General features: G+C 39.9%; 87 protein-coding genes, 1 tRNA gene, 3 pseudogenes and 1 riboswitch (1 of these 92 running past the window's edge). Of the genes and pseudogenes, 45 read left to right on the top strand and 46 right to left on the bottom strand.

All coding sequences use genetic code 11. The annotated features are described in order from the left end of the window. Positions 1-730 carry the 5' portion of a DsbC family protein gene (locus AC1M9M_RS08290; RefSeq protein ID WP_481596101.1) on the bottom strand. It extends 86 nt beyond the left edge of the window, so the window shows 730 of its 816 coding nt (coding positions 1-730); its start codon is at positions 728-730; the stop codon falls past the left edge of the window. 109 nt (positions 731-839) lie between these two features. Next, positions 840-1,757, bottom strand: a complete 918-nt coding sequence (xerD, locus tag AC1M9M_RS08295; protein ID WP_481596102.1) for a site-specific tyrosine recombinase XerD — start codon at positions 1,755-1,757, stop codon at positions 840-842. A 170-nt stretch (positions 1,758-1,927) separates the two neighbouring features. Here xerD and AC1M9M_RS08300 point away from each other — a divergent pair, with 170 nt between their 5' ends. From AC1M9M_RS08300 to ftsW, 5 genes are all read left to right on the top strand, one after another. Continuing rightward, positions 1,928-2,179, top strand: a complete 252-nt coding sequence (locus AC1M9M_RS08300) for a FeoA family protein (RefSeq protein WP_481591514.1) — start codon at positions 1,928-1,930, stop codon at positions 2,177-2,179. Continuing rightward, positions 2,176-4,032 carry a ferrous iron transport protein B gene (gene feoB / locus AC1M9M_RS08305; RefSeq protein WP_481596103.1) on the top strand — a complete coding sequence of 619 codons (1,857 nt, stop codon included), beginning with the start codon at positions 2,176-2,178 and terminating at the stop codon, positions 4,030-4,032. The genes AC1M9M_RS08300 and feoB overlap by 4 nt, the downstream gene beginning before the upstream one ends. A 24-nt stretch (positions 4,033-4,056) precedes the next feature. Then, on the top strand, positions 4,057-4,305 hold the full coding sequence (locus AC1M9M_RS08310) for a DUF6587 family protein (protein WP_035263913.1): 249 nt from the start codon (positions 4,057-4,059) through the stop codon (positions 4,303-4,305). Positions 4,306-4,455: 150 nt separating this feature from the next. Then, positions 4,456-5,811, top strand: coding sequence for a UDP-N-acetylmuramoyl-L-alanine--D-glutamate ligase (murD, locus tag AC1M9M_RS08315; protein ID WP_481596104.1), 1,356 nt, complete (start codon positions 4,456-4,458; stop codon positions 5,809-5,811). A gap of 10 nt (positions 5,812-5,821) precedes the next feature. Then, positions 5,822-7,018, top strand: coding sequence for a putative lipid II flippase FtsW (ftsW, locus tag AC1M9M_RS08320; protein ID WP_035263915.1), 1,197 nt, complete (start codon positions 5,822-5,824; stop codon positions 7,016-7,018). Between the two features lie 16 nt (positions 7,019-7,034). Here the strand turns inward: ftsW and AC1M9M_RS08325 are convergent, their stop codons facing one another. The 7 genes from AC1M9M_RS08325 to AC1M9M_RS08355 form a co-directional block, all read right to left on the bottom strand. Further along, entirely contained in the window at positions 7,035-7,289 is a 255-nt protein-coding gene (locus tag AC1M9M_RS08325; protein ID WP_481596105.1) for a zinc-ribbon domain-containing protein, read from the bottom strand. 79 nt (positions 7,290-7,368) lie between these two features. Continuing rightward, the gene (gene gluQRS / locus AC1M9M_RS08330; protein ID WP_481594777.1) at positions 7,369-8,232 is read right to left on the bottom strand and encodes a tRNA glutamyl-Q(34) synthetase GluQRS; all 864 of its coding nucleotides are present in this window, start codon (positions 8,230-8,232) and stop codon (positions 7,369-7,371) included. 59 nt (positions 8,233-8,291) lie between these two features. Continuing rightward, entirely contained in the window at positions 8,292-8,813 is a 522-nt protein-coding gene (gene dksA, locus AC1M9M_RS08335) for an RNA polymerase-binding protein DksA (RefSeq protein WP_035263919.1), read from the bottom strand. 206 nt (positions 8,814-9,019) lie between these two features. Next, complete coding sequence (gene cpdA / locus AC1M9M_RS08340; RefSeq protein WP_481591485.1) at positions 9,020-9,826, bottom strand: 3',5'-cyclic-AMP phosphodiesterase; 807 nt, start codon at positions 9,824-9,826, stop codon at positions 9,020-9,022. Between the two features lie 3 nt (positions 9,827-9,829). Next, a complete protein-coding gene (locus AC1M9M_RS08345) occupies positions 9,830-10,456 on the bottom strand; it encodes an NUDIX domain-containing protein (protein WP_481591484.1) in 627 nt (208 codons plus the stop codon). Positions 10,457-10,529: 73 nt separating this feature from the next. Next, entirely contained in the window at positions 10,530-12,425 is a 1,896-nt protein-coding gene (gene thiC / locus AC1M9M_RS08350) for a phosphomethylpyrimidine synthase ThiC (protein ID WP_481596106.1), read from the bottom strand. 87 nt (positions 12,426-12,512) lie between these two features. Then, positions 12,513-12,632, bottom strand: a riboswitch (TPP riboswitch). Between the two features lie 40 nt (positions 12,633-12,672). Continuing rightward, entirely contained in the window at positions 12,673-13,725 is a 1,053-nt protein-coding gene (locus tag AC1M9M_RS08355; RefSeq protein WP_481591482.1) for a hypothetical protein, read from the bottom strand. A 279-nt stretch (positions 13,726-14,004) separates the two neighbouring features. Here AC1M9M_RS08355 and abuO point away from each other — a divergent pair, with 279 nt between their 5' ends. Then, positions 14,005-15,345 carry a multidrug efflux outer membrane protein AbuO gene (gene abuO / locus AC1M9M_RS08360; protein WP_481590435.1) on the top strand — a complete coding sequence of 447 codons (1,341 nt, stop codon included), beginning with the start codon at positions 14,005-14,007 and terminating at the stop codon, positions 15,343-15,345. A gap of 96 nt (positions 15,346-15,441) precedes the next feature. Further along, a complete protein-coding gene (phoU, locus tag AC1M9M_RS08365) occupies positions 15,442-16,167 on the top strand; it encodes a phosphate signaling complex protein PhoU (protein ID WP_035263928.1) in 726 nt (241 codons plus the stop codon). 397 nt (positions 16,168-16,564) lie between these two features. Here the strand turns inward: phoU and AC1M9M_RS08370 are convergent, their stop codons facing one another. The 3 genes from AC1M9M_RS08370 to ompR form a co-directional block, all read right to left on the bottom strand. Continuing rightward, entirely contained in the window at positions 16,565-18,082 is a 1,518-nt protein-coding gene (locus AC1M9M_RS08370; RefSeq protein ID WP_092767310.1) for an acetyl-CoA hydrolase/transferase family protein, read from the bottom strand. 208 nt (positions 18,083-18,290) lie between these two features. Further along, entirely contained in the window at positions 18,291-19,751 is a 1,461-nt protein-coding gene (locus tag AC1M9M_RS08375; RefSeq protein WP_092767308.1) for an ATP-binding protein, read from the bottom strand. Positions 19,752-19,858: 107 nt separating this feature from the next. Continuing rightward, positions 19,859-20,623 (bottom strand): osmolarity response regulator transcription factor OmpR, encoded by a 765-nt coding sequence (gene ompR / locus AC1M9M_RS08380; RefSeq protein WP_035263934.1) that lies wholly within the window; start codon positions 20,621-20,623, stop codon positions 19,859-19,861. Positions 20,624-21,105: 482 nt separating this feature from the next. Between ompR and AC1M9M_RS08385 the strand changes: the two genes are divergently transcribed. Then, positions 21,106-23,472 carry a Tex family protein gene (locus AC1M9M_RS08385; protein WP_481596107.1) on the top strand — a complete coding sequence of 789 codons (2,367 nt, stop codon included), beginning with the start codon at positions 21,106-21,108 and terminating at the stop codon, positions 23,470-23,472. Between the two features lie 198 nt (positions 23,473-23,670). Next, positions 23,671-25,866, top strand: a complete 2,196-nt coding sequence (locus AC1M9M_RS08390) for a bifunctional SulP family inorganic anion transporter/carbonic anhydrase (RefSeq protein WP_481596108.1) — start codon at positions 23,671-23,673, stop codon at positions 25,864-25,866. A gap of 58 nt (positions 25,867-25,924) precedes the next feature. On the opposite strand, the gene AC1M9M_RS08395 is transcribed toward AC1M9M_RS08390, so the two are convergent. The 4 genes from AC1M9M_RS08395 to AC1M9M_RS08410 all read right to left on the bottom strand — a co-directional run bounded on the left by AC1M9M_RS08395 (position 25,925) and on the right by AC1M9M_RS08410 (position 29,178). After that, entirely contained in the window at positions 25,925-26,242 is a 318-nt protein-coding gene (locus tag AC1M9M_RS08395) for a hypothetical protein (RefSeq protein WP_481596109.1), read from the bottom strand. A 113-nt stretch (positions 26,243-26,355) separates the two neighbouring features. After that, the gene (locus AC1M9M_RS08400; protein WP_481596110.1) at positions 26,356-26,655 is read right to left on the bottom strand and encodes a hypothetical protein; all 300 of its coding nucleotides are present in this window, start codon (positions 26,653-26,655) and stop codon (positions 26,356-26,358) included. Positions 26,656-26,771: 116 nt separating this feature from the next. Then, entirely contained in the window at positions 26,772-27,659 is an 888-nt protein-coding gene (locus tag AC1M9M_RS08405; RefSeq protein ID WP_481596111.1) for an SDR family NAD(P)-dependent oxidoreductase, read from the bottom strand. Positions 27,660-27,900: 241 nt separating this feature from the next. After that, positions 27,901-29,178: an O-acetylhomoserine aminocarboxypropyltransferase/cysteine synthase family protein gene (locus tag AC1M9M_RS08410; protein ID WP_035263942.1), complete on the bottom strand. Its 1,278-nt coding sequence runs from the start codon at positions 29,176-29,178 to the stop codon at positions 27,901-27,903. A 298-nt stretch (positions 29,179-29,476) separates the two neighbouring features. Between AC1M9M_RS08410 and ettA the strand changes: the two genes are divergently transcribed. Continuing rightward, a complete protein-coding gene (ettA, locus tag AC1M9M_RS08415; RefSeq protein ID WP_035263944.1) occupies positions 29,477-31,138 on the top strand; it encodes an energy-dependent translational throttle protein EttA in 1,662 nt (553 codons plus the stop codon). Between the two features lie 52 nt (positions 31,139-31,190). Here the strand turns inward: ettA and AC1M9M_RS08420 are convergent, their stop codons facing one another. The 5 genes from AC1M9M_RS08420 to AC1M9M_RS08440 form a co-directional block, all read right to left on the bottom strand. Beyond that, entirely contained in the window at positions 31,191-31,496 is a 306-nt protein-coding gene (locus AC1M9M_RS08420; RefSeq protein ID WP_051586493.1) for an SEL1-like repeat protein, read from the bottom strand. A gap of 158 nt (positions 31,497-31,654) precedes the next feature. Further along, on the bottom strand, positions 31,655-31,996 hold the full coding sequence (locus tag AC1M9M_RS08425; RefSeq protein ID WP_035263946.1) for a zinc-ribbon domain-containing protein: 342 nt from the start codon (positions 31,994-31,996) through the stop codon (positions 31,655-31,657). 105 nt (positions 31,997-32,101) lie between these two features. Beyond that, positions 32,102-32,177, bottom strand: a tRNA-Glu gene (locus tag AC1M9M_RS08430). Positions 32,178-32,291: 114 nt separating this feature from the next. Further along, on the bottom strand, positions 32,292-33,800 hold the full coding sequence (gene gltX, locus AC1M9M_RS08435) for a glutamate--tRNA ligase (RefSeq protein WP_481596112.1): 1,509 nt from the start codon (positions 33,798-33,800) through the stop codon (positions 32,292-32,294). Between the two features lie 127 nt (positions 33,801-33,927). Continuing rightward, on the bottom strand, positions 33,928-34,242 hold the full coding sequence (locus AC1M9M_RS08440) for a DUF4179 domain-containing protein (protein ID WP_481590428.1): 315 nt from the start codon (positions 34,240-34,242) through the stop codon (positions 33,928-33,930). Between the two features lie 405 nt (positions 34,243-34,647). Here AC1M9M_RS08440 and AC1M9M_RS08445 point away from each other — a divergent pair. The 9 genes and pseudogenes from AC1M9M_RS08445 to AC1M9M_RS08485 all read left to right on the top strand — a co-directional run bounded on the left by AC1M9M_RS08445 (position 34,648) and on the right by AC1M9M_RS08485 (position 45,080). Then, a pseudogene (locus AC1M9M_RS08445) lies at positions 34,648-35,622 on the top strand (sulfate ABC transporter substrate-binding protein). A 236-nt stretch (positions 35,623-35,858) separates the two neighbouring features. Then, on the top strand, positions 35,859-36,875 hold the full coding sequence (locus tag AC1M9M_RS08450) for a sulfate ABC transporter substrate-binding protein (RefSeq protein WP_481596113.1): 1,017 nt from the start codon (positions 35,859-35,861) through the stop codon (positions 36,873-36,875). 184 nt (positions 36,876-37,059) lie between these two features. Beyond that, positions 37,060-37,983 carry a 16S rRNA (cytosine(1402)-N(4))-methyltransferase RsmH gene (gene rsmH, locus AC1M9M_RS08455; RefSeq protein ID WP_481591473.1) on the top strand — a complete coding sequence of 308 codons (924 nt, stop codon included), beginning with the start codon at positions 37,060-37,062 and terminating at the stop codon, positions 37,981-37,983. Continuing rightward, a complete protein-coding gene (gene ftsL, locus AC1M9M_RS08460; RefSeq protein ID WP_092767285.1) occupies positions 37,983-38,327 on the top strand; it encodes a cell division protein FtsL in 345 nt (114 codons plus the stop codon). Before rsmH ends, ftsL begins: the two co-directional genes overlap by 1 nt. A 9-nt stretch (positions 38,328-38,336) precedes the next feature. Continuing rightward, a complete protein-coding gene (gene ftsI, locus AC1M9M_RS08465) occupies positions 38,337-40,166 on the top strand; it encodes a penicillin-binding protein PBP3 (protein WP_035263956.1) in 1,830 nt (609 codons plus the stop codon). A gap of 7 nt (positions 40,167-40,173) precedes the next feature. After that, the gene (locus AC1M9M_RS08470; protein WP_481596114.1) at positions 40,174-41,670 is read left to right on the top strand and encodes a UDP-N-acetylmuramoyl-L-alanyl-D-glutamate--2,6-diaminopimelate ligase; all 1,497 of its coding nucleotides are present in this window, start codon (positions 40,174-40,176) and stop codon (positions 41,668-41,670) included. A gap of 9 nt (positions 41,671-41,679) precedes the next feature. After that, entirely contained in the window at positions 41,680-43,083 is a 1,404-nt protein-coding gene (locus AC1M9M_RS08475) for a UDP-N-acetylmuramoyl-tripeptide--D-alanyl-D-alanine ligase (RefSeq protein WP_481596115.1), read from the top strand. Beyond that, positions 43,084-44,202 (top strand): phospho-N-acetylmuramoyl-pentapeptide-transferase, encoded by a 1,119-nt coding sequence (mraY, locus tag AC1M9M_RS08480; RefSeq protein ID WP_092767279.1) that lies wholly within the window; start codon positions 43,084-43,086, stop codon positions 44,200-44,202. 71 nt (positions 44,203-44,273) lie between these two features. Further along, positions 44,274-45,080: a putative RNA methyltransferase gene (locus tag AC1M9M_RS08485; protein WP_180028177.1), complete on the top strand. Its 807-nt coding sequence runs from the start codon at positions 44,274-44,276 to the stop codon at positions 45,078-45,080. Positions 45,081-45,112: 32 nt separating this feature from the next. Here AC1M9M_RS08485 and ponA read toward each other — a convergent pair whose 3' ends face one another. After that, positions 45,113-47,638 carry a penicillin-binding protein PBP1a gene (ponA, locus tag AC1M9M_RS08490; RefSeq protein ID WP_481596116.1) on the bottom strand — a complete coding sequence of 842 codons (2,526 nt, stop codon included), beginning with the start codon at positions 47,636-47,638 and terminating at the stop codon, positions 45,113-45,115. A gap of 168 nt (positions 47,639-47,806) precedes the next feature. On the opposite strand from ponA, the gene AC1M9M_RS08495 reads away from it, so the two are divergent. The 12 genes and pseudogenes from AC1M9M_RS08495 (at position 47,807) to AC1M9M_RS08550 (ending at position 63,351) form a co-directional block, all read left to right on the top strand. Further along, on the top strand, positions 47,807-48,865 hold the full coding sequence (locus AC1M9M_RS08495) for a pilus assembly protein PilM (protein WP_035263966.1): 1,059 nt from the start codon (positions 47,807-47,809) through the stop codon (positions 48,863-48,865). Next, positions 48,865-49,491, top strand: a complete 627-nt coding sequence (locus tag AC1M9M_RS08500; RefSeq protein WP_035263969.1) for a PilN domain-containing protein — start codon at positions 48,865-48,867, stop codon at positions 49,489-49,491. The genes AC1M9M_RS08495 and AC1M9M_RS08500 overlap by 1 nt, the downstream gene beginning before the upstream one ends. Next, positions 49,488-50,216, top strand: a complete 729-nt coding sequence (locus tag AC1M9M_RS08505) for a type IV pilus inner membrane component PilO (RefSeq protein ID WP_481596117.1) — start codon at positions 49,488-49,490, stop codon at positions 50,214-50,216. Before AC1M9M_RS08500 ends, AC1M9M_RS08505 begins: the two co-directional genes overlap by 4 nt. Next, positions 50,216-50,743, top strand: coding sequence for a pilus assembly protein PilP (locus tag AC1M9M_RS08510; protein WP_035263973.1), 528 nt, complete (start codon positions 50,216-50,218; stop codon positions 50,741-50,743). The genes AC1M9M_RS08505 and AC1M9M_RS08510 overlap by 1 nt, the downstream gene beginning before the upstream one ends. Before the next feature lie 196 nt (positions 50,744-50,939). Next, a pseudogene (locus AC1M9M_RS08515) lies at positions 50,940-51,161 on the top strand (AMIN domain-containing protein); the annotation flags it as partial. A 360-nt stretch (positions 51,162-51,521) separates the two neighbouring features. Beyond that, positions 51,522-53,252 (top strand): annotated as a pseudogene (locus tag AC1M9M_RS08520) (type IV pilus secretin PilQ); the annotation flags it as partial. Between the two features lie 36 nt (positions 53,253-53,288). Next, entirely contained in the window at positions 53,289-53,831 is a 543-nt protein-coding gene (aroK, locus tag AC1M9M_RS08525; RefSeq protein ID WP_035263975.1) for a shikimate kinase AroK, read from the top strand. 25 nt (positions 53,832-53,856) lie between these two features. Then, positions 53,857-54,936 (top strand): 3-dehydroquinate synthase, encoded by a 1,080-nt coding sequence (gene aroB, locus AC1M9M_RS08530; RefSeq protein WP_481596118.1) that lies wholly within the window; start codon positions 53,857-53,859, stop codon positions 54,934-54,936. Between the two features lie 14 nt (positions 54,937-54,950). Then, the gene (locus AC1M9M_RS08535) at positions 54,951-55,796 is read left to right on the top strand and encodes a hypothetical protein (protein WP_481596119.1); all 846 of its coding nucleotides are present in this window, start codon (positions 54,951-54,953) and stop codon (positions 55,794-55,796) included. 413 nt (positions 55,797-56,209) lie between these two features. Next, positions 56,210-60,685 (top strand): glutamate synthase large subunit, encoded by a 4,476-nt coding sequence (gltB, locus tag AC1M9M_RS08540; RefSeq protein WP_481596120.1) that lies wholly within the window; start codon positions 56,210-56,212, stop codon positions 60,683-60,685. Positions 60,686-60,757: 72 nt separating this feature from the next. Continuing rightward, positions 60,758-62,179 carry an FAD-dependent oxidoreductase gene (locus tag AC1M9M_RS08545; RefSeq protein ID WP_035263992.1) on the top strand — a complete coding sequence of 474 codons (1,422 nt, stop codon included), beginning with the start codon at positions 60,758-60,760 and terminating at the stop codon, positions 62,177-62,179. Between the two features lie 281 nt (positions 62,180-62,460). Continuing rightward, a complete protein-coding gene (locus tag AC1M9M_RS08550; protein WP_481589148.1) occupies positions 62,461-63,351 on the top strand; it encodes a metal-dependent hydrolase in 891 nt (296 codons plus the stop codon). Between the two features lie 34 nt (positions 63,352-63,385). On the opposite strand, the gene AC1M9M_RS08555 is transcribed toward AC1M9M_RS08550, so the two are convergent. The 14 genes from AC1M9M_RS08555 to AC1M9M_RS08620 all read right to left on the bottom strand — a co-directional run bounded on the left by AC1M9M_RS08555 (position 63,386) and on the right by AC1M9M_RS08620 (position 79,181). Then, a complete protein-coding gene (locus tag AC1M9M_RS08555) occupies positions 63,386-63,778 on the bottom strand; it encodes a Na+/H+ antiporter subunit G (RefSeq protein ID WP_481596121.1) in 393 nt (130 codons plus the stop codon). A gap of 9 nt (positions 63,779-63,787) precedes the next feature. Further along, complete coding sequence (locus tag AC1M9M_RS08560) at positions 63,788-64,063, bottom strand: monovalent cation/H+ antiporter subunit F (protein ID WP_481596122.1); 276 nt, start codon at positions 64,061-64,063, stop codon at positions 63,788-63,790. After that, positions 64,060-64,584: a Na+/H+ antiporter subunit E gene (locus tag AC1M9M_RS08565; protein ID WP_481596123.1), complete on the bottom strand. Its 525-nt coding sequence runs from the start codon at positions 64,582-64,584 to the stop codon at positions 64,060-64,062. Before AC1M9M_RS08565 ends, AC1M9M_RS08560 begins: the two co-directional genes overlap by 4 nt. Beyond that, entirely contained in the window at positions 64,585-66,396 is a 1,812-nt protein-coding gene (locus AC1M9M_RS08570) for a monovalent cation/H+ antiporter subunit D (protein WP_481596124.1), read from the bottom strand. Then, positions 66,396-66,761 carry a Na+/H+ antiporter subunit C gene (locus AC1M9M_RS08575; RefSeq protein ID WP_092767259.1) on the bottom strand — a complete coding sequence of 122 codons (366 nt, stop codon included), beginning with the start codon at positions 66,759-66,761 and terminating at the stop codon, positions 66,396-66,398. The genes AC1M9M_RS08570 and AC1M9M_RS08575 overlap by 1 nt, the downstream gene beginning before the upstream one ends. Positions 66,762-66,764: 3 nt before the next feature. Continuing rightward, entirely contained in the window at positions 66,765-69,602 is a 2,838-nt protein-coding gene (locus tag AC1M9M_RS08580; protein WP_481596125.1) for a monovalent cation/H+ antiporter subunit A, read from the bottom strand. 314 nt (positions 69,603-69,916) lie between these two features. Next, positions 69,917-71,284: an AAA family ATPase gene (locus AC1M9M_RS08585; RefSeq protein WP_481596126.1), complete on the bottom strand. Its 1,368-nt coding sequence runs from the start codon at positions 71,282-71,284 to the stop codon at positions 69,917-69,919. Positions 71,285-71,311: 27 nt separating this feature from the next. Further along, positions 71,312-72,805: a UvrD-helicase domain-containing protein gene (locus tag AC1M9M_RS08590; RefSeq protein WP_481596127.1), complete on the bottom strand. Its 1,494-nt coding sequence runs from the start codon at positions 72,803-72,805 to the stop codon at positions 71,312-71,314. Between the two features lie 163 nt (positions 72,806-72,968). Continuing rightward, entirely contained in the window at positions 72,969-73,751 is a 783-nt protein-coding gene (hisIE, locus tag AC1M9M_RS08595) for a bifunctional phosphoribosyl-AMP cyclohydrolase/phosphoribosyl-ATP diphosphatase HisIE (RefSeq protein WP_481596128.1), read from the bottom strand. Positions 73,752-73,842: 91 nt separating this feature from the next. Next, entirely contained in the window at positions 73,843-74,928 is a 1,086-nt protein-coding gene (locus AC1M9M_RS08600) for a patatin-like phospholipase family protein (protein ID WP_481596129.1), read from the bottom strand. Between the two features lie 58 nt (positions 74,929-74,986). Continuing rightward, positions 74,987-76,606, bottom strand: coding sequence for an ABC1 kinase family protein (locus tag AC1M9M_RS08605; protein WP_481596130.1), 1,620 nt, complete (start codon positions 76,604-76,606; stop codon positions 74,987-74,989). Positions 76,607-76,625: 19 nt separating this feature from the next. After that, complete coding sequence (locus tag AC1M9M_RS08610) at positions 76,626-77,282, bottom strand: ubiquinone biosynthesis accessory factor UbiJ (RefSeq protein ID WP_481596131.1); 657 nt, start codon at positions 77,280-77,282, stop codon at positions 76,626-76,628. Positions 77,283-77,301: 19 nt separating this feature from the next. After that, positions 77,302-78,246, bottom strand: coding sequence for a bifunctional demethylmenaquinone methyltransferase/2-methoxy-6-polyprenyl-1,4-benzoquinol methylase UbiE (gene ubiE / locus AC1M9M_RS08615; RefSeq protein ID WP_035264034.1), 945 nt, complete (start codon positions 78,244-78,246; stop codon positions 77,302-77,304). Between the two features lie 224 nt (positions 78,247-78,470). Then, on the bottom strand, positions 78,471-79,181 hold the full coding sequence (locus tag AC1M9M_RS08620) for a DUF8198 family protein (RefSeq protein ID WP_481596132.1): 711 nt from the start codon (positions 79,179-79,181) through the stop codon (positions 78,471-78,473). A gap of 195 nt (positions 79,182-79,376) precedes the next feature. Between AC1M9M_RS08620 and pap the strand changes: the two genes are divergently transcribed. Beyond that, on the top strand, positions 79,377-80,837 hold the full coding sequence (gene pap, locus AC1M9M_RS08625; RefSeq protein ID WP_481596133.1) for a polyphosphate:AMP phosphotransferase: 1,461 nt from the start codon (positions 79,377-79,379) through the stop codon (positions 80,835-80,837). A 58-nt stretch (positions 80,838-80,895) separates the two neighbouring features. On the opposite strand, the gene AC1M9M_RS08630 is transcribed toward pap, so the two are convergent. Next, positions 80,896-81,408, bottom strand: coding sequence for a hypothetical protein (locus AC1M9M_RS08630; RefSeq protein ID WP_035264037.1), 513 nt, complete (start codon positions 81,406-81,408; stop codon positions 80,896-80,898). Positions 81,409-81,595: 187 nt separating this feature from the next. Here AC1M9M_RS08630 and AC1M9M_RS08635 point away from each other — a divergent pair, with 187 nt between their 5' ends. The 5 genes from AC1M9M_RS08635 (at position 81,596) to AC1M9M_RS08655 (ending at position 93,236) form a co-directional block, all read left to right on the top strand. After that, positions 81,596-85,264: an exodeoxyribonuclease V subunit gamma gene (locus AC1M9M_RS08635; protein WP_481596134.1), complete on the top strand. Its 3,669-nt coding sequence runs from the start codon at positions 81,596-81,598 to the stop codon at positions 85,262-85,264. Further along, positions 85,261-88,980: a UvrD-helicase domain-containing protein gene (locus AC1M9M_RS08640; protein ID WP_481596135.1), complete on the top strand. Its 3,720-nt coding sequence runs from the start codon at positions 85,261-85,263 to the stop codon at positions 88,978-88,980. The genes AC1M9M_RS08635 and AC1M9M_RS08640 overlap by 4 nt, the downstream gene beginning before the upstream one ends. 87 nt (positions 88,981-89,067) lie before the next feature. Further along, positions 89,068-90,837 carry an exodeoxyribonuclease V subunit alpha gene (gene recD, locus AC1M9M_RS08645; protein WP_481596136.1) on the top strand — a complete coding sequence of 590 codons (1,770 nt, stop codon included), beginning with the start codon at positions 89,068-89,070 and terminating at the stop codon, positions 90,835-90,837. Between the two features lie 607 nt (positions 90,838-91,444). After that, a complete protein-coding gene (locus AC1M9M_RS08650) occupies positions 91,445-91,732 on the top strand; it encodes a hypothetical protein (protein ID WP_481596137.1) in 288 nt (95 codons plus the stop codon). A gap of 43 nt (positions 91,733-91,775) precedes the next feature. Continuing rightward, complete coding sequence (locus AC1M9M_RS08655) at positions 91,776-93,236, top strand: S8 family peptidase (protein WP_481596138.1); 1,461 nt, start codon at positions 91,776-91,778, stop codon at positions 93,234-93,236. A 64-nt stretch (positions 93,237-93,300) separates the two neighbouring features. Here AC1M9M_RS08655 and AC1M9M_RS08660 read toward each other — a convergent pair whose 3' ends face one another. Further along, the gene (locus tag AC1M9M_RS08660; RefSeq protein WP_092767411.1) at positions 93,301-94,596 is read right to left on the bottom strand and encodes a serine hydrolase domain-containing protein; all 1,296 of its coding nucleotides are present in this window, start codon (positions 94,594-94,596) and stop codon (positions 93,301-93,303) included. A gap of 249 nt (positions 94,597-94,845) precedes the next feature. On the opposite strand from AC1M9M_RS08660, the gene rpsO reads away from it, so the two are divergent. The 3 genes from rpsO (at position 94,846) to AC1M9M_RS08675 (ending at position 98,784) form a co-directional block, all read left to right on the top strand. Then, positions 94,846-95,115: a 30S ribosomal protein S15 gene (gene rpsO, locus AC1M9M_RS08665; RefSeq protein ID WP_481596139.1), complete on the top strand. Its 270-nt coding sequence runs from the start codon at positions 94,846-94,848 to the stop codon at positions 95,113-95,115. Between the two features lie 242 nt (positions 95,116-95,357). Continuing rightward, positions 95,358-97,445: a polyribonucleotide nucleotidyltransferase gene (gene pnp / locus AC1M9M_RS08670; RefSeq protein ID WP_180028184.1), complete on the top strand. Its 2,088-nt coding sequence runs from the start codon at positions 95,358-95,360 to the stop codon at positions 97,443-97,445. 106 nt (positions 97,446-97,551) lie between these two features. Continuing rightward, a complete protein-coding gene (locus AC1M9M_RS08675; protein ID WP_481596140.1) occupies positions 97,552-98,784 on the top strand; it encodes a magnesium transporter CorA family protein in 1,233 nt (410 codons plus the stop codon). 82 nt (positions 98,785-98,866) lie between these two features. On the opposite strand, the gene AC1M9M_RS08680 is transcribed toward AC1M9M_RS08675, so the two are convergent. The 6 genes from AC1M9M_RS08680 to AC1M9M_RS08705 all read right to left on the bottom strand — a co-directional run bounded on the left by AC1M9M_RS08680 (position 98,867) and on the right by AC1M9M_RS08705 (position 105,746). Further along, positions 98,867-99,130 carry an HP1242/YdcH family protein gene (locus AC1M9M_RS08680; RefSeq protein WP_481586754.1) on the bottom strand — a complete coding sequence of 88 codons (264 nt, stop codon included), beginning with the start codon at positions 99,128-99,130 and terminating at the stop codon, positions 98,867-98,869. Between the two features lie 76 nt (positions 99,131-99,206). Further along, positions 99,207-99,533 (bottom strand): chaperone modulator CbpM, encoded by a 327-nt coding sequence (locus AC1M9M_RS08685; RefSeq protein ID WP_035264056.1) that lies wholly within the window; start codon positions 99,531-99,533, stop codon positions 99,207-99,209. Beyond that, complete coding sequence (locus AC1M9M_RS08690; protein ID WP_481596141.1) at positions 99,530-100,453, bottom strand: DnaJ C-terminal domain-containing protein; 924 nt, start codon at positions 100,451-100,453, stop codon at positions 99,530-99,532. The genes AC1M9M_RS08685 and AC1M9M_RS08690 overlap by 4 nt, the downstream gene beginning before the upstream one ends. A gap of 153 nt (positions 100,454-100,606) precedes the next feature. Continuing rightward, positions 100,607-101,482, bottom strand: coding sequence for an Hsp33 family molecular chaperone HslO (gene hslO, locus AC1M9M_RS08695; protein WP_035264061.1), 876 nt, complete (start codon positions 101,480-101,482; stop codon positions 100,607-100,609). 50 nt (positions 101,483-101,532) lie between these two features. Beyond that, positions 101,533-103,413 (bottom strand): monovalent cation:proton antiporter-2 (CPA2) family protein, encoded by a 1,881-nt coding sequence (locus AC1M9M_RS08700; RefSeq protein WP_481596142.1) that lies wholly within the window; start codon positions 103,411-103,413, stop codon positions 101,533-101,535. Positions 103,414-103,523: 110 nt separating this feature from the next. Then, positions 103,524-105,746, bottom strand: coding sequence for a primosomal protein N' (locus AC1M9M_RS08705; protein WP_481596143.1), 2,223 nt, complete (start codon positions 105,744-105,746; stop codon positions 103,524-103,526). 152 nt (positions 105,747-105,898) lie between these two features. On the opposite strand from AC1M9M_RS08705, the gene gspF reads away from it, so the two are divergent. The 3 genes from gspF (at position 105,899) to AC1M9M_RS08720 (ending at position 108,202) form a co-directional block, all read left to right on the top strand. Next, positions 105,899-107,104, top strand: coding sequence for a type II secretion system inner membrane protein GspF (gene gspF, locus AC1M9M_RS08710; RefSeq protein WP_035264068.1), 1,206 nt, complete (start codon positions 105,899-105,901; stop codon positions 107,102-107,104). Between the two features lie 46 nt (positions 107,105-107,150). Next, complete coding sequence (gene gspG / locus AC1M9M_RS08715) at positions 107,151-107,588, top strand: type II secretion system major pseudopilin GspG (protein ID WP_092767409.1); 438 nt, start codon at positions 107,151-107,153, stop codon at positions 107,586-107,588. 281 nt (positions 107,589-107,869) lie between these two features. Then, complete coding sequence (locus AC1M9M_RS08720; RefSeq protein ID WP_035264069.1) at positions 107,870-108,202, top strand: hypothetical protein; 333 nt, start codon at positions 107,870-107,872, stop codon at positions 108,200-108,202. A gap of 63 nt (positions 108,203-108,265) precedes the next feature. Here AC1M9M_RS08720 and lnt read toward each other — a convergent pair whose 3' ends face one another. Further along, positions 108,266-109,825 carry an apolipoprotein N-acyltransferase gene (lnt, locus tag AC1M9M_RS08725; RefSeq protein WP_481596144.1) on the bottom strand — a complete coding sequence of 520 codons (1,560 nt, stop codon included), beginning with the start codon at positions 109,823-109,825 and terminating at the stop codon, positions 108,266-108,268. Beyond that, a complete protein-coding gene (locus tag AC1M9M_RS08730) occupies positions 109,822-110,661 on the bottom strand; it encodes an HlyC/CorC family transporter (protein ID WP_092767211.1) in 840 nt (279 codons plus the stop codon). Before AC1M9M_RS08730 ends, lnt begins: the two co-directional genes overlap by 4 nt. A 200-nt stretch (positions 110,662-110,861) precedes the next feature. Here AC1M9M_RS08730 and tusA point away from each other — a divergent pair, with 200 nt between their 5' ends. Beyond that, on the top strand, positions 110,862-111,119 hold the full coding sequence (gene tusA, locus AC1M9M_RS08735) for a sulfurtransferase TusA (protein WP_035264077.1): 258 nt from the start codon (positions 110,862-110,864) through the stop codon (positions 111,117-111,119). Positions 111,120-111,226: 107 nt separating this feature from the next. Beyond that, positions 111,227-112,048: phage late control D family protein (locus tag AC1M9M_RS08740; RefSeq protein WP_481596145.1), on the top strand; the 822-nt coding region annotated here is incomplete at its 3' end.

Here is a 112,048-nt window from a genome sequence, read left to right on the forward strand (position 1 = left end):
CATTTACACCCATTTTTAAGCCCATTTGGTATTGATCTTTAACAGGATTTTCACAGTTGGCATTGTCCAATTGTTGACCTGCAATAGCTTGATCAAATGCGGTTCTACGATCTTTACTACACCAGACACTTTCCATTGCTGGGAAATATTGTTCTCCACGTGGCCACGCGATATAACGAACTTCAATTCCTTTAGAATTGATTTCATCCATATGTTCATGCAATTTATGGCAGTAAGGGCAGCTGATATCTGTAAAAACGTAAACGATATGTTTGGTTTTAGATTTAGCTGGATAAATAATGAGATCTTCAGCTTTTAACTGGCTTAGTAACCCTTTACTCAATGCCGACTGGAAGGATTGTCCAATATCTTCAACTTTTTTATTACCTAAACGTAGTAAATCACCTTGGAAAATATATTGACCATCTGCAGTAGTGTATACCGCAGTCATACCCTCTAAATTGACCCAGTAAAGATTTGGTACTTCGGTTGGTTTAATGTCTATAATTTTGGCATTGATATTTGCGGTTTTAAAATTTTTCTCTAACTTTTGAATCAAGCGTTGTTGCGCATTTCGCTCAGTTAAATTTGATGCTTGGCCGGTTGCTGGAGCAGTTGCCGTTAAAGTACCATCTGATTTTTGTGTGTCTTCAGACTTGGAGCATGCATACATAAAAAGCGTCGTTGCAAGGGTAGAAACGAATAAAATTTTCGAACGGGTAAATAACATAAACAACCCTTTTAAAGTTTTCAGCATTATTTTTACTGCGCTAAGCATAACAAAAAATATTCTCAAATCCTAAATTATAGCTCAGTGCTACAAAATTCAGATCGATGACTTAGCCACGGGGATGATGCTGAGCATGAAGTTGTTGCATGCGAATTTGTGCAACATGCGTATAAATTTGGGTTGTCGATAAATCACTATGCCCTAAGAGCATTTGTACCACTCGGAGATCTGCACCATGATTGAGCAGGTGAGTTGCAAAAGCATGTCTTAATGTATGGGGGGATAGCTCTGTAGCTATACCTGCTTGGAGGGCATAACGTTTGATGGCATACCAAAAGTTTTGACGGCTCATAATCCCGCCATGTTGGGTCAGGAATAAGTAATCTGTAGCACTTTTATGGAGTTGGGGGCGAGCTTCTGCTAAGTATTTTTCAATCCATTCCACAGCAATTTGCCCCAAAGGAACTAAACGCTCTTTATTTCCTTTGCCCAAAATTCGCAAAAAACCCTGATTGAGATTGATGTGATCTATTCTTAAATTAATCAGTTCGCTCACGCGTAAACCACAAGCATAAAGGACTTCAAACATCGTGCGATCACGCAAGCCTAACGCTGTGTTTGTATCTGGTGCTTGAATGAGTGATTCAACATCTTGCTCAGATAAATCTTTAGGTAACGCTCGTCCTAACTTGGGTGTTTTGTGCGCTGCTATAGGATTATCTGTTCTTAAATTTTGCTCTCTTAAAAATTTATAAAAAGACCGAAGTGCCGATAAAGTGCGAGCAATTGATCGAGGACTTTTCCCTTGTTTGGTGAGCTCAATCAGTACATCTGAAATATCATCATGTGACCATAAGGTCATGGGGCTGGTTAACAGAGTACTGCATTGGACTAAATCTGTGAGATAAGCATTTCGGGTGTGCGGACTAACAGACTGAGCGATTAAATAATCCCGAAATCCGTGTAAGAACGAAAGTTGTTCTGGAATTTGAATGGGGGTAGGAATTCGAGGTTTCTTATTAATCATATGGATATTCGATTGAGAAATTCGATTGATTTAATTGAGATTATCTAATGTAGTGTAATTTTCTATGCATGTCGATGTGTTATAAGAAGATGCGAATCATTCTTGATGAGAGTGCGGTAATAATTCTCATTTGTATGTATACTGTTCAAAATTTTTTAGGGTTAGGTACGGTGCGTTTATCTGATTTGAAAGTCAAACAATCTGCCATCATTACGCAAGTGCATCGCACTGTAGATGGTACTTCTACAGACATGGTGGCAAGTCGTTTAGAAACGCTAGGATTTGTTGCCGGAACTAAAGTACAAGTCATTACGAAAGGACTGTTTGGTGGCGAACCAATTCTCATTCAAGTGGGTTTTACTCGCTTTGCCTTAAGAAAAAATGAAGCAGAAAAAATTGAAATAGAAGGAGTGTCGGCATGAGCGATGCGTTGCGTGTTGCCCTTGTTGGTAATCCTAACTGTGGTAAAACTTCATTATTCAATCATTTGACTGGAACACGCCAAAAAGTAGGTAACTATGCAGGTGTAACCGTTGAGCGAAAAATTGGTCATTTCACGCTAAACTCAGGTAAAGTGGTTCGTGTTTTAGACTTGCCAGGAACGTATAGTTTAGACGCAACTAGTCCAGATGAAGAAATCACCCGTGATGTTGTTTATGGGAAAATTGCGGAAGAAGGTCGTCAAGATGCATTTTTATGCGTTGTAGATGCAACCAATCTTAAGTTGCACCTTGGTTTAGTTTTGGAGTTGATCCAATTGGGTCGTCCAATGCTACTCGTGCTTAACATGATGGATGAAGCTCGTCGTCGTGGAATGCAAATCAATACCCAGAAGCTTTCTGAGCGCTTAGGCATTCCAGTTGTAGAAACGGTTGCTGTACGTCGCTCAGGTATTGAAAACCTGATGAATGCGCTAGATCATGGCAAATATGCTGTTCCTCAAACTGAGCTGACAGGTTTGAAAGGATCTGATCACGACAAAGTTGAAGCGATTGTCAAAGATGCCGTTCAATTTGTTGAATTTGATGATAAACGTTCAGTTTTTCTCGATAAAATCTTTCTGCACCCTGTATTTGGTCTATTCAGTTTAGCGGTGATGATGTTCGTCATTTTCCAAGCAGTTTTTGCTTGGGCGGCACCCTTCATGGATGGTATTGAGACGTTCTTTGGCTGGTTGGGTGAAGTTGTTGGCGAGAATATTGCCCATCCATTACTCAATAGTTTAGTGGTTGATGGAATTATCGCGGGTGCTGGTGGTGTAGTTGTCTTTTTGCCTCAGATTCTCATCTTATTCTTCTTTATCTTGGTGCTTGAAGAATCAGGTTATTTACCCCGAGCGGCATTCTTACTTGATAAGTTGATGTATAAAGCAGGTCTTTCGGGACGTGCATTTATTCCATTACTGTCAAGTTTTGCCTGTGCAATTCCTGGAATCATGGCATCACGGACTATTAGTGATCCAAGAGACCGTTTGACCACGATCTTTGTTGCACCATTGATGACTTGTTCAGCTCGTTTACCCGTCTATGCGTTGTTGATTGCAGCTTTTGTTCCTTCTCAAATGGTTTGGGGACTATTTAACCTTCAAGGTTTAGTGCTGTTCGGTCTATATATGGCAGGGATTGTGAGTGCACTGATCGTATCGTTTGTGTTGAAGTTTTTCCAAAAAGATAAATCTCAACATATGCTATTGATGGAACTTCCAAGCTATCGTTTTCCAGATTTGAAAAATGTGTGGATTGGTTTGCTTGATCGAGCAAAAATCTTTTTAAAGCGAGTCGGTGGAATCATCTTTGCGCTTTCTATTTTATTATGGTTCTTGTGCACATTCCCACAACCACCTGAGGGTGCAACATTACCTGCGATTGATTATTCATTTGCGGGGATGTTAGGTCATTTGATGCAACCAATCTTTTCGCCATTAGGCTTTAATTGGCAGATTTGTATTGCCTTAATTCCAGCCATGGCTGCGCGTGAAGTTGTCGTTGCTGCTTTAGGCACGGTGTATGCTTTGTCTGCTGTTGATGAGGATGCGATGTCGGAAGGCTTGGCATCACTGATTAGTAGTGGTGGGGATTTGGGCTGGTCTTTAGCAACAGGATTATCACTTTTGGTCTGGTTCATTTATGCACCACATTGTTTGGCGACATTAGCGACAGTGAGACGCGAAACAGGTTCTTGGAAGACAGTTGGCTTTATGACCGTCTATTTATTTGGTTTAGCGTACTTTATGTCGTTCTTGACCTATCAAGTCGCGACCAGCGTGTTAGCTTAAATCTGAAGAGTTGAGGAGACTGAGATGATTGAAATTCTAATTATTACGGCATTGGTCCTTTGGAGTGCATTGGTCGTATTCAAAAAGGTTTTTCCACAGACGTCAAATTCAGTCTTTATGAAACTGTCAGATGCTACTGAAAGAAAAGGGTGGAAGGCACTATCAAAGTGGCTTAAACCCAAAATGACTGCTGGATGTGGCGGAAATTGCGCTTGTCCTGTTTCAGACAAGGAAACACCCAAGTTAAACCCTCAAGCTGTGAAATGGAAGTAGTTTACTTCAATAAAAAAACCGCCTAAATTGGCGGTTTTTTTACGCATGGACACAAAATAATGTCAAGATTATGAAATCAAAAAAAGCATTCAAAGCAGCAAAGTGCTAACATTTCGGCAGTTTCTAATTAGACTAAAATATGGGGCAGAAATGTTAATACAGCGTGGTGGATTAAAAGTTGTCGCAGGACTCGGAATTTCGGGTGTTGCTGCGGTAAATTTTCTACATGAAAAAGGCTATCACGTTGCAGTAACAGATTCGAGGACCTCTCCACCTGGACATGATCAAATTCCACCTGAAGTCCAAACTAGCTTTGGGAAATTTGACGAAGAAATGTTGTTGTCTGCTGAGGAAATTATTATCAGTCCAGGGCTTGATCTTAAACTGCCAGTGATTCAAACAGCACTTGCACAAGGCATTCCTGTTGTCAGTGAAATTCAAATTTTACGACGTGCGACTGAAAAGCCTATTGTTGCAATAACAGGTTCTAATGCAAAAAGTACAGTGACCACCTTGATCGGCTTAATGGCGAAATATGCAGGCAAAAAAGTCGCTGTAGGGGGGAATTTAGGACGTCCAGCCTTAGATTTAACCAAAGATGATCCAGAGCTATATATCTTAGAACTATCCAGTTTCCAATTAGAAACTACATCGAACTTAAATGCTGAAGTTGCTGTCGTCTTAAATATGAGCGAAGACCATCTCGATCGTCATGGCGATATGATGGGATATCACACTGCCAAACATCGTATTTTCCAAGGTGTCAAGAAAGTGGTCTTCAATCGGGATGACTCTTTGACACGTCCTTTAGTACCTGATGCAACGCCAATGCAGAGTTTTGGGCTCAATGCACCAGATATGAATCAGTATGGTGTACTCAGAGATACTGATGGCACGATGTGGTTAGCAAGGGGGCGTGAACGTTTATTGAAAAGTTCTGAGATGTATATTCAAGGGACACACAATGTCGCAAATGCACTTGCGTGTTTAGCTTTAGGTGAAGCGATAGGTCTACCATTAGAGGTCATGCTGGAAACTTTGAAAACCTTCAAGGGGTTGGAACATCGCTGCGAATTTGTCAAAGAAGTGCAAGGTGTTCGTTATTATAACGACTCAAAAGGTACAAATATTGGGGCAACCTTAGCAGCATTAGACGGCTTAGGTGCGGCGATCGCAGTACAGAAAGCTAAAGTTGCCATCATTTTAGGTGGTCAAGGTAAAGGGCAAGATTTTACTGCTTTAAGAAAATCATTAACGGAATTTGCAAAACTCGCGGTACTCATTGGTGAAGATGCGCCAGTGATTGAACAAGCAATTCAAGGCACAACCACAATTCTTCACGCTACATCATTAGAAGAAGCAGTAAAATTATGCCAAGCAAATACACAGCAACATGATGTGGTATTGCTTTCGCCGGCATGTGCAAGTTTTGATATGTTTACTGGCTATCCACAACGCGGACATCAATTTGTTGCTTGTGTGAATGCGCTGCACGAAGAACAATAAGGACGAAGATATGGCTGAGTCAGCTCAGACAACGATTGATAAAGTGAATAAAATTTACCAACGTTGGTTACCACGTATTCCAAGTGAAATTACATCAAGGAATGTTCTAATTTTTTGTGTGATTGCACTGCTCTGTATTGGAACGGTGATGGTTGGTTCAGCTTCTATGCCTTACGCAGAAAGATTGCATGAAAATCCATTCCACTATGTCATCCGCCATGCCATATCCATCGTGGTTGCGTTTGTCGCAGCAATTTTGGTTTATCGTGTTTCGTTAAATACCTGGTTTAATAACACATTTCCGTTATGGATGATGACTATGGCATTGCTTGTCGCGGTGCTATTAGTCGGTTCGGAAGTGAACGGTTCGACGCGTTGGATTCGAATCGCAGGATTTACCTTCCAGCCTACTGAAGCTGCGAAAGTGATGATGGCTATTTTTACTGCAGATTATGTTGTCCGTCGGGCAGAAGAAGTGCGAAATAATGTGAAAGGGCTGGCACGATTAGCAACAGTAATGCTATGTACAGTTGGTTTGATTATTGCTGAACCTGACTTAGGTGCAACGGTAGTGGTTGCCTTAACGATGTTAGGGGTGTTCTTTCTTGCAGGTGCGCCACTAATCCAGTTTGGTATTGCATTGGGTGCCATTATCATGGCATTTGTAGTGCTGGTTGTGTTCGAGCCTTATCGTTTCGAGCGTTTAATGTCTTTTACCAATCCATGGGCAGATCCTTTAGGTTCTGGTTATCAGCTTTCAAATGCGCTTATGGCCTTTGGGCGTGGTGAATGGTTAGGGGTAGGCTTAGGCCATAGTATTCAAAAAATGTCTTATCTCCCTGAGGCGCATACGGACTTTATGTTGGCTATTTTGGCAGAAGAGTTCGGTTTCATGGGCATTACGGTTGTTCTCGCACTGTCATTTCTTATGGTGGGTGCGTGTATTCGAATTGGGCATCGTGCCATTCAACATCAATTCTTGAGAGCGGGTTATTTGGCTTACGGGATTAGCATTATTTTTGTTCTGCAAATTATGGTAAATGCTGGCATGAATATGGGGCTGCTCCCAACAAAAGGTTTAACTTTACCATTTATTAGTTATGGTGGTTCATCTCTGATTATGTGTGCTGTCATGGTCAGTTTAATGCTGAAAATTGAAGCAACAACCCAAGAAAAGAATCAGGCTAAGGAAGTATCTAGCTTTTAAAATACACGATTGTATCTTAAGCATTCAAATCTGATGATGGTGGAGTACTATTTTGCTGCAACACCATTGTTGGCATATGTGTGCCACAGTTTAAACAGGTGATTTGACCAGATTTGGGTTTTGATAGTGGAATCAATGGAATAAAAAATAAAGAAAAATAATTGCGTTGTTGTTTAATTTCATAATTGCTATGTGTACGACAGACTGGGCATAGAAATTGCCCCTTTTCCGTTTTGATGGTTTTAGGTCCTACCCCAAAAATAAAAAACATAATGAACTCCTGATTAATCTATTTAAATGGAATTCAAAAACATTTTCAGCTGAATAACAAGCATGATTCTGTATGGACACTATTCAAAAACACCTTGTATGGTGGTGCCAACTGGAATTTTCTTACGATCCCATTGTTGAATTGCCTGTAGAAGCATGCGATTTGGTTGATCTAGATCAACTGGATCTTGTCCTAATGCATGAATAGCTTTGTTCAAGAGTTGGGGGGCTTGGGTGAGATCAAGTGCTACAGCTAAATTTTGCTTAGAAAGCTTTGTACCATCTTTATTCATTGCTAGGGGCAAATGCATATACTGAAGTTCAGGGTAGCCCAATAATCGCCCTAACCAAATTTGTCGTTCAGTGTTATCCAGCAAATCAGCACCACGCACAACATGAGTCATTCCTTGTAGATAATCATCCACAACCACGGCGAGCTGATAATTAATAATACCGTCGCGACGTTTAAGAACAAAATCTCCTAATTCATTGGTCAAATTAGAGCAATGCTGACCTTGTAAAAGATCCTCAAAACAAATCAACTCGTCTGATGTTTTAACCCGAATGGCTTGTTGATCGTGTGGTAGTTTTAAATCGCGGCAAGTACCGCTATAGATATGATTAGAGCCTAAGATTTTGCGTGTACATTGGCAGGCATAGGTGAGGTCACGTTGCTGAAGATCATTTAAGACAGATTCATAGATGTTTAAACGGTCTTTTTGAAAGATAATTTCGTCATCAAACTCGAAACCGAAAGCTTCAATACATGACAAGATATGTTCTTCACTACCAGGATATATGCGAGGGATGTCTGTATCTTCAATTCGTACAACCCATTTGCCTGCATGAGATCTTGCTTCACAATAGCTTGCAACAGCTGTAATGAGTGATCCAAAATGAAGAGGGCCGGTTGGCGATGGCGCAAACCGACCCACATAAGCCATCCTGTTGTCCCCCTCCTTTATCAAAGGAGGGGTTAGGGAAGGATTATTAAATAACATGATTAACCGTTATTTTGTTTCTCTTTAATTTCAGCTAAAGTTTTGCAATCAATGCAAAGCGTCGCTGTTGGACGAGCCTCTAAACGACGTAAGCCAATTTCGATCCCACAGGTTTCACAGAAACCATAGTCATCATTTTTGATTGCTTCGATAGATTGTTCAATTTTGCGAATTAACTTGCGTTCACGGTCACGAGTACGAAGCTCAATCGCAAACTCTTCTTCTTGCGTTGCACGGTCATTTACATCAGGCAATGCAGTATTTTCATCTTGCATTGTATTTAATGTTCGATCCACTTCTGACATTAACTCGTCTTTCCATGCCAATAAAATTTGACGGAAATGCTCAAGTTGACCTTCAGACATGTATTCTTCATTTTTTTTCGGCTGATAAGGCTCGATGCCAAATAGACTCGCTGTAGTACCGCCTTCGGAAGTCTTTGGCTTGGTCTTACGCACGCGTTTTACTTTTTCAGCAACTACGTTGTTTTCTTCCAAGACTTGATTTTGGTTGTCATTCGCCATAAAGGGCATTCCTCATCATATGCGTGTTTGCGTACGCAAAAAATATGGTGATATGCAAGTGTTTTTATCGCTTCCGATAGATTGTTGCTATCGGGGGCGTCATCATATAGATTTTTTATCAAAGATGAAAGCTATGAATATCTGTTTTGGACTGTTCAGATTCCATTCGGACAGATAACTTAATCCAAAACACTTTAAAAGAAAAGCTAATAACCTGAAATTTCTTTATTAATATTTTGCGCAAAATTTTGTAGGCGATGAACACGTGTTTCAAAGCTACCATCAGCTTTCAATAGCAGGCTGCGATAGCCTGGTGCAAGGTCATCAAAGGCAAAATCTTCAGTCTTTGGTTTAAACTGAACAGAGGTGGAAGGCGTTGATAAAAATTGAATATTTTTCCAGACATTCAACGAATCTTGGTGCACATGTCCAAAGATCACTGCTTGAATCTGTTGATACTCTGCCATGATCTGTGTCAATTGATCTGAATTTTTTAAGATGTGTCGATCAATCCACTTGGAATTCATTTCAAGTGGGTGATGATGACACGCCAAAATGACTGGGTGCTGCTGTGTTTCCTGAAGAATCATTGATAAATGATTCAATTGTTCTGCTTTAATCCAACCATCTACTTTGTGGGGCACAGCACTATTTAATAGGACGATTTTCCACGTTTCGAAAGTTAACACGGCCGGTATAGGATCAGGCGCTGCAAAAGGAAAATATTCGGCATCATCATGATTCCCTGGAATTTGATAAAACGGAATATTCAAATTTTTCATGAAACTCAAATATCGCTGATAAGTTGCCTCATGTGGTACCTGTGCCAAGTCACCTGTATGAATAATCGCATCAATGTCTTGATAGCGATTTAAAATATCATTGATCACTGCATGAAAACTTTGTTCAGGATTTATCTGAACAAACGGCGTGTCAGGATGATCCATGAGATGAGTATCGGTAATTTGGATAATGAGCTGATCATTTTTATTCTGTTTGATTAAAGGCGTCATAAATTACCTCAGCGCTATAGAGGTAGTGGCAATGTGCTGTTTGAGCCATTGCAGAGCCATGATGACAGGTGCATTACACAATCGTTTGGATGCCAATAATGGTTCAAGATCTGAATAAGCTAAGATATGCAGTTGGATATTCTCACCTTCATCTGGCATACCATGAATACCGCCTAGCTCAGGAAGATCTGCTTCTGCAACATACAAATGAAAAACTTCATCGCACGCACCAGCAGAAGGGTAGAAGGTAAATAAATGTTCCAGATTACGAATTTCACAACCAGATTCTTCTAAACTCTCACGCTGAATGCATGTTTCAGGTGATTCATCGCCATCTAATACGCCTGCAATGATTTCTAGTTGCCATGGGGAGATAGGATCATCGATTGCACCAATTCGGAATTGTTCAATCAGTGCAAAGCGCTTGAGTGCATCATTGTAGATGAGTACACCAGCAGCTTCTTTTCGATGCACTAATTCACGATGAATTGTTGGGGTATAAGTATTCTCACCAAATAAACGATGTGTGATGCTCACTTTCTCTATACGAATGAATCCTTGATAAAGGGATTCGCGAGAATGGACCTTAAAATCTTTATTATTGTAAGTAGCTTTTTCAAGAATTTTCATTCGTATACGTTAGGACAAAAATTTATTTCATCCTAACTGAGATTGCATTAAAGAAAAACAGATTTTTTAATTTTTACAGCTTCTGATACAACTTTTGTCCTTGCTTATGATACTCATTTTTCATGGTGTTGAGACCTGATTCAATCTCTTGATTTAACTTGAGATCTAGGTTGTCAGACTGCTGATTTTGAGCGTATTCACGCACATTTTGGGTAATCTTCATTGAGCAAAATTTAGGTCCACACATCGAACAGAAATGCGCTGATTTATGTGCCTCTTTCGGCATGGTTTCATCATGCATACTACGTGCCGTATCAGGATCTAAACTTAAATTAAATTGATCTTCCCAACGAAACTCAAAACGTGCTTTTGAAAGCGCATTATCACGGACTTGAGCACCTGGGTGTCCTTTGGCGAGGTCTGCAGCATGTGCTGCAATTTTATAGGTGATAATGCCATCTTTGACGTCCTTTTTATTGGGTAGACCTAAATGCTCTTTAGGTGTTACGTAACAAAGCATCGCTGTTCCATACCAACCGATCATGGCTGCACCAATTGCTGAAGTAATATGATCATAACCAGGTGCAATATCTGTTGTTAATGGTCCTAATGTATAAAAAGGTGCTTCTTTGCAAACCTCAAGTTGTAAATCCATATTTTCTTTAATCATATGCATAGGAACATGACCAGGACCTTCAATCATGACTTGCACATCGTGTTCCCAAGCTCGATGGGTTAATTCTCCTAATGTACGCAGTTCGGAAAATTGGGCTTCGTCATTGGCATCTTGAATGCACCCAGGGCGTAAACCATCACCTAAGCTGAATGAGACATCATAGGCTTTCATGATCTCGCAGATTTCATCAAAATGGGTGTATAAGAAATTTTCTTTATGATGTGCAAGACACCACTGTGCCATGATTGAACCGCCGCGTGAAACGATGCCCGTTAAGCGATTGGCTGTGAGAGGAACATAGCGTAATAAAACACCAGCATGAATCGTGAAGTAATCAACCCCTTGCTCAGCTTGTTCGATTAAAGTGTCTTTAAAAATTTCCCATGTAAGATCTTCTGCTATTCCATCCACCTTTTCTAATGCTTGATAAATCGGAACAGTTCCAATAGGTACAGGGGAGTTTCGAATAATCCACTCGCGTGTTTCGTGAATATTTTTACCCGTAGATAAATCCATGATGGTGTCAGCACCCCAACGTGTTGCCCATGTCATTTTTGCCACTTCTTCATCAATGGATGAACCCAGTGCTGAGTTGCCAATATTGGCATTGATTTTCACTAGGAAATTTCGTCCGATAATCATCGGTTCGAGTTCAGGATGATTGATATTGGCAGGAATAATGGCACGACCTGCAGCGACTTCTTGGCGTACAAATTCGGGTGTAATTTCTAATAAATTTTTTGCACCAAAGTTTTGACCAACATGTTGGCGAGTATCCACACCTTCGCGCTGTTTTTGGTTTTCTCGAATCGCAATGTATTCCATTTCAGGCGTGATAATACCCTGCTTAGCATAATGCATTTGCGTAACGTTATGTCCTGGTTTAGCTCGACGAGGTTTCTGGATATGTGCGAAACGAATGCCAGCTGTACGAATATCTTGAAGACGTTCTCGCCCAAATTTTGAGCTTAATGTCGCGAGTTGTTCTGTATCTGCGCGCTCTTCAAGCCATGTATCTCTGAGGTTTGGTAGGCCTCGATTTAAATCAATTTGAATCTCAGGGTCGGTATAAACACCTGAAGTGTCATACACCAAAATGGCAGGATTATACTCACCGCCTAAGCCCGTTGGTGTATCGGAGAGTGCAATTTCACGCATGGGTACGCGAATATCTGGACGAGAACCTTGAACATAGACTTTTTTTGACGCTGGTAAAATGCGGATGAGATCTTGAGCATCTTGCTCATGTTGAGCAGAGAGATCTGTATTTGAAAGATTCGTTAATTGGTTCATTGCAATGATCCTTATGAATGACATCAACGAATCAAGCACGACCAAAAACGGTGGCGGAATTATCCTGAATGAATAACCTAGAACAAAGTTTTTAGATGGCTTGATTCCTACGCAGGTATTAACCTGATCAGGTTCAACGGTACTCACCATCAAAACAATGTTTTAGGTGATCTCAGCGAGTTATTACTCGCGCTCCGTCAAGCGATGCCAAAATATTAACATATAAAGTCCGATTAAAGTCATCAGACTATGATGCATAACAAATTGCGTCTTTAAAGCAATTACGACGATTTTCAAGATCAACAGTTTTTAAGTTTAAATAGTGACTTAGCTGTATAAGAACTTGCGGATTTTGATCAGTCTGATTTGAAGTTAATTTACTTTTTTGTTGTGAATCCAGTTCGATAAATTTTAAGAAAAGTCTCGCTTGATCTGCTAAACGACTATTTTTCATATTTGCGAGTTGTTCGATTTCAGCTAAAGCATCGGGTGCAATTTCAACACGTCCTTCAAAATCATGAGAAACAGGATCATGGTTGAGACCTTTAAATAATAGATTTGAATAAAAATGATAAAGGTACTCTGCATCTAAACGGAAACTGCTTTGAGGATATTTTTTTAGATAATTTTCCCAATACTGGGCACGTCTAGAAATCTCTTTTGCTTCAAGATGAAAATGAGGATCTTCAAATTGTGCTTGCTGATTTTGTTCAGCAAGTTCTTGCATAAATGCTTGTTCTGCCTCAGGGAAATAGGGGGCAAATACTCGTGCTAAATAATATGGGTTTCTTTGATAGGTTGCTTGGTGGTTAATATCGACGAGATCAATATACGCTTGACCTTTATGCCGAAGTAAATATTGATCTCGTGGATGTAATTTTTCAATTTGTGATTGTTGAATCGTCGGAAATTGCGACTGGTCATGAGCATATAAATCAAAAGCTTTTTGCTGATCAGCTGATCGATCTATACTTAAGAAATTTCTATACATGATGTCTGCCAAACCGATCAATTCTTTCTGTTCCTGAAAGGGCATTAAGGGAAGACAAAGTCGAATATCTTGATTGATTTGCTCAATGGCGAATGTAGTCCGTTGAGCAGTTATCCCGAGCATTTCTTTTTTGAGTTTTTGACAAATAAGGTTGAGATCAGGTGTGGTGTTCTGGTTTTGGGTTGGGTTTGGAGATTCAGTAGGTATTTCTTCGGAAATCGGTTTTTGACACGCAGTTAAGCCAAGACTTACGACCATAAGAGTCAATAATTGACGAATAGGCTTAAACGTGTGCAAAAATGACTTCATTGAGATATCAAAATACAGTTAAAGTGTGAAATGAGGCGCAAATAGATTTTCACTTATTTTAAAACCGTACAGTGAAATTTATTGTAGTTGCTTCGCAATCAAGCGTTAAAATAATGTATGAAAAACATACATCAATGTGCATAATTCAAAATAATTCTCCGGATTAAATGAAAAAATAATAAAATTGATACGTAAAAAGCTCGATTAAAGATTATATTTGCAACATCCTATTCTAATTACTTGTTATTCAAATGCTTAAGGTGCTGTGAAGTCATTATCATGAAAAAAACTCTACTTGCAGTCAGTTTAATTGCACTTAGCCCGATGAGCTTTGCATTGAACCTCGTTGAAGCCTATGAGCGAGCAAAGCAAACCGATCCAAATTGGCAAGCCAACGTGTTGCAGTATGAGGCTGATCAGTTAAATATAGGTTTAGCAAAAGGTAATTTGCTGCCGACAGTAACCGTTTCAGGAAATGTGACGCGTAAAAACCAAGATGTAAATCGTTCAAGTACAGAATCGAATCCTTTTTTTAATAGTTCTGACCTGTTGGCATCGACATCGACCACTCGTCAAATTGCGATTACTGCACGACAACCCATTTTCAGAATGGATGCTTGGCAGGGATATAAACAGGTAAAAACCTCAGTTCAACTGAGTGAAGTCACTTTAAAACAGCAACAGCAACAACATATATTAAATGTCTCTGAAGCTTATTTTAATGTACTACGTCAACAGGCTTTAACGCTCACTAACGCTCAAGAAGAAAAAGCATTATTCGAGCAGCTCAATATGATGAATGCCAAACTCAAAGAAGGTTTAGTTGCTGAAAGCGATGTGAGCGAAGCGAATGCACAATATCAAAATGCGCGAGCAAATCGAATTGCGACAGGTGTTCAATTAATCTTGGCACAAGAGCAACTTGCTCAGTTGATTGGACCTTACCAAGAAAAGCTCGCTGTTTTAAGTGATGATTTCGAGTATCAAAAGCCTGTACCGAATATCATGAGTGAATGGACTAAATTAGCTCAAGAACAGAATCTTGAAATTCTACAAGCGCGTTTGCAACGTCAATATGCCAATGATCAGCGACGTGTAGAGCAAGCGGCGCTTTATCCTCAAGTCGAAGCCGTAGCCACTTATGGATATAGTGAACAGTCACCACAAACAGCTATATCGAGTGATGGACAGTTCGATCAGGTGGGTGTAGAAATGAACTGGAATGCCTATACCGGTGGGCGAACTAAAATTAATATTGATAAAGCGACAAAAAATGTTGAAAAGTCGGAACGCCAATTAGAAGCTGCGATACGTAAAGCAACCACAGATGCTAAAAAATCTTACCTACAAATTGATATGGATAGTGCTACATTGCAAGCGCGCAAAGCTGCCATGGATTCTTCAGCATTAGTCGCGAAAGCATCCCAAGCTCAGTATGATGAAGGGCTTAAAAGTATGGTTGATGTGTTGCTTGCGCAAAGAAATGCTTTTGCAACGCGATTAGATTTTGTGAATGCTCAATATGATTATGTGTTGAATGTGTTGAGGTTGAAGGCTTCTGTGGGTCAATTGAATGAAAATGAGCTTCGTCAAATGAATGCATGGTTAGTTGAAAAATAGAATAAATTGATTGTTTTGTCATCAAATATTCACAATTGATATGCTTTAATATGGCAAAAATTTCAATCCATTCACGCTGTGTGGAGTAATAAGACTTTGAGCTCTAATAATCCTGTACTTAGCCACCATATTTCTTCTCAATTTAACGAAGATTTGCAAGATGTCCATACCAAATTTATGGCGATGGGTGGTTTGGTTGAGCAACAAGTTGCTAATGCCATTCATGCTCTTTTAGACACCAATGTGAATTTAGCTGTAGATGTCCAATTTCAGGATAATACGGTAAATCGCTATGAGCGTGAAATTGATGAAGGTTTGACTTTGATTTTAGTGCGTCGCCATCCTGCTGCAAGTGATCTGCGTATGGTGATTGCAATGAGCAAGGCCAATACCGATTTAGAACGTATTGGTGATGAAGCAGCTAAAATTGCACGTATAGCCCAAAATCTATGTGAAGAAGGTGAATCACCTCGTGGTTATATGGAAACACGTCATATCGGTAATCAAGTGCGAGTAATGATTCATGATGCATTGGATGCATTTGCACGTGTTGATGCAGAGCAAGCACTTAAAGTATTGTTGGCTGACGCAGATATCGATCGTGAATATCAATCTGCTACACGTACATTAATGACCTACATGATTGAGGATCCTCGTCATATTTCTCGTGTTCTGAATGTCATGTGGGTGCTGCGTTCTTTGGAGCGTATTGGTGACCATGCGCGAAATATTTCTGAACAAGTGATTTATATGGCTAAAGGCTATGACGTACGACACACCAGTGTGGAAGAGATTGAAGAAAAAGTTCAAGGTAATCATTAAAATAGAATTCATATAATACACAAAAACCTCGAATATCGAGGTTTTTTTATGCGGACACTAAACTTGAGTTCTGTAAAACATATAGACAAAAAAATTCCTAGATTTTGGGGGAAATCTAGGAAGGAAAACTGATGAAACAGTACGCTGTTATTATTATTTGTTCACTCATAATCTTGCTATGAAATAATAATATTCAAATTATGTGTAAAGTTCAGCTGCAAAAGTGTGATTTTGTGTAATTTAATATTTGTAAAATGTAAACTTTATCACACTTTAGTGTCCTGCCCAATCCTGCCTATTTCATTAGTTTATGTCAACTATTATGATGATCTAAAAGTATTTTAGAATCTTTCGAAATAAAAAAAGCCCTGATATTCAGGGCTTTTTTAAGTCATACTTATGCAGATTTTGCTTCAGCAGGTGCAGATAACATATGACCTGTTTCTTCGAAATTAGAATGCCAAGAGAGCGCTTCTGTAAGTAGGTGAGGAGTTTGTCCACCTTTAGCACATGCACGATCGAAATAGTCGTTTAATGCATCTTTATACAATGGGTGAACACAGTTATCGATGATTGCACGTGCACGTTCACGCGGTGCAAGACCACGTAAATCAGCAAGACCTTGTTCAGTAACAAGAACGTCTACGTCATGACCTGTGTGATCTACGTGAGATGCCATCGGCACTACAGATGAAATGTCACCGCCTTTAGCGATTGATTTAGTCACGAAGATTGCGATATGCGCATTACGTGCGAAGTCACCTGAACCACCAATACCATTCATCATTTTTGAACCACATACGTGCGTAGAGTTCACATTGCCGTAGATGTCAAATTCAAGCGCAGTATTGATCCCGATAATCCCTAAACGGCGTACCAATTCTGGGTGGTTTGAAATTTCTTGAGGGCGTAATACAAGTTTGTCTTTGTATTGCTCAAGATTATTGAATACTTTTTCACCATAACGTGCAGAAAGTGTAATTGATGAGCCAGAAGCGAATTTCATTTTACCAGCATCAATTAATTCAAAAGTACAGTCTTGAAGTACTTCTGAGTACATGATGAGATCTTCAAAATTCGATTCTTTAAGACCCGTTAATACTGCATTCGCAATTGAACCAATACCTGCTTGTAATGGACCTAAATTTTTAGGAAGACGTTCTTCAGCCACTTCTTTTTCAAAGAATTCGATTAAGTGGTTTGCAATTGCTTGAGTCTCATCATCTGGTGCAGTGACTGTTGATGGAGAATCATGGAATTCGCTGTTAAATACGATGCCAACAATTTTAGCAGGATCGATATTAATTGCATGTGTACCAATACGCTCATCGACTTGAGTGAGTGGAATCGGCTGACGTGTCGGACGATAAGATGGGATATAAATATCGTGCAAGCCTTCGAATGCTGGGCTTAAATTTGTGTTAATTTCAACAATTACTTTTTCTGCAAAGATTGCAAAGCTTGCTGAGTTACCTACTGAAGTCGTTGGAATGATGCCACCATCTTCAGTAATTGCTACAGCTTCGATTACAGCAATATCAGGCTTTTTCAATTGTTTATTACGCATTTGTTCAACAGTTTCTGACAAATGCTGATCAATAAACATTACTTCGCCTTTATTGATCGCCTTACGCAAAGTATTATCGACTTGGAAAGGTAGACGACGAGCCAATACGCCAGCTTCAGTTAACTGTTTATCTAAGTCATTACCCAAAGACGCACCAGTGATTAAAGTGATCTTTAAAGGGTTTGTATGAGCGCGTTTTACCAATGCCAATGGAACTGCTTTAGCTTCACCAGCACGCGTGAAACCACTCATACCTACGGTCATGCCATCTTCAATAAACGTTGAAGCTTGTTCAGCTGAAATGACTTTTTCATGAAGTGACTCTAAACGAATGCGATCTAAAGACATGGTTTACTCTTCTCTTGATATTCTGGATCTGGCACCGATTGTACCGATCAAGCGAGCCATTTTGCATACCTGTTAGGCTAAGGTCTAATTTTTTCAAAAAATGCGGATATAAAGATATATTATGGTTTGTAAGATATTGTTTTTTATTTTTAATTTTCATTGTGGTGAATAATTAAACCAATTCAACCGTTCAACTATTCACCATTCATCAAAATCGTTCGGTGATGGTTTGCCTGATTTTATCTAAGGTGCTATTGGTTGAAATATCAGCAACTTGAGGTGTTGAAAGGGGCAGTAGAATGATAGCTTCAAGACCTCCTTCAGGACGATTATGAATTTTTAATTCACCTTCATGAATATCGACAATTCGTTTTACAATGGCTAAACCAAGACCACTCCCTTGGATGGTACGTGCTTCATTGCCACGTACAAAAGGTTGCATAAGGTCTGCAATTTGATCTTCTGGGATTCCATCACCGTGATCAGCAACACAAATTTTTAGATGATCTCCCTCGACTTTCGCACTTAGCTCAATGGGTTCAGCACCATAACGCTTAGAATTATTAATTAAGTTACCAATTAAGCGCTTGAGGGAAAGCGAACGAGCAGTAATCAGTGGGAGTTCTTCTGGTTCAAAGCGAATATCCAGGGGTTTAAACTGAATAACCAATTCTTGCAAAAGGGTATTGATATTGGTTTCTTTTAGGTCTTCATCTGAACCATCACGCATGTAAGAAATAAACTGATTAAGAATGGCATCCATATCATCCACATCAAAGATTAAGCCTTCTTTCAAGAAGTCATCATCTGACATCATTTCAGCACTCAGTCGAATTCGAGTGAGCGGGGTTCTTAAATCATGTGAAATACCAGCCAACATAATTTGACGATCACGTTCAGTGAGCTCCAATGTATAAATCATATGATTAAAGGCTTGGTTGACTTGGCGGATTTCCAAAGGTCCGTGGTTCGTCTCAAGATAGGGGGCTTTTCCAGTTTTACTATAGCTATTTGCTGCATTTTGAAGTCGGCGTAGTGGGCGATTGAGCTGTCTCACTAAAGTTAAGATAATCATGGCTGAAATCAGCGGTACGCCAAGAAACCATGCCAAAATCAATTCGGGGCTATAATTTGCATAAGTTTTTAACGGTTCTTGAACCCAATTCCCGTTCATTTCTGGGGTTTGAATCCAAATACGTGGGCTAGGTTTAAATTGGAAATAGACGGTGACCTCAGGCACGTCGAGCTCTTTGGCCAAACGTTTTTCAACTTGGTTCGTAAAGAATTCAGCAATGACTTTATCGCGCTGGTTGGGGAACGCAGCAGGGTCTGTAACGTATTCAATTCCAACACGCTGTTTTAACCATGTGTCAACATCAAGTTCAGTGTCACCATGAAAAATTCGAAGGTCGGGGTTGTTGATAATTTCGAGTTCAACCGCAAGGTAGCGTGCATGCTGTTGAATCTCTGGTAAATAGAGGGTTTTCCAAAAAAACCAAAGTGACATAAACAGACTAAAGAACACCACAAAAACAACCAAAACTGTTGTTCGCATTGCAGCGGAGCGCGGCTTGATTTTGTCAAGAAAGCGTTCCCATTTCGTTCGTTTTCGCTCTGAATACGCAACAAATTCATTAAATTTTTGTGGGTCAATAGGATCAAGTTTCACGGTCTAACCTGAGAGTTTGGGCTTAAAAAGAATAAGTGCATGTAATTGTTTAATACATAAAATAAAGACCCCGACATCATTGATGGCGGAGTCCATTGTTTAAAAAATTATTCTGCACCATCTGGTACGAATACGTATCCCACACCCCACACCGTTTGAATATAGCGTGCACGAGCCGGATTTTCCTCGATTAAACGACGTAAACGAGAGACTTGAACATCAATAGAGCGTTCCATTGCTCCCCATTCACGACCACGTGCCAAATTCATTAATTTATCACGTGTCAACGGTTCACGAGGATGTTGCACCAATGCTTTGAGTACTGCGAATTCACCAGTAGTTAAGGTCACCACTTGACCCTCACGAGTCAGTGTTCGAGTCGATAGATCGAGTGACCAAGGACCAAATGAAACCACTTCAACATTCTGGCTTGGTGCCCCAGGAACCTCACGCACTTGTCGACGTAGTACAGCTCGGATACGAGCTAACAATTCATTTGGGTTGAATGGTTTTGGTAGATAGTCATCAGCACCTGCTTCAAGCCCTGCAATACGATCAGAGTCGCTACCACGTGCAGTGAGCATAATAATAGGCGTGTCAATGTTAGACTGCCTTAAACGACGACAAATGCTCAAACCATCTTCTACAGGAAGCATAAAATCTAAAACGATGAGCGAGAAAAGTTCACGTTGTAATAACCGATCCATTTGCGTGGCATCATGTGCGGTTTTAACCACAAAACCTTTATCTTCTAAAAACCGTTGTAAAAGGGTACGAAGACGCACATCATCGTCGACGACCAGAATGCGTTCAACTCTGTCAGTGTCATTGTGTACTACATCAGTATTTTCAGCAGGTACAACTAAACTCATGATGCACTCCCTTAAAAGTTGTATTTATAAATAGTCATTTGTCTCAGTATAATGCCTAAGTTCTTGTTAAGACTATGTATCAAATTGCTCAAAATTACAATTTTAAGTGTGTTCTGAAACCAAATCACAACATGTATTGACCTGTTTTTAAGCAAATAATTTAAAATAAAATCGCTATTCAATATGAAGCTAATTTGAAGTGGTATTGAAAGCAAAAAATTTACATCAAAATCAGAAAAATAAAGTGATTATAAAGAGTTAAATGTTTTAGTTCATTGTCAAAGTGATGACACAATGACGCATTACACTCAAATAATTGATCAGAGATCTCACTAGAAGCTTTTTCTCTGGGAGATAAAACTAGAAAAATTGAGACTTTTATTTAAAATTTCATTGCAAATATTCAAAACAATTGTGGATTTTATAGTCTCGGTCTTTATAATCACTAACTTTTAGTCCTTATCCTTGTGGAATTTAACACGATGACTGACTTAGTTCAGCAGTTGGCAAGTGAACTTGCCGTACGTCCAAACCAAGTAGAAGCTGCCATTAAGCTGATTGATGAAGGTTCTAGTGTTCCATTTATTGCACGTTACCGTAAAGAAGTAACTCAAGGCTTAGACGATACGCAGTTACGTCAACTGGATACCCGATTAACTTACCTTCGTGATTTATTTGAACGCCGTGAAAAGGTCATTGAATCACTGAAAGAACAAAATAAACTCACGGATGATTTGTTAGCTCGCGTCAATGCCGTTGAAACAAAAAATGCATTAGAAGAAATTTACGCACCGTATCGTCCAAAACGTACGAGTAAATCATTTAAAGCAAAAGAGGCTGGTTTAGGCCCAATCGCTGAAAAAATCTATAATGAAAATGTTGAACCTGCAGAAGCTTTAGAAGGATTTAATCATGAAGATTATCCTGATTTAGAGAGTCAATTAGACGCTGTTCAGCATATTCTCATTGATGACTGGGCACAAAATATTGCACTCACGACAGAGCTTAAAGCGATGTTTGCAAAAACAGCAGTGTTAAAAAGCTTAGTTGCTAGTGAAGAGAAAAAAGAAGTTGGTAAAAAATTCCGTGACTACTTCGATTTTTCTGAAAATTTAAACAAAGTTCCATCACATCGCTTATTGGCAATGTTACGTGGACGTCAAGAGAATGTACTCGGTCTAAAAGTTGATGGTGAAAATGATGCTCCTTTGGCACGCATTGAAACTGAATACAATCTTGATCAAGTTCAACCTCAAGCCCGTCAAGATTTTCTGAAGCAAACTGCAAAATTATTCTGGCTCGGCAAAGTCCGGCCTACAATTGAGCATTCACTTCTGACAGAAAAGCGTTTGGCTGCTGAAGCAGAAGCAATGCAAGTATTTGCAGAAAATTTACGTCATTTACTTTTATCTGCACCAGCAGGTTCACGTACTACTTTAGGTGTGGATCCTGGTATCCGTACAGGTGTGAAATTGGCTGTCGTGAATGCATCTGGAGATGTATTGGCACACAGCACGATTTATCCATTCGCACCTAAAGAAGATAAAGAAGGGTCGATCAATGAATTGGCACGTTTATGCCGTGAATTCAATGTTGAGCTAATTGCTATTGGTAACGGTACCGCGAGTCGTGAAACAGAAGCTGTTGTTGCGGAAATGATGGCTGCTCATGCTGATCTTAAATTAACGCGCGTGTCTGTATCTGAAGCAGGTGCTTCAGTATATTCAGCATCTGAATTGGCTTCACAAGAATTACCAGATTTAGACGTATCGATTCGTGGTGCAGTATCTATTGCGCGTCGTTTACAAGATCCATTGGCTGAACTTGTGAAGATTGATCCTAAATCAATTGGTGTAGGTCAATATCAACATGATGTGAATCAAACAGGCTTGGCAAAAACGCTCGAAGCTGTAGTGGAAGACTGTGTGAACTCAGTCGGTGTAGATGTAAATACAGCATCTTCAGCGATTTTGGGTTACATCGCAGGATTAAACAAATCTATAGCACAGCAAATTGTAGACTACCGTAAAGAGAATGGTCGTTTTGATAATCGTCAAGATTTGAAAAAAGTACCACGCTTAGGTGAGCGTACTTTTGAGCAAGCTGCAGGTTTCTTACGTATTCAAGATGGTTCAGAACCATTGGATGCATCAGCAGTTCATCCTGAGTCTTATGGTTTAGTCAACAAGATTGTTGAAGCGAAAGCGACCACTGTAAAAGATATTATTGGCAATACTGAAATCATTCGTCAGGTTAAACCTGAAGAGTTTGTTGATGACAAATTTGGTTTACCAACGATCCAAGATGTTTTGGCGGAGCTTGAAAAACCAGGTCGTGATCCACGTCCGGAGTTCCGTACAGCGAAGTTCCGTGATGACATTACTGAGGTTTCACAACTGACTGAAGGCTTAGAGCTTGAAGGTGTAGTGACCAATGTAACGAACTTTGGTGCATTTGTTGATGTTGGTGTTCATCAAGATGGTTTAGTTCATATTTCAGAACTAGCGAATGAATTTATTTCTGATCCACATAAGTTTGTGAAACCAGGGCAAATTGTTCAAGTGCGTGTGTTACAAGTTGATGTGGAACGTAATCGTGTTAATTTATCGATGCGTCCTGCAGGATCTGAAGCACCTGCGAAGGCACCGCGCCAGCCACGCCGTGAAACTCAAGGCCAGCAAGAGCAACGTGGTGAGCGTAAACCACACGCGAAGCGTGCTCAGCAAGCACGTCCACACGGTGATCGCCCACAACATGCGAAAAAACCTCAGCAGCAGAAACCACAAGAACAGAAGATTGGTGGTTTAGGTGCATTATTATTACAAGCAGGGGTTAAAGGTTCGAAGTAATCTTTAATCAGGTAAAAAACCTCCCATATGGGAGGTTTTTTTATGCTTATGTTTTTAAATAAATGAAGAACATCAAGGTGATTTATTTTAAATGTAAACTTTAAGATGGTATAAAACAACAAGAAAAACTTAATAATCAATTAATCACTTCAAAATTATTTTTAACTTTATAAGTCATATAATTAAGAGAAATTAAACATGAGTATATCTCAAAATAAAGGGCTGAAACCTCGATTTTATAGTCGTGATTTGCTCTCAGGTCTGGTTGTTTTCCTTGTTGCACTTCCGCTTTGTTTGGGCATAGCTCATGCATCAGGTGCACCACTCATTTCAGGCATTATTGCTGGCGTGATTGGTGGAATCGTTGTTGGTTTTTTTAGTGGCTCACATATCAGTGTATCTGGTCCCGCTGCAGGCTTAGTGGCGATTGTATTGACCCAAATTGAATTACTACAAGGTAATTATCAAGCCTTTTTGTTCACATTGTTTTTAGCTGGAATTTTACAAATATTATTTGGTATTTTTAGGTTAGGTGTTTTCTCAAATTTCGTACCCACCAATGTGATTTTGGGATTGCTTGCCGCGATTGGTCTGTTACTGATTATCAGTCAATTACCTAAATTGATTGGTTTGGACGTCAAAGGATTTGCTTTGATTGATCAATGGTCAATTCAATCTGTACTGAGTCATATTGATATTGGCTCAGGATTAATTGGTCTAAGTTGTATTGCGTTAATCCTACTGTGGGATAGTAGTAAATTAAAAAAGCTGCCGCTGCCTTCAGCCTTGATTGCGGTGATATTTGCTGGACTTCTTAACTTTATAATGTTGAAAATCGGCTCTCCATATGCAGTAAACCCTCAACAATTGATTAATCTTCCGAATATCTTTTCTGGTTCAGAAACGATTTTCCAGTTTCCAGATTTTTCGTATTGGAATAATAGTTTAATTTATACGGGTGCAATTACATTAGCGGTGGTAGCTTCTCTTGAAACACTATTGAATTTAGAAGCTGCCGATAAGATGGATCCACAAAAGCGCTCATCACCACCGAATCGTGAATTATTTGCACAGGGTGTTGGAAACTCTATGTCAGGATTGATCGGTGGTATGCCGATTACCTCAGTCATTGTTCGTAGTTCAGTGAATGCAACCAGTGGAGCTAAAACCAAATTTTCTGCAATCTTTCATGGTTTTTTACTGATTGTTGCAGTGGTGGCGCTCACCCCATTAATCAATGCGATACCGCTATCTTCATTGGCAGCAATCTTAATCTTGACTGGATTTAAATTGGCAACACCAAGCCTATTTAAACGGATTTATGCGCAAGGTTGGAAACAATTTTTACCTTTTATTATCACGGTAGTTGCAATCATTGCAACTGATTTACTGAAAGGCATCATGATTGGTCTAGTGATCAGTTTATTGATTATCTTACAGAGTCATTTACACCGTGGTGTACGTGTGATCCATGAAAAACACTTGCATGGTTCACTTACCCGTATTGAATTAGCACCGAATTTAAGTTTTTTAAATCGTGCCGCACTCGTCACCGCTTTAGAAAAAGTTAAACCGCATGAAAATGTGCTAATCGATGCATCCAATACCTATTATATTGATCCAGATATCTATCAAATTATTAAGGACTTTCAAAGTGAAGTGGCGATAAAGCAGGGGATAAAAGTTAATTTACAAGGTTTTAAAGCACATTATCCTGAAATAAAAGAGGACGAGCTCGATCTTGATGTGAGTACGCAAGAACTCCAAAAACAGCTCAGTCCTGATCAAGTTTTACAGATGCTAAAAGACGGGAACTTGCGTTTTATTAATCATCAGCGTTTACACCATAATATTGCTCGCCAAATTCAAGTGACGTCAAATGCAGGGCAACATCCTATTGCTGCAGTGTTGGGTTGTATGGATTCTAGAGCACCGACAGAGCGCATTTTTGATGTAGGAATCGGTGATTTATTCAGTTTGCGTATTGCTGGAAATATTGCTGGTCAAAAAGTCGTGGGCTCTTTAGAGTTTGCATGTAAAACCAAAGGTTCAAAACTGATCGTGGTATTGGGGCATACGGACTGTGGTGCGGTAGGATCTGCTTGTCATTTATTTGAGCAAAAAGTGGATTTGAGTCAACTAAAAGATACACCGAACGTTCAGCATTTTTTGAAGCCGATTATGCAGGCGGCGGAAACAGTCAAAAATGATATGAGTAATTATCAACTTACAACCAATTTTATTGATGCCGTAACTGTGTTAAATGTGCGAAATAATATTAATTATATTATTAAAAATAGTGACACGTTAAGAGACATGATTGAGCGTAAAGAGATTGGGATTGTTGGCGCAATCTATGATGTGAAATCTGGTCAAGTCAACTTTTTATCTTGAATGATCTCATTTCATCAGTAAGTGATATTAAAAACCTCCCAAATGGGAGGTTTTTAATTTATCGATTAATCATGGGGACAATCCAGCTGGTTAAGATCAATAAAATCCCGAGATGACCTAATTTTCGTGAAATTTTTACGAATTTTGGAACTGATTGTTCGATCTTTTGTGCATAGTCTTGTAGGTTGGCAGCTTTAGTTTGGCGGCTATGCCACAAGAATACGGCAAGATCGATACAGATGAGAATAGTTCCTACATCTGCGACTACGTCTAAAACTTTAAATTCTTGAGTATAAAAACCGAGAGTAACTTGATAAATGAGGAATATCGCAAATGCGATGGCTGCACATTGCAGCACTAAAGCTAAACCACGCATAAGTACAAAGCATAAAATCAATAAGATGCAAGGTTTATAACATAACTCTGCCGCCTAACGAATGATCTCAAAATTTTTTTTACGCCTAGATTTGAACCCAATCATGATTAGCACTAAATAAGATTCGGTAAGATCAAGCTGAATGCAATAGTGCCTAAACCTATTTTTGACAAATGATATGCATAAGACTTTAGTGCTTTGGCATGATTCATCTGCTGTTGATCCAATTCAGTTTTATTTTGAGCATCGGCTGGTTTTATGTTGAATCCCAGCTCAAGCAAAATTAAAAATAAACCTAGCTGTAATAAGGTGTCGAATGAGTAATGTTGCTGAATAATCATGCTCATGATTTGAGTAAAAATCAAAACAGCAACTGCTAGAAAAAATAATCTAAAAAAATAAATTTGAGCCATGACAAACTCCTATTTTATGTTTTGATCATGGCATTTAATTCTTAAAGAATAATTAAAATCACACAGTGAAAATGTAACAAGATCATCTCACAAAGTACTTAAATTAACTTGTTCGATCACCAATGTTCGCCAGGAAATAGTCGGGCATATGCACGCTGTACAATGTTTAATTTCTCTTGTCGACCGACAGAAGCAGTAGAGCTTGGAAATAAATTAAATCCAATCGACATCAATTTATTATTAATATCAGGCGCAATTGCATAAGTAATTGATGCAAGTTTTCCAAGACCAGTCGCTACCTTTTTTGGACGGTTCACAATAGCACCAGCGATTAAATCTGCAGCTTGATTCGGTGAAAGTGCTGGCACGTATTTATATATTTTAGTTGGAGCGATCATCGGCGTTCTGACCAAAGGCATGTAGACCGAGGTAATAGCGATATTATGCGCATGGACTTCAGCTGATAGGCAACGGCTAAATGCATCCAATGCAGCTTTTGAAGCGACATATGCAGAGAAGCGTGTAGCATTGGCTAATACACCAATTGAACTAATATTAATAATATGTCCACGTTCACGGTCTATCATATGTGGAAGGATATTTAAAATGAGGCGAACAGCACCAAAATAGTTGAGTTGCATCGTGCGTTCAAAATCGTGAAAACGGTCGATGGACTCATGGACTGCACGGCGAATCGAACGACCTGCATTATTAATTAAAATATCAATATGTGTGACGCTATTGAAGATTTGTTGCGTTACAGCATCGATTGAACTCATATCATTCAAATCACAAGGAAAAATGTCAGCTTTTCCCCCTTTTTGCTCAATCTCATATTTTACTTGTTGTAAAGTTTCCTCAGTTCGTGCCACCAATAATACATGCGCACCTGCCGCAGCCAATTGATATGCAACAGTTAAACCGATACCACTGGACGCGCCTGTAATCAGAATATTTTTTCCATGGACACGTTTTTTAAAACGCTGTTCTAATTTTTTATTCACTTCATTCTCCCTGTAAATGCAATGAATTGTGGAACACGTATTTTTAAACGTGTCATACAAATCAGCATAGTGGAAAAATGAAAATAAACCATGGCATAAGTTTATGAATTTATTGTAAAAACTAGAGTAAATGCTCTAATTTTTTATTGTGGTAATACGAATAAAATAATTGAAAAAGACGATAGGGTAAATGAGGATAAAGCCCCAGTCATGAGGCTTTATTTCTAATGTATTACCAAGATTAAACTTGAGCGAGCGCTTGTTCTAGGTCGGCGATTAAATCGTCAGCATGTTCGATTCCAATAGATAAGCGAACCATATCCGTAGAAACGCCAGCAGCTTTTAACTCTTCTTCATTCAGTTGGCGATGCGTTGTAGTTGCTGGGTGACATGCTAAGCTTTTTGCATCACCGATATTCACCAATCGTGTGAATAATTGTAAGGCATCAATAAAGCGAGTTCCGCCTGCTAAGCCATCCTGTACACCAAATGAAAGAATTGCTGAAGGTTTGCCCTTAACGTATTTCTGAGCTAAAGCATGTTGCGGGTGATCAGGTAGTCCTGCGTAATTTACCCATTTTACTTTTGGATGAGCTTGTAAATATTGAGCAACTTTTAAAGCATTTTCAGTATGACGTTCCATACGTAAACTTAATGTTTCTAAACCTTGCAGGATTAAGAAAACATTTTGTGGGCTAATCGCTGCGCCTGTGTTGCGTAATGGCACGACACGAGCACGTGCAATATAAGCTGCTTCACCAAGCGCTTCGACATAGTTCACGCCGTGATAGCTTGGATCGGGCGTATTTAATGCTTTAAAACGATCTGGATATTTACCCCAAGGGAATTTACCGCTGTCAACAATGATACCGCCGATCGAATTACCATGTCCGCCGATGTACTTGGTTAGAGAGTGAACAACAATATCTGCACCAAATTCAAAAGATTTTTGAAGCACTGGTGTAGCAACTGTATTGTCCACAATTACAGGAATGCCAAGTTCATGTGCAAGCTTAGAAATCGCTTCTAAATCAATAATATTGCCGAGTGGATTACCAATAGACTCAACGAAGACTAATTTAGTTTTTTCATCAACAAGTGCTCGCAAACTTTCTGGATTTTGATAATCGAAGAAGCGCACTTCGATCCCTTGTTTTGGTAGCGTATGTGCAAATAAATTATATGTACCACCATAAAGTGTAGATACAGAAGCGATATTGTCCCCAGCTTCAGCAATGGTTTGAATGGCATAGGTAATGGCTGCCATACCTGATGCAAGTGCTAATGCGCCGATCCCACCTTCGAGTGCTGCAATACGTTGTTCAAGCACAGCAGTCGTTGGGTTCATAATCCGTGTATAAATATTCCCAGAGACCTTTAAATCGAATAGGTCTGCGCCATGTTGCGTATTATCAAATGAGTAAGACGTCGTTTGATAAATGGGTACCGCAACTGCTTTAGTCGTTGGTTCAGGTGAGTATCCAGCATGGATGGCGAGGGTTTCGTCCTTATATGTCATTTTGAGATCTTCTTGTGGTTTAAAAATTGTTCAATGAGAATATAGCACCCTAATCATATTATAAAATTTATAAAATATTGAAAAAGTTATCTAAAATTCTCATATGTTGCTCATTTAAAAGCCATATTCTTGTGCACTTTGAATGGTAAGTTTGATGAAAAAATAAACTTGTAACATTCCTTGCAAGTTCGGGCGTATGGCTTATGTTTTTATCGTATTCATCGTATAATGCTCCCTAATTATTTGTCCGCGATTTGTATTTACAGCGGATTTTGTTTTTTTTATAGAGGAGTCCTACGTGGCCCAATATATTTACACGATGAACCGTGTGTCTAAGATGGTTCCGCCTAAGCGCGAAATCCTTAAAGACATCTCTTTATCATTTTTCCCGGGCGCTAAAATTGGTGTTCTTGGTTTAAACGGTGCAGGTAAATCTACCTTGCTTCGTATTATGGCTGGCGTAGATAAAGATTTCTCTGGTGAAGCTCGTGCACAACCAGGTATCAAGATCGGCTACCTTGAGCAAGAGCCGCCATTAGATGAAACAAAAGACGTTCGTGGCAACGTTGAAGATGGCGTTCGTGAAGCACTTGATGCATTAGCTCGTCTTGATGAAGTTTTCGCTGAATATGCAGCTGAAGATGCCGACTTTGATGCACTTGCAAAAGAGCAAGAAAAGCTTGAAGCAATTATTCAAACTTGGGATGCGCATAACTTAAATAACCAGCTTGAACAAGCAGCGGCAGCGTTAAACTTGCCAGCTTGGGATGCTGATGTCACTAAATTGTCAGGTGGTGAGCGCCGTCGTGTGGCACTTTGCCGTTTGCTCTTGTCTAAACCAGACATGTTGCTTCTTGACGAACCGACGAACCATTTGGATGCATCATCTGTTTCATGGTTGGAACGTTTCTTAAAAGATTTCCCTGGTACAATCGTTGCGATTACGCATGACCGTTATTTCTTGGATAACGTTGCTGAGTGGATTCTTGAGCTTGACCGTGGTATGGGTATCCCTTATCAAGGTAATTATTCTTCTTGGTTAGAGCAGAAAAATGCCCGCTTAGAGCAAGAACAGAAGCAAGAAGAATCTTTTGCTAAAGCATTGAAAAAAGAACTTGAATGGGTTCGTTCTAATGCAAAAGGTCAGCAAAAGAAAAATAAAGCACGTATGGAACGCTTTGAAGAGCTTAACTCTCGTGAATTCCAACAACGTAACGAAACGTCTGAAATCTACATTCCACCTGGTCCACGTCTAGGGAACAAGGTTGTGGAAGTTGAAGGTATCAGCAAATCGTTTGGTGATCGTACGCTTTACAAAGATTTATCTTTTGTTGTTCCACCTTGTGCGATCGTGGGTATCGTGGGTGAGAACGGTGCGGGTAAAACCACACTATTCCGTATGATGACAGGTGAATTACAACCTGATACAGGTACGGTAACGCTAGGTGAGTCAGTTAAAGTGGCTTACGTGGGTCAGATTCGTGACACCTTAGATAACAATAAAACGGTTTGGGAAGAAGTTTCTGGCGGTTTAGATATCTTACGTATTGGTGAATATGAAATCGCATCACGTGCATATATTGGTCGTTTTAACTTTAAAGGCCAAGATCAGCAGAAGCGTGTAGGTCAATTGTCAGGTGGTGAGCGTAACCGTTTACAACTTGCGAAAATTCTACAAATGGGCGCAAACGTTATCCTTCTCGATGAACCATCGAACGACTTGGATATCGAAACTTTACGTGCGCTTGAGGATGCAATTTTAGTATTCCCAGGTACTGTAATGGTCATCTCGCATGACCGTTGGTTCCTAGACCGTATTGCAACGCACATCTTGTCATTCGAAGGTGAAACACCAGAATTCTTCACAGGAAACTATGCTGAGTTCGAAGAATACCGTCGTAAACGCGATGGCGATGATCTAGTGGCTAAGCGCCAAAAATATCGCAAAATTGGTGGTTAATTCCATCTAATAAAAAAACCAGCCTTCAGGCTGGTTTTTTTATGAATTAATTTTATGAAAATGCTAAAAGACTATAAGCTTGAAGTAGAGTTCTTTTTGCATTTTCATTTCCAGCATTCGCTGATTGGTTCAGCCATTTTTCAGCAATTTGATAATTTCGATCCAAACCTAGTTCACCATTTAAGTAACTCAGACCTAATTGATATTGTGCTTCAGCATTCCCACGTAATGCATCACGTAGGTATAACCACATTTGATTTCGAGGGTTTAAGGATGTGGATGGCTCGAGATTGGATAAATTAGCCGTTCGAGTACGTTTTAGATCAAAGAATAGTGATTGAAATAGTTTTATTATCATTATGGTTCTCCTTGCTTATCCATGCAAAAATGAGATCTATTTCATTAAATTATGCTCTTTTGAAGGTTTTGTCTACTACTCATATATAAAATTTAAATTTATTTAATTTTAAGTCCTAAAAGCTCAAATGAGCTTTTAGGACTGATGAAAATAAACAATTAATTTTCCCATTCGTGATTACATTCACGACATTTCCATTTCTTTTGAGATTGCATGAAGGCTTGCATCGAAATTTTGAAATCTGGTAAATCTTTCCAGAACATCACACCTGCAATCACTGCAATTAAAAATACGATCACAGTAGCAATTTGAAGTGTCTCGCCAGCACCATTGCTAAAAATCATCAGTACAACGCTAATAATGACCAATAATAGGAGTAAAAATAGAGTGGGTACGAGGATAATTAAGCTTTTAGGAACATTTGGTCGTACAGCAGGTGCATTGGCACTTGCTAAAGGAAGAATTTTACGACTTTGACATTTAGGGCATTGGTACTGCATGAGCGCTCCGTATTTCTTTTGCTTAATTCTATAACATCGAAACTAAAATCAAAAATGTATAGATGAAAAAAAACCACTGATCGAGGTCAGTGGTTTTTTAGAATTTGGCGTCCCTACGGGGATTCGAACCCCGGTTACCGCCGTGAAAGGGCGATGTCCTAGGCCTCTAGACGATAGGGACTTATGAGGCAACACAGTTAATGCTATAAAAGCAATCTAGGTATCAAGCTAAGTGCTCAATCTGTGTGAGCGCTATATTAGGGATATAACACTCATGCGTCAATAAAAAATTTAATTAAGCTTCATCAACTGCATCATTTTTCGGCAATTTTAAGCTTTCATTCAATTTTTCCCACACTTTAAGCTCTTTTTTACTTGGACCGCCAACGATTTCGAGTGCATGACGCAGGCGAGCAAAAGTTAAGTCAGGACCAATGGTCACCATGGTTTGCATCACTGGTGTTGAAGCAGTAGAACCCGCAATGGCAATAAAGAACGCAGGCATAAAGTCACGTAATTTAATTTCCATTTGTGCAGCTAAATCCATTAGCGTCTGGCTAACAGTGTCATTACTCCAAGTAAATAAGCTTTCTAAGCGCCAAATTGCAAATTGTAGGCTTTGACGAACTTGCTCTTCAGATAACTTTTTACTTTCGAATTGTGCTTTAGACAGTGTAGGGAAGTGATTAAAATAATGTGCTGACCAATTCACAGCTTCAGACAATAGGTTAATACGTGGTTGGATTGCCGCTGCAATTTCTTCTAACTTGGCACGATCTGCCTTCCACGCCAATAAAGTGTCTAAAAGCTCAGTAGGGCTAAGTGCTTTGATCCATTGCCCGTTTAACCAATTGAGTTTTTCTACATCGAAAATTGGACCCCCAAGCGATACACGTTGGATGTCAAAATTCTCGATCATCTCAGCCAAATTGAACTTTTCGCGTTCATCTGGCATTGACCAACCCATACGACCCAAATAGTTTAATAATGCTTCTGGTAATACACCGATATCTTTGTAGTAATTGATTGAAGTTGGGTTTTTACGTTTAGATAGTTTTGATTTATCAGGGTTACGTAAAAGTGGCATGTGGCAAAGCACAGGCATTTCCCAACCAAAATATTGATAAAGCAATTGGTGTTTAGGAGCAGATGGAATCCATTCTTCACCACGAATCACGTGAGTGATTTCCATTAAATGGTCATCAACAACGTTTGCTAAGTGGTAAGTTGGTAGGCCATCGGTTTTCAGCAGAATTTGCATATCAACTTGTGCCCATGGGATTTCTACTTCACCACGCAGTAAGTCATTAAATTTACAAATCCCTTCTTCAGGTACTTTCATGCGAATAACATGCGGTTCGCCAGCCGCTAAACGTCTTTCAACTTCTTCTGGCGTATGTTTTAGACCACGACCATCATAACGAGGAGATTCACCACGTGCTTGTTGTTCTGCACGCATTTGATCTAATTCTTCAGCAGTGGCAAAACAATAGAATGCATGACCTTTTTCAACCAGTTCTAACGCATATTTTTTATAAATATCCATACGTTCAGATTGACGATATGGCGCATGAGGGCCACCCGCATCTGGACCTTCTGACCAATTTAAACCTAACCAGCGCAATGAATCGAGAATCATTTTTTCTGATTCAGGTGTTGAACGGAGTTGGTCTGTATCTTCAATACGTAAGATAAATTCACCGCCATGCTGTTGAGCAAAGCATAGGTTAAATAATGCGATATAAGCAGTACCTACATGGGGGAAACCTGTAGGAGATGGTGCAATACGAGTACGAACTGTCATAGCCAGAAAAAGTTATCAAATAAAAATTGGTTTTATTATAGCAAAAAGCCCAGTGGCTTAATGATTAATTCATTAAATCGGACTGGGCTAAATTTGGCTCAATTGGGGAGATTGAGAAAAATGGTGCTTAAGATGTGTGCTGAGGAAATAAACTTTGTAAAAAACGCGAAAACTGTTGGTGTTGCGATGCTAGAAAGTTTTGCGTTGGAGCATTCTTAATAGAGGTGATCACTTTAATCTGATCCATCTCTGAAGAAGGTTTGTTCTCAGCACGTTCACGCTTTTGTTGAGTCAATGCGCGTTCGATAGGTGTTAAAGACTTTTCAGCAACACTAGAGTTTTGTAGTGATTTAGCAGGATTTTGTAACGTTGCTGCATGTGTCTGGCTCATACCAAAAACACATAAAGTTAAGCTTAACGCTTGTAAATAGCACAAATTCATTTCAATTTTCCCCTATTTTGAATTTATTGTAAGAGTAATTAGGTTTACATTTTAACCATAAAATTCACAAAAGTACAAATGCATCACACTTTCTTACAATTTGTTATTCAACAATCCTTAAGTTACTCAACCTGTAGCTGAAATAAATTTTGCCTCTTTTTATCAATAAAATATGGAGATTCGGTGAAGATATGATGTTAGGGGGTAAAATTTAAAGAGAGTTTATGTGATAAAAATGCAATCCATATGAATAAAATTTATATAAAATTTAAATATTTACAATGATTTAATTCGTCTATTGAATACATTGTGACTGAAGTAAATAAAAAATATAGTGCAATTCATAAATGTAATAAAAAAGAGATTTTAATGAATAAGCACTTTTTCCATAAATTAGTGGGCCCAATGAGTATTGGGTCATTGTTGTTCAGTATGACTGCACAGGCGAATACATCATTTTTAAATGTTTCTTATGATCCCACTCGCGAATTTTATCAAGAATATAACCAAAGTTTCGGTGAGTTTTGGAAAAAACGTACTGGTCAAGATGTGCAATTTAAGCAATCTCATGGTGGATCTGGGAAACAAGCACGTGCTGTAGCAACAGGATTACAAGCAGATGTTGTGACCTTGGCACTTGCAAATGATATTGAAGAAATTGTAAAAGCAGGTTATATCAATTAAAATTGGCAAAAAGAATTTCCAAATAATTCAGCACCCTATACATCTACAATTGTTTTTTTAGTAAAAAAGGGCAGTCCAAAAAATATCAAAGATTGGAATGATTTAGTTAAGCCGGGTGTTGAGATCATTACCCCAAACCCAAAAACAGGTGGTGCGCCACGCTGGATTTATTTATCTGCATGGGGCTATGCGCTTAAACAGCCTGCCGGAAATGATGCGAAAGCTCGTGAGTTAGTCAAACGACTATACAAAAATGTCAAAGTGTTAGATTCAGGAGCCCGTGGATCACTCACGACTTTTGCTGAACGTGGAATTGGTGATGTTTTACTGTCTTGGGAAAATGAAGCGCTCTTAGCGACGCAAGGTTTGGGGCAAGATAAATTTGAAATTATTTATCCATCCATTTCAATCCTAGCTGAGCCTTCTGTTGCCATCGTAGATAAAACCGTAGATAGAAATGGGAATCGTAATCTCGCAAAAGGATATCTTAACTATCTGTATTCACCTTTGGGCCAGGAATTAGCAGCTAAATATAATTTTAGACCACGTAATGAAAAAATCGCAGCTAAATACAGTGCTAAATTTCCAAAGGTACAATTATTTACCATTGATAAAGTGTTCGGTGGTTGGGCGAAAGCGCAACAAACTCACTTTGTAAATGGCGCGATTTACGACCAGATTTCAGCAGAAAAATAATCTATTTTTAGAACTTATGTGAATGGATCGCGACATGCTATCCATTTTTTTTATAAGGAATACAGAAAATACTATATATTTGAATATAGGCTGTATTTAAGATGATTTATGAATTAATTCATAAGCTTGAAAAAAATGGCGGCGACATAACGTAAATCACATCTCCAAATTAAATTGATGAATATGATTTTATTTCATATATTTAGATTAATTATGTATATCTAGATTTTTTGACTATGAAAACTCAATTTAAAGCCTTGCTTACAGCGGGCTTACTCGCAACAGGTTTATCGTTCAGCGTATCTTCCCAAGCAGCACAACGTGATTTCCTGAATGTATCTTATGATGCGACTCGTGAATTTTATGATGAGTTTAATCAGTCATTTGGTCAATATTGGCAGTCAAGAACTGGAGTGAAAGTCAACTTTAAACAATCTCATGGTGGCTCAGGTAAACAAGCACGCTCTGTGGTTGATGGCTTAAAAGGCGACGTTGTCACCTTGGCTTTGGCAAATGATATTGAAGAGATTGTAAAATCGGGTCAAATCAATAAAGGATGGCAAAAAAAGTTCCCTTATAACTCTGCACCTTATACATCAACCATTGTTTTTATGGTGCGTAAAGGTAACCCTAAAAAAATTCAGGATTGGCAAGATCTTGTTAAGCCGGGTGTAGAAATCATCACACCAAACCCTAAAACAGGTGGACTACCACGCTGGGTATATTTATCAGCTTGGGGTTATGCACTCAAACAACCAGGTGGTAATGATGCGAAAGCAAAAGACTTTGTCAGCAAGATGTACCATAACGTCAAAGTGATGGACTCTGCGGCGCGCGCTTCTATGACGACATTTGCTGAGCGTAAAATTGGCGATGTGTTGCTCACTTGGGAAAATGAAGCACTGGTCACTCAAAAAGCCTTGGGCAAAGATCAGTTTGATATTGTTTATCCATCTATTTCGATTTTAACAGAGCCTTCTGTTGCCATCGTTGATCGTACTGTAGATAAAAATGGCAATAAATGGTTGGCAACTGGCTATATCAACTATTTATATTCACCATTAGGTCAGGAGATGGCTGCTAAGCATTTCTATCGTCCGCGTAATGCTGAAGTGTTAGCAAAATACTCAAAACAATTTCCTAAGTTAAAAACATTCACCATTGATGAGGTTTTCGGTGGTTGGGCAAAAGCACAACAAGCACATTTTGTGAATGGTGCGATTTTTGATCAGATTTATAACAGCCGTCGTTAATATACCGAAGTAATTGAAATTCAATAAAAAAGCCTCTAAGTAAGGCTTTTTTATTTGAACATTCCAGTGAATGAAACGGTTTTGCCTATAGAAAGTAAAATTTACCTACAAAAAGTCGTTTGGAGCTTTATTAAAACAAGGTAATAATGTGCAGTTAAATTTTTAGATGTTCTGAAACGTTATTATGTCGCATATTTCTGTATTACTTCATGAAACTGTAGATGCTCTATTGGGTGGGCGTAATACAGGGATTTATGTAGATGGCACCTTTGGTCGAGGAGGTCATACTCGGCTTCTCTTGTCTAAATTAGATGAACATTCTCGTGTCTATGCATTTGATAAAGATCCGCAGGCTTTGGCTGTGGCTGCTCAGTTAGAACAAGAAGATCCAAGATTTACCATTATTCATGCAAGTTTTGCAGATATTAAAACAGCCTTAAATCAACGCGGTGTTGAAACTGTCGATGGTGTTATGGCAGATTTAGGTGTGTCATCACCACAACTTGATCAGGCCGAACGTGGTTTCAGCTTTATGAAAGACGGTCCACTGGATATGCGAATGGACAACTCTCAAGGCTTAACTGCAGCGCAATGGTTGGTTGAAGTTGATGAAGAGCATTTAGCGAATATTATTTTTCAGTATGGTGAAGAACGATATAGCCGCCGCATTGCGAAAGCGATTAAAGCAGCAGGTTATATTGAGACTACAGGTCAATTGGCTGAAATTGTAAAAGTTGCCCATCCGAAATGGGAAAAAAATAAGCATGCTGCGACACGTACATTCCAAGCAATTCGAATTGAAATCAATAAAGAATTAGAAGATGTGCATGCTTTTTTACCTGAAGCACTGGATATGCTTCATAATGGAGGTCGATTAGCGGTCATCAGTTTCCATTCCTTAGAAGATCGAATTATTAAACAATTTATTCAAAAAGAGTCGACTTTAGCTGAGGATGATGGTTGGGGCTTACCTCAGAAACCTAAAGAAACTCGTCGTTTGAAAAAAATTGATCGCGTACGTGCAAGTGAAGAAGAAGTGAAACAAAATCCGCGTTCTAGAAGTGCTTGGTTGCGAGTTGCAGAGCGAATAAATTTTAAAGGCGAATAATGAAAAAGGAAAAAGACGTAGAACAACAGGAACTGGTAGCAACGACCTTGGTGCGTAAAAAAATACTGATCTATAGCGTTTTAACCGCTATGGTCATGGTGAGCGCATTTATGGTGGTCTATCAGGTCTATTCTTATCGTCAAGATTTTCGTGAATTCAATACGCATATGCGTGAGCTTGAAGACATAAATGCTGAATGGGGTCGTCTACTTATTGAGCAACAGACATTTGGAGCGACTGCACAAATTGGGACACGTGCAGTGACACAATTACGTATGTATTCACCACCAACATCACAGACTGTGGTGATTTCACTTCCTGCTGAAACCGCGAAAAATCAATAGGCACGCTGAATGGTTGATAAAAGCAAAACAAAACAAACACGTAAAAAACAGCAGCCCATTACACAGAAAAGAACCGTTGCTGTAGATATGTGGCGTTTCTATTTAATGTGGGGCTTAGTCCTGACATTTTTTGTAGTATTGGTTGCACGTGCCTTTTATGTTCAAATTGTGAACAAAGACTTTTTGCAAAATAAAGCCAATGCCAAAATTTTACGTACTGAAAAATTAAGCGCGATGCGAGGGGTTATTAGCGACCGTAATGGCGTTCCCTTGGCTATTAGTACACCAATTATGAAGGTGGTGATTGATCCTCAACATTATTTTGAAACTAAAGCAACTTTTGATGAAATCACTGAAGAGTTAAAAAAGAATCCAACCAGCCGTAAATTAAAAAATCAGTTACCACAGGAAAACCTGAATTTAGATGAGCTAGCAGATGCAGTTGGGTTGGATCGAGCTGACCTCAAAAAGCGTGTTCAAGATCGAGCTCGTTCACGTTATTTAGTATTGAAAAAAGAAGTACCACCTGCTCAAGCGGCTCTGTTAGCACAACGTAATTTTGCTGGCGTATATTCTGAAAAATCATATAAACGTTATTACCCACAACCACAACCCAACTCTCAAATCATTGGTTTAACCAATACCGAGGGAACAGGGATTGAAGGTTTGGAGATGCAGCTGAATAAGCGGCTTGCAGGGGTCAATGGCGAACAGAAAATTGTACGTGATAAGCATGGTAACCGTGTTCAAGTTCCAGAAGTTATTAAAGAAGTTGAAGCTGGGGAAAATATTACACTGAGTATTGATTCTCGATTGCAATACATTATGTATCGAGAGCTTACCGCGGTAGGCGTGGCAAATAATGCACGTTCTGCTACAGCAATTGCGGTCGATGTCAAAACCGGTGAAATTCTAGCGATGACCAGTTGGCCGTCGTATAACCCGAATGATAAAAAAAGTTTATCCAATAAAGATGCAATGCGAAATCGCGGTGCAGTTGATTCGTTTGAACCAGGTTCGACGATGAAACCATTAACGGTGGCGATGGCGCTTGAAAGTGGTAAGTACACTGCAAACTCAGTCGTTAATACCACGCCAGGGTCGATGCGTGTCGGTAATCATACGATTCGTGATACACATAATTATGGAGCGCTTACTTTAGGTGGCATTATTCAAAAATCCTCTAACGTAGGTGTAGCGAAAATTGCCTTATCTTTGCCTTATCCGACTTTACCAACGTTCTATAAGCGTCTTGGTTTTGGACAGCGTTCGGCTGTCAAATTCCCTGGTGAAAGTCCAGGTCTGATCTTACCGCCAAGTAAATGGAATATTTCAGAAGTTGCAACCATGTCCTATGGATATGGTCTTAATGCCACGGTACTACAATTGGCAGACGCTTATGCCATGTTGGCAAACAAAGGGAAGAAAGTTCCTTTAAGTTTGTACAAGTTGGATGAAGCTCCTCAAGGTGAACAAATGATTGATCCTAAAATTGCGGATCAAGTCTTGTTAATGATGGAGACAGCAACATTACCAGGCGGTACAGCGACTCGTGCTCAAATACCAGGTTATCGCGTTGCAGGTAAAACGGGTACAGCACACAAATTACGTGCTGACCGTAAAGGTTATTCGACCAATGAATATCGAGCTTTATTTGCAGGTGTTGCACCTGTAAGTGATCCACGTTTGGCGATGGTCGTCGTGGTCGAAAATCCAAAAGGCACATATTACGGTGGTACTGTTTCAGCACCTGTTTTCGCAAAAGTAATGCAGGAGTCGCTGAGACTGTTAAACGTACCATTGGATAAACCCTTAGATACTCCAAAATCCATTCCATAGGTGATGAATGTCGATTACATTTCAACAAATCTACGCTGTAGATCATCCAGCAGAATGGATGCAACAAGCATTTAATGGCTTCCAATTAGATAGTCGTAAAGTTGAAGCGGGACAAGTGTTTATTGCTTTGACTAGTCTTTCTCAACCTGAAAAAACTGCAGAATATGCACAGAAGGCTTTGGATCTTGGTGCTTTGGCTATTATTTCAGAACAAGATCTAGGTTTAACGCCAAGTTTGATCGTTCCGAATGTGCGTATGCTTATGGGACAATGGCAGAAAGATTATTTGCAACAGACACAGCCAGTAAATCCACTTCGAGTATTGGCTGTCACGGGAACCAATGGTAAAACGACCATTTCAAGGCTTGTCGCAGAGCTACTGATGTTAAGTAAGTACCCATGTGCTGTGATGGGAACGACAGGGAATGGGATTTTACCTCACCTTGAAGCATCTACACATACCACGTTAGATGCATTGCATATGCAAAATCAATTGCATGCTTATGCTCAGCAGGGGGCTAAGTTTGCTGCTATTGAAGCCAGCTCCCATGGTCTTGAACAGGGGCGTCTCAATGGAACGCCAATTGAAGTTGCAGCTTACAGTAATTTAAGTCGCGATCATTTGGATTATCACAAGACTTTAGAGGCCTATGCTGAGGCAAAATCACGCTTATTTCAGTTTGAGAGTCTTAAAGTTGCAATTATCAATATCGATGATGCTTACGCAAATATCATGCTCAAAGCGGCGGAGCAAAATCCAGCAAAACCTAAAATTTTAACTTATTCCACCACTCAGCCCGCGGATTACCGTGTTGAAGAGATTCAATATAGTTTAGATGGTGTTCATTTTAAATTGGTGACCAAGTCCCAAAGCTATTTAGTGCATAGTCCGTTATTGGGTCATTTTAATATTGAAAATGTAGTTGCGAGCTTAATCTCTGTTGAACAGGCGGGTTTAGATTTATCTCAGTTAGTCGCTTTAGTTCCTCAGCTAAAAGGCGCGCCAGGGCGTATGCAAGTGTTGCGTGATCAAGATCGTTTGTTTGTCGTGGATTATGCCCACACTCCTGATGCATTAATTCAGGTTCTTCAAACATTAAAACGTCATGTTTCACAACAATTATGGGCCGTGTTTGGGTGTGGTGGTGATCGTGATCGCGGTAAACGACCTTTAATGACACAGGCTGCTCTAGATCATGCAGATGTTGTATTGCTCACCTCAGATAATCCACGTACTGAAAACCCAGAACAAATTTTTGCTGACATGAAGGCTGGAATTGAATTTTTGGACAGAGAGGTTCATGAAATTCATGATCGTCGTGAAGCGATTAAGTTTGTAGTGAAAACAGCAAAAGCAGGTGACATTGTTGTGATTGCAGGCAAAGGCCACGAAAATTATCAAGAGATTGATGGTGTTCGTCATTGGTTTGATGATGTGGTAGAAGTCCAAGCAGCCATTAAGGGTCAGCATGCGACTAAGCCAGCACCTTATCCAGCAGACTAAGGAATCATTATGCACACATCTACTACAAGTACTGCGACACTTGTCCCATGGGCTTTGTCTGATCTAGTTGCTGCTACTCAAGGGTATTGGTTGAATGATAAAAAACCGACTGGAGAAGTAAAGCGTATTTTGACAGATTCACGTCATGCGGAGTCGGGGGATGCTTTTTTAGCGCTGAAAGGTGAGCGTTTTGATGCGCATAACTTTGTTCAACAAGTGGCTGAAAAAGGCTGTCAGATTGCGATTGTTGAGCGGCCTTTAGACATTGATATTTGTCAGTTGGTGGTAACAGATACGAGATTAGCATTAGGTATGCTTGGTGCATTTCGTCGCGCTCAACATGCGCAATTAAAAGTTATCGCACTGACTGGTAGTAGCGGCAAAACCACCACTAAAGAAATGCTTGGAAGTATTCTTGCTCGCAAAGCACCGACATTGATCACGCGAGGTAATCTCAATAATGATCTGGGTGTGCCTATGATGCTATTGGAGCTTCGACCAGATCATGAATATGCAGTGATGGAGCTCGGAGCAAGTCATCAAGGAGAAATTGACTATACCTCGAAGCTCGTTCAACCTCATGTTGCGGGTATTATTAATATTGGTACTGCTCATCTTGGTGAGTTCGGTGGGCGTGATGGAATTTGTAAAGCAAAATCTGAAATCTACGGTCACGTTTCAGAAACTTCAATCGTGCCAGCAGCTGATGATTATGTAGATCAGATCCGTCAAAGTGTGAAAACAACAAAAACTTTAAGTTTTGGAGAAGGTGGTGATGTCTATGCTTCAGATATTCAGCTGAATCCACAAAGTGCACAATTTAAATTACATACGCCTGTAGGTGTCCAACCCGTGGATTTACCTTTTGCTGGTGAGCATAATGTTCAAAATGCTTTGGCTGCTGCTGCATTTGCATTGTCATTAAATATCAGCTTGGATGATATTGTCATGGGTTTAGAACAAGCTGTGGGTGCAAAGGGGCGTTTGAATTTTATTCAAAAAAATGATTTTTTATTTATCGATGATACATACAATGCCAATCCGACGTCGATGCGTGCAGCGGGTGAAGTGCTTGCACAGCAAGAAGGTATTCGTGTCATGGTGATTGGGGATATTGGTGAGTTAGGTCCGACTGCTGCTCAACAACATTATTTACTCGGGCGAGATTTGGTTTCGATTCGCGGACTCAACTTTGTCGTTGCTGTTGGTGAGTTTGCACCAGCAACACAGGAAGGCGCACGTAGTACTCAGTACGGGAAAAAGTTACAAGCTTTCCTCAATCAAGAGCAAGCTCTACCATTTTTAATTAGTCTAATCGAAACACATCAACCGCAAAAAATGAGTTTCTTATTCAAAGGTTCTCGTTATACCCATATGGAAACGTTGATGGCAGATTTGATGGAGAAACTCTAAATGCTGTTATGGTTATTTGAACAACTTTCCGGCTATCACAGCTCGTTCCAAGTGGTTCGTTATTTAACATTACGTGCGCTGCTCAGTGTCTTGACAGCACTCACGATAGGCCTAGTTCTTGGTCCTGTTATGATCCGTAAGTTACAAGCTTTAAAATATGGCCAAGCGGTAAGTTCTTTCGCTCCGGAAAACCATGCCAAAAAAATGGGAACACCAACCATGGGTGGTCTCCTTATTTTGCTTTCTATTGGGATTTCAACTTTACTTTGGGCAGATCTTTCAAACCCTTATGTTTGGATTGTGCTTGGCGTGATGGTGATATTTGGCGCCGTAGGTTGGGCGGATGACTGGATTAAAATCCGTTATAAAGACAATGCAGGTTTGCCAGCGCGTAAGAAGTTTTTTTGGACATCTGTCGCTTCTTTGGGTGCAGGGATATCACTCTACGTAATTGCGACTCAGCAAACTAATCCTGTACACACTGCGAATATGTTGGATTTGCTGATCCCTTTCTTTAAAGATCTTACAATTCCTTTATCGGTAATACCTTTAGGGATCGGTTTTATCATATTCACTTATTTAGTGATTAACGGTGCGTCGAATGCTGTTAACCTGACTGACGGTTTAGATGGTCTTGCAATTATGCCAATTGTATTGGTTGCGGCGGGCCTAGGGGTGTTTGCTTATTTGGCGGGTGATGTTCGTTTTGCAAATTATTTACATATTCCCTATGTGAAATACTCATCTGAACTCGTTGTTATTTGTGCTGCAATGATAGGTGCAGGTTTAGCATTCCTTTGGTATAACGCGCATCCTGCACAAGTATTTATGGGGGATGTTGGTGCCTTGTCGCTTGGAGCGATGCTGGGAACTATTGCGGTGATGGTACGTCAGGAAATTGTATTTGCAATTATGGCGGGTGTATTTGTAGTCGAAGCAGTCTCTGTATTCTTACAAATCGGTTCGCTTCGTATGCGAAATAAACGTGTTTTCCTTATGGCGCCGTTACATCATCACTATGAAAAGAAAGGATGGCGTGAAACACAGGTGGTCATCCGTTTCTGGATTATCACAATTATGCTAGTAGTTTTAGGTCTAATGACCTTAAAATTGCGCTAAGCAAGAATCAAATGAGATCAAGTCGGCTTATGCCGACTTTTTTTCATCGCTAAAATTTTTTGGAGAAAATGATGAATCTGTTGATGTGTCCTGTTTGTCGCGAGGCATTGGCGCTTGAGGGGAAAACATGGCGCTGCAAGAGTAATCATAGTTACGATATTGCAAAGCAAGGTTATGTGAATTTGCATGTCGTACAGCATAAACATAGTAAAAATCCAGGGGATACCCCTGAGTCTGTTCAAGCTAGACGGTCGTTTTTATCAGCGGGATTTTATGCGCCATTACAGCAAGCTGTCGTTGCTAAAATCCGAGAATTACGTATTGAAAATCTTTTAGATATTGGTTGCGGTGAAGGATATTACACCAATGCAATGGAAGCTGAAGCGATACAAGTTGTGGGGGTGGATATTGCTAAAACTGCAGTTCAGGTAGCAGCAAAATTAAATCAAAATGTCACTTGGGTTGTGGGTACGGGGGCTGTGTTGCCTGTTTTAAGCGAGACCATCGATTTATGTACCAGTTTATTTAGTCCTATTCCCGAGGCGGAAATATTACGTGTATTAAAATCATCGGGGTATTTAATGGTTGTTACCCCAGGTCCACAACATTTATATAAAATGCGAGAAGCACTATTTGAAGAAGTTAAGGCACATGAGCCACATAAATTTGTAGCACAGTTGAGCGAGCACTTTGAGTTAATTGATGAAAGCTTAATTCAGGCACCATTGGTGTTGAACCAAAATGACCTAAAGTGTCTTATCGCAATGACGCCATATGCTTATAAGGCCAAACCTGAACGGCGTGAGCAATTAGAGCAAGTTGAAAAATTTGAACTGAGTGCAGAGTTTCAGATCTATATTTTAAAAAAGAAAAGTTAAAAGAAGCCCTCTTTTAGAGGGCTTTATTTTGGTTATTGAACTTGATTAATCAAATTTTCGATTGAATCTCGTTTAACTTGTGGTGTTGAATTCATATCCGGTGGTGTCGACGACGTCGGCGTTAACGGTTGATCGTTATCTGGTAGATCATCAAAATCGCGATCATTCGTTGGTGCTACCACTGGAGCAGGGCGATAAATTGGACGAGCTAAAGGTGGAGTTTTATCTTTTTGCTCATGGTTTAATGTATGTACACGACCACGTTGTTCTCGAGTTAAAGGAGCTTTTGCATTTTTATCTAAACTTACCCAAGCATATGGTGTATTGGCAAGCGACTTCTCCATAAAGTCACTCCAAATTGGAAGAGCAGCGATACCCCCATATTCACGACGACCTAGCGTAGTCGGTTGGTCGAAACCTACCCATGAAACTGCGACTAGATTGCCGTTAAAGCCAGCGAACCAAGCATCTTTTGCATCATTGGTTGTTCCTGTTTTACCTCCTAAATCACCACGACCAATTTTTAATGCTGCGCGACCAGTACCATGCTGAATTACGTCTCGTAAAATATTCGCCATATCAAATGCTGAACTGGATTTTAAAATTCGATGTGCTTGACGATATTGGCTACGCTCTTCATCAGTTAAAGTGGGTTGCTTATCCTCTAAAGACTGATTGGTAACTTCAATAATTTCGTCGTCTGGTGTTGTTGCTTCAGCAGAGGTTGTATCTTGCTTCTGAGATTTAATACATGAAATACATGCGTATTCTGGATTGGCTTGATAAATCACTTTGCCGTAAGCATCCTCAATACGGCTAATGAAGTGAGGTTGCACGCGGAAACCGCCATTGGCAATTGCGGCATAGCCTGTTGCCATTTGAACAGGGAGTACTTGAGGTGTTCCTAATGCAATCGTGTAGTTACGTGGAATCTGATCATCCTGCAAACCAAAATCCATAAACAATTGGCGAGTACGTTCTAGACCGACTGTTTGTAAAAGGCGAACAGAGACAGTATTACGTGACAAATATAAAGCGCGACGTAATGGAATCATCCCCAAATAGCGCCCATCAGAATTGCGTGGTGACCATTTACCAATGGTAATGGGATTATCACTAACCATGGTATGCGGCGTCATACCTCGTTCAAGTGCAAGCGAGTAGACAAATGGTTTGATAATAGAGCCAGGTTGACGCCAACCTTGCAGTGCACGGTTAAATTTCGATTGATAAAAATTATATCCACCAACGATCGCGACAATTGAGCCATCATTTGGGTTAAGTGCAATTAACTGACCTTGTACACGAGGCACCTGTACCAAGGACCACATACTACGATTTTGATTTGGACGTAGACGAACAATATCTTTGACTTTTACAATTTGTGAGGCATTGCTCGGTGCACCACCCACACTATTGGCATTGCGATAGCGTCTCGCCCAAGACATGCCAGACCAAGGAACAGTGACTGATGAACCATCTTGTAAAGTTGCTTCAAAAGAATTACTTAAAACTTTAGTGACTTCAGCAGGATAGGTGTTTGCAAATGGTACAAAGTCTTTTAAGGGTTTGTCATGGGCTTCTGGGCCACGCCATCCATGACGACGGTCATAACTTTCTAAACCAACACGAACTGCTTCTTCGGCAAAGGCTTGACGATTGTAATCAATAGTGGTGTAAACCTTATATCCTGAATCGATCGCGAGATCGCCAAATTTTTTGACGAGTTCAGAACGAACCATTTCACCGACATAAGGGAATTTATTGTTAATACCGCGATCAGGCATGTCCAAAGCGATAGGCTCTGATACTGCATCTTCATATTCAATTTGACTAATATAACCCAACTGTAGCATACGACCTAAAATCCAATTGCGACGTTCTAACGCACGTTCAGGATTGGCCACAGGATTATACTTAGAGGGTGCTTTAGGTAATCCTGCAATCATTGCCATTTGGGCAATTGAAAGATCGTCTAAATTCTTGTTGTAATAAATTTTTGCTGCTGCAGCGATGCCATAAGCATTTTTACCGAGGAAAATTTTATTGACGTAGAGGGTAAGAATCTCTTCTTTAGATAATTTTTGTTCGATTTTACGTGCTAAGAAAATTTCGGTGAGTTTGCGCTTGAGAGTTCGTTCTGGTGTTAAATAATAGTTTTTAGCCACCTGCATGGTAATTGTAGAACCACCAGTTTGAATGTCAGAACCCGTGATCGATTCACTGACTGCACGTCCTAAACTTTTAAAACTAATACCGCTATGCTCAAAAAAAGAAGAGTCTTCTGCAGCTAAAAAAGCATGAATAAAATCTTGTGGGATTTGCTCATATTCAACTGGAACAGAAAGTTTGCCACCATATTCTGCGATTAATTGGTTATCTGCTGTATAAACTTGCAGCGGTTTTAATAATGGAGCCTTCTTAAAAGCAGTCATCTCTGGCAAAGATGGTGCAATATAGAGATACATTCCATAAAATCCCATTGGAATTGTGACTAAGATAATGATAATCAGCAAAAAAAAAGGGTGAATCTGTCCACAACAAGATAGCTTTTTCATAACAAGTAAGTTTTAATAGGTGCTAAAGGCAAACTAATAGAAGGTCAGTATAGCTTCTCATTTAACGGAATGTTAGTTGAGTTATTATATCCGCAAAAAAATTAGACCAAGTGTAGTTAGTTTGTATTGTGCTGTTGTTGGGGACAAAAAAATAATAGGAATTGCATTGTGCTTAGACTATATCGTAAGCCAAATAAGGGGTTAGTGGGGGTAGATGTTAGTTCGACCTCTGTTAAGCTATTAGAGCTATCAGTTAAAAACGGTCGCTATTGGGTTGAAAGTTACGGGTTAAGTCCATTGGTTGATGGAAGTGTTGTTGAAAAAAACATCCTCAATCAGGATAACGTGGCTGATGCTTTAGAGCGCGCGATTAATATTGCAAATCCGCAATCAACGAATGCTGCTTTTGCAGTGCCTACGTCTATGGTGATTCACAAGGTCATCGAGATGGATGCCGACATGAGCGATGATGAGCGTGAAGTTCAGATTCGTATGGATGCTGAGCAATATATCCCATTCCCACTTGACGAAGTCAGTTTAGACTTTGAAGTGCTTCCTGAGCGATTAAACAATCCAAACAGAGTGAACGTTCTACTCGTTGCGACACGTACTGAAAACGTGGACTCTCGTATTGAAGTATTGGATTTGGTCGGCCTTACCCCAAAAGTTGCCGATGTTGAAAGCTATGCACTGGAACGTAGTTTTGAAGTCTTTGCAGATACATTGCCGATTGGTGCAAATCTTGTTGGCGTTCTTGATATTGGTCATACCATGACGACTTTGTCAGTCATGCAAAATGGCAAAATTATTTACACGCGCGAACAAGTGTTTGGCGGTAAGCAATTGACTCAAGATGTGCAAAATCGTTATGGCTTATCTTATGATGAAGCTGGGCGTGCTAAAAAAGACAACACCTTACCAGATGACTTTGAAACAGAAGTTTTAATGCCATTCCTTGATGCAGTGATTCAACAAGCAGCGCGTTCATTACAGTTCTTTTTCTCTTCTTCTCAATTTAACGAGATTGATCATATTTTATTGGCGGGTGGTAATGCCAATATCCCAGGTCTTGCAAAAATGATGCAACAAAAATTGGGATATCGCGTCACTATAGCTAATCCATTTTTACAAATGGGCTTTTCTCCTCAAATCGACCTGAAAAAAATAGAAAATGATGCACCATCATTATTGGTGGCGTGTGGCTTGGCATTGAGGAGTTTTGATTAATGGCTAAAATTAATTTACTCCCTTGGCGCGAAGAGCTAAGAGAACAGCGAAAAAAGCAATTTGTTTATATCTGTATCGCAGTGGTATTACTTGCGATTTTATCGGTTTTAGCAGCGTGGTTCTTCTTGAATCATAAATTGCAAGACCAAGAACAAGCAAACCAACTTATTGTAAGCACCAATCAAAGTTTAGACGTTCAATTAAAATCCTTGGAAGGATTGCAAGAACGTCGAAATGCAGTGATTGAGCGGATGAAACTGATTCAAGGTCTTGAAGGTCAACGACCTGTTACTGTGCGTTTAGTAGATGAATTGGTACGTGTTGTTCCTGAAACAGTGTATCTGACGAAATTTACCCGTACTGGTAATAAATTTACCATCGAAGGTAAAGCTGAAAGTCCGAATGCGGTAGCAGAGTTATTACGTGGTTTAGAAGCTTCCCAGTGGTACCGAAATGCATTTATGAATTCATTCTTGGCTGCGCCAGAAGTGAAGGAAAAAGCACCAAGTTCGGTAATCCCTCGAGTTGAAGAGTCTTACGGTACATTTATCGTGACTGTCGACTTGGGTGCAATTGCTCAACCGACATCAGAGATGGACGCGAATAATGTGGGAGGTGCACCATGAGTCGTAATGATTTAAATGATTTTGATTCAGATGTCACTGTACCTAAAAAGAAGTCCATGACTGTTGAAAAGTTCTTTCAGCAATTTAATACTTTGGACTCCAATAACTACGGTAGTTGGCCACTGTCTGTAAAAATTACCTGTTGGATTTTTATTTTCCTATTTGTTTGTTCTATTGGTTACTTTTTGGTGATTAAACCAAAACTTGAATCTATTGATCTTGCTAAAGCACAAGAGGCAAATTTACTGACAGAGTTTAAAGAAAAGGATTCTAAGCTCCGTAATTTGCAGCAATACCAAGCACAGTTGCAACAAATGGAAATGAATTTCAATGAGCAATTACAACAATTGCCAAAAGAAACAGAAATTCCAAGTTTAGTTGAGGACATCAACTTAACAGGTGTGAATTCAGGACTCAAATTTAAAAATATCCGTCTCGAAAATGAAGTGGCTCAAGAATTCTTCATTGAGCAGCCAATTTCGATAGAAACGACAGGTGATTATCATTCATTTGGGCGTTTTGTGAGTGGAATTGCGTCTTTACCGCGTATCGTGACTTTGCATGATTTTGTGATTACAGCGACGCCAAGTACAGATAAAAAATCTGATATTCCACTGATCAATTATTCATTAAAAGCCAAAACATATCGTTATGTTGCATCGACTGAAGATACGGTAGGTTCAGCGGTTGTTCCACCAGCTGATATGCCAGCAGGAGGACAATAATGAAATCATTTAAGCTTTTGTGCGGATTAGTTATTGCAGCGACTATGGTGGGATGTGATTCGCGTATTGATGCGGTCAATCAAGAAATGGCGAATATTCGTAGCCAACCACCTTTACCGATAGAACCGGCACCTGTATTTAATCCAGTTCCAAATTTTCTTTACTCGGCGCATCAACTTCGAAGTCCATTCTTGCCAAACTCATTGGCAACAGAGCTAAGAATCATGTCGGGTAAACGTGTTTATCCTAATTTTAATCGTCAACCACAGCCTTTAGAAAGCTATGCATTGGAAACGTTAAACTTTAAAGGAAGTTTAAAACGTAACAATGGACAGATTCTCGCTTTGATTCAAACCCCTGATGGTGAGATTGAGCGTGTGCAACGTGGTAATTACATGGGGATGAACCAAGGGCGCATCGTGAAGATAACGCCGACTCAAATCGATCTGATTGAAATTGTTTCAGATGGTCGAGATGGTTATATCGAAAGACCAAGAAGCTTAGTGTTGCTTGGGCCTGTTGGTTAAGACGAGTTAAGGAATAACAATGAAAAAGAGTATGCAAAATTTTTGGGGTGGGGATCGACAGTATATGAACCGTTTTCTTCGTCAATTCGCTATGACCACTGTTTCTATAGCTGTTATGCAGGCAGCGGCGGCTAAAACTACGATGACCAATATTGTGCCTTTGCAGGTGCCAGGTCAAGGAACAGAAATCCGTGTCATGTTTAACGGATTACCTCCACAGCCACAGTCATATCAATTGGAAAATCCATCTCGACTCGTTTTGGATTTTATGCAGGCAGGTCAAACACTGGCGAATACTAAAATACCTGTGTCGACCACTGAAGCAAACTCAGTTGAAGTCATTTCTAATGATCAGCGTTCACGGTTAACTGTCAATTTAACGCAGAAAGGTAGCTACACGACACGTGTTGAAGGCAATACCTTTATTTTAAAAATAAATAATCCGAACTCTGCGAAAGTGGCAACACCAGCGGCGCCAGTGGTTACACAAGCCAAAGCAGCAGAACCAACGACTAAACCAAGTGTTTTAAAGCCAGTCATACGTCCTAATCTGACGAATAACGTTACACCTGTTGCGGCTACAGCTGTGGCAGAGACACCTGTAACGCCAACACCTGTGATTCCTGTTGCAGCACAGCAGGTATTGAAACCAACTGCACCAACGCCTACTGTGTTAAGACCTGCCGCTCCACCTACATCAGTGGTTAGTCAGCAAGTTTCAGCACCTGTACCACCTCCAGTAGTTCCTGTTTATCAGCAGCCTGTTGCGTATACACCGCCAGCACCTGTCGCTTATCAAGCAGTACAACAAGGACTGCAAGATATTGGTTTTGAGCGCGGTAGTGCAGGTGAGGGACAAGTTGTACTGAATTTAAAAACAGCAGATACACCAGTAGATGTACAACAGCAAGGTAGCAAAGTTGTGGTGCGTTTCCTCGGTAACAAAATTCCATCGCATTTGGTGCGCCGTTTAAACGTTAATGATTTTGCGACGCCTGTCTCTACAGTAGACGCTTATAATGATAAGTCGAATGGTGTAATTTCCATTCAGTCGAGTGGTAGCTTCGAATATATGGCTTATCAAACAGATGGTAAGTTAACGATCAGTCTAAAACGCCCAGAAGAGAAAAAAGGCTTAAGCAGCCAAAATCGTACACCTAAATATACAGGTAATAAGATTTCTCTCGACTTCCAAGACATTGAAGTGCGCCGCGTATTACAATTGTTGGCTGATTTTACCGGCATTAATATGGTGACTTCGGATTCAGTTCAAGGGAATATTACATTACGCTTAAAAGATGTGCCTTGGGATCAAGCGCTTGATATTGTAATGAAAACCAAGAACTTGGATAAGCGTCGCAACGGAAACGTGATTTGGATTGCACCTGTTCCAGAATTGATTAAAGCCGAAGAAGAAGAGGCGAAAGCCATTGCACAAAGTGTGAAATTGGCACCATTGCAAACCGAATATATTCAATTGAGCTATGCCAAAGTTGAAGATATTGAAAAGTTGATTACTGAAGGTCGTAACAGCCGTTCATCTAATGGTAATAATACAAATTCAACAACTGACCCATTGGGGGACAGTGTCGGGTCATTATTAAGTCCACGTGGTACAGTTTCAATTGATCCACGTACCAATACATTGATCATTAACGATACAGTTCAAAAAATTGATCAAATTCGCAAGATGATTGATTTATTGGATGTTTCTGTAAAACAAGTCATGATCGAAGCTCGTATTGTACGCGCGACAACAGATTTCACTAAAGAAATGGGTGTGAAATGGGGGGTAGTATCGAAAGGTGTTGCAACCAATAATGATCTTTTGGTTGGTGGTAGTGATCAAACGCTGTGGGATTTAAAATCACCAAGTGAGGATGGTCGTTATAATATTCAACGTCCTGATAACTTAAATGTGGATTTAGGTGTGGCTGGGGCTGCAGGTAAAATTGCATTTGGTTTAATCAATATGTCTGATTTTATGCTGGACCTTGAGTTGTCGGCACTACAAGCTGATGGCTACGGTGAAGTTATTTCTACCCCAAAAGTTCTCACTGCTGATAAGCAACAAGCGAAAGTTGCTTCAGGTCAGGAAATCCCTTACCAAACCACTGAAACTGCAGGTGGTGCTGCAACGGCGACGACTTCCTTTAAAGAAGCGTTGTTAAGCTTAGAGGTAACACCAAGTATTACGCCTGATGGTAAAATTCAAATGAAATTGAACATTACCAGTGATTCACCAGCAGGTTATGCACAGAATGGGGAAATCATTTTGAATAAAAATCAAATTGATACCAATGTGCTTGTGAATAACGGTGAAACTGTGGTGCTAGGTGGTATTTTCGAGCAAGAAACGATTTTTAACCAAACCAAGGTGCCTTTCTTTGGTGATATTCCTGCTGTTGGTCGTCTATTCCGTAAAGACAGTAAAACAGAGAATAAGCGTGAGTTATTAATCTTTGTGACACCAAGAATTGTTAATGACAGGCAAACTAGAAACAATTAATATAGTTTCAATGAAAGCAATTCAATAGGTGACTCCTTGCCAAGCAAAGAGTTTGAAACCCTACCGAATATTTATTTGGTAGGGCCCATGGGAGCTGGTAAAACAACCGTTGGTCGACATCTTGCAGATTTACTTCATCGAGAGTTTCTTGATAGTGATCATGAGATAGAAAGAAAAACTGGGGCGACCATCCCATGGATTTTTGAGAAAGAGGGTGAACAGGGATTCAGACATCGTGAATCACTGGTAATTGATGATTTAACATCAAAACAAAATTTAGTTGTTGCGACGGGTGGCGGTGCAGTTACTCAGTCGATTAATCGATCTTATCTAAAAGATCGAGGTATTGTGATTTATCTTTATACTCCCGTAGAAATACAACTTCAAAGAACCTACCGTGATAAAAATCGACCTTTATTACAAGTCGAAAATCCTGAACAGAAATTACGTGAATTATTGAATATTCGTGATCCGCTGTATCGCGAAGTTGCACATCATATTATTGAAACGAATCAAGGTGCTGCGCGTGATTTGGCACAACGTATTCTTAATGTGATTGTCGCAAAAGAATTGAATTAAATTTGTTTTATTGGCTTATAACATCATGCAAACCTTATTCGTTGAACTCGGTGAACGCCGTTATCCTATTTTCATTGGTAGTGATTTAGATCCGCAACAATTACTTGAACCCTATATTCATGGGCAACAGGTCATGATTGTCACCAATGAAACGGTTAAACCGTTGTATTTAAATCACTATGTATCAGCTGTGGAAGGTTTAGGTAAAAAAGTTGAGACATGTGTTCTACCTGATGGTGAATGTTATAAAAATATTGAACATTTGAATTTAATTTTTGATGCCTTGCTTGAGTCAGGATTTAACCGAGATTGTACAGTGCTTGCCTTGGGTGGAGGGGTGATTGGTGACATGGCTGGATTTGCATCAGCTTGTTTCCAACGCGGAGTGTATTTTATTCAAGTCCCGACTACGCTGCTATCGCAAGTCGATTCGAGCGTTGGCGGTAAAACTGGAATCAACCACTCATTAGGCAAAAACATGATTGGCGCATTCCAGCAGCCACAGGTCGTACTTGCGGATATGGCGCAACTTAAAACATTGCCTGAGCGTGAGTTATCAGCAGGTTTGGCTGAAGTCATTAAGTATGCCCTATTAGGAGATGTTGATTTTCTTGCATGGCTTGAGGAAAACATGGATGGTCTCGTTGCACAACATCCAGAATTACTTGCTGAAGCAGTGTACCGCTCTTGTGCACACAAAGCGCGAATTGTGGCCAATGACGAGAAAGAACAGGGTGAGCGTGCATTACTGAATTTAGGTCATACCTTTGGACATGCGATTGAATCTTATCTGGGATATGGTGAGTGGTTACATGGTGAGGCTGTGGCGACGGGAATGGTGATGGCGGCAGATTTATCTTATTTAATGGGGTGGATCACAGAAGCTGACCTTGAACGTACAAAAATTATCATTCAACGTGCGAAATTACCGATAAAATGTCCTCAAATTCCACTTGATGAATTTTTGGCATATATGTCTCATGACAAAAAAGTCCTGAATGGTCAATTACGTTTAGTGCTCTTGAAGTCGCTAGGGCAAGCAGTAATTACCAAAGAGTTTGATGTGGAATTAATGAAACAAGCGATTTTACGTAATCAAGCATAATCTTAGGTTTTCTCATGACGGTACGCCACTCATCCCCACGCACAGCGCAACAATATATTTGGTTGATCGGTGGCATACTGTTTTTAGTCGCATCTTTTGTATTCTGGATTTTGACTGATAGCAAAGAGTTGGTTACTCAGTCTAAGCAAATTGAAGAAACTCAAGTCCAGATTCAACCTGAAAAGGTGGCAGCAACAAATTATTTGGGCGGGCTGACTGATCAAGTGCGACCTTTGGAATTAACTGCGCGTAAAGTGGCTTCAGGAAACCATTTGCCTGAATTTAGAGGCACAAAGTTTATTCAAGACAATAAAAATAATTATTTTATCGAACTATTTCGCGTTACCAATGAAGATGTAATTAAAAGTTTTCTTAATAAGCAAACTGATCGTAAACCATACATTTATTTTCGTTTGAGTGGTGAGGATCAAGTTGAACAGTACATTTTGGGTTATGGGCTGTTTATGGGGGAAGGTGCTGCCAAGACAACTTTAAATGGATTGGATTTAAAGTTACCACCTTCTGTAGCGCCTAAAGTTGCTGGCTTTAATCAGTTTGTGGGTCAAGTCAATGACATGGGTTCTGAAGAACTAACAACTGCAAAATTATACGAAATTAAATTACGACCTGCAGCGGTACCATTGATTGATGAGTCATTGCTGGTTCGTCCTAAGCCAACCCCTGTGGTTGATCCTGCTAAGGCAACAACCAATGTGACTATTACAAGAAAAGATCAGTCAGGAAATGTGGTTGATGTGAGACGTTCGCAATCGAATGTTGACCCTATTTCGAGCGATAATTCAAAGAATAATACGGATAAGCGGAATCAAGAGGCTCAAATTAGTGATCCATTTAATTAAAATGTTATAAAATGGCGCAAAATTAAACGAAAGCATAATAAATTTGCACATCATTGGTGCGATAAAGTGGTTCTAATTTGGTGCCTTTTCGGTTAATAATGACAAAATAATTGAAATAAAACGCTTGCACGGAATAAATAAATATTGGCATAGATTTTGCTTTATTGGTGCACTGATTAAGTAAATTGTCCCTATTTTGGAGCGAAGACCTTAATTTAGTGTGCGATTTAGTCAAATTGATCTGCTTTAAATGAGTGCAAATCGTCTCGTACATTTGTGAAATTAAATCAGAAAAGACGTTCAATAACGAAAGACATACAGAATCATGTCTTTGTTTTATAAAGAAATCGTATTTGAAGAATAGATAAGTTTTGCCCAATGAGGGCCATGTTGATGAAGGGTACGCTATGCACATGCCATCGCCTAATACTGTAGCTCCCGCTAAAGGTCTATACCAACCGGATGAGTTTAAAGATAACTGTGGTTTCGGATTAATCGCCCATATGCAAGGTGATGCGAGTCATGACTTGGTCAAGACCGCGATTCATAGTTTAAGTTGTATGACGCACCGCGGTGGTATTGCTGCAGATGGTAAGACGGGTGATGGATGTGGTCTACTGTTGGCTATGCCTAAGCAATTCTTCCGTGAAGAAGCAAAACATTTAAGTGATATTACACTCAGTGAAATTTTTGCAGTAGGTACAGTTTTTCTTAGCCTAGATCCTGCAATTGCTGCACATGCAAAACAAGTGCTGACTAAAGAAATTGAATCAGAAGGTTTGCGTGTAATTGCATGGCGCTTAGTGCCAACCAATAATGAAGCATTAGGCTCAATTGCGATGCAGTCTTTGCCAGCATTTGAACAAGTAATTGTTAACTGTCCAATGGGTGTTGAAGAAGTTGAGTTTAACCGTAAGTTATTCTTGGCTCGACGTCGTGCTGAACAAAAATTAAGTCAAGATAGTTCATTCTACGTTACAACACTTTGTTCAACTGTGATCTCTTATAAAGGCTTAATGATGCCTGAAGCGATTGCAGATTTTTATACAGATTTGGCTGATCCACGTTTGGAATCACACATTGTAGTGTTCCATCAGCGTTTCTCAACCAATACATTGCCACGTTGGCCATTGGCACAACCTTTCCGTTACTTAGCGCACAATGGTGAAATTAATACCATTACAGCAAACCGTAACTGGGCGATGGCACGTACACCAAAGTTTGAAAACCCGCTCTTACCTGGTTTAACTGAGCTCAACCCAATCGTAAACCGTACTGGCTCTGACTCTTCAAGTTTAGACAACATGCTCGAGATCTTGGTTGGTGGAGGTATGGATTTATTCCGTGCACTACGCATGCTCGTTCCACCAGCATGGCAAAACGTTGAAACTTTAGATGCTGATTTACGTGCATTCTATGAGTTCAACTCTAAACATATGGAAGCATGGGACGGGCCAGCAGGTCTTGTGATTCAAGATGGTCGTCATGCGATTTGTATGCTTGACCGTAATGGCTTACGTCCTGCACGTTGGGTAATTACTAAAAATGGTTACATCACACTTGCATCAGAAATTGGTGTCTGGGGTTATGAACCAGAAGATGTGGTCTCTAAAGGTCGTGTTGGACCAGGTCAGATCTTAGTCATTGACACTTTCACTGGTAAATTGCTGGATACTAAAGACGTCAGTAATCATCTGAAAAAAATGCGTCCTTATCGTCAATGGTTGCGTGAAAATTCAGTGCGTATCCAAGGCAGCCCTGAGTTAGAAGAATATCTATGTGATCAAGGCTTAAAAGGCGATGCTTTAAAAGCAGCGCAAAAAATGTTTATGGTGACATTTGAAGAGCGAGATCAGTTATTACGTCCAATCGCTGAAAGTGGTCAAGAAGCAGTAGGTTCGATGGGCGATGATACGCCGATGGCAGTATTGTCTCGTCAAGTACGCCATGTAACAGATTACTTCCGTCAACAGTTTGCTCAAGTAACTAACCCACCAATCGATCCATTACGTGAATCGATCGTAATGTCTTTAGAAACATGTTTGGGTCGTGAACAAAATGTATTTGAACAAGGTCCAGAGCATGCGGATCGATTAATTATTTCAAGTCCTGTACTGTCAAACTCTAAAATGCATCAAATTCGCACTTTAGGTCGTAAGGGCTATGAGATTACAGATATTGATCTAAACTATGCAGAGACTGAAGGTCTAGAAGCCGCGATTACACGTATTTGTGAAGAAGCAGCGCAAGCAATTCGTGATGGCAAAACCCTATTGGTGATTTCCGATAAGAAAATCCGTGAAGGGTTCTTACCAGCCAATGCAGCGATGGTAACGGGTGCTATCCACCATTACCTCATCCATGCAGGTTTACGTACAGATGCAAACATTATTGTTGAAACAGCTTTAGCGCGTGATCCACACCAGTTTGCCGTAATGCTTGGCTTTGGCGCAACAGCAATTTACCCATATCTTGCATATGACGTCATTAATGATTTAATTGCGAAAGGTGAGTTGTTAGGTGATCCGATTCATGCACAAGCGAATTTCCGTAAAGGGATTGAAAAAGGATTGCTGAAAGTCCTTTCAAAAATGGGTATTTCGACTGTTGCTTCATATCGTGGTGGGCAGTTATTTGAAGCTGTCGGTTTATCTGAAGAAGTTGTTAATAAATGCTTCACAGGTGTTCCAAGCCGTATTAAAGGTGCTACTTTTGCTGATCTTGAAAATGATTTGAAAAAATTAGCAGAAACCGCTTGGAAATCACGTAAGCCAATTGAGCAAGGTGGTTTGCTGAAATTTGTATTTGATAAGGAATATCACGCTTTTAATCCTGATGTAATTAATGCTCTACATAAATCTGTACGTTCTGGGAAATATGAAGATTTCAAAGAATATGCTGAGCTTGTAAATAATCGTCCAGTGGCAACCATTCGTGATTTATTTAAACTCAAAACAGAAAATTCAATTCCACTGGATCAAGTTGAATCTGTAGAAGCGATTCTTCCGCGTTTTGACTCTGCAGGGATGTCTTTAGGGGCATTATCACCAGAAGCACATGAAGCGATTGCCATTGCAATGAATACAATTGGTGGTCGTTCGAACTCAGGTGAGGGTGGTGAAGATCCAGCGCGTTACGGCACAATCCGGAACTCAAAAATCAAACAAATCGCATCAGGTCGTTTTGGTGTAACGCCTGCTTACTTAACTTCTGCAGAAGTACTGCAAATTAAAGTGGCACAAGGTGCAAAACCGGGTGAAGGTGGTCAGTTGCCAGGTGGTAAAGTGAATGGCTTAATTGCACGTTTACGCTATTCTGTACCGGGTGTGACATTAATTTCTCCACCACCGCACCACGATATTTATTCAATCGAAGATTTATCGCAGTTAATTTTTGATTTAAAACAAGTTAACCCTCAAGCGATGGTCTCTGTAAAACTGGTATCTGAGCCAGGTGTGGGTACGATTGCTGCGGGTGTTGCAAAAGCCTATGCTGACTTTATTACCATCTCTGGTTATGACGGTGGTACAGCAGCATCGCCATTGTCTTCGATTCATCATGCGGGTTCGCCATGGGAGCTTGGTCTTTCTGAAGCGCATCAAGCCCTTCGTGTAAATGATTTGCGTGGTAAAGTTCGCGTTCAAACGGATGGTGGTTTAAAAACGGGTCTAGATGTCGTGAAAGCAGCTATTTTAGGTGCGGAAAGCTTCGGTTTTGGTTCTACACCAATGATTGCGTTGGGTTGTAAATACCTCCGTATCTGCCACTTAAATAACTGTGCGACTGGTGTAGCGACTCAGCAAGATCATTTGCGTCAAGAGCACTATATCGGTGAACCACAAATGCTCATTAACTTCTTCACCTTTATTGCTGAAGAAACACGTGAGTGGTTGGCTGCATTAGGTGTATCAAGTTTGAAAGACTTGATTGGTCGTACCGATTTACTAGAAATGCTACCTGGTGAAACAGATAAGCATGCTCACCTAGATTTAAGTGCTTTACTTGAATCACATCCAGCTGCTGAAGGCAAAGCTCAATATTGCGAAGTCGAAGGAAATGCACCATTTGATAAAGGTGTTTTGGCTGAGTCTATGATCGCAGAAATATTGCCTGCGATTGAAGCTGGTACAGGTGGTGAATACAGTTTTAGCATTGGTAACTGTGACCGTTCTATTGGGGCACGTGTTTCAGGTGAGATCGCTCGTCGCTATGGTAACTTAAGTATGGAAGCACACCCTGTTAAAGTGAATTTGACAGGTACTGCTGGACAATCACTTGGTGTATGGAATGCGGGTGGCCTGCATATCAAGCTTGAGGGTGATGCGAATGACTATGTGGGTAAAGGTATGGCGGGTGGTCGTATCTCAATTTTCCCACCGAAGGGTTCTCCATTCCAAACACAAGAAACAGCGATCATTGGTAACACATGTTTATATGGTGCAACAGGCGGTAAATTATTTGCTGCAGGTACAGCTGGTGAACGTTTTGCTGTTCGTAACTCAGGTGCGTTCGCGGTGATTGAGGGTGCTGGAGATCACTGTTGTGAATACATGACAGGTGGTATTGTGACGGTACTGGGTAAAGTTGGTCATAACTTCGGTGCAGGTATGACAGGTGGTTTTGCTTATGTACTTGATTTAGATAATGACTTTGTTGATCATTATAACCACGAGTTGATCGAGCTTAATCGTATTTCGACCGAATCAATGGAAGAACATAAAGAGTTCTTAAGCCGCATTTTAGATGAGCATATTAAGGAAACTGGTAGTGCTTGGGCGTACAAGATCCGTAACGAGTTTGATTTCTACAGCCGTAAATTCTGGTTGGTGAAACCAAAAGCTGCAAACTTGCAGACTTTATTAAAAACAACTCAAGCTGATCCTCAATAATTCCACTACTGCAGATATATAGGCAGATGCAGCTGAACTAACAATAGACTGCATTTACCCACGGAGAGAGACATGGCAGAACGCCTTAATAATGACTTTCAATTCCTGGATGTCGCACGCCAAGATCCAGAGAAAAAAGATCTCAACGTCCGCAAAGCTGAGTTTGTGGAAATTTATAAACCCTTTACAGCTGAAGTTGCGAAAAACCAAACACATCGCTGTTTAGGTTGTGGTAACCCTTACTGTGAATGGAAATGTCCAGTACATAACTATATTCCAAACTGGTTAAAACTGATTGCTGAAGGTCGTATTTTTCAAGCAGCAGAGCTTTGCCACCAAACCAATACTCTACCGGAGGTGTGTGGTCGAGTTTGTCCTCAAGACCGTTTGTGTGAAGGTGCATGTACACTAAATGATGGGTTTGGTGCGGTGACCATTGGAAATGCTGAAAAGTATATTAATGATACGGCATTTGCATTAGGCTGGCGTCCTGACATGTCTCATGTCAAATGGACAGATAAAAAAGTCGCGATTATTGGTGCAGGCCCTGCAGGTCTAGGTTGTGCGGACATTTTGGTGCGCAATGGTGTTAAACCTGTCGTATTTGATAAGCGCCCAGAAATTGGTGGTTTGCTGACCTTTGGTATTCCTGAATTTAAGATGGAAAAGGACGTGATGAAACGTCGTCGTGAAATCTTTACAGGCATGGGGATTGAATTTCGTTTAAATACAGAAATTGGCACAGACATCACTATTGATCAATTGCTTGCTGATTATGACGCTGTCTTCATGGGTATGGGAACATACACATACATGAAAGGTGGTTTCGCAGGTGAAGATTTGGAAGGTGTTTATGATGCGCTTGATTTCTTAATTGCCAATGTGAATCGTTGCCAAGGTTGGGAGAAAGATCCTTCAGAATTTATCAGTGTGGAAGGTAAGAAAGTTATTGTACTCGGTGGCGGTGATACTGCTATGGACTGTAACCGTACTTCAATCCGCCAAGGTGCAACATCTGTCACTTGTGCATACCGCCGCGATGAAGAAAACATGCCAGGTTCACGCCGTGAAGTTAAAAATGCGCGAGAAGAAGGTGTTGAATTTCAGTTCAATCGTCAGCCGATCGAAATCGTGGGTGAGAATGGAAAGGTCACAGGTGTTAAATTTGTGACGACTCAACTCAGTGAGCCTGATAGTCGTGGTCGTCGCAGTCCTGAACCGATCCCAGGTTCAGAGGAAATCTTACCTGCTGATGCAGTGCTGTTGGCCTTTGGTTTCCGTACAAGCCCTGCAGAATGGTTTAATGATGTAAGTATTAATTTAGATGGTTCAGGTCGTGTCGTTGCTCCTGAGCATCAACAATACAAGTTCCAAACTTCTAATCCGAAAATCTTTGCCGGTGGAGATATGGTGCGTGGTTCTGACTTGGTCGTAACTGCGATTTGGGAAGGACGTCAGGCTGCTGAAGGTATTTTAGATTATCTTGATGTTTAAACGAAAACATGCCTTACAAAAAATCCTACTTCGGTAGGATTTTTCATTTATATGCATGACTTGTTTGACAATCTCTTGTTGAATATTCAAAAGTATCCAATTCAAGAACTATCTTAAGAATCATGTAATTAAATTAAAAAAGAGAATGGAGTTGTAATTTAATTTGCGACTTTATTGGCAAAAAATATAATTTATTTGTCTGTGTGGTTATTTTTGCAATATTAAATCTGATTTATTCTGACAGTATGAATAAGAAATGCTATATCCATATAGGCTCTAAAATGACAACTACACAAATCGCCAAAGATAAATCTTATTTAAATCGTCCAAAAGCGATTGGGATTACCGTACGACGTTTAAATTATAATCCTAAAGCCATACGACGCCATTTTTTCGCGAATTCTCCTGTCATGTCACACTTGTTAACGGCACTTTCTTCTACCTTTCCAATTGGTGAACAATTCTTTGTTCATAGTGTTCGTAATGTACGAGATAAAGTGAAAGATGAAAAATTACAAGCGCAGATTGCAGCATTTATTGGTCAAGAAGCGATGCATTCAAAAGCACATGCGGAATTTAATGACGCTTGGCGCCGTGATGATTATCAACTTGACAACTTTCAAGCATGGTTAGCGCGACGCGATGAATTTATTCGTACTACCCATCCAAAATTGCAGTTAGCAATTACCTGTGCTTTTGAGCATTTTACAGCGTTATTGGGTGGTTATATTCTTCGTCATCCTGAAGTCCTGTCGACCTTAGATGAAGATGCAACTAAGCTTTGGGTGTGGCATGCTATTGAAGAAATTGAACATCGAGCAGTTGCATTTGATGTCTATCAAGCGGTATACAAAGATACCAAAGTGCGCCGCAATATTATGCGTAGCGTAACCACAGGTTTCGCGAGTCTTACATTTTATTCAGCGACTCGATTATTTTGGCAAGATCGTCGAAAAAGCTTACCGAAGGTCAGTGGAAACTTATATGGTATTTACCTGATTTCTAAAATGATGATCGAGCTAATTCCAGAATATTTATCATATTACAAAGAAGATTTTCATCCTTCTGAAATTGACTATACGGATATCGTGAATCATTGGAAGGCAAAATTAGCTGAAGAATATCAAGTGGAAGGCTTCCAAGAGCATCCCCAACCTGTACTATATAGCTAACAAAAAAAAACCTAGCGAAAGCTAGGTTTTTTTATTACTTAGATGAGTCTTGATTAAACTGACGCATTCTTCTTTGGCGCTGCCAAGGGAGAGGGCGGTCTAGTGCTTCGGGGACATCGCCTGATGTAGAGCGTAAACGTAAATGTAATGCAGCTTGTGCAATTAAATTTGCCGATACAGGCGCCGTAATAAAGGCAAGTAATGTAATCAGTAGTTCAGCAAACCCAAAGCGACTATGAAAAGCTGAATAAATCATAGCTGCTATTAAAAAACTACCTAAGCCTAGTGTGCTCGACTTTGTAGGGGCATGCAGACGCATGAACAGATCGGGTAACTTTACGATTCCAATTCCACCTACAAGGGTAAAGAAGGCACCCGTAAGAAGGAAGAATGAAACTAAGATTTCCATGATGAGCTGAGTATTCATATTGTTCTCCTAGTCCACCACATGGCCTGTCGTAAAATAACGAGCCAATGCTGCTGTGGATACGAATCCAAGCATTGCCACCAACAATGCACCTTCGAACAATGAAGTACTTGCCCAAAAAATTCCAAGTACCACGACCAAGCAGGTTGCATTCAGAAATAAAGTATCTAGTGCGAGTAGTCGATCTACCATAGAAGGACCAATGACTAAACGTATTAAGCAGAGCAGCATTGAAATCGTAATTCCAATCAAACTAATTCCCAATGCATAAAGTAAGATCGTCATGCTGAATCTCCTTGTTTCACATGGAAAATCGCCATAAGTGGTACTTCATAGCGTTGTTTGATTTCCAAAATATCAGCTTCGGGATCATCTGAGTTAATTGAATGAACCAAAATGTCACCGCGTTCTTGGTCGATTCCAGCACTTACTGTGCCAGGTGTAGTCGTAATGATCATTGCCAATAAGCTGTTGACCTGATCATGATCAGTATCTAATGGAACACGATACCACTTGGGATGAAGACGGTCAGTTGGTCCAAGCACTTGCTTAGCGACACGGATATTACTGATGATAATGTCCCAAAGTACGACCAAAATTAATTTGCACGCTAAATCCCAATGAATATTGGGTGTGCGAACGATAAAAGGTTGTACCAATTTTGGGATGACTAAACCAATCACAATGGCAACTAAAATATCAAAAAACTGAGCGCTTTGTGCCAGCATTAGCCAACTTATTCCCACAATCACAGAAACAAAAGGATGCGGGAAAACTCGATCGAGTAGAGAACTTTGTTGTTTCATTTATTGCTCCATCGGTTGAAGTTTAGATTGAACTTCTTCAGGCTGAAGCTGATTCAATTCTTGCTCTTTAATTTGACGTTGCTTGTACTCAGATATATGTTCTCCTTCGAGTGCCTTCTCGCTTACGATATGTGGAATATAATGCGCATTTTGGTCTGCAGATTCCCCGCCATATTTTGTTTCTGGCAGATAATTTGGATCAAATGGTTGCACACTAATCACTTTGCCTTGTTCATCTTTTTTCAGGACAGCTGCAATATATTGCTCAGAATCATTCAGTTGGACTGCGGTATATTGAATATACTGAGTAATTGGATTTGCGAAAGCTACATAAGCAATAAGGCCAATCAGGAAAATATAAATCGTGGTGTGATTACGAGGTGGTGCCTGATTTGGTAATTTTTGATATTCCAAATATGCTTCTTCTTTAGGATTGTTTTCAGGAGTTGTAGAACGCCAGAAAATGACAAATCCTAAGCGCGTAAAAGCAATGATACTAAGCAAGCTCACAATCAGAATGACAATAATAATGAGCAATTGATAGCTAGATACAGAGGCCGCTTGAAGGATAAATACTTTTCCAAAGAATCCACTGAAGGGTGGAAGCCCTGCCATCATGAGTGCAATAATGAAGAAGCAAATCGAAACTAGCGTCTGCTGTTTCATGATTGGTGCGATTTTTAGATGATCTTTGAATGCACCACGCTGCGAAGTAATCCAACCGCATAGCAAGTAGAATGCAGCGGCAATAATCGTACTATGCACGAGGTAATATAGCGCTGCAGCCCAAGCATCTGCAGTCATCAGAGAAAGGGCGATTGCAATCGTTCCTATAGACGATAGGATCATGAAACCAACAAAACGACGCATTCGCTCTGCACCAATCGCACCAATTACACCATAAATAGTCGTAATTAAACCAATTGGAAGCAGCCAAGTGCTGAGAATTTCTCGCGAAAGCTCATCGGTGAATACGGTTCCATTCACACGTAAAATGGCATAGATACCCACTTTGGTCATGATGGTGAATAATGCGGCTACAGGGGTCGTGGCGACGGCATAAGTTTTAGGTAGCCATAGTCCGACAGGGAGGATTGCAGCCTTGATACCAAAGACTACAAACAGCATTAATCCGCCTGCAACTGCCATATTGTACTGATCACCTTCAAGTGTACGTACAATTCGACCCACATCAGCCATATTCAGGCTACCAGTATTACCATAAATCATCCCTAAGCCAATCAAAAAGAATGCAGACGCTAATAGGTTGATCGTTACATAGTGAATACCAAGTTGGAAACGTGCTTTGCCTTGACCATGTAGAAGCAATACATATGAAGCCATCAACAGCACTTCAAAGAAAACAAACAAGTTAAATAAGTCGCCTGTTAGAAATGCACCACATAATCCCATGAGTAAAAAATGGCTCATTGCATGGAAATAGCGTCCACGTTCATCCCATTCTTTACTTGCAAACCAAATAATTGGTGTCGCAAGAGCATAGGTGAGCACGAGCATAAAGGCTGCCAAACGATCTAGTACAAGTACAATGCCAAAAGGAGCTGACCACTCGCTTAAACTATACACATAGATCTGACCAGAGTTCGCCTGAATTAAGTAAATGATTGCAGTCGCTAAACCAAGAAAAACCGATGTTAAACTGATTCCACGACGCCAAGGTTGACGCCAGTCATGCGCTAAAGATCCTGAACCTGGATTACCCAATAGCACTAAAATAAATGCAGTAAATGTCGGAATTAAAATACTTAAAATTGGCGAGTGGGTGAGCCATAAATCATAAAAATTCATCATTAAGGCTCATCCTCTCTTGGGTCTGTATTGATTATTTCTTCTTTAGAGTCAACATGATCAGTACCCGATTCATAACGACTTCTCAATGCTAGTTGCACGATAAAAGCAGTTGTGGCAAAACCGATTACAATTGCCGTTAATACAAGTGCTTGAGGTAATGGATCTGTAACTTGAGTGGCATTGGTTAAAATCGCAGGTGAATTTAATTGAATCCGCCCCATTGCGAAGAGAAATAAATTGACTGCATACCCTATCATGGCCAAGCCTAGTACTACAGGGAAAGTGCGGGCACGTAAAATCAGATAAATACCAGTGGCAACCAATAATCCAATAGCGGAGGCGAGTAAAAATTCTAAACTAATCATTCTTTACTCCTTCGGTACAGGGCCGGTGATGCTTGAGTTGCGTGAGTCGCCTAAAACGGAAATCATGAGCATTGTTGCACCAACGACTGTGACATAGACACCAACATCAAATGCTGCAGCAGATGGCAAATGCATTTTTCCGAGAATGATCGGCTCTACATAAATATGAGCACTGGTCAGGAATGGTCGACCCCAGAACCACGCAGCGACCCCAGTCAGACCAGCAATAGTTAAGCCAGTACCAATCCAAATTTCATAAAGACGCCCAGACTTTGCTCGTAAGAGTTGTTCAGTGTGATCTTGACCTAGTGCAATGTACTGAATCACAAGCGCCATTGATGTAATGAGACCTGCGATAAAGCCACCCCCTGGAAGATTATGTCCGCGTAAGAAAATATATAAGCTGACGACTAAGGCAATCGGAAGGACCCAAGATGCGGTCATTCGGAACATCAACGGTGATGGATTAAAGCGATAGGTTAAGCCTTGTGTAATGGTCGTACCATGAGCACGCATTCCATCCATTAAACACAGTGTCCCAATCGCAGCAATACCCAGTACTGTGATTTCACCAAAGGTATCAAATCCACGGAAATCGACTAAAATTACGTTCACAATATTTGAACCACCACCGAGCGGTAGAGATTGTTGAACAAAGAACCATGAGATTGAATTGTGATCACGCGTTAGAATCATCCAAGTGATCCAACCGATTCCTAGGCCTCCGATGATTGCAATCACCGCATCTCTCCAACGACGAGTGCGTGAAGATTCATAAGGCGTAAGTTGTGGTAAGAGGGACAGACTCATCAGAAGTAAAACAGTTGTCACAACATCGACTGTGATTTGTGTGAGTGCCAGGTCTGGTGCTGACATCGTAACAAAGACCATCGTCACGACAAGACCGATTGCTCCACTGATAAGAACGGCTTTAATGCGTTCATGGTGAAACCAAAGCATCATCCAGCACGCTGAAAACAGTAATAACCAAAGCACGATTGCAACCAATGGTGCATGCGTCAGTTCGCGTGTACCTGCATAAATAACTTGACCAATGAGAGGCATGGAGACTAAAGCAACAGCAAAAATTAATATCCACAATAAATAGTTTTGTAGAGAACCTGTTTCTGTTGCTCTTTTTAATTTTCGCGAATTTAAGAGCAAATGTTTGAGAAAGAGATCAAACAGGACTTTACCTTGAAGTTTGCCAAGTATTGGATCAAGGTCAATGTCACGAATTCTACTGTTCTTCGCAAGACTAAAATAAAAAATAATACCGCCAATCAATGCAATCGCACTCATCAATAAAGGCACGTTAAAGCCATGCCAGATTGCTAGATGTACGCCTTCAAAAGCTGTAAGGTTGGTGCTTGCTCGTGCACCAGCATTGACGATATCGCCTACTAAGAGCGCTGGTAATAGACCCACTGCAATACATAATGTAGCTAATAAGATTGCAGGTGCACGCATACCAATTGGTGGTTCATGCGCATCTTTATTTGGAATCGCTTTGCCTAAATCACCATCAAAAAATACGCCATGAACTAAACGAATAGAATACGCGACAGCAAACAGACCTGCGAGTGTTGCAATAATTGCTGCGAAGATACCTACACCACCCGAGAGATTCGCTAATAGTTCAGTAAAGAACATTTCTTTGGATAAGAATCCATTGGTCAGTGGTACACCAGCCATTGAGGCTGCTGTGATCATGGTTAAAGTCGCTGTAAATGGAAGTAACTGCCATACCCCACTGAGTTTTCGTAAATCACGTGTACCTGTTTCATGGTCGATAATACCAGCGATCATGAATAATGCTGCTTTAAAGGTCGCATGGTTAATGATATGAAAAATAGCTGCAGCCACAGCGAGTGGTGAACCAATCCCAAGTAAGCAAACGATCAAGCCTAAATGACTAATGGTGGAGTAGGCAAGCAAACCTTTCAGATCTTCCTTAAAAATGGCAAAGAACGCGGCCATACATAAGGTAAATAAACCAATGAATGTGACGAGGTTATGATACAAAGCAGAACCAACAAAGATCGGCATTAAGCGCGCCAGTAAGAAAATTCCGGCTTTCACCATTGTCGCTGAATGCAAATAAGCTGACACGGGTGTTGGAGCAGCCATTGCATTTGGCAACCAAAAATGGAAAGGGAATTGAGCACTTTTGGTGAATGCACCTAAAAGAATAAGGAGCAAGGCTGGCACAAATAAATGACTCGATTGAATCTGCGCCGTCATATTGAGGATTTGATCAATTTGATATGTGCCAGTGATTTGACCTAAGAGAATAAAACCACCGAGCATGGCTAAACCACCCATACCCGTGATGGTTAAGGCCATTCTTGAGCCACGCTGTGCTGCTTCGTAGTTACTCCAATAACCTACTAAAAGAAATGACGAAATACTGGTCATTTCCCAAAAGACAAGAAGAATAAGTAAATTATTAGAAAGTGAAATGCCGAGCATGGCGGCCATGAACAGCATCAGTAAGAAATATAGCTTACTTAGAGAGTTTTTATGATTTAAATAATAATAAGCATAAATATAAATGAGCGTCCCAATCCCTGTAATAAGAAGGGAGAAGATCAAGCCTAATGCATCAAGTCTAAAGCTTAAGTCGATACCAAACTGTGGTAACCATGACCAATGTTCAGAGAGGACTTGACCTTGAAAGACGTCTTTGGCTTGAGTCAGCAACAAGATAAAACTTGTTAAGCTGACTCCAATTGCCCCTAATGCTGTCGCCCCGCGAGAGATTTTTTGCAGCCAGAGGACAAGAAAAGTGCCAAGTATTAATGGTAACAATATAATAATCGGTAGCACACTCGTATCCATAGAGTTGTAGGTCGGAACCTATGATGAGTTTTATCTTTCAAAAGCTTGAGGATGGCAAAGAGTCATCCAACTACTTAAACTTTGAAAGCCGAACGAATTTTAAAAACAAAAACAAGTTGTGTTGCGCAACTTGGAAAGCTAATGCAAAGAAATAGACATTTTTTGATTAAAAAATGAATGAGTAGATTTTATTACATGTATAAAATTACATCAAACTTTTTAGCTACACAATTCAGAATTATAGCGAAAAAAAGCTTAAATTTCTGTTTAAATTGAGTGAGTCATACCCGATTAATTCATCTAATTCCAATCAATTAGGGTGATGAAATACTCGATAAATCTCCAGCTTGGAGATACTCAATAAAGCGCTGTTTTTCTGACAATGATAAATTTTTGAAGTATTCAAACAAACGCAAGCCATCAAGCGTATCAGTAGATCGACTCACTTCAGTGATTTGATCATCTTGTAAATCATTAGCCATGAGTTGAGCAAATAGTTCATCATATTGTTCCCTGATTTGGTTTTGTTCTACTTCAACAATTTTTCTATTTTCTAACTTAAAATGTTGTATATCTACTTCATTGTTTAAAATCAATTCAGAGCATGCAGATGCGATAATTTGAATTTGTGGGAATGCTTCATGCAAACGGCTGAGTACGTTTTGCACAAAATCTTCATCTACTTGAGCATCAATATTGTCAATTAATAGAATGCCTTCACCATCAAGGCATGGGTCAATACTATGAGGATTCAGGAGACAAAGTCGTCTGACAATATCACCTACTAAACACAACCATTGACGATACGAATTAGATAATTGCGAAAAAGGAATTTCTTGACCATTTTGTACCAGCATCAATTGGATCTTGGGCGTGTATTCAATATAAATGTCACTGATCGATGGGAATAATGTCTGGATGGCTTTCTTGAGTGCTTTGAGTGATGGTAGTTGCATCTCTGCTTCAAGATTCAATAATTTTGCAACTAAATCCTCTTGGTCATGATGAGAGGATAATTTTTGATTGGTTTGAATTTTTTGAAAAACTTGTGCTAATCGTGCATTTTCGATGTCACTAATTTCACGAAACCATTCGAAGAACCGAGCAAAGGTTGTATAAGGGAGTGCTGCAAGTTCGTAGGCTGCATGTGTTTGTAATACAGCAGGATTATTTTTGCTTAGCAAATTCACTTCGTTGATAAAACGATCAGAAGGATAGTAGGCCACCATAGGCATGCCTTGAGCAGGATCTTGTTTGATCGCTTGTTGATAAAGATGAACGAGTGATTCTAATTGAGTCGTTAGCGCTTTACTATGACCTACACCTTTACTGGTTAATGTTTTATAGAGTTGCCATTCGCACAAACCATCTTCATTGTGTTGCACAGTCACAGCCTGTTCAATAGATCCAATATCAGTGGGATATTGAACACAAATATCTATTTTGGCTTGAATGTGTTTGTGCTTAATATCAGAATCAAGCATGACTACACCAGCGGTTCTTAAATCTTTGGCACGTGCAGCAAACCACGTTAAAGCTTGATAAATATTTTTAATAATCGCAGTTTTACCAGAGGCCTGATCACCTAAAATAATAGATATTGGTCGTTGAGTTGGATTAAATTTAATTTTTATATCTGAAAAATGATAACAGTGACGTAACTGAATAGATTGAACTTTCATATTTTGCCTGCAACTTATCGTAGGGGATTATGCTGTTGCTTTCGTTTTAATCGTGGATTTAAGTTTGAGTTGTTGTATTAAATCATAAATATGATGAATATTTAAGCTGCTTTTTGCTCGTGTGCATGCAACATAAAGTAAACGTAATTCTTCATCGCTAATTTTATGTTCTAGTCCATTAATTTTAAATTGGTAATCATCTTCTAAATGCACACGATTCCACTCTAAACCTTTGGCTTTATGAGCGGTTGAGATTACATAGTCCGCTTGTTCAATGGGTGTGATTTTGGCAAGTGCTCGTTTAAGTGGGTCTGTACCATGTTCATCGACCAATTTAACCAAAGGCTTGATGTCACTACCATCATTTGTTTCACAATATTCATGCACATCATGCCAAGAGTTGAACCAAGCTAACTCTGGAACGTCCGTTACTCTTTTACCTTGTTTAAGTAAGCTTGCAGCATCAACAAAGCGATTTAATTTCGCATGATCGGCTTGTAGGCTCACTTTGTCTCCTTGAACTAACCCTGAGAGTAAAAGTTCCATCGCGCGTGCGTTAGTACGGCACAAAATCGCATCTCGCATTTTGGTATGAGGCTTGTTGACGACTTTTGATTGGAGTTCGGGGTTGCCAATCAATGGAACAGTCTCATTGAGTGCGCCTAATAAGTGATTAGCAACTTCAGCAATATCATTACCAAAACGGAATGAAGTGGTTAGGCGCGATTCGGGTAAAGGCATTTGTTGCATCGCATTGACTGCCCCACGCCATGCATAAATTTGTTGATGTGCATCGCCGACATAGATGACTTGCGTACTTTTTTGCTTGAGTAAAATCCCCAGCATCAGGGGGTCAGCATCCTGTGCTTCATCAAACAATACATAGTCTGCGGGTATAAAAGGATCTGATAAAGCCCATAATTTGAGATAGATGTCATGCCCAATGCCAGCCTGATGATTAGGGTCGATTGATTCTAACCAACGACGTTCGACTGCAGGATAAAGGTGTTGCTGTAATACCGCAATATCGTCAGCATGTAGCCAACTTGGTGCTTGAATATGGCGGGGTGCAGGATATTGCGAGCTTGTTGAACAGAAATAACTGACAGCATTTGCAACTAAGCCCGCCAAACGACTAGGCATAAGCGCATATTTTTCGTAACGCCCCCCCATGAGTCGGCGTAATGTGATGGGTTGCAAACGGTATTCTTTGGCAATAAAGCTCGGGCTCAAGCGTGGGAGTCTAAGTTTATCAGTCACTCCACGTGGAACGCTTCGAAATGCTAAAGAGTGGAATGTACGACAATCCACGCGCTGATGAAATTTTTGTTGAGCCTCGCTGGCAATCGCTTTGTTAAAGGCAAGATACATACCGCGACGCTGTTGCATCGCATCACTGACTAATTTAAGCGTTGTTGTTTTACCTGTACCTGCATAGGCAATCACTTTGAAGGATTGACCAGATTGCGCTTGTTGAATCGCAATTTCTTGTTCTAAGGTAGGTTTGACAATGACAGACACAGGTTAATAAATCTTCAATGGTTTTAAAATGATCAGTGAGTATAGCAAGAATTTACAAAGGGGAGAGTTCAATCTTTTTCTTTTTGGATGGGGAGTCTTCGGCGACTTAAAAAGCCGAATTAAATAAAAAAGCCATGTTTGAACATGGCTTTATAAGAGTAAATTAATGCGTGCGATTCGCTTTTTCAACAAGTCCTGATAGACCCTGACGTCGTGCAAGCTCATTTAAAACGAGTTGAATATCAAGATCGAAGTAACCCAGCATGACTATGGTATGGAACCAAACATCAGCAACTTCATAAATTAAATCATTTTGGTGATCCAGCGTCGCTTCTTGTTTGAAATCTTTAGCAGCAATTACCGTTTCAAAACTTTCTTCACCAATTTTTTCTAATATTTTATTGAGACCTTTATGATAAAGCTTTGCCACATAAGAAGAGTCAGGATCTGCAGATTTACGTTCTGCCATCATTTGACCAAGATAATGTAATACATCGACTTGCTCAGCTTGAGCTGTTGATGCATTCATCACTTTACTATGCGCATTCTCAGACTTTTCGCCATAAATTTGGTTCGGATCTTTCAATTGAGCGTCTACAATTTCCCAACCGTTTAATGTTAAGCGGCGATAAAAACATGATTCACGTCCCGTATGGCAAGCAATGCCACCATGTTGCTCAATTTGAAGAACGATCACATCAGCATCACAATCTAAACGAATTTCATGCACAGTTTGGAAGTGACCTGATTCTTCGCCTTTATGCCACAATTTGCTGCGTGAACGAGAGTAGTAAACAGCTTGATTTTTTTCAGCGGTAAGTGCCAAAGACTCACGATTCATCCAAGCCACCATCAACACTCGACCTGTTTGATGATGCTGAGCAATGGCAGGGATTAAACCTTGTTCGTTAAATTTTACTTCATCGAGCCATTGCGTATTGTTCATAAGGATTTCACCAGAATTAAATGAGACACTACAAAATTGTAGGTCATTAGTTTAAGCGAATAAATCTTTGTAGGGGAGAGTAGAAATTAATTTATTTAAGATCTTGCATGTATTCTTCAAAGTTTTGCTTATGGATCATTTCTAAGAATGCATCACCTAATCGTTGACTTTCAGCTACAGACTGTTTCCAAAGCTCGATTCGCTTTTTTTGATCAAGCCCTTTCAGCGTAAAATCTTTACGATCAGGAAGACGTCCTAAAGGAAGTGATCTTAAATAAGACTCAGAGGGTGAAATCAATACGGTTCGTGCTTGATATTCAGCATTAGATCTACGTTTTTTGAGGAACTTATCGAACCAACCAGGTGTTATTTGATCTGTAAAATGAGGGTAGAGGACAATCCCATGACTCGGTAAAGGTAGATCAATATGATAATCGATTAGCCCGCCATCACGATAAGCAGCGACATCTGCACCTTCGATATTTCTGACCGCCGGCATCAAAAATGGAATGGATGCAGATGCCATTAACCAATCTTCTAAATTTTTTTCAGTCAACGCATAATCAAGGTGTTCGAATTCATTTTTGATGAGTGAAAGTCGTGAAGCGTTGTGTGGTTGGGCAATTGTACGTTGCATGAAGTGCCCAATTTTAGCTCTCGAAAAAGTATTGAGACCGATAATGCCAGCGACTGCACGGGCCAGCATAAGAGGGTGATCACTTTGAAATTTTTTCGATGACTTTACTGCCAAAATAGCCAGATGGTAGTAGGGATGATCAATAATTTGATTGGTTTTACCTTGAAGGAGGGCTTTAAGCATGCCGCGACAGACATCTCCAACTTCAAGAATATTCATCTTAGGTCGAAATTCAAGATGGGTATATAAGTCTGCTAATTTGGATGTGCCTGCTTGTGCACCATGCGCTGCAATACTTGCAAAACGCCAACTCCCAATGGATGAGCCTATTAAAGTTCGCTTTTTCGGTGCTTGAGCAAAGAATTCACCAAAAACAGCTTGGTCCAATCCTTGAATTCCAATACCTTTAGGACCACCTGCTGCTCCAGGAACAAAATCAACCGCACTGGCTTGTAAACCTTGTTCTTCAATGACCTGTTTTGCTTTATAACCTACATGAATATTCAAGCAAGGTTGAGTGTTCTTGAGGATATGTGTCATAAGCAATTCAGCGACTAAAACCTATTGAGGTAGCAAGTTTTGACATGAAATAGTGAACTTATTTCACCATACGCCAAATGGCAATAAAAGATGCCAACACAATTAAAATCATGGAGATGAACCATGGTGCGATCACCGCGATTGAGAGCAAAATTGCGATCACACTTCCGAAAATCCAACTACGCTTTTGCTGATGCTCCATTTGCAAGCGCAGCGTTTGAAGTTCATTCAATTGTTTAGCATTCCATGCAGACTGATTTTTTAAACCGTTAAGACTGTCAATCAGTAAAGTCGGTAAATCCTGAGCGCCCAATAACAAGTCTGGGATTTTTTGTCCTAATTCTTTAATATTTTTTTGAGGATTCATTTGGGCTTTAACCCAATCCGTTAGAATTGGCTTTGCTAACTTCCAAATATCTAATTCAGGATAAAGGTCTGTACCTAAGCCTTCAACATGCACTAAGGTTTTAAGCAATAACATCAGTTGCGGTGGGATTTCTAAATGAAAACGTCGAGCGATGTCCATCACTTGGATCAATATGCCTGCGAAATCTAACTCATGCATCGGTTTCGAAACCATAGGTCCTACTGTACGACGCATTTCACGTGCTAAAGCATCTTGATCCGTGCCTGGTGGAATCCAACCTGCTTGATGCACAATCTGAATCAATTGCATGAAATCACTGTTCATGACTGCCAGCAACATACGTGCTATCGTCATTTGATCATGCTTGGAAAGCTCGCCCATGATGGCGCAATCGAGCGCAATAAATCTTGGGTTTTGCGGATTAATCGTTTCTACGAAAACATTACCCGGATGCATATCTGCATGGAAAAAATTATCGCGAAACACTTGAGTAAAAAAGATTGTTAAGCCTTTTTCTGCTAAGTCTGCACGATTCATTCCTAAACGATCAAAGGTCGCAGTATCTGAGATAGGCACACCAGTGATACGCTCTGCCACCATTACATCCGGACTATCCATATATACTTCAGGCACATACATCATGCTTGAGCCAGTAAAATAATGGCGCATACGTCGTGTATTTTCGGCTTCAAGAGTCAAATCGAGTTCATTTAAAATGATTTGACGATAATCTTGAATAATTTCTGATAGATGTAAAGCACGGGCAGCTTCTAGCCTTTTTTCTAAATAGTGACCAAGCCATTCTAAAATTTCAAAATCTTGAATAATTTGAGCACGTATATTCGGGCGAGTTACTTTCACGACAACTTCACGCCCATCGTGAAGAGCAGCGGTATGTACTTGAGCAATTGAAGCAGCAGCTAGCGGCTTATCATCGAAGCGCGCAAATAATGTGGAAACATCTGCTTTAAGCGAATCTTGAATTCTTTGCTTAGCCACTCCAAGATCGAAAGGTTTAACACGATCTTGTAATAACACCAATTGTTGTAATATTTCTGGTGGAATTAGATCGCGACGCGTAGAGAGGAGCTGCCCTAATTTAATTGCGAGTGGCCCCATTTCTTCTAAAGCTTCTTTAAGCTTTAAAGGATTTTTACGTTCTCGACTAGAAAGTGCAGCAGGATGCAAACGTATAAGATTCAGCAGGGGGCGAACCTTTGCAGGAATATCTTCCGCAGGAACCAACGTGTCGAGTCTATAGTGCGCAGCTATACGCCAAAGTTCGATTAAACGTCTAATGTGCGGAATCATATATGCAATTACCTGAAATCTACGAAGGGTTAAATTTTGATTTTAAAAGCTGAATTTTTGCTTCTAGTCGATCAATATCTTGATTAAGCTGGCGAGTTCCGTGGAGAAGATCGTCCATTTGCCAACGTGGTGCGAATAGTCCGGTATCTTCTTTTAAAAAGTCTTCCGCAAAAAAAAGATGAGATTGAAGTGACTTAATTAAATGTTGTGGTGCTAATTGAACCTTGCCGATTTGACTTGCAAGATTAGGTCCGATCCAATCACTCAATTGCGAAGCGAGGTCTGGCTCAGCATTTTGTATAATTTTTTGAATGTCTTGCAGAAGGCGATAGTCACCTTGAACGGGGATATTGCCAATGTCATCTGCTAGAAATAGTTTGCACAAGTCGACCACATTATTAACATGCAATGTGGAATCTGCTTCAGTAATCTTGTGAGCTTGCTCCCAAGGCCGCTGTTCGAAAATAGAGGGTTGAGTGCTATGACCTGTTACTGTTGGTTCTAAACGAACTTTATTTTCATCAAAAAACACATCAACGGAAAGTTGTGGTGTATCAATCACAACACGAAGCATTTTCCCTTGTAACTGGTTAAATTGGATACGAGTAATCGCATCCAAATTAATCCAATGATGTATGGTTTTTTCAACTGCACCCAGTGCTAAGATTGACCACATGACGAAGTGCTACCTGCGGTTAGAGTTTAAAACCACGGTGAACTGCAACAATACCACCTGTTAAATTGTGATAATCGCAGTTTTGGAAGCCCGCATTTTCCATCATGCTTTTCAATGTGCGTTGATCTGGGTGCATACGAATTGATTCAGCAAGATATTTATAGCTTTCAGCATCATTTGCCACAATTTTACCCATGATTGGTAAAGCAGTGAATGAGTACAAATCATAGAGTTTTGAGAAAGGCTCAAACACTGGTTTTGAAAACTCTAATACAAGTAAGCGACCACCTGGTTTAAGTACACGATACATTGCTGCAAGCGCTGCATCTTTGTCTGTTACATTACGTAGACCAAAACTGATGGTGAGTAAATCAAAACTGTTGTCTTCGAAAGGCTCGAGGGTTTCAGCATTCGCCAGTACAAAATCAACGTTGGTACAACCCGCGTCGATCAGACGGTCGCGACCTACATTCAGCATGGATTCATTAATATCAGATAATACAACATGCCCAGTAGGACCAACTTCACGGCTAAATACTTTCGCTAAATCACCAGTACCACCAGCGATATCTAAAACGCGTTGCCCACGGCGAACGCCAGACATATTAATTGCAAAACGTTTCCACAAACGATGAATACCAAATGACATTAAGTCATTCATAATGTCGTATTTCGCGGCAACTGAATGGAAAACTTCAGCGACTTTTTGCGCTTTCTCTTCAGAATTTACGGTTTTATAACCGAAGTGTGTCGTTGGTCCAACGTTTCCAGTATTCGCACCACGTGGCAAATTATATTTCGGCACTGAAGAATGTACTGGCGTATCTGTCAGTTGCTCTTGTAGCGATTGTTGCTGACCTTGAGGTGCGCCAGTTGGTAATGGATCTGTTAAAAAAGGACTCACGTTGTCTTTATTATTTGCCGGCTCAACCTGAGCATGAGGCTGTTGATTTTCATTAGACATTCGAGTCACTCCTGAACACAAATAATATTAAATCTGAATTAAACTGCATAATGACAGATTCTTCAGTTTTTTTCAGTCTAGATTATGCAATTGATATGAATAATATACAGAATTAAAGCGAAGTTTCATCCATGAAATGAGAAGATGTTCTTTTATTTTCGATATTCTGACCAGACGCTTTTACGCTTTTTCGGCTGATCAGAATCTTTGCTAATGATTTCTAATTAAGCGATTTGGAAGGGATTTTCTTTCCCTGAGTGGACATTATTTACAATGATTCGCTCTTTTTCTGTAAAACTCCGAATAAAGGTCGCAGCCGATTTCATTGGTTTCATAGCGACAAAGCCTTCACCAATAAAGTCATACATCAGTTCAAAATTATATTTGCTTGCTGCACCTTTACACATTTTAAACGCTGTGTGCATGATGAATGAACGCATGTATTTGTCCAGACTCAGACCGAGCTCATCCAACAGATTGAGTTGTTCATGGCGCGCTTGCTCTTGATCTAAAGCCACTAAAGTTTCACGCATCATTTCATCAGTAATTGGTTGGTCTTTTGGATAATGTTGGAGTAAATACTGTGCAACTTGTTCATCCAGTTGCATCGCCAAGACCGCCAGTCCTACAGATTTTAACCCAGTTTTAATGGCATTTTCTGGAATGATTTTTTCAGCTTTGTGTGCGTATTTTAGTAAACGTTCGATTTGCAATGCTAGGTCATCAAATTCAGGGCCACCATAAAGACGGTTAATAAAATATTGAGCCATCAGCTTATTTTTGTCTTCAGCGAATAACTCAGCATGTGTGTGAAGTATGCGCTGTTTTAGCCAATTTTGAGCATCATTTAACCTTTGTTTAAGTACCGGATCCTGATGATAATTGAGTTGTTTGTATTGTTCTAAAAGTTGATCTAATGCAGCAAGTTTGGACATGTTCTAGCTCAATTAAAAGGACTGAAAAAAGCATAATAGGTTGGATTGCGCTCGACTATGACTGTTGAAATCTAAAATAAAACCTTTCAGGTCAGTCATGGATGAAAAGACAATTGCAATAAATTGTACCTGAAGATTTAAGTTGATACTGTTCCTTGCGTATACTGTCGAAAATACAATAATTTTGAGTGGGCTATGTCTGAACCAAAACAACAATTTGATAAAAATACTGATCAACCCGAAGATAAGAACAAAATATTTGATGCAGATCAGATCAATTTAGACTTAATTGAAGCGCAATATGCTCTCAAAGATACACGTGGTAAGAAAAATGCCAAAAGCTTAGTGGTGTTGGTAAGTGGCATTGAGTTAGCAGGTAAAGGAGAATCGGTTAAGCAATTAAGAGAATGGGTTGATCCACGATATTTGAAAGTCAAAGCTGACCCTCCTCACCTTATTCAGCCGAATATCCCATATTGGCAACCTTATGCACGTTATATTCCTGCTGAAGGACAAATGATCGTCATGTTTGGAAATTGGTATAGTGATCTTTTAGCCACATCCTTACATGTTTCAAAACCATTTGATGAAACCATGTTCGAAAATTATTTGCAGCAAATGCAAAGCTTTGAGCAGGATTTAAAAAATAATCATGTTGATGTCGTGAAAGTTTGGTTTGATTTATCGTGGAAATCATTACAGAAGCGTTTAGATAAAATTGAACCTTCGGAGCAGCGTTGGCATAAATTGCATGGGCTGGATTGGCGCAATAAAAAACAATATGAAAATGTACAACGATTGCGTCAAAAATTTACCCAAGACTGGGTCATTATCGATTGTGAAGATGAAGTATGTCGTGATCAGAAATTCGCAGAAGTTGTATTAGCGCGACTGAAAGATTTGCCAAATCATCCTCAAAAAAAGCGCCAAAAATGGCATCAAGCGGATATCCCAGAAATTTTAACGTCCCCCAATGAAGCAGTACTTGAAAAAGATCAGTATAAGGCTGAACTCAAGAAACTGACCAAGAAGGTCGCTGAAGCATTACGCGCAGAAGGACAAAAAACGGTGATCGTTTTTGAGGGGGTGGATGCCGCAGGTAAAGGTGGTGCGATCAAGCGTATTGTGAAAAAGCTCGATCCAAGAGAATATGGAATTTATAACATTTCTGCGCCCGAAAAGTATGAATTGGCGCGGCCTTATCTCTGGCGTTTTTGGAATAAACTGCTTGAAGATGAAAAAATCTCGATTTTCGATCGCTCTTGGTATGGTCGTGTATTGGTGGAAAGAGTTGAAGGTTTTGCAACGGATGTGGAGTGGAAACGTGCATATGATGAGATTAATCGCTTTGAAAAAGATCTAGTAGATACGCAAACAGTCGTTATTAAGTTTTGGTTGGCCATCAGTCAAGAAGAGCAAGCCAATCGTTTCAAAGCACGAGAGGAAACACCGCATAAGCGTTTTAAAATTACGGCTGAAGATTGGCGTAATCGCAAACGTTGGGATGATTATTTATTGGCTGCAGCAGACATGCTCCACCGAACAAATACCGAAGATGCGCCGTGGTATATCATTGCTACCAATGATAAATATACTGCACGCCTTGAAATTTTGAAGGCAATTTTGAAACAATTAAAAGTAGATGTTTATAACTGATGAGAGATATAAATAAAGCCCTTACAGGGCTTTATTTATACGTCTAAGGTTTTATGTGTTAAGCGTATTTCACAACATTTGCTTGTTGTTTTTGTTGAATGCTTTTGGCAAGTTTATAGCTTTCTTCAACATGAGCCTCAGCCACTTTTTTCATGACAATATAACCCAAGCTAGCTGCAATAATTGAACCGCCCAATGGAATAAACTTAGTCACTTGCTTGGTCAACACTTTGGCTGCCATATTGTTCAGCGAAGCTTTAGCGGCAGTACGAGCCACGACTAGACCAGAAAACTCGAAACCGCGTTTGCGTAGTTCGTTCCAATGGATTTTTTTGGTTTGAGGATCAAAGACGCTGATTTGTTCAGGAGCTAAGCCAAAGCGAGCATTAATTTCTGGAATTAAAATTGACAACATACCTACGTCAATCACAACATCTAAAAAGGGCACAGGAATGACAGCAACACCTGCTGAAACATAAGAGCGTTTTTTGACGAGTTCAAGACATTCATCTCGAATTTGTTCTAAATTTAAATTTGGGTCGATTGTTTCTGGAATTTTATCAATTTTCATTTATTTATCACCTAATCAAAGTCTATGGTTCTCGATCCATCACATGATGAACATAGCGCGAGATGAAAGTTTTATTAAAGTCATAAAGTAAAAGTGACATAGTCAGATTAAGATGTATAGTAATTTATGTTTATGATTTTGTTCACACAACTTCATAACGTGTTCGTTGTATGGTGAAAGGGACCTTATGGGAATTCATGTAATTCAAAGTCAGCGCATTGAAGTTCTGGTACAAGGCATCATCACGACTCAAAAGCGTCCCACGAACAACCCATTTGCAGTCCTACAGCAACAACATTTTGTGGTGCCTTCTGCGGCAATGCAAGAGTGGTTAACCCAACGGTTATCTGAGCACCAAGGCATCAGTGCAAATACATTTTTCCATCAACGTATTCGTGGCTTTCAATGGTATGCCTACCAGCAAATTTTGAGTGACAAAGATAAAGTACGTAAAGCGAATATTCCACGTCTGATTATGAAGTGGCGTATTTTCCAAGCACTCAAACCTTTTATACAGCGTGCGCATAATCAGCTTGAGGTTGAACATCCTTTATTCCCATTAATCACACGTATCTATGACAGCGCAGCACGTATTGAACAGTCAAATGAACAATATCGAAAAAAAATGAGCATGTTGTATTGGGTGTCTGATCAAGTGTCAAAATTGTTCAGCAATTACATGATTTATCGAGCAGATTGTCGCCGAGCATGTGAATATGATTGTCGTTGTCCTGAAAATTGGATTCAGGTATGGGGGCGTAATGAAGCACTCAATATTGAACAACAATTACAATATCTAAACGATCATGATTCCAGTTTTAAATTTTCGCAGGCACAACAATTAGAGGCTTGGCAACGTTGGTTATGGCTCAATATTTTTCATGAAGACTTTGTTGAAATGCAAAGTATTGATCATGATTTTTGGGGTGTACTTCGTGATGAACAGCAACAGAAAATAGCCCTCAAAAAACTACCACAGCAACTGATCGTTTTTACACTCTTGGATTTACCACCAAGTCAATTACAGTTTTTGCGCCGTTTGGGTCAGTACATTGATGTGTTGATTTTGCATTACAATCCCTCACAAGAATATTGGGCGGATAGTGTCGATCCGAATTGGAAAAAACAATATGACTTAAAGCTCAAAGAGCGATATATCGAAAAGTTTCAGCAAAAGCATCAAAGAAAACCAGCTGATAATGAAGTTGAGCAGTTTTTTGAGAATTTTAGTCTGAGCTTTAATGGGCTGGCACGTGAGTCCAGACATCCCTTATTAACACGAATGGGAAAGCAGGCACGTGATCACTTTTCTCTGTTGTCTAACCTTTCCTCGGGTGATGAGGGGCAATGGATAGATGCTTTTGTGGATGAAGCACCGCAGCATTTACTGAGCCAATTGCAATCAGATATTTTACATTTGGTTGAACCTCAAGCTCAAAGTTATGTATTAGATCCAGCAGACGATTCAATCCACATTCATGTTTGTCATTCCGCTGTACGACAGCTTGAAGTCTTAAAAGATCAATTGACCCGATGGCTTGCTCAGTCAACAGCAGAAGCACCACGCCGTCCGAGTGATATTTTAGTTCTTGCGCCTGATCTGAAGCAAATTGAGCCTTTGATACGGAGTGTGTTTCCGCAAAAAAATACTGCAACAGGTGTTTATCTGCCAGTAAAGCTAGCTGGTATCACGCAGTTAGATACAGTATTGGCATGGCGTTCAGTGTTAGGGCGAATTGAACTGATACAAAGTCGATTTACCATTGATGATTTTGCTGATTGGTTGAACTTAGCAGCGACCCAGGTGAGATATTGCTTAGACATTAACGGGGCTGAGCGCATCTTATCGTTGTTGAGGCAAGCGGGATTTCGACGAGGTTTGGATGAGCAACATCTGCAAAAAACATTGGCGGAGTATGATCAAGACTATCGGTTCAGTTTTAAGTATGCCTTAGATCGTTTGGCGCTGGGTGTGGCTGTTCCAGTTCATGCGATGTTTCAGGAGACCTTAAGTTCTCATGTAGTGGACTCGGGTGATTTTCACTTAATTGCCACGCTCATTGAAATATATAAGCACTTTGTAGAGCGTCGAGATTGGCTCACGACGATTGAAATCGAAAATGATCAAGAGACGTCAGAGCATGTTGAATTTTGGCTCAATCGTTTAATTTTAGAAGTTAATGAGTTTGAAAGCGCTGGTGTAAGCTCGTTAGAGATGATTAAAGAGATTATTCAAAAGCAAATAAGAATGCTAACGCTGGCAAATTTCTATGAAGAACATGATCAAGCCATTCTTAAAAACATACGTTTGCCTTTGAGCTATATTCTGACTGAAATCCAAAGCACCCTTGAATCGCAACTTGATTATGCATTGCCAACTGGACAAATTACATTTAGTCAAATTGGTTTGATTCGGCCAATACCGTATAAGTTAATTGTCATGATGAATTTAGATGGCGGGAAGTTTCCAAATCGGGAGAGCCATTTACCTTTTGATTTAATGGATTTACTCAAGCCAATGATTGGTGATCGATCACGTTTAGATGATGATCAAGGTGCTTTTTTAGACGCTTTGTTATTGGCCAAAGATAATCTCTGGCTATTCTATAATGGTTTTGATGTAGCCGATGGTGAAGTACGAGATCCATCGAGTAGTGTTCAGGAATTACTCCAACATCTCGCGTGGATCATAAAAACATCAGATCAATCTTCCTCGAATCCTCTCATTGATATTGATGGCATTCAAGTTCATCAGAATTTGAGCACACTCTACACGGTACATCCTTTGCAACCCTTTGATCCTGATGGTTTTCAGCAACAGCATCAGCGCTATGAAGATGAATGGTATGCCGTGGCTTCTAACCTCAATCGTCAGGATCAACGTGGTCATAGAGAGGCTTGGATTAATACCACGCTTGAATTGAATCAGGACATCATGGTCTTGGATGCTGAACAATGGATCAAAGATATCTGTTTTCCTGCGCGTCTTTATTTAAAAACCTTGGGCGTATCTAATTTAAAGGATCAGGATTTACCTGAGGTGAATGAGCCGTTGTTATTAGATGGATTGGCGCGATACTCTATTCGTGACTTTTTACAACAGCAGCCAAATGTTTCGAAGCTTCAGACTGAATTACTCAGTGACCAGCTTCCTGTCGGCAAATTACAAGAAGTCAGTTTGAAAATGAGTCTGTTAGAGCATCAACAGTTATTAAAAAGGCAAAAGTGCTATGTTGATGAGCCGACCAAAATCACTCAGCACGTCATAGCAATAGATGATATACAGCTTCAAGTGACCGTTCCTCAAGGGGATGAGACGAGTTGGGTGAGTGTTTCAACATCCAGTGCACGAGCACAACGACGAGCACATGTGTGGTTAGAATACTTACTTTGGTTAAGTTATCGAGACTTACCAGATCACCTTGCAACTGAAATGCAGCGCATCCAAATCTTTAGCGATAAAACCATCATGTGTACTGGCCTGACGACGAAACAAGCTCAGGATATGCTTTCTCAATGGATTCAGGCATATAAACAAGCCCAAATAGAGCCTCTCGTTTTACCTGCAGCATTGCTGATGAAACTTGCTGTAGATGGAAAAGCATTAGAATGGGTCACTGATGAAGAGGGTCATCAGCAGTTAAATAACTTCGATAAGCTATTAAATGAGTGGAATAAAAGCGATGCCTTTCTGAGTTATAGTTTAAATGACAGTGAAGAAAGTCATTTGCACCGAGATTGGCAGTATATTTTACAGGATTTAGATGCTGAGCACTTATTAAAACAAGCGTGTGATCAGTTTGCTTATGTCTTATATCAGCCGATATATATGTATCAATCGGAGGCTGAAATATGAGTCAAAAGCCTATAGTCTCATATCAGCCAATTGTGGATATGCATTTCACTGGATTGCATTGGATTGAGGCTTCTGCAGGGACTGGAAAAACGTATACGCTCTCCAGCCTCATGGTCAGAATTTTATTAGAAGAATATTTACCAAAGCAGATTATTGCGACGACATTTACACGCAAAGCAGCGGCTGAATTGAAAAGTCGAATTCGTGCACGTTTAATCGAGGTACTTGGACTTTTAGAGTCATGTCGTGAGCTAACTCAAGATCAAGTTCAGGCGCGTGCAAAATTAGAATCAGATATTTTATATCAAGTGATTTTAAATCAATTTTCTGGCTTGATTGCACATGCATGTGCACGTTTAAAATTGGTGATAGATCAGCTTGAAGAACTCTTTGTTGGGACCTTGGATAGCTTTAGCCAAAAGCTTCTTCGTGAATTTGCATTTGAGAGCGGTAAAATTGAACGAATGCAAATCACCAATGATGCAAAACAATATACGGTTCAGTTAATTCATGATGAATTACGGGCATGGATTCAACAGCAGCCTCAATCAACTGTAGATTATTTACTGCTTAAGAAAAAAATTAAGTCACAAGATGCTTATATCGATTTAATTGAAACGAGTTTGAATTTTTCCTCTGCTTATTTCAAAGCAGTGCCAGCGCCGACCATAGATGTAGACGCTTTCAGAACTCATGCAGAGCGCTTCATACAGATCGAGCTTGAAACGCTAGATTCATTAACAGACTTTTATGATCCTGAAGGGCAGTATTATGCTGTAGTCGCAAAGAAGTGGCGCGATCAAGATAAATTAAAAATGACACTCACGCAGTTGTTGCCTGAATTCCTTGATCAAGTTAAATCCCAAGGCATTGAAGTCATTTTTGCGTCGCATCTCAGCACTCATCTTAGTCAGTTGAATGAATTAAGAAAAAAAGTTCTCAATAAATGTCCCGTCGATGTTTTGGCGGCATTTGAGCAACATCCTATTATTGTTGAACTTGCTGAGTTTTTTAAACAGTTTGACAAGCTCAACCAACAACTCGAGCATTTGGAGAGTTATTTACAATATTATTTAGCACAACAAGTAAAACAACGTTTGCCAGAGTTGTTACAGCAAAAATCAGAAACCACATTTTCACAGCAAATTCGAACTTTGGCCGAAGCACTGCAGGGAGCGCAAGGTCAGGAGTTTGCAAAGTACGTTCACGCGCGTTACCCACTTATTTTAGTGGATGAGTTTCAGGATACCAACCAAGATCAAGATGATATGTTGGCGCAGATTTGGAGACATCCAAGTCGTGTGAAGCAGGGTTGTATGATTATGGTGGGAGACCGTAAGCAAGCGATCTACGGTTTCCGCGGTGGAGACATGCTCACGTTCCTAAAAGCATATCAAGATGTTGAAACTAAAGCAGGGCGTTTTTACCAACTTGTGCATAATCATCGCTCAGTGAAACCATTGGTCGAAGTCGTCGATGCATTGTTTCAACAACAAATGGATTTTGGTGAACAAGTTGAATATACGCCTGTTACAGCAGGTACTCGATCGCATCCATTATTGATCCAATCCGGTTTAGAAAATTATGCTCCGCTTCGTTGGGTTCAAGTAAATGATAAGGAACACGAGTTAGAGCAGGTTGCTTGGAAGATACTGGATTTGCTCAATCAGGCTGCCCAAAGTCAGCTATATTTCGAAAAGCAGGGGCAACGTATTGAGCTTCAGGCAGATGATATCGCTGTTTTGTCTCGTAACAATCCTGATTTAGATAAAGTTCATCATCACTTATTGATGTTAGGCATTCCTGTAAATCGACCTTCACGAAAAAGTGTCTTCAAAAGTGGAATTGCTCGAGATGTTGGTGCAATTTTGACAGCCATCATAAATCCATTTGATGAAGCTAAATTAAAGAGAGCTTTACTTACACGATTGATGGGTTTTAATTTACATCGTTTTTTGCAACTTCAAATTCAAGCAGATGGCTTAAGTTTATTTATCACGAAATTTGAAGAAATTCGTGAAATGTGGATGGGCCAAGGCTTTTTAACAGCATGGCAAAGTTTCCTCACAGAATTCAAAGTTTGGACAAACTTGGTTGAGCAATTCAGCTATGACAATGAACGCGAAGTGGTCAATCTACGACACATTTCAGAGTTGTTGAGCCAAAACAGTGATGAGTTAAGAGGTATGCACACCCTTTATCATTGGTATATGCGGCAGCTTTCAAATCCGATGGAAAGAGAGTGGGAAATTGAAAGACAGTTGAGTAATCAAGCGGGCGTTCACCTTTTAACTATTCACCAATCTAAAGGATTGGAGTTTAAGATTGTATTCTTGCTTGGCGCAGATCGTAAACTGTCAGATCGAAGCGAACTTAACTTTTCAATTCGTGAAGTGCAGGATAATGGAACTGGAAAGTCCGTCGCACAACGTGTCGTGGCATTAAAGCGTGAAGAATTATTGGAACCATTAGAGGTTGAGCAACATGACCAACGTGCTTTGGCAGAGCATCGACGATTATGGTATGTGGCCTTAACTCGAGCACAACACCGCGTTTATTCAATGATGAGTGATCAAAAAGGGCAATCTATTTATGGTTTGGCGTTTTGGCGTGGTCATGGTGCGAACCAATTTCAGCATGCTTTCAGTTTAGATGAGCCATGTTTAGAGCAATGCCCTGAGAAAGTAATCGCAAAAAAAGAACATCATACTGTTCAAATGATTGCGCAGAAATATCCTCAAGTTCATTTTTATCCTAGAGCCAAAACCAGTTTTAGTTATCTCGCACAACATTTGAGTCATCAACAAATTAAAGATCGTATGGCGGCTCAAGATATGATTGAACATCATGCGAGTGATGAGGTCAATGCTGTGACGCTCGTGACTCCATATCAATTTGAGGATTTGGATCATCAACAACCTTTGAGTTGGATTCGTGCTCATTTTCCGATGGGAACATTAGCTGGAAATTTCCTACATGAAATTTTTGAACATATCGATTTTCAAGATCGCCGAGATTGGACATTAGAAATTCGCCGCCGTTTTAAAAATGCCTATTCGAGTTTATGGGAGCAATTATTCGCTAAATTTCAATCAGATTTTCCTCAACATCATGATACCGAGCAACATCTGTTAGAAATGATGGCTGAATGGTTAGCAGAGGTTTTAGAGACACCGATTCAACCTGAATTTCGACTCAAACAATTAGTACCTGAAGCACATTTGGCTGAATTTCCATTCTATTTGGCTTTAGCAGACCGAATATTTGGTATTCAGCGTATTCAGCAATTATTTTTAGAGTTTGGACTTAATATGCCCGAATTCAATGCTGCAAATTCAGCACGTTACCTCAATGGTTCAATTGACTTGGTTTATTATGATGGGGAGCGCTATCACATTGCCGACTATAAGAGTAATTATCTCGGAAATCATGTGGAAGACTATTCAGCTCAAGCTATTCAGCTGAGCATGACGCATGCAAGTTATTGGCTACAAGCAGCCCTATATTTGGTGGCATTACATCGCTATTTAAGTATTCATATTGATGACTACAACATCGATCGAGATCTTGGTGGTGCCAGTTATTTATATTTACGTGGGATGAATGGCACTGACCAATATGGATTTAATTATTGGCGTCCTAGTTCAGAATTTATTCTAAGATTAGATGCAATATTGGGCTATTTTGCTGAGGATAAAAACAGCAAAATAGCATGAATATTTAAATGAATTTATTATTAATCATTAATTTATCTTGTGGATAATATTGATGATAAATGTGTAGATAACTATGAGGATAACTGTGTGGAAATTAATCAGAATGAAAAAGTTGATGTTCCTCAATGGGTAACAACTTGGGCTGAATATATCCTAAATCAGTATCTTTCATCAGATGATTTAAATGAACAATCCATTAACACCATTGAACAAGTTCTGATGGCATCTACTGTCGGCGATAGTTGTATTGATTTGAAAGGGGAGGTTATCCAAGATCTGAGTAAGTTGCTCGTGAGCGCAGAGCTTGCAGAACAACAGGTCGCGCCTTTTGTTTATGATCAGAACTATTTGTATTTATATCGCTATTGGCAATTAGAGCAGCGTTTAGCTCAACAAGTTTATCGTTTAAAGCAGCAAACGATAGTGCCTGTAGATTGCACAAAATATGAAAAAATATTAATCGATCCATTTCAAAAGCAAGCCTTAGAAATAGTATCAAGGCAAGCGCTGAGTATGATTACAGGTGGTCCGGGTACAGGGAAAACGTATACTCTAGCGCGTATTATTGCCGTATTAAATGAGTCGAATCATCAGTTAAGAATCGCAATGGCTGCACCGACAGGGAAAGCTGCACAGCGAATGAAAGAAGCATTGCAAAACTCATTAAATGACGATGCAATGCTCAATATGGGTTTGGATATTGCCCACTTAAAGCAGCAAAATACGTTAACGATTCACCGTCTTCTGGGTTTAGGGCATAGCGCTCAACCTAAATACAGTCTGAAAAAGCCATTACCCTATGATGTGGTGGTGATTGATGAAGCCTCAATGCTCGATCTCAATCTCGCGACGATGCTTTTTGAAGCGATTCCAGACCAATGTCGTTTGATCTTGTTAGGGGATGCACAGCAGTTGGCCTCGGTTGATGTGGGGATGGTATTGGCGGATTTACAACAAGTAAAAGCGCTTAAAGACCATCACGTCAATTTAGTGACCAGTCGAAGATTCAAAGCAGGTGCAAAAATCGGTGATTTGGCAAGGTTCATCCAGTCACATCAATGCTCACCACAAAGCTCGAAAGTTGAGGTATTGGCTAAATTTGAGAAGGAGATTTGTAGAGCATCTGAAATCCAACAGATTAATTTAGCTGAGCTTCAAGAGGATCTTGTTCAACTAGAGTATTTGAATAAAGAATATTCAGATCAAGATTTAAAAGCCTATTACCTTAAATTAAGCTCGGGGTTTACGGATTACTTTAAAGCACTCAACCTTTATGTCAGAAATGGATATCAGCAGCAGGATGTGGCTGAAATTATCCAAAAATTTGATGATTATAGGATCTTAGCTGCAGTGAGACATGGACATTTGGGATTGAATCGTTTGAATGATGAAATTGAAAGGGAGCTATTTCAGCACATGCGGATATCACGACACGACCTTTGGTATATTGGTCGCCCTGTCATGATGACATATAACGATTATCAACTCGGGCTTTCTAATGGTGATATTGGGATATGTCTCAGACATCGCCAGTTTGCTGATCAATTTGAAGTATATTTTCCAAGTCTTGAACAATGGTTTCCAGCATCACGTTTACCAAAGTCAATGCAAACCTGTTATGCGCTGAGCATTCATAAGTCGCAAGGTTCTGAATTTAAACACACTGCAGTTGTATTAGATGAGTTTGCGTCACGTCTATTGAGCCAAGAATTATTGTATACCGCGATTACGAGGGCAAAAAAAGCAGTCAGTTTATTGGTGGATACTGATGCTTTATTTGAGGCAATAAACATTAAAACAATAAGAAAAACAGGTTTATTGAATAAATTAAACACTTTATTTATATCTAATATTTAACGATTGGTTGAAAATAGAAAACCTTTGTAGGAAATATCTTACAAGGATTCGAGAAATTGGCGCATAGAGCTTCGTACAATTTTTTGCGATGATTGCTTACATAAAAGGTTCAACACGGAAAGTTGAGCAATATCGCATAATTACAATAATTTATAGTCGAGAGACTGCGAACTTACAATGATGTAAGTGATAAAAGAGGAAACTTACAGCCGCTAAGCCTTGTAGTTTTGGGAGAGACTACAGGGCTTTTTTATATACATATAAGATTAAATTGATTACATAATGTACGCAATTTCTTACATAAAGATCAGAAAACTGCGACTTGTGTTGCATAATGAATCTGGCAAAATAGTCATATAAGGAAATGAAACCTTAAGAACAAGGACCGTATTAATAATAAATGTGTGTGCAGCACTTACAATAAAAATATAAATAACAGAATCATAACTAAAATATAAGAATCTACAGCGCAAAAAAGGCCCTATGACTTGTCATAGGGCCTTTTTTAACCGTTTATCTCAATCTTAATTTTTAGGCATCTTTATACTTGTTTTGACTTAACGATTCTATTAAAGTGCGTAAAAATTATCACTTTACAAAAAAAACCATGAAAAAATTCATAATTTTAATCATTTTGGTGAGTCTTGTTCTGTTTGGGTTGTATAAATGTTTTAAGCCTGCAGATCAAACTAGTTCCTCAGTCGCTCAGATTGATTCTCTATCTGCTCCTGAGAGTGGACAGCAAACGCCAATATCGCTTAACGAAGATCAAGTCGAAGATTTAAATGAGTCTGAGAAGATGCCTGTTACTGATTCTCCAGATTTAGTAGATCCGAAGAGCGATTTTTCGATTAAGCCTATTGATCCAGAAACTGATCCAGCCAATCAAGTGTAATTTTTTACCCTGCGCACTAAAAACATAACAACGGAGAACAATTATGTTTAAAACTTTATCATTAAGCGCATGTTTGAGTGTTTTGATGGTCGGTACTGCAATGGCTCAAATGAGTCCTGTAGCAGCTAACGCTAAATTGAACAATCAGGCAAAACAAAAAGTGTCGAAAGGTGGTATTAATCTGTCGGCATTATTGAACAACAGTTCAAATGATCTAATCGTTGAATATCATATTGACACTAATCATTTAGAAAATAATCGCGCTCAACTTCGTGAACACATTGCTCAAAAGAAGCAATCGATTCAATCAAACTTTAAGCGTTTAGGTGGTATTCAATTACTACGCGATTATAATGCCTTACCATATAGCTTTCATCGCGTTCAAAAGCGTGACACGCTCGTAAGCTTATTGAATGACCCGAATGTAAAAGCAGTTTATCCAAATAATATTTCTTATACGACAGCATCTCAAAGTCTACCATTAATTGGTCAAGTGCCTGCGGCTGCGCAAGGCTATACTGGTGAGGGGACAACAATTGCTATCTTAGATACAGGTATTAATTACCGACATTCAGATTTTGGTAATTGTACAGCGCCAGGTGTACCATCATCGACTTGTAAAGTTTTAGAAACTGTCGAGGTTGCTCGAGAAGACTATCAGTTAGATGTTAATGGACATGGAACTAACGTTGCAGCAATTGCTTCTAAAGTTGCACCAGGTGCAAAAATTGTCATGCTTGATGTCTTCACTGGTAGTACCTCTAGAGATGGGGGGCCGGCATACGATTATGATCTAGTGGCTGCCTTGAATTGGGTGGCGAACCACTCCCAGAGCAAAAACATTAAATCTGTAAACTTAAGCATTGGTAATGGACGTAGTTATTCCTCAACTTGTACTAGTTCCGTACTTACAGATTCTTTTTCGAAGTTGAGAGGCTATGGGGTATTACCAGTTGTTGCATCTGGTAATGATAGCCATCTGAGTGGTATATCCTATCCAGCATGTACTGCGGGTGCGGTCAGTGTAGGAGCGGTTTATGATGCTAATGTAGGTTCAATTGGATTTAAAAATTGCTCTGACAGTGCAACTTATAGCGACAAAGTAACTTGTTTCAGTAACTCGAGTCGTAATTTAACTTTATTGGCGCCTGGTTCACGTATTACCGCTGGCGGATATACAATGGATGGTACTTCAATGGCTGCACCTCACGTCGCTGGGGCTGTTGCTGTGTTACGTGCGAATAATGCTTTCCCGAATGAATCATTGGATCAAATTGTTGCACGTATGACGTCTACGGGAACTTTGGTTACGGATCATCGTAACTCAATTCGCACACCTCGTTTGAATTTAATTGCTGCGTTAAATGGTGCTCCATCTACTCCAGCACCACAACCCCCTGTGGTTGAGCCACCTGTAGTGACGCCAACTCCTACGCCAACACCAACTCCAGCACCACAACGTAACTGTCGTACTTTCTTATTTGTGACAATCTGTAGTGGTTAATTAATAGCTAATAGATGAAAACTTTAAAAAAAGGCATCTAAATGATGCCTTTTTTACATTGATATTAAACACGTTCAGTTTCAGATTGATCAGTTCCAAATAACGCGCGTCTTTTTTCCTTAGGAATACTTGGGCATTGGTTGGATATTTGATATAGCACTTTTGCTAAAGCGGCTAAATGTGTGCCTAACACAGATTTCCCTGTATTTAAGAACGATACACTGATATCCCGTTGAGGATCTGCCCAACATAAAATATTCGAGAAACCTAGATGACCAAAAGCTTGTCCAGTATTTGGGCCAAATACACCGATTGGATTACTGCCTAACATCGGACCAAGTGCATAACGCATAGGTGCTAAAAGGTTACGGTCTATTGTTGTATTGGATGTAGGGAGTGTTGCTCTGAAGACCGTTTCTGAATTGATAATTTGCTGATCTTGATAACGACCACCATTAAGTAACATTTCAAAAAAACGATTGGCTTGTTCAGCACTGGTATAAATATTTCCTGCAGGGCAGACGGTATCCATAAAACGGGGATCATTGGTGACATCCACTGCCAGTTGCAGTCCTCCGCCTAATACACGATTGAGATATAGGTCAGTCCCCAAAACAGGGTGAATCCCAGTTGGATAATTTTTTGCAACTAAATGACGTAGTTCTGGTTTTAAACCATAGTTGAAGAAAGGTAAATTCATTGGTTTTTCAATATGTTCGTGCAAGTAATCACGAATATCTTGTCCTGTTACACGTTCAACCAATTCTCCTAAAATATATCCAGCAGTTACAGCATGATAAGAGAGTTGCGAGCCTACGGGTGCAATCGGTTTTGCTGCATAAAGATGCTCCAGGATCCCTTGACGATCAAATAAAAGCTCTGGAGTGACCTCAGTTTCAATTTTAGGAATACCGCCACGGTGTGATAACAAATGAAATATGGTGGCGCGTCGTTTACCGTTAACACCAAACTCTGGAATATAGCGACTCACTGGATCAAGTAAGTTAATTTTCCCTTGTTGATCTAACAAATGCACTAACATGGCATTAACGATTTTAGAGGCAGAAAACATACAGACCGGTGTTTCTGGTGTCGCAACTTTAGAAGGGTCTGTTTGATAGTTTGGACCAAGTTCTGTGTAACCAATACTGCGATTAATTAATATCTGACCCTTGCGACGTAAACACATACTGATCATTGGATGATTGCCAGTACGATAAAGTGCTTCAACACTGTGCCAAATTTTATCAATTTGCTGTTGCGTCATTCCCCCAAGTTCTGGCGCAACTTCGTCTTTATGACGAGTGATCGTAGTTAAGTCTTTTGGTGCTATGCACGTATTTGTAGAGAGTAATTTCACGTTCATTCCATGTTTCATTGTTTTTATAACAGGCAAGTTTGCCCTGCCAAAAAACAAAAGTCAGTATCTTTAACGACATGAATTGATGATTGTTTCTGCCAGAAGTTATTGAGCGGATAATTTTGCTTTTTGAGGGGGGTTCCTTTAAAATAGCACGCTGCTGTAGTGATGCACGGCAGTCAATTCCGCTTTGAAGAGCGTCATTGATTTGTATCAAATACTTTTAAATAAGCATCTCGGAGAAATCGAATGGCTTTAACAAACGCAGATCGCGTAGAGATCATTGCTAAATTTGCTCGCGCTGAAAACGACACTGGTTCACCAGAAGTTCAAGTAGCTCTTTTATCTGCTCAAATCAATGACTTACAAGGTCACTTCAAAGAGCACAAACACGACCACCATAGCCGTCGCGGTCTTATCCGTATGGTTAACCAACGTCGTAAGCTTCTTGACTACCTTAAAGGTAAAGATGCTACTCGTTACAGCGATTTGATTGCTGCTTTAGGTTTACGTCGTTAATTCGATTTAAACTTTATTTTCGGATTATTGCATGTTGAATGCTGTATTGCTGAAAACTAAAGGCGATCTAGTTTCGACTAGATCATGGGGAAGGGGCGAATAGTTTCGCTCCTTCTTTGTGTTTAAAAATAGTGTTTCTAGTGAGGTCGGCTTCTAAGCTTTGTCATTTAAAACCTGTGTTGTGAATGCCAAACCTTAGGGGTCTCCACTAGAATAAAATCAGGAAAAAATAGAACATGTCGATGTTTAATATTATTCGTAAAGAATTCCAATTCGGTCAGCACCAAGTTGTGCTTGAAACAGGCCGTGTGGCGCGTCAAGCAAATACAGTAGTGATTACCATGGGTGGTGTGACTGTATTGGTTGCTGTTGTTGCTCAACCGACTGCGAAAGCAGGTCAAGACTTTTTCCCATTGACTGTTAACTACCAAGAAAAACAATATGCTGCAGGTCGTATCCCAGGTGGTTATGGTAAGCGTGAAGGCCGTGCATCTGAAGCTGAAACTTTAATTTCACGTTTGATCGACCGCCCAATTCGTCCGTTGTTCCCAGAAGGTTATTACAACGAAATCCAAGTGACTGCGACAGTTGTATCATCTGACAAAACAATGGAAGCTGACATTGCTGCAATGTTAGGTACTTCTGCTGCACTTGCAATTGCAGGTACACCTTTCCGTGGTCCAATTGGTGCTGCACGTGTCGGTTTAATCAACGGTGAATACGTTCTTAACCCAAGCCACGAACAACTTGCTCAATCTGATCTTGATCTTGTCGTTGCGGGTACTGAAGCTGCTGTACTTATGGTTGAATCAGAAGCGAAAGAACTTTCTGAAGACCAAATGTTGGGCGCAGTTCTTTTTGGTCATGACGAAATGCAAATTGCAATTCAAGCAATCAAAGAATTCGCAGCAGCAGCGGGTGCAACAGAGTCTACTTGGACTGCACCAACTAAAAATGAAGAACTTCAAGCAAAATTAAAAGAAGCATTTGAAGCGAAAATCTCTGAAGCATACACGATTGCGGTTAAGCAAGACCGTTATGCAGCACTTGATGCACTTCATGCTGAAGCAATTGCGCAATTCGTTCCTGAAAATGATGAAACAGGTATTGCTGATGAAGTGAACGAATTATTTGAAGACCTTAAATATCGTACAGTTCGTGACAATATCTTGTCTGGTAAACCACGTATTGATGGTCGTGATACTAAAACTGTTCGTGCAATCGACGTACAAGTGGGCGTATTAGATCGCGCTCATGGTTCTGCATTGTTTACACGTGGTGAAACTCAAGCACTTGTAACAACAACTTTGGGTAACACGCGTGATGCATTAATGGTGGATACCCTTGCAGGTACGAAGACTGATAACTTCATGCTTCACTACAACTTCCCTGCATACTCTGTAGGTGAAACTGGTCGTGAATCGGGTCCTAAACGTCGTGAAATTGGTCATGGTCGTTTGGCACGTCGTGGTGTTCAAGCAGTTCTTCCACCAGCTGATCGCTTCCCGTACGTGATTCGTATCGTATCTGACATCACTGAATCGAATGGTTCGTCTTCAATGGCGTCTGTGTGTGGTGCTTCTTTATCACTTATGGATGCAGGTGTTCCACTTAAAGCGCCAGTTGCAGGTATTGCAATGGGTCTAGTGAAAGAAGGTGAACGTTTCGCAGTTCTTTCAGACATTCTAGGCGACGAAGATCACCTTGGCGACATGGACTTTAAAGTAGCAGGTTCTGCAAACGGTATTACTGCACTTCAAATGGACATCAAGATCGAAGGTATTACTGAAGAGATCATGGAAGTTGCATTGAATCAAGCGTATGCAGGTCGTATGCATATCTTGAATGAGATGAATCAAGTGATTTCACGTGCTCGTCCTGAAATCTCAATGCACGCACCAACATTCCAAGTGATCAGCATCAATCCTGATAAGATCCGTGACGTGATTGGTAAAGGCGGCGCAACTATTCGTCAAATCACTGAAGAAACCAAAGCAGCGATCGATATCGAAGATAACGGTACAGTACGTGTATTTGGTGAAACTAAAGCAGCGGCAATGGCTGCAGTAGCGAAAATCCAAGCGCTTACAGCAGAAATTGAACCAGGTACAATTTACACAGGTAAAGTCATTCGTATCGTTGAATTCGGTGCGTTCGTCAATATCCTTCCTGGTACTGATGGCTTGCTTCACATTTCACAAATCTCGAACGAGCGTATTGCGAATGTGACAGACGTTCTTACTGAAGGTCAAGAAGTTAAGGTACAAGTTGCGGATGTTGATAACCGTGGTCGTATCAAACTTACAATGAAAGACATTGAACAAGCTTAATCATTTAAGCTAATTCTAAGCCTTGTGTGGTGCTTCGTTTAAACGAGTGTTACACAAGGCTTTTTTTATGGCATGATCAAAATGTTCTCATTTAAAAATAACTAAAATGCAAAAGTTTAATTATTATTATCATCAAGGTGACGGGTATATTTATCTGAGTGAAGAATTATCGACTGATGTTGATGCAGAATTTATATGGTTGAGTTTTGAACGCCACGAATTGATTCAAAATACAGACACGTGGCAACGATATATTTTTGAGAACACTGGAATTCTGTTGAACGAATTTCATCTTAAAGATATTCAAAACCTTGAGCATCCTTGCGTATTTGATGCATTAGATGATTATGATTTGTTGATCTTTAAAAAATTAATCATCCCAGATGACCACATACAAATTCAGAATGGTCATTCAGCTGAGCAACAAACTGCGGGCATTGTTACAACGCCAGTAAGTTTTGTCATGACATCAAATGTTTTAATCACAGTGCATGAACAAGGTAATCGTGCATTTGAAACATATCTTGAAAGAGTGCAGGCGATTCAAACACGACCTATAGAGCAACAGAATATTCCACGAAAACTAGCCCAGAGCCCTGTAGATATTGTGCTTAGATTACTGAATATGATGGTGGATGGCTATTTAGGTTTACGTGCGCCACTGACCACACGTGTGGAATTTTGGCAAAAAGAACTATTACAAGGAAATCAAAAATTTAATCGATGGAAACAACTGCTGCAAGAGATCACGGCTTTTCAACAAGTTGAAAATTTGTGTGAAGAACAGGTTGAATGCCTACAAGAATTAAGAGATGAAATTGTCGAAAATTATCATCATATTAAAGCTAAACGTAAGGCAGAGAAGCAAAATTTAATGCTCGTCCGAATGGATGATTTAATTAGCCATATTGAAAGAATACAAAAGCACAGTGTTCGGTTAAACCATGCAGTACAAGCCGCCATCGATTTGCACTTTTCAGCAGTGGCCAATCAAACCAATGAAAATATGAGAATTTTAGCAATTATCACCGCTGTATTTGCACCACTGACTCTTCTTACAGGTATTTACGGAATGAATTTTGAATTTATTCCAGGATTAAACTCACCGCATGGCTTTTGGTATATGCTCACAGCCATGTGTGTGACAACACTTTTGTTAATTTGGTATTTTTATCGTAGACAAATGGTCGGGCGCGGTGAAAAAAGTGTGATGGAATTGTTGGCTCAACAAAACCAGCAGCAACAACTCGGTTTGTTTGCATTTTTGGAGTATGAACCCATTCAAAAAACATTGAAAGGTACGCTCCGAGAAATGGGACGTTGGACTCGATTAAAATAGTCAACGTCACATAAGGCACTTATGCTTTAAGTCAGAATGATAAGTGCCAGATTCACCGTTATTTTATAATATTAAATTGAAATTACTGGGTAAGGTTCATCTGCGCTTGTTTGAGCAAACGATACATTTCATCTTTTAATTTAAGTTTTTTTCGCTTTAGAAACTCAATATCATCATTAATTACATTAACTGGATTTAGTTCCAAATGCGTAATTTCATGATCTAGCGTTTCATGTTCCTCGAAAATTTTAGCGAAGTGAGGGTTTTCTTCTCTTAAAGGCTGAATAAGTTCACGGAACTCAGGGAAAAGGTTTTTCAGCTTTTTATTGCATTCTTTAACTTTCATTGATGGTTTAATCCTTTCATTCTAATCAATAAAAAATAAATGCATGTAACAGTACATGCATTTATGTGGGCTTGCTTTATTTGAAGTATTTCACTTGCTTGCGCAATTGTTGTACTTCATCTATCAGATCCATCATCATGGCGACGGCAGGGAGACTTGCTTCAAAATCCCGTTGCAAGCGATAAGCTCTCCGTGCTCGAGTAAGTTCTTCACCAAAAAATTGATGGATTTTTTGCTCAGAACGAGCTGGTAGAATTTCATATTCAAGTAATTGCAAAACCCATTCAGGACTTTGTCCGCATGCTTGGGCAAAATGCTTTAAATCAAAAATACATTGGTCATCAATGATTTCAGCCTCTAAATATCCATTTTTGTACACTTCTCGGTACTGAATCGTTGTCATGATTCACCTCCTTCATCACGAGGGTTGAAATGTGTAAATGCTTGAGCAAATTGCTCATATGCCTGTTTTTGCTGCGGGGATTCTGCTCTTGGATAAACAATATTCAGGATTAGATAAAGGTGTCCCGGGGGGGAAGAGGGAATCCCTTTTTCTTTAATACGGAGTTGTTTGCCATAAATTGTATGTTGAGGAATGCTGAATTTGATCTTTCCAGAGGGGGTTTTTAGCTCGATGTCTTGGCCTAAAGCAGCTTCCCAAGGACTAATGTTAATGTGATAGTAAATGTCTGCCTGATCGACATATATGCTGTCAGTGGTTTGATAATGGATCTGTATATAAAGATCTCCATTTTCACCGCCCGATAAACCAGCTTGTCCTTGACCTTTGAGTCGAATTTGTTGACCGTTTTTCATCCCTTTCGGGATTCTAATTTCAAGGGTTTTTCGCTGAACTTCAGGTTGTCCATATGCATTAAAAGTGGGTATACGCAATTGGATGGATTGAGTGACACCTTCAAAAGCGACTTGTAAGGGCACTTCTATACTGGCATGTTGATCTTCACCACGAATCGGCTGGGATTTATATTGGTGTGAGCGCTGTGCATAACCTCCACCAAAACCTGTTCCAAAACGCCCAAACAAATCTTCAAAGCCAGAAAATTCATGATTTGTATGGTTTTCACTATCCGAGAAAGGAGACTGACTATTCAACTGATCGAGTTGTTGATCGTACTCTTGTTTTTTTAAAGGATCACTTAATGTGTCATAAGCCGTATTAATCGCCTGCATTTTTTTTTCGGCATCAGGTGCTTGACTGATATCGGGATGGTATTTCCGAGCCAGTTTTCGATATGATTTTTTTATTTCCTCAGGACTCGCATCGCGATCTAGTCCGAGTTCCTCATAATAATTATTTGCCATTAAGCAAAAATAACCGTTGATTAACTTTTAATCATTATGAGCAGACTTTCGAAGACTACAATATGTTCAGATGGTGAATAATTGTTTCAATTTCTTACAACAAAAAAAATCAGCAAGTAAAACTTGCTGATTTTCGAAGAGAACTATTTAGGATTAACTGAGGTGCTCGCCGAATAGACCAAGAGCTTCTTCAGCAGTAAATCTGTATTGAGTGTTACAGAATTGACAGTCCATGGTAATAGGGTTCTGTTGTTCTAAAATTTCACGCACAGATTCAGCACCCACCTGAATTAATGCTGTAGAGCAACGCTCTTTAGAACATGTACAGCCAAATTGAAGTTGTTCAGCTTCAGGTAGTCTGACTTCTTCTTCATTATATAAGCGATACAAAATTTCTTGCGCATCCAGCTCAGTAAGTTCATCTGTTTTTAAAGTTTCAGTGAGCATGGTTAGACGAGGCCAGATATCTTCATCAACCTTTTGCTGCTCTTCATCATTGTTACGCGGTAATAATTGAATCAAAAGACCACCAGCGCGTTGAGCAGTACTAGCTAAAACGATCTTGGTTGGAATTTGGGCAGATAAATCATAATACTGCATGAGGCATTTAGCTAAATTCGGCTGATCTAAAGGCACGATACCCTGATAGCGTTCGCCAAATTCAGGTTCAATATTAATAAATAAAACTGGACTGACCAAAGTTTTCAGAACGATGCTGCTGTCTGATGCTTCTTCAAAACGTGGATCAGCTTCATATTCAGCTAATCCGCGTACTTCACCGAGGTGATTACATTCAGCCATAGCCCATTTTAAGGTGCCAGAAGCTTGAATTTGGAGGCTAATACGTCCCTTAATTTTAAGTGTGCTGGCCAACAATGCAGTTGCACTGAGCATTTCGCCCAATAAAATTTGAATCGCAGGTGCATAGGCGCGTTGCGCTAAAATTGTTTTAAGCGTATCTTCAAGATGTACGACTTCACCACGAACAGGGCTGTTATCAATAAAAAAACGTTGACGTAAATCAGACATAAAATTCTCCAAATCCCTGTCTAGATGGTGACGATATTGTAAATCACAAGTTAAAATTCTTCATCTCGACAAACATTAATTTGGTTTTGCGAGTGCTTAGCGCGTCGTTCTACAGAACTTACTTCAGAATCAATGGTTTCATCTAAACTTTCTAAAAGTGGTTGATGTTGTTGCGCATCATTTTCAAAAATTTGTTCGAGTTCCGCTAAGAAATTTCGATAGCTTTCAAAGACTTTTTGATCATCCGTATAGATGCGTTGTTGCTCAGCTAATAGACGCTCATCATAGTCTCTAAATATTTCAATACTATGTTGAGCATGTTCTTGACTTAAACCTAACGCGGTTAAGGTGCGAAATGCCATACCGAGTGAAGATAGAAAAGTTTCACGCCAAATATGCTCAATGCCTAAGTCTTTAAGTAAATGCATATGATGTCGATCACGGGCACGGACGATGAGTTTGAGCGTTGGATAATTCAAACGTAAATGGCGAGCAATATTCATCGACATTTCCACATCGTCTACAGCAAGTACAAATGCCTTAGCATGCTCGATGCCTGCAGATCTCAATAAATCAGGGGAGGAGGCGTCTCCATAATAAATTTTACCACCGTACTTTCTCACAAAATCAATTTTTTCTAAATTATTATCAATGGCTGTAAAGCTGACATGATTGAGATAAGCAACGCGCGCCACTATTTGTCCGACGCGTCCAAAACCTGCAATGATTAATGTTGAATGAGTGTCTGGTAATGGGACATCTTCAGCGCTATCAGTCTTTCGATCAAGATATGGAATGAGCCATCGTTGTGCAAGCCAGAAAATGACAGGGGTGAGTGCCATCGAAATTGCAATGATCAGAATCGTAGGGGATAACACTGCTTGAGTAATTAAACCTTCGGTATTCGCAACAGCTAAGATCACATAAGCAAATTCTCCTCCTTGAGCAAGACAAATGGCAATCAATACACTGGTTTTGCATTGAAATTTAAAATATCGCGCGATTGCAACCATGCTTAATATTTTTATGATGATCAGCACGAATGCCCCACCAAAAATGAATAGCGGCTGATCTACGAGGAGATCAATCGGTGTCATCATGCCTACGCTCATAAAGAATAAACCGAGTAATAACCCTTTGAAGGGTTGAATGCTCGATTCCAGTTCATGGCGAAACTCAGAATCCGCGAGTAATACACCTGTCAGAAAAGCACCGAGCGTGGTGCTTAATCCGAGCATATCCATAAACAGAACGACAGCCAAAACAATGAAGAGTCCAGCAGCCGTAATGAGTTCAGTGGCACCACTCTGTACAATGAATCTAAAAAATGGTCGCATCACATAGCGACTAAATAAAAATAAGCCAGTAAACGTTGCAACAACAGCGGCAAAATAAGCAATACCATGATGTGTAGACTGATTTCCCGCGAGTAGGGGAATCAGGGCGAGTAAAGGAATAGCGGCAATATCTTGAAACAGTAAAATAGAGAAAGATTGCTGACCATGCGCGGTATTCAGCTGCTGCTTTTCTGCAAGTAATTGCATGACAAATGCTGTAGATGATAAAGCAAGGGCAAGACCAATTACGACACTAGCAGCAAGATGCTGTTGGAAGAACAGCCAAATGGTTGCGACAAGAATTATACCTGTGATCAAGACTTGAGCACTTCCAATCACAAATATAGAGTGACGCATATTCCACAAGCGCTGAGGGCGTAATTCTAGGCCGATTAAGAACATCAAAAAAATCACGCCGTACTCAGCTAATTTCATTAATGTTTCGGCATCATTGGTCACATTCAATGCACTTGGACCAAGTAATATTCCTGTAAACAAATAACCTAAGACTGTCGCAATACCAATTTTTTTTCCGAGCGGAACAAAAATTAATGCGGCAGCTAGAAAAATTGTGATTTGTAACAACAATGGCATTGGCCTTCCCTAAAGTGGAATGTTGGACTGATGAAATTGTAATCGTGTCTGCTTTAGCTGTGTAAATTTAATTCAGGTCTTCGACTTTGATAATTTAACTCTATTCATGATTAGCTTAGCTCTTGAGGATCTATATCAATACTGAGCTTCATCGTTGAAGGTTTTTGTTGAAGCACAAATGGCCACCATTCTCGTATATAGAAATGCATTTTTGCACGATCTGATGACAATAAAACCACATGTGCCTGATAACGCCCAGCCTTTCGCTCCATTGGCGCAGGAATTGGACCCCAAATCTCAATCAGCTCACCAGTATGTTGTTGGAGCGATTGTGTCATATTGGTTAAAAAATTGAGATTTTCTTCCTGACTACGCGATTCACAACGTATTAATGCTGCATAGCGCATTGGAGGGAGTAAAGCAGATTGACGATCATGAAGTGTTTCACGAGCAAAAGCACGATAGTCTTTATTAATGAGCGTGTTGAGTAGAGGGTGATCAGGTCGTAAAGTTTGTAGATAAACCTCACCTTTTTTTTCACCTCGTCCTGCACGACCTGCAACTTGAACAATCAATTGGGCTGTTCGTTCCGTTGCTCTGAAATCAACACTGAGTAGGCCACTATCAATATCTAAGATTGCAACTAAGGTTACATACGGAAAGTGATGACCTTTGGCTAACATTTGCGTACCAAGTAAAATCATCGGTTTACTTTGATGAATTTGCTCGTAAATTTTTTGCCAACTACCGACACGGCTCGTGGAATCACGATCTACTCTGACCACAGGAAAGTCTGGAAATAAATGTTGTAAATTCTCTTCAACTTTTGCCGTGCCCATTCCAATAGGCTTCAAGGTGTGTTGCTGACAAGAGGGGCATTGATCAGGCAGTCGATTAATTGTCCCACAGTGATGGCAATGCAGGTGCTCATATGGTTTTTTATGAAGCGTAAAATGTGCATCACAATGGGGACAATTGGCTTGCCATCCACAGCTTTCGCAGATCAGGACAGGTGCATAACCACGTCTGTTTAAAAAGATCAGTACCTGTTCTTCTTGATTGAGTCTTTTTTGAATTTCTTTAATGAGTTGTTCGCTTATACCATGCTGTTTTTGAGCAATCTTTAGATCAATTAAATGAATTTTAGGTAAGCTTGCACCTGCAGCACGTTCATCGAGTTTCAGAATCGTTAATTTTTTTTGCTCCACCAAATGATATGAGTCAATACTTGGTGTTGCTGAGCCAAGGACAATGGGGCATTGCTCTAAATAAGCGCGATAGAGAGCAACATCACGTGCATGGTAGCGAAAACCTTCTTGTTGTTTGAATGACAGGTCATGCTCCTCATCTAAGATAATGAGCCCTAAATTTGGCATGGGGGTGTAAATCGCAGAGCGTGTACCAAGAATAATGGAGGCCTTTCCTGTTTGAGCATATTGCCAAGCTTGGAGGCGCTTTGTGTCATTCAGTCCGGAATGCAACAAGACAATATTGCAGTGAAAGCGAGATTGAAACCGACTGATAGTTTGAGGGGTTAAGCCAATTTCTGGTACCAGTACCAATACTTGCTGACCTTTTTGTAAAACCTCTTGCATGACTTGCAAATAAACTTCAGTTTTTCCGCTTCCAGTTAAACCATCGAGTAAAAATGCTTGATAGCGATTTTGTGCTTTTAAAATGGATTGAATTGCTTTTTTTTGATCATCATTTGCAGTCAATGGCATTTGAGCCAGCTGTACAGGTTCAGGACTAAAGTCCTGCTGAATCAATTTGCATTCGACGATTTCTTTCTTTTCAAGCGCTTTTAATGTTGCTGTTTCCACACCACTCAAATTCAGTATCGTCTCGGCAGTCCCTTGAGGGTGTAGCTTTAAAATTTTATAAGCCTCTTGTTGTTTTAAAGATCGAGCCACTTTTTTTTCAGCGTCTAACTTTAAAACTTTCCAAGAGTGAGCTAATAAATTATAGGGTTTACCCTGCCTTAAAAATGTCGGCAAAGTGGTATGCATGACTTCCCCAATGGGAAATTGATAATATTGAGCAGACCACTGCGCGAGCTGAATGATCGTAGCATTGAGTATGGGTTGTAGATCCAAGATTTCAGTGATGGATTTCAGTTTGATTTTCGGATCTAATGGCGTTTCCGGTGCGATCTTTTCAAGTACGATTCCGACTAAGTTTTGACGACCAAACGAAACAAGAACACGGCAACCTATGTGTATAGTTTGGTATTGTTCTGCAGAAACTTCATAATCAAAACAATCATATAGATAAACTGGCACCGCGATGCGCACTCGATAAACAATTTGGCTTAATTCTGAAATATTTGTCATATATAGTCGTCAATCAATATGGTGAAAACTTATCGTGGATAACCAATGCTTGTGATAGAGTGTTCAAGTTGTTGCAAGTGATCAATATGAATGAAGAGAACGGTCTAAGGCAACTCTTAAGACATCATAATTAGGAAAATTAGAGCATTATCATGCCCGCATATCAATATACTGCCATCGATGCTTCAGGAAAGCAGCAAAAGGGTGTGCTAGAAGGTGATTCAGCCCGACAGATTCGACAACAGCTTCGGGATAAACAATGGATTCCAGTACAAGTTGATGCTGTAGAACAAAAAGACAAGCATCGAACTGGTGGTTTTTTTCAAAAAAAATTTACAGCTTATGACTTAGCTTTGATGACTCGCCAATTATCTGTATTAGTTGCAGCGGGGATCCCACTTGAGGAAGCATTAAGAGCAGTTGCCAAACAAAGCGAAAAAGCTCACGTGCAAAATTTGATGTTATCTGTACGATCAAAGGTTTTAGAAGGTCATTCATTGGCTCAAGGGATGCAACAATCTGGCAGATTCCCTGAACTTTATATTGCAACGATTGCTGCTGGTGAGCGATCAGGACACTTAGATCTTATTCTCGATCAATTGGCTGATTACACTGAAAATCGCTTTGCGATGCAAAAGAAGATTCAAGGTGCAATGATTTATCCTATTATTTTGATGTTGATGTCTTTTGGTATCGTGATGGGACTCATGACCTATGTAGTACCAGACATCGTTAAAACCTTTGACCAAAGTAAAGATGCGCTACCTTGGATTACGGTTGCTTTAATGAAAGCCAGTGATTTTATACGTCAAGCTTGGCCATTTGTATTGGTCGCGTCGGCGTTGGGATTCTTTCTATTGGTACGCTTTTTAAGGACTGCCGCAGGGCATTATGCTTTTGATCGTCTCACGTTGAAGTTGCCATTATTTGGAAAACTATCACGAGGTATTAATGCCGCCCGCTTTTCAAGTACCTTATCTATCTTAACGCAATCTGGTGTTCCTTTGGTCGACGCGTTGAAAATTGGTGCAGCAGTAAGTAGCAATTGGGTTATTCGAGATGCAGTCAATGTCGCGGCTGAAAAAGTCACAGAGGGTGGAAATCTGGCGACGCAACTTGAACGCTGTGGTTATTTTCCACCGATGATGGTGCAAATGATCAAAAGTGGTGAAGCCTCAGGCGAGTTGGATCGAATGTTAGAAAGAGCTTCGACGATGCAAGATCGAGAAGTTACCACATTAATTTCGACATTATTGGCGTTGTTGGAGCCACTAATGTTGGTGTTAATGGCTGCGATTGTATTGGTGATCGTGATTGCTGTCATGTTGCCAATCGTCAACATGAACAATATGATTTAAACAGATTCAATAAATTCTAATAATGAATGAAATAGCGAGTGAAAATATGCGAAACAAGATGAAAATGCGAAAACAATCTGGTTTTACCCTGATCGAAGTGATGGTAGTGATTGTGATTTTAGGTGTGCTTGCAGCACTGATTGTGCCTAATGTCATGGGGCGTGGTGAGAAAGCGAAGGTTGATACCACAATCATTACGCTGAAAGGTGTTGCAGGTGCATTAGATCAATACAAATTAGACAATAACCAATATCCATCGATGCAAGATGGGGGCTTGGATGCCTTGGTCAATCAACCAGCTTCAGCAAAAAATTGGTTACCTGGTGGTTATGTGAAGGGTGGTTATCCTAAAGATAGTTGGGATAATGATTTACAATATGTGATTCCCGGTTCGGAAGGTCGTGCATATGATCTTTATTCATTCGGCGCAGATGGAAAGCAGGGTGGTGAAGGAAATGATGCTGATATCTTTTACACACCATAAATAAAAATCATTATTAAAAACCATTCATGGTATTAATCACTTCACTTAATCGAATTAATAAATATTGAGTGAAGTGATAATCTTTATTGTTTAGAAATATTAACCCAAATAATTGATAATTATAATGTTTACAAATAAAGGGTTTTTGAGATTTATAATAAGAATTATTCCCATATTTAATGGTTACAAGAAACAGAAAATATGAAGAAAATTAGGCTTTTTATTTTAATTTTTCCCTGCATAATGGAGCCAACAGCTTAGCTTGATAATAAGGGGGAATGATGAAAGCATTAATATTGTCAGATGAAATCAATTTATTTCATTGGACTGTGCTCAAGTCTGCACTGCTTATTTTGAGCTTATTGCCTATCAGTCATCTATTTATTGATCTTTGGTCAAATGCAGATGCAAGCAGTCAAATCATGATCGGGTTTCTGGCGATTAGTGTATTTAGTGCGATTACGATTTTAAGTTTTTATAGTGCACTTAAAGCATCTGTTTTGACGCTGTCTGATGTATCTTCAACATTTGAAGCGCTGCTCATTAAAATTTATCGATCTATTCCGATGTTGAGTTTGATGGCAATGCTGTCTTACCTCACAACACAAATTTAAAAAAACCGAGCATATTTGCTCGGTTTTTTTGATATAGAACGTATATTTGATTTGAACCAAGTGTTATCGACGAGATTTAAAACTGACATCGACAACACGTGGTCTAAAGAACCAACCCATCACCAATAAAATCAATGACAATCCCAATATTGGCCAATCACTGAATCTCGTATACCAAGTTTGCCCTTCCATTGCAGGTAGATCACCACGAAGAACCGCTTTTTGATCAATTGGGGCTTGGCTGACGATTTCCCCTTTGTGGTTGATAAAAGCAGTTACACCTGTATTGGTTGCACGAATAAACCAGCGTCCATTTTCTTTTGCTCGCATTTGTACCATTTGTAAATGTTGCCACGGACCAGCCGTACCCGTAAACCACGCATCATTTGAAACGGTGACGAGGAAATCACTATTTAGTGCATTGCGTCGGGTTAGGTTCGGATAGGCAACCTCATAACAAATCGCAGCAGCTAATTTGTGGTTGTGAATTGAAAAAGGAGCTTGATCCTGCGGACCACGTGAAAAACCGCTCATTGAAGGATCATTTTGAAGCGCAGGTAACACCCAACTTAACAGGCCAGACAGCGGAATATATTCACCAAAAGGAACGAGACGCTGTTTTTTATATAAGCCTGTAGCTTCATCACCAGATGCCATCATGGAGTTGTAATAACGCGGATAACCCAATGCCTTAGATTCATTTAAATCCCAATATGGAATGCCTGTTACCCAAGCTGTGTTGGTACTTTTGGCTTGCTGATCCATTGCATCTAAAAATGGTTCAATATCTGATTGAAACATTGGGATAGATGATTCAGGCCAAACCACCAAGTCACGTCCCCATTCTGATCGCGTTAATTGTGCATAGATTTCAAGTGTCTTTACTTGATACTCAGTTAACCACTTTAAATCTTGAGGAATATTACCTTGGATTAAAGAAACGCTCAGCGGTGCTGATTTTTTTTCTTCTACAAAAGTTAAATAGGATGCGCCCCATGCACCTAGCAATACAATTGAAACTGGAATAGCCCAAAAGTAGCGTTTTCGTAGGAGTTCAACAAGTGCAGAGGCAATGAGAATGACCACGAAAGAAACTGCAAATACACCAAATAAAGGTGCATAGCTATCTAAGAAACGCTCGGTAAAAGCATAACCTGCAAATAACCAAGGGAAACCAGTAAATACCCAAGTTTTTGCCCATTCAAAGAATACCCATAAAGGGGCAAAAGTAAGTGGTGTTTCTGGAAAGAATCGACGATATATCCAAGTTTGTATTGCTGTAAATAGCCCCATCACCAAGGCCATAATCGCAATCATGATGACACTTAAAAACGCAGATGTATCACCATACACATGGATAGAAGTGTATAACCAGAATGCACCAACAAACCATAAACCAAAACCGTAAGTCCAACCGATGAGGAATGCTTGTTTAGGATTTCGCTTACTGAGTGTGGCATATAGCAATGCTGGCGATAATATTGCCAGCCACCACCAATAAAAAGGTGCAAGTGCGAGACTAAAAGTCGCACCTGCTGTTAAAGCAATAAGGAGTGGATAAATGAAAGGTAATGATTTTTGTTTTTCTGAAGGACTCAATAATTTTTGAAAATAGGCTCTCATTTACGCACAGCTCGAATCAGATGGATAGTACGGACATCTGCTTCCACAATGGTAAATTCCCAATCTCCCAATTCAATCACTTGGCCTTGAAGATCGCTGACTAAACCAATTTCTTGCAGTAATAGTCCACCCACAGTTTCCACTTCATCATCGGAAAATTCAGCATTTAAAACATTGTTAAAATGTTCAATTGGTGTAAGTGCTTGAACTAACCACGTGTTACTACTGTTGCTGGTTTGATCTGGAACGATGAAATTGGCTTCTTCATCGACATTGTCATGTTCATCTTCAATTTCACCCACAATTTCTTCAAGAATATCCTCAAGTGTCACTAAACCCGAAGTAGAACCGTACTCATCAATCACAATCGCAATATGTGTTTGAGTGTTTTTTAGCATTCGGAGCACTTGATCAGAACGCGCGCTTTCAGGCACAAAGATCGGTTGGCGCATCAGCGAATGTACATTTACTTTCGAATCACGATCTTTTAAGAAAGGTAAGAGGTCCTTTGCCAAAAGGATACCAATGACGTTATCAGGTTGATCTGTTGAAAATACAGGGAAACGTGAGTGTGCTGACTCGATGAGAACATCAAGAATATCCAATAACTCATCATCTTCTTGTAAGCTAACCATTGAAGTTCGTGGCGTCATGACTTCACGAATTTTAGTCGCTGGAAGGTCAAAGATTCCTTCGAGCATCGCTACTGTATCTGGTTCGAGTAGTCGACGTGAATCTTGTACAATTTTTAACAGTTCATCTCGGGTTTCTGGGGCTGTGCCTAACCATTTGCGTAAGCCACGCATACCCCACGATGTACCTGATTCCTCTTGCATGATCTTTCCTAAAGACTCTTCAATTGAAAAAATAAGTTTTAATCATACCGAAGAAAATACGCTTGTCTATTGGTAAAATTTTGATTCCTAATGATCTATTTGATCATAGACCACTGTATTTGGAGTCTTTTTCTGAATTTGGGAGTGAAAAGATTGAATTATGATAAAATAATCGCCCAATCTTTTTAGGGTGATATTGAATGTCTGATTCTCAAGTTCAACCTCAAATCCAGTTGAATACTCGTGGTTTACGTTGTCCAGAACCGGTGATGATGTTACATCAAGCCATTCGTAAATCTAAGTCTGGTGATGTGGTGGAAGTATTTGCAACAGATAATTCAACTTCTTGGGATATTCCTAAATTCTGTATGCATCTTGGTCATGAATTGCTGTTGCAAGAAGAACGTTTAGATGACAATGGGAACAAAGAATTTCATTATTTGGTAAAAAAAGGTTAGCCCGTCGTGAATTAACGGTTGAAACAATTCATATCGTTTAAAATTGATTTTTTCGTGTACAATTTGGGTTAAGAATATCTAAATAATAATGATTAACTCATTTTGACATGAAGAATTTCATCAATAATATTCAGCGTACGATTGAACAGCTCGGTCTAACCGCCCAAAACAGAGCCCTCCACATCCAATTCAGTCATTCACAACTGAATAGCCAAGTCTTCCTACAACGCATCGATGGCAGCCATGCCCTTAACGAAGGCGTGCAAGCAGAACTCATCTGTCTCTCGACCAATGCCTTAATTCCACTCAAACAATTCATCGGCACACAAGTGGCCGTCGATCAAGTCACTGATCAAGGCACCCTGTTTAGAACCACTGGCATCATCACCGAAGCCTCACAAGGACAAAGCGATGGGGCACTGACCCTCTACAAACTCACGCTCAACGATGCAACTTCACTTTGGCACAAACGCCGCAACAGCCGCGTATTTATGAACAAATCCGTGGTCGAAGTGGTGGAAATCCTCTTTGAAGAATGGCAAAACAAAAGCCCACTCTTTGCATCGAGCCTCAGCCTAGACCACAGTGGACTACAACAATACGACATCCGACCCTTCATCATGCAAAGCAACGAAAGCGACTACGACTTTCTGACTCGCTTACTACGCAGTGAAGGCATTAACTGGCTCATTGATGAAGCCCAACCGATTGTACCGAGCAACAACAGCCCGATCGAAGCACACAAGCTCCGCCTGATTGACGACAACAGCCAATACCAAGCGCTTAACCGACGCAACATCCGCTACCACCGTAGTGATGCGACAGAACAATTTGATACCATCACCAGCTTTATCGGACAACGTAGCCTACAACCCACCGCAGTCCACCTACAACGCTGGCAAGCCACAGCCCTCGAACAAGAAGAAGGC

The sequence above is a fragment of the Acinetobacter sp. ANC_7503 genome, assembly GCF_056780035.1.

What these genes read in the sequence shown, in the direction of transcription:
- thiC (WP_481596106.1), bottom strand. Translation starts at nt 12,425, where the DNA reads ATGAACCAATTAACGAATCTTTCAAATACAGATCTCTCTGCTCAACAT.
- hslO (WP_035264061.1), bottom strand. Translation starts at nt 101,482, where the DNA reads ATGTCTGATTTACGTCAACGTTTTTTTATTGATAACAGCCCTGTTCGT.
- AC1M9M_RS08500 (WP_035263969.1), top strand. Translation starts at nt 48,865, where the DNA reads ATGGCTAAAATTAATTTACTCCCTTGGCGCGAAGAGCTAAGAGAACAG.
- AC1M9M_RS08325 (WP_481596105.1), bottom strand. Translation starts at nt 7,289, where the DNA reads ATGTTTTTTATTTTTGGGGTAGGACCTAAAACCATCAAAACGGAAAAG.
- AC1M9M_RS08505 (WP_481596117.1), top strand. Translation starts at nt 49,488, where the DNA reads ATGAGTCGTAATGATTTAAATGATTTTGATTCAGATGTCACTGTACCT.
- AC1M9M_RS08410 (WP_035263942.1), bottom strand. Translation starts at nt 29,178, where the DNA reads ATGACATATAAGGACGAAACCCTCGCCATCCATGCTGGATACTCACCT.
- AC1M9M_RS08355 (WP_481591482.1), bottom strand. Translation starts at nt 13,725, where the DNA reads ATGAAGTCATTTTTGCACACGTTTAAGCCTATTCGTCAATTATTGACT.
- AC1M9M_RS08685 (WP_035264056.1), bottom strand. Translation starts at nt 99,533, where the DNA reads ATGACAACGATTCAGTACCGAGAAGTGTACAAAAATGGATATTTAGAG.
- xerD (WP_481596102.1), bottom strand. Translation starts at nt 1,757, where the DNA reads ATGATTAATAAGAAACCTCGAATTCCTACCCCCATTCAAATTCCAGAA.
- AC1M9M_RS08720 (WP_035264069.1), top strand. Translation starts at nt 107,870, where the DNA reads ATGAAAGCATTAATATTGTCAGATGAAATCAATTTATTTCATTGGACT.
- AC1M9M_RS08680 (WP_481586754.1), bottom strand. Translation starts at nt 99,130, where the DNA reads ATGAAAGTTAAAGAATGCAATAAAAAGCTGAAAAACCTTTTCCCTGAG.
- gspG (WP_092767409.1), top strand. Translation starts at nt 107,151, where the DNA reads ATGCGAAACAAGATGAAAATGCGAAAACAATCTGGTTTTACCCTGATC.
- rsmH (WP_481591473.1), top strand. Translation starts at nt 37,060, where the DNA reads ATGTCGCATATTTCTGTATTACTTCATGAAACTGTAGATGCTCTATTG.
- AC1M9M_RS08510 (WP_035263973.1), top strand. Translation starts at nt 50,216, where the DNA reads ATGAAATCATTTAAGCTTTTGTGCGGATTAGTTATTGCAGCGACTATG.
- AC1M9M_RS08730 (WP_092767211.1), bottom strand. Translation starts at nt 110,661, where the DNA reads ATGCAAGAGGAATCAGGTACATCGTGGGGTATGCGTGGCTTACGCAAA.
- AC1M9M_RS08565 (WP_481596123.1), bottom strand. Translation starts at nt 64,584, where the DNA reads ATGAAACAACAAAGTTCTCTACTCGATCGAGTTTTCCCGCATCCTTTT.
- AC1M9M_RS08475 (WP_481596115.1), top strand. Translation starts at nt 41,680, where the DNA reads ATGCACACATCTACTACAAGTACTGCGACACTTGTCCCATGGGCTTTG.
- gspF (WP_035264068.1), top strand. Translation starts at nt 105,899, where the DNA reads ATGCCCGCATATCAATATACTGCCATCGATGCTTCAGGAAAGCAGCAA.
- gltX (WP_481596112.1), bottom strand. Translation starts at nt 33,800, where the DNA reads ATGACAGTTCGTACTCGTATTGCACCATCTCCTACAGGTTTCCCCCAT.
- dksA (WP_035263919.1), bottom strand. Translation starts at nt 8,813, where the DNA reads ATGGCGAATGACAACCAAAATCAAGTCTTGGAAGAAAACAACGTAGTT.
- AC1M9M_RS08640 (WP_481596135.1), top strand. Translation starts at nt 85,261, where the DNA reads ATGAGTCAAAAGCCTATAGTCTCATATCAGCCAATTGTGGATATGCAT.
- ponA (WP_481596116.1), bottom strand. Translation starts at nt 47,638, where the DNA reads ATGAAAAAGCTATCTTGTTGTGGACAGATTCACCCTTTTTTTTTGCTG.
- AC1M9M_RS08610 (WP_481596131.1), bottom strand. Translation starts at nt 77,282, where the DNA reads ATGTGGTCAATCTTAGCACTGGGTGCAGTTGAAAAAACCATACATCAT.
- ftsW (WP_035263915.1), top strand. Translation starts at nt 5,822, where the DNA reads ATGGCTGAGTCAGCTCAGACAACGATTGATAAAGTGAATAAAATTTAC.
- AC1M9M_RS08650 (WP_481596137.1), top strand. Translation starts at nt 91,445, where the DNA reads ATGAAAAAATTCATAATTTTAATCATTTTGGTGAGTCTTGTTCTGTTT.
- murD (WP_481596104.1), top strand. Translation starts at nt 4,456, where the DNA reads ATGTTAATACAGCGTGGTGGATTAAAAGTTGTCGCAGGACTCGGAATT.
- aroB (WP_481596118.1), top strand. Translation starts at nt 53,857, where the DNA reads ATGCAAACCTTATTCGTTGAACTCGGTGAACGCCGTTATCCTATTTTC.
- AC1M9M_RS08440 (WP_481590428.1), bottom strand. Translation starts at nt 34,242, where the DNA reads ATGAATTTGTGCTATTTACAAGCGTTAAGCTTAACTTTATGTGTTTTT.
- tusA (WP_035264077.1), top strand. Translation starts at nt 110,862, where the DNA reads ATGTCTGATTCTCAAGTTCAACCTCAAATCCAGTTGAATACTCGTGGT.
- AC1M9M_RS08605 (WP_481596130.1), bottom strand. Translation starts at nt 76,606, where the DNA reads ATGATTCCGCACATTAGACGTTTAATCGAACTTTGGCGTATAGCTGCG.
- AC1M9M_RS08385 (WP_481596107.1), top strand. Translation starts at nt 21,106, where the DNA reads ATGACTGACTTAGTTCAGCAGTTGGCAAGTGAACTTGCCGTACGTCCA.
- AC1M9M_RS08420 (WP_051586493.1), bottom strand. Translation starts at nt 31,496, where the DNA reads ATGATAATAAAACTATTTCAATCACTATTCTTTGATCTAAAACGTACT.
- abuO (WP_481590435.1), top strand. Translation starts at nt 14,005, where the DNA reads ATGAAAAAAACTCTACTTGCAGTCAGTTTAATTGCACTTAGCCCGATG.
- AC1M9M_RS08630 (WP_035264037.1), bottom strand. Translation starts at nt 81,408, where the DNA reads ATGAAAATTGATAAAATTCCAGAAACAATCGACCCAAATTTAAATTTA.
- AC1M9M_RS08545 (WP_035263992.1), top strand. Translation starts at nt 60,758, where the DNA reads ATGGCAGAACGCCTTAATAATGACTTTCAATTCCTGGATGTCGCACGC.
- AC1M9M_RS08585 (WP_481596126.1), bottom strand. Translation starts at nt 71,284, where the DNA reads ATGAAAGTTCAATCTATTCAGTTACGTCACTGTTATCATTTTTCAGAT.
- AC1M9M_RS08390 (WP_481596108.1), top strand. Translation starts at nt 23,671, where the DNA reads ATGAGTATATCTCAAAATAAAGGGCTGAAACCTCGATTTTATAGTCGT.
- AC1M9M_RS08450 (WP_481596113.1), top strand. Translation starts at nt 35,859, where the DNA reads ATGAAAACTCAATTTAAAGCCTTGCTTACAGCGGGCTTACTCGCAACA.
- lnt (WP_481596144.1), bottom strand. Translation starts at nt 109,825, where the DNA reads ATGAGAGCCTATTTTCAAAAATTATTGAGTCCTTCAGAAAAACAAAAA.
- AC1M9M_RS08470 (WP_481596114.1), top strand. Translation starts at nt 40,174, where the DNA reads ATGTCGATTACATTTCAACAAATCTACGCTGTAGATCATCCAGCAGAA.
- gltB (WP_481596120.1), top strand. Translation starts at nt 56,210, where the DNA reads ATGCCATCGCCTAATACTGTAGCTCCCGCTAAAGGTCTATACCAACCG.
- pnp (WP_180028184.1), top strand. Translation starts at nt 95,358, where the DNA reads ATGTTTAATATTATTCGTAAAGAATTCCAATTCGGTCAGCACCAAGTT.
- AC1M9M_RS08700 (WP_481596142.1), bottom strand. Translation starts at nt 103,413, where the DNA reads ATGCCATTGTTGTTACAAATCACAATTTTTCTAGCTGCCGCATTAATT.
- AC1M9M_RS08550 (WP_481589148.1), top strand. Translation starts at nt 62,461, where the DNA reads ATGACAACTACACAAATCGCCAAAGATAAATCTTATTTAAATCGTCCA.
- pap (WP_481596133.1), top strand. Translation starts at nt 79,377, where the DNA reads ATGTCTGAACCAAAACAACAATTTGATAAAAATACTGATCAACCCGAA.
- AC1M9M_RS08580 (WP_481596125.1), bottom strand. Translation starts at nt 69,602, where the DNA reads ATGGATACGAGTGTGCTACCGATTATTATATTGTTACCATTAATACTT.
- AC1M9M_RS08600 (WP_481596129.1), bottom strand. Translation starts at nt 74,928, where the DNA reads ATGACACATATCCTCAAGAACACTCAACCTTGCTTGAATATTCATGTA.
- AC1M9M_RS08655 (WP_481596138.1), top strand. Translation starts at nt 91,776, where the DNA reads ATGTTTAAAACTTTATCATTAAGCGCATGTTTGAGTGTTTTGATGGTC.
- AC1M9M_RS08395 (WP_481596109.1), bottom strand. Translation starts at nt 26,242, where the DNA reads ATGCGTGGTTTAGCTTTAGTGCTGCAATGTGCAGCCATCGCATTTGCG.
- ubiE (WP_035264034.1), bottom strand. Translation starts at nt 78,246, where the DNA reads ATGTCTAATGAAAATCAACAGCCTCATGCTCAGGTTGAGCCGGCAAAT.
- mraY (WP_092767279.1), top strand. Translation starts at nt 43,084, where the DNA reads ATGCTGTTATGGTTATTTGAACAACTTTCCGGCTATCACAGCTCGTTC.
- AC1M9M_RS08690 (WP_481596141.1), bottom strand. Translation starts at nt 100,453, where the DNA reads ATGGCAAATAATTATTATGAGGAACTCGGACTAGATCGCGATGCGAGT.
- AC1M9M_RS08425 (WP_035263946.1), bottom strand. Translation starts at nt 31,996, where the DNA reads ATGCAGTACCAATGCCCTAAATGTCAAAGTCGTAAAATTCTTCCTTTA.
- AC1M9M_RS08675 (WP_481596140.1), top strand. Translation starts at nt 97,552, where the DNA reads ATGCAAAAGTTTAATTATTATTATCATCAAGGTGACGGGTATATTTAT.
- AC1M9M_RS08575 (WP_092767259.1), bottom strand. Translation starts at nt 66,761, where the DNA reads ATGATTAGTTTAGAATTTTTACTCGCCTCCGCTATTGGATTATTGGTT.
- AC1M9M_RS08570 (WP_481596124.1), bottom strand. Translation starts at nt 66,396, where the DNA reads ATGATGAATTTTTATGATTTATGGCTCACCCACTCGCCAATTTTAAGT.
- AC1M9M_RS08310 (WP_035263913.1), top strand. Translation starts at nt 4,057, where the DNA reads ATGATTGAAATTCTAATTATTACGGCATTGGTCCTTTGGAGTGCATTG.
- ftsI (WP_035263956.1), top strand. Translation starts at nt 38,337, where the DNA reads ATGGTTGATAAAAGCAAAACAAAACAAACACGTAAAAAACAGCAGCCC.
- hisIE (WP_481596128.1), bottom strand. Translation starts at nt 73,751, where the DNA reads ATGAACAATACGCAATGGCTCGATGAAGTAAAATTTAACGAACAAGGT.
- rpsO (WP_481596139.1), top strand. Translation starts at nt 94,846, where the DNA reads ATGGCTTTAACAAACGCAGATCGCGTAGAGATCATTGCTAAATTTGCT.
- ftsL (WP_092767285.1), top strand. Translation starts at nt 37,983, where the DNA reads ATGAAAAAGGAAAAAGACGTAGAACAACAGGAACTGGTAGCAACGACC.
- AC1M9M_RS08635 (WP_481596134.1), top strand. Translation starts at nt 81,596, where the DNA reads ATGGGAATTCATGTAATTCAAAGTCAGCGCATTGAAGTTCTGGTACAA.
- cpdA (WP_481591485.1), bottom strand. Translation starts at nt 9,826, where the DNA reads ATGACGCCTTTAATCAAACAGAATAAAAATGATCAGCTCATTATCCAA.
- AC1M9M_RS08535 (WP_481596119.1), top strand. Translation starts at nt 54,951, where the DNA reads ATGACGGTACGCCACTCATCCCCACGCACAGCGCAACAATATATTTGG.
- AC1M9M_RS08345 (WP_481591484.1), bottom strand. Translation starts at nt 10,456, where the DNA reads ATGAAAATTCTTGAAAAAGCTACTTACAATAATAAAGATTTTAAGGTC.
- gluQRS (WP_481594777.1), bottom strand. Translation starts at nt 8,232, where the DNA reads ATGGCTTATGTGGGTCGGTTTGCGCCATCGCCAACCGGCCCTCTTCAT.
- AC1M9M_RS08560 (WP_481596122.1), bottom strand. Translation starts at nt 64,063, where the DNA reads ATGACGATCTTACTTTATGCATTGGGAATTAGTTTGATTGGAATTACG.
- AC1M9M_RS08370 (WP_092767310.1), bottom strand. Translation starts at nt 18,082, where the DNA reads ATGTCTTTAGATCGCATTCGTTTAGAGTCACTTCATGAAAAAGTCATT.
- AC1M9M_RS08620 (WP_481596132.1), bottom strand. Translation starts at nt 79,181, where the DNA reads ATGTCCAAACTTGCTGCATTAGATCAACTTTTAGAACAATACAAACAA.
- AC1M9M_RS08555 (WP_481596121.1), bottom strand. Translation starts at nt 63,778, where the DNA reads ATGAATACTCAGCTCATCATGGAAATCTTAGTTTCATTCTTCCTTCTT.
- ompR (WP_035263934.1), bottom strand. Translation starts at nt 20,623, where the DNA reads ATGAGTTTAGTTGTACCTGCTGAAAATACTGATGTAGTACACAATGAC.
- AC1M9M_RS08485 (WP_180028177.1), top strand. Translation starts at nt 44,274, where the DNA reads ATGAATCTGTTGATGTGTCCTGTTTGTCGCGAGGCATTGGCGCTTGAG.
- AC1M9M_RS08400 (WP_481596110.1), bottom strand. Translation starts at nt 26,655, where the DNA reads ATGGCTCAAATTTATTTTTTTAGATTATTTTTTCTAGCAGTTGCTGTT.
- feoB (WP_481596103.1), top strand. Translation starts at nt 2,176, where the DNA reads ATGAGCGATGCGTTGCGTGTTGCCCTTGTTGGTAATCCTAACTGTGGT.
- AC1M9M_RS08705 (WP_481596143.1), bottom strand. Translation starts at nt 105,746, where the DNA reads ATGACAAATATTTCAGAATTAAGCCAAATTGTTTATCGAGTGCGCATC.